This window comes from Cyanobium sp. LEGE 06113 (assembly GCF_015207615.1).
This window is the reverse complement of record NZ_JADEWM010000002.1, coordinates 1-109,646: the sequence shown is the minus strand read 5'-3', so window position 1 is coordinate 109,646 and position 109,646 is coordinate 1. Positions and strand designations below refer to the sequence as shown.

General features: G+C 67.1%; 110 protein-coding genes, 5 tRNA genes and 5 pseudogenes. 46 read left to right on the top strand and 74 right to left on the bottom strand.

From position 1 onward, the window contains the following. Nucleotides 1-18 precede the first annotated feature (18 nt). Both IQ220_RS04585 and IQ220_RS04580 read right to left on the bottom strand, forming a co-directional pair. Entirely contained in the window at nt 19-1,824 is a 1,806-nt protein-coding gene (locus IQ220_RS04585) for a hypothetical protein (protein ID WP_193913326.1), read from the bottom strand. A 54-nt stretch (nt 1,825-1,878) separates the two neighbouring features. Further along, a complete protein-coding gene (locus tag IQ220_RS04580) occupies nt 1,879-3,585 on the bottom strand; it encodes a SulP family inorganic anion transporter (RefSeq protein WP_193913324.1) in 1,707 nt (568 codons plus the stop codon). 287 nt (nt 3,586-3,872) lie between these two features. Between IQ220_RS04580 and IQ220_RS04575 the strand changes: the two genes are divergently transcribed. Then, the gene (locus IQ220_RS04575) at nt 3,873-5,411 is read left to right on the top strand and encodes a serine hydrolase (protein WP_193913322.1); all 1,539 of its coding nucleotides are present in this window, start codon (nt 3,873-3,875) and stop codon (nt 5,409-5,411) included. On the opposite strand, the gene IQ220_RS04570 is transcribed toward IQ220_RS04575, so the two are convergent. From IQ220_RS04570 to IQ220_RS04555, 4 genes are read right to left on the bottom strand one after another with little or no spacing between them, the layout of a single operon-like run. Beyond that, a complete protein-coding gene (locus tag IQ220_RS04570) occupies nt 5,347-5,943 on the bottom strand; it encodes a PAP/fibrillin family protein (protein ID WP_193913320.1) in 597 nt (198 codons plus the stop codon). The two genes, IQ220_RS04575 and IQ220_RS04570, sit on opposite strands and share 65 nt — an antisense overlap. Further along, a complete protein-coding gene (locus IQ220_RS04565) occupies nt 5,930-7,069 on the bottom strand; it encodes a type III polyketide synthase (RefSeq protein ID WP_193913318.1) in 1,140 nt (379 codons plus the stop codon). The genes IQ220_RS04570 and IQ220_RS04565 overlap by 14 nt, the downstream gene beginning before the upstream one ends. Then, nucleotides 7,060-8,217 carry an NAD(P)/FAD-dependent oxidoreductase gene (locus IQ220_RS04560; RefSeq protein ID WP_193913316.1) on the bottom strand — a complete coding sequence of 386 codons (1,158 nt, stop codon included), beginning with the start codon at nt 8,215-8,217 and terminating at the stop codon, nt 7,060-7,062. The genes IQ220_RS04565 and IQ220_RS04560 overlap by 10 nt, the downstream gene beginning before the upstream one ends. Before the next feature lie 32 nt (nt 8,218-8,249). Next, complete coding sequence (locus IQ220_RS04555; protein WP_193913314.1) at nt 8,250-9,050, bottom strand: methyltransferase domain-containing protein; 801 nt, start codon at nt 9,048-9,050, stop codon at nt 8,250-8,252. Between the two features lie 188 nt (nt 9,051-9,238). On the opposite strand from IQ220_RS04555, the gene IQ220_RS04550 reads away from it, so the two are divergent. The 12 genes from IQ220_RS04550 (at nt 9,239) to IQ220_RS04505 (ending at nt 20,405) form a co-directional block, all read left to right on the top strand. After that, the gene (locus IQ220_RS04550) at nt 9,239-10,024 is read left to right on the top strand and encodes a phosphate ABC transporter substrate-binding protein (RefSeq protein WP_193913311.1); all 786 of its coding nucleotides are present in this window, start codon (nt 9,239-9,241) and stop codon (nt 10,022-10,024) included. Beyond that, complete coding sequence (locus IQ220_RS15575) at nt 10,021-10,479, top strand: PstC family ABC transporter permease (protein ID WP_228008856.1); 459 nt, start codon at nt 10,021-10,023, stop codon at nt 10,477-10,479. The genes IQ220_RS04550 and IQ220_RS15575 overlap by 4 nt, the downstream gene beginning before the upstream one ends. Continuing rightward, nucleotides 10,479-10,898, top strand: coding sequence for a PstC family ABC transporter permease (locus tag IQ220_RS15570; protein WP_228008855.1), 420 nt, complete (start codon nt 10,479-10,481; stop codon nt 10,896-10,898). The genes IQ220_RS15575 and IQ220_RS15570 overlap by 1 nt, the downstream gene beginning before the upstream one ends. Beyond that, the gene (gene pstA / locus IQ220_RS04540) at nt 10,891-11,721 is read left to right on the top strand and encodes a phosphate ABC transporter permease PstA (protein WP_193913309.1); all 831 of its coding nucleotides are present in this window, start codon (nt 10,891-10,893) and stop codon (nt 11,719-11,721) included. Before IQ220_RS15570 ends, pstA begins: the two co-directional genes overlap by 8 nt. Beyond that, a complete protein-coding gene (locus IQ220_RS04535; protein ID WP_193913306.1) occupies nt 11,718-12,500 on the top strand; it encodes a phosphate ABC transporter ATP-binding protein in 783 nt (260 codons plus the stop codon). Before pstA ends, IQ220_RS04535 begins: the two co-directional genes overlap by 4 nt. After that, on the top strand, nt 12,497-13,243 hold the full coding sequence (locus IQ220_RS04530) for a glycosyltransferase family 2 protein (protein ID WP_193913304.1): 747 nt from the start codon (nt 12,497-12,499) through the stop codon (nt 13,241-13,243). Before IQ220_RS04535 ends, IQ220_RS04530 begins: the two co-directional genes overlap by 4 nt. Continuing rightward, a complete protein-coding gene (locus tag IQ220_RS04525; RefSeq protein WP_193913302.1) occupies nt 13,243-14,568 on the top strand; it encodes a hypothetical protein in 1,326 nt (441 codons plus the stop codon). Before IQ220_RS04530 ends, IQ220_RS04525 begins: the two co-directional genes overlap by 1 nt. 37 nt (nt 14,569-14,605) lie before the next feature. Beyond that, nucleotides 14,606-15,502 carry a DUF547 domain-containing protein gene (locus tag IQ220_RS04520; protein WP_228008854.1) on the top strand — a complete coding sequence of 299 codons (897 nt, stop codon included), beginning with the start codon at nt 14,606-14,608 and terminating at the stop codon, nt 15,500-15,502. Nucleotides 15,503-15,514: 12 nt separating this feature from the next. Continuing rightward, entirely contained in the window at nt 15,515-15,850 is a 336-nt protein-coding gene (locus IQ220_RS15990; RefSeq protein ID WP_255510819.1) for a hypothetical protein, read from the top strand. Beyond that, entirely contained in the window at nt 15,850-17,226 is a 1,377-nt protein-coding gene (locus tag IQ220_RS04515) for an ATP-dependent DNA ligase (protein ID WP_255510818.1), read from the top strand. Before IQ220_RS15990 ends, IQ220_RS04515 begins: the two co-directional genes overlap by 1 nt. 202 nt (nt 17,227-17,428) lie before the next feature. After that, nucleotides 17,429-19,915, top strand: coding sequence for a ligase-associated DNA damage response DEXH box helicase (locus IQ220_RS04510; RefSeq protein ID WP_193913300.1), 2,487 nt, complete (start codon nt 17,429-17,431; stop codon nt 19,913-19,915). A gap of 97 nt (nt 19,916-20,012) precedes the next feature. Continuing rightward, nucleotides 20,013-20,405: a gamma-glutamylcyclotransferase gene (locus IQ220_RS04505; RefSeq protein WP_186700302.1), complete on the top strand. Its 393-nt coding sequence runs from the start codon at nt 20,013-20,015 to the stop codon at nt 20,403-20,405. An 18-nt stretch (nt 20,406-20,423) separates the two neighbouring features. Here the strand turns inward: IQ220_RS04505 and IQ220_RS04500 are convergent. Continuing rightward, nucleotides 20,424-22,585, bottom strand: a pseudogene (locus tag IQ220_RS04500) (4Fe-4S binding protein). A gap of 327 nt (nt 22,586-22,912) precedes the next feature. Between IQ220_RS04500 and pdeM the strand changes: the two are divergent. Together pdeM and IQ220_RS04490 are read left to right on the top strand one after the other, a co-directional pair. Beyond that, complete coding sequence (gene pdeM, locus IQ220_RS04495) at nt 22,913-23,599, top strand: ligase-associated DNA damage response endonuclease PdeM (RefSeq protein WP_193913299.1); 687 nt, start codon at nt 22,913-22,915, stop codon at nt 23,597-23,599. A 316-nt stretch (nt 23,600-23,915) separates the two neighbouring features. After that, nucleotides 23,916-24,740 carry a hypothetical protein gene (locus IQ220_RS04490; RefSeq protein WP_193913297.1) on the top strand — a complete coding sequence of 275 codons (825 nt, stop codon included), beginning with the start codon at nt 23,916-23,918 and terminating at the stop codon, nt 24,738-24,740. A 128-nt stretch (nt 24,741-24,868) separates the two neighbouring features. On the opposite strand, the gene IQ220_RS04485 is transcribed toward IQ220_RS04490, so the two are convergent. The 3 genes from IQ220_RS04485 to IQ220_RS04475 all read right to left on the bottom strand — a co-directional run bounded on the left by IQ220_RS04485 (nt 24,869) and on the right by IQ220_RS04475 (nt 28,863). After that, nucleotides 24,869-25,720, bottom strand: a complete 852-nt coding sequence (locus tag IQ220_RS04485; RefSeq protein WP_193913295.1) for a hypothetical protein — start codon at nt 25,718-25,720, stop codon at nt 24,869-24,871. Nucleotides 25,721-25,891: 171 nt separating this feature from the next. Continuing rightward, nucleotides 25,892-27,994, bottom strand: coding sequence for a CHAT domain-containing protein (locus tag IQ220_RS04480; protein ID WP_193913293.1), 2,103 nt, complete (start codon nt 27,992-27,994; stop codon nt 25,892-25,894). Beyond that, nucleotides 27,967-28,863 carry a tetratricopeptide repeat protein gene (locus IQ220_RS04475; RefSeq protein WP_193913291.1) on the bottom strand — a complete coding sequence of 299 codons (897 nt, stop codon included), beginning with the start codon at nt 28,861-28,863 and terminating at the stop codon, nt 27,967-27,969. The genes IQ220_RS04480 and IQ220_RS04475 overlap by 28 nt, the downstream gene beginning before the upstream one ends. A 210-nt stretch (nt 28,864-29,073) precedes the next feature. Between IQ220_RS04475 and IQ220_RS04470 the strand changes: the two genes are divergently transcribed. Genes IQ220_RS04470 through IQ220_RS15985 form a run of 3 tightly spaced genes read left to right on the top strand, consistent with a single transcriptional unit; the run spans nt 29,074 to nt 31,557 of the window. After that, a complete protein-coding gene (locus IQ220_RS04470) occupies nt 29,074-30,357 on the top strand; it encodes a hypothetical protein (RefSeq protein WP_193913289.1) in 1,284 nt (427 codons plus the stop codon). Continuing rightward, nucleotides 30,354-31,424 (top strand): hypothetical protein, encoded by a 1,071-nt coding sequence (locus IQ220_RS04465; RefSeq protein ID WP_193913287.1) that lies wholly within the window; start codon nt 30,354-30,356, stop codon nt 31,422-31,424. The genes IQ220_RS04470 and IQ220_RS04465 overlap by 4 nt, the downstream gene beginning before the upstream one ends. 1 nt (nt 31,425) lies before the next feature. Further along, entirely contained in the window at nt 31,426-31,557 is a 132-nt protein-coding gene (locus IQ220_RS15985; protein WP_255510817.1) for a hypothetical protein, read from the top strand. Nucleotides 31,558-31,566: 9 nt separating this feature from the next. On the opposite strand, the pseudogene IQ220_RS04460 reads toward IQ220_RS15985, so the two are convergent. Together IQ220_RS04460 and IQ220_RS04455 are read right to left on the bottom strand one after the other, a co-directional pair. After that, nucleotides 31,567-32,127, bottom strand: a pseudogene (locus IQ220_RS04460) (ISAs1 family transposase); the annotation flags it as partial. 225 nt (nt 32,128-32,352) lie between these two features. After that, nucleotides 32,353-32,706, bottom strand: coding sequence for a transposase family protein (locus IQ220_RS04455; RefSeq protein WP_193913285.1), 354 nt, complete (start codon nt 32,704-32,706; stop codon nt 32,353-32,355). 929 nt (nt 32,707-33,635) lie between these two features. On the opposite strand from IQ220_RS04455, the gene IQ220_RS04450 reads away from it, so the two are divergent. The 5 genes and pseudogenes from IQ220_RS04450 to IQ220_RS04430 all read left to right on the top strand — a co-directional run bounded on the left by IQ220_RS04450 (nt 33,636) and on the right by IQ220_RS04430 (nt 39,068). Continuing rightward, complete coding sequence (locus IQ220_RS04450; RefSeq protein WP_193913283.1) at nt 33,636-34,466, top strand: hypothetical protein; 831 nt, start codon at nt 33,636-33,638, stop codon at nt 34,464-34,466. Nucleotides 34,467-34,888: 422 nt separating this feature from the next. Then, nucleotides 34,889-35,221 carry a glycosyltransferase family 2 protein gene (locus IQ220_RS04445; protein ID WP_193913281.1) on the top strand — a complete coding sequence of 111 codons (333 nt, stop codon included), beginning with the start codon at nt 34,889-34,891 and terminating at the stop codon, nt 35,219-35,221. Further along, a complete protein-coding gene (locus IQ220_RS16415; RefSeq protein ID WP_193913279.1) occupies nt 35,221-36,462 on the top strand; it encodes a glycosyltransferase in 1,242 nt (413 codons plus the stop codon). Before IQ220_RS04445 ends, IQ220_RS16415 begins: the two co-directional genes overlap by 1 nt. 231 nt (nt 36,463-36,693) lie before the next feature. Further along, a pseudogene (locus tag IQ220_RS04435) lies at nt 36,694-36,854 on the top strand (transposase); the annotation flags it as partial. A 711-nt stretch (nt 36,855-37,565) separates the two neighbouring features. Next, entirely contained in the window at nt 37,566-39,068 is a 1,503-nt protein-coding gene (locus IQ220_RS04430; protein WP_193913277.1) for a class I SAM-dependent methyltransferase, read from the top strand. A 240-nt stretch (nt 39,069-39,308) separates the two neighbouring features. Here the strand turns inward: IQ220_RS04430 and IQ220_RS04425 are convergent, their stop codons facing one another. From IQ220_RS04425 to lipA, 3 genes and pseudogenes are all read right to left on the bottom strand, one after another. Then, nucleotides 39,309-40,223, bottom strand: a complete 915-nt coding sequence (locus tag IQ220_RS04425) for a glycosyltransferase family 25 protein (RefSeq protein ID WP_193913275.1) — start codon at nt 40,221-40,223, stop codon at nt 39,309-39,311. 412 nt (nt 40,224-40,635) lie between these two features. After that, nucleotides 40,636-41,599: pseudogene (locus IQ220_RS04420) on the bottom strand (IS5 family transposase); the annotation flags it as partial. 83 nt (nt 41,600-41,682) lie between these two features. Continuing rightward, complete coding sequence (gene lipA / locus IQ220_RS04415; RefSeq protein ID WP_193913640.1) at nt 41,683-42,582, bottom strand: lipoyl synthase; 900 nt, start codon at nt 42,580-42,582, stop codon at nt 41,683-41,685. Nucleotides 42,583-42,706: 124 nt separating this feature from the next. Between lipA and IQ220_RS04410 the strand changes: the two genes are divergently transcribed. Then, nucleotides 42,707-42,780, top strand: a tRNA-Pro gene (locus IQ220_RS04410). A 7-nt stretch (nt 42,781-42,787) separates the two neighbouring features. Here IQ220_RS04410 and cobJ read toward each other — a convergent pair. Both cobJ and IQ220_RS04400 read right to left on the bottom strand, forming a co-directional pair. Further along, complete coding sequence (cobJ, locus tag IQ220_RS04405) at nt 42,788-44,596, bottom strand: precorrin-3B C(17)-methyltransferase (protein WP_193913273.1); 1,809 nt, start codon at nt 44,594-44,596, stop codon at nt 42,788-42,790. A gap of 38 nt (nt 44,597-44,634) precedes the next feature. Then, entirely contained in the window at nt 44,635-45,948 is a 1,314-nt protein-coding gene (locus tag IQ220_RS04400; protein WP_193913271.1) for a hypothetical protein, read from the bottom strand. A 525-nt stretch (nt 45,949-46,473) separates the two neighbouring features. On the opposite strand from IQ220_RS04400, the gene psaA reads away from it, so the two are divergent. The 4 genes from psaA to IQ220_RS04380 all read left to right on the top strand — a co-directional run bounded on the left by psaA (nt 46,474) and on the right by IQ220_RS04380 (nt 51,919). After that, nucleotides 46,474-48,777 carry a photosystem I core protein PsaA gene (psaA, locus tag IQ220_RS04395; RefSeq protein WP_193913269.1) on the top strand — a complete coding sequence of 768 codons (2,304 nt, stop codon included), beginning with the start codon at nt 46,474-46,476 and terminating at the stop codon, nt 48,775-48,777. 19 nt (nt 48,778-48,796) lie between these two features. Continuing rightward, nucleotides 48,797-51,019, top strand: a complete 2,223-nt coding sequence (gene psaB, locus IQ220_RS04390; protein ID WP_186697317.1) for a photosystem I core protein PsaB — start codon at nt 48,797-48,799, stop codon at nt 51,017-51,019. 103 nt (nt 51,020-51,122) lie between these two features. Continuing rightward, nucleotides 51,123-51,512, top strand: a complete 390-nt coding sequence (locus IQ220_RS04385; protein ID WP_186697316.1) for a CrcB family protein — start codon at nt 51,123-51,125, stop codon at nt 51,510-51,512. Further along, nucleotides 51,509-51,919, top strand: a complete 411-nt coding sequence (locus IQ220_RS04380) for a CrcB family protein (protein ID WP_186697315.1) — start codon at nt 51,509-51,511, stop codon at nt 51,917-51,919. Before IQ220_RS04385 ends, IQ220_RS04380 begins: the two co-directional genes overlap by 4 nt. 20 nt (nt 51,920-51,939) lie before the next feature. Here the strand turns inward: IQ220_RS04380 and IQ220_RS04375 are convergent, their stop codons facing one another. From IQ220_RS04375 to IQ220_RS04365, 3 genes are all read right to left on the bottom strand, one after another. Further along, nucleotides 51,940-52,293, bottom strand: a complete 354-nt coding sequence (locus tag IQ220_RS04375) for a hypothetical protein (RefSeq protein WP_193913267.1) — start codon at nt 52,291-52,293, stop codon at nt 51,940-51,942. Nucleotides 52,294-52,472: 179 nt separating this feature from the next. Continuing rightward, entirely contained in the window at nt 52,473-52,964 is a 492-nt protein-coding gene (locus IQ220_RS04370; RefSeq protein ID WP_193814581.1) for a photosystem I reaction center subunit XI, read from the bottom strand. Between the two features lie 55 nt (nt 52,965-53,019). Then, nucleotides 53,020-53,136: a photosystem I reaction center subunit VIII gene (locus IQ220_RS04365; protein ID WP_006910603.1), complete on the bottom strand. Its 117-nt coding sequence runs from the start codon at nt 53,134-53,136 to the stop codon at nt 53,020-53,022. Between the two features lie 90 nt (nt 53,137-53,226). Here IQ220_RS04365 and IQ220_RS04360 point away from each other — a divergent pair, with 90 nt between their 5' ends. Continuing rightward, nucleotides 53,227-53,775: a HEAT repeat domain-containing protein gene (locus tag IQ220_RS04360; protein ID WP_193913265.1), complete on the top strand. Its 549-nt coding sequence runs from the start codon at nt 53,227-53,229 to the stop codon at nt 53,773-53,775. Here the strand turns inward: IQ220_RS04360 and IQ220_RS04355 are convergent. Both IQ220_RS04355 and IQ220_RS04350 read right to left on the bottom strand, forming a co-directional pair. After that, nucleotides 53,721-54,686, bottom strand: a complete 966-nt coding sequence (locus tag IQ220_RS04355) for a glycosyltransferase family 2 protein (protein WP_193913264.1) — start codon at nt 54,684-54,686, stop codon at nt 53,721-53,723. The genes IQ220_RS04360 and IQ220_RS04355 overlap by 55 nt on opposite strands. 25 nt (nt 54,687-54,711) lie before the next feature. After that, the gene (locus IQ220_RS04350; protein ID WP_193913262.1) at nt 54,712-55,476 is read right to left on the bottom strand and encodes a C40 family peptidase; all 765 of its coding nucleotides are present in this window, start codon (nt 55,474-55,476) and stop codon (nt 54,712-54,714) included. Between the two features lie 17 nt (nt 55,477-55,493). Between IQ220_RS04350 and IQ220_RS04345 the strand changes: the two genes are divergently transcribed. Beyond that, a complete protein-coding gene (locus IQ220_RS04345) occupies nt 55,494-56,423 on the top strand; it encodes a serine hydrolase (RefSeq protein WP_193913260.1) in 930 nt (309 codons plus the stop codon). A gap of 51 nt (nt 56,424-56,474) precedes the next feature. Here IQ220_RS04345 and IQ220_RS04340 read toward each other — a convergent pair. Both IQ220_RS04340 and alr read right to left on the bottom strand, forming a co-directional pair. Beyond that, nucleotides 56,475-56,563 (bottom strand) — tRNA-Ser (locus tag IQ220_RS04340). 39 nt (nt 56,564-56,602) lie between these two features. After that, complete coding sequence (gene alr, locus IQ220_RS04335) at nt 56,603-57,790, bottom strand: alanine racemase (protein WP_228008900.1); 1,188 nt, start codon at nt 57,788-57,790, stop codon at nt 56,603-56,605. Between the two features lie 77 nt (nt 57,791-57,867). On the opposite strand from alr, the gene IQ220_RS04330 reads away from it, so the two are divergent. Then, nucleotides 57,868-58,392: an HNH endonuclease gene (locus IQ220_RS04330; RefSeq protein ID WP_193913256.1), complete on the top strand. Its 525-nt coding sequence runs from the start codon at nt 57,868-57,870 to the stop codon at nt 58,390-58,392. Nucleotides 58,393-58,406: 14 nt separating this feature from the next. Here the strand turns inward: IQ220_RS04330 and prfA are convergent, their stop codons facing one another. The 30 genes and pseudogenes from prfA to rplC all read right to left on the bottom strand — a co-directional run bounded on the left by prfA (nt 58,407) and on the right by rplC (nt 75,379). Beyond that, entirely contained in the window at nt 58,407-59,504 is a 1,098-nt protein-coding gene (gene prfA / locus IQ220_RS04325; RefSeq protein ID WP_186697306.1) for a peptide chain release factor 1, read from the bottom strand. A 76-nt stretch (nt 59,505-59,580) separates the two neighbouring features. Continuing rightward, nucleotides 59,581-59,871 (bottom strand): 50S ribosomal protein L31, encoded by a 291-nt coding sequence (gene rpmE, locus IQ220_RS04320; protein WP_186697305.1) that lies wholly within the window; start codon nt 59,869-59,871, stop codon nt 59,581-59,583. Between the two features lie 49 nt (nt 59,872-59,920). Next, nucleotides 59,921-60,322 carry a 30S ribosomal protein S9 gene (gene rpsI / locus IQ220_RS04315; RefSeq protein ID WP_186697304.1) on the bottom strand — a complete coding sequence of 134 codons (402 nt, stop codon included), beginning with the start codon at nt 60,320-60,322 and terminating at the stop codon, nt 59,921-59,923. Further along, nucleotides 60,319-60,771, bottom strand: coding sequence for a 50S ribosomal protein L13 (gene rplM, locus IQ220_RS04310; RefSeq protein WP_193913254.1), 453 nt, complete (start codon nt 60,769-60,771; stop codon nt 60,319-60,321). The genes rpsI and rplM overlap by 4 nt, the downstream gene beginning before the upstream one ends. A gap of 74 nt (nt 60,772-60,845) precedes the next feature. Continuing rightward, entirely contained in the window at nt 60,846-61,799 is a 954-nt protein-coding gene (truA, locus tag IQ220_RS04305) for a tRNA pseudouridine(38-40) synthase TruA (protein WP_193913252.1), read from the bottom strand. A 75-nt stretch (nt 61,800-61,874) separates the two neighbouring features. Further along, nucleotides 61,875-62,225: a 50S ribosomal protein L17 gene (rplQ, locus tag IQ220_RS04300; protein ID WP_186697301.1), complete on the bottom strand. Its 351-nt coding sequence runs from the start codon at nt 62,223-62,225 to the stop codon at nt 61,875-61,877. A 37-nt stretch (nt 62,226-62,262) separates the two neighbouring features. Next, nucleotides 62,263-63,200, bottom strand: a pseudogene (locus tag IQ220_RS04295) (DNA-directed RNA polymerase subunit alpha). A gap of 58 nt (nt 63,201-63,258) precedes the next feature. Then, the gene (rpsK, locus tag IQ220_RS04290) at nt 63,259-63,651 is read right to left on the bottom strand and encodes a 30S ribosomal protein S11 (RefSeq protein WP_186697299.1); all 393 of its coding nucleotides are present in this window, start codon (nt 63,649-63,651) and stop codon (nt 63,259-63,261) included. Between the two features lie 193 nt (nt 63,652-63,844). Continuing rightward, a complete protein-coding gene (gene rpsM, locus IQ220_RS04285) occupies nt 63,845-64,210 on the bottom strand; it encodes a 30S ribosomal protein S13 (RefSeq protein ID WP_186697298.1) in 366 nt (121 codons plus the stop codon). A gap of 124 nt (nt 64,211-64,334) precedes the next feature. Beyond that, the gene (gene rpmJ, locus IQ220_RS04280; protein ID WP_006173336.1) at nt 64,335-64,448 is read right to left on the bottom strand and encodes a 50S ribosomal protein L36; all 114 of its coding nucleotides are present in this window, start codon (nt 64,446-64,448) and stop codon (nt 64,335-64,337) included. Between the two features lie 80 nt (nt 64,449-64,528). Beyond that, the gene (locus IQ220_RS04275) at nt 64,529-65,089 is read right to left on the bottom strand and encodes an adenylate kinase (protein WP_193913250.1); all 561 of its coding nucleotides are present in this window, start codon (nt 65,087-65,089) and stop codon (nt 64,529-64,531) included. Nucleotides 65,090-65,139: 50 nt separating this feature from the next. Then, entirely contained in the window at nt 65,140-66,459 is a 1,320-nt protein-coding gene (secY, locus tag IQ220_RS04270; RefSeq protein WP_186697296.1) for a preprotein translocase subunit SecY, read from the bottom strand. A gap of 151 nt (nt 66,460-66,610) precedes the next feature. Beyond that, entirely contained in the window at nt 66,611-67,060 is a 450-nt protein-coding gene (gene rplO / locus IQ220_RS04265) for a 50S ribosomal protein L15 (protein WP_186697295.1), read from the bottom strand. Between the two features lie 10 nt (nt 67,061-67,070). Next, the gene (gene rpsE, locus IQ220_RS04260; RefSeq protein WP_193913248.1) at nt 67,071-67,730 is read right to left on the bottom strand and encodes a 30S ribosomal protein S5; all 660 of its coding nucleotides are present in this window, start codon (nt 67,728-67,730) and stop codon (nt 67,071-67,073) included. Nucleotides 67,731-67,744: 14 nt separating this feature from the next. Continuing rightward, the gene (gene rplR / locus IQ220_RS04255) at nt 67,745-68,110 is read right to left on the bottom strand and encodes a 50S ribosomal protein L18 (protein ID WP_186697293.1); all 366 of its coding nucleotides are present in this window, start codon (nt 68,108-68,110) and stop codon (nt 67,745-67,747) included. A gap of 32 nt (nt 68,111-68,142) precedes the next feature. Continuing rightward, complete coding sequence (rplF, locus tag IQ220_RS04250; RefSeq protein ID WP_186697292.1) at nt 68,143-68,682, bottom strand: 50S ribosomal protein L6; 540 nt, start codon at nt 68,680-68,682, stop codon at nt 68,143-68,145. Between the two features lie 16 nt (nt 68,683-68,698). Next, nucleotides 68,699-69,100 carry a 30S ribosomal protein S8 gene (gene rpsH, locus IQ220_RS04245; RefSeq protein WP_186697291.1) on the bottom strand — a complete coding sequence of 134 codons (402 nt, stop codon included), beginning with the start codon at nt 69,098-69,100 and terminating at the stop codon, nt 68,699-68,701. A gap of 20 nt (nt 69,101-69,120) precedes the next feature. Next, nucleotides 69,121-69,660, bottom strand: coding sequence for a 50S ribosomal protein L5 (gene rplE / locus IQ220_RS04240; protein ID WP_186697290.1), 540 nt, complete (start codon nt 69,658-69,660; stop codon nt 69,121-69,123). 76 nt (nt 69,661-69,736) lie between these two features. Beyond that, on the bottom strand, nt 69,737-70,093 hold the full coding sequence (gene rplX / locus IQ220_RS04235) for a 50S ribosomal protein L24 (RefSeq protein ID WP_186697289.1): 357 nt from the start codon (nt 70,091-70,093) through the stop codon (nt 69,737-69,739). Nucleotides 70,094-70,095: 2 nt separating this feature from the next. Beyond that, nucleotides 70,096-70,461 (bottom strand): 50S ribosomal protein L14, encoded by a 366-nt coding sequence (gene rplN / locus IQ220_RS04230; protein ID WP_087068059.1) that lies wholly within the window; start codon nt 70,459-70,461, stop codon nt 70,096-70,098. A 13-nt stretch (nt 70,462-70,474) separates the two neighbouring features. After that, entirely contained in the window at nt 70,475-70,726 is a 252-nt protein-coding gene (gene rpsQ, locus IQ220_RS04225) for a 30S ribosomal protein S17 (protein ID WP_186697288.1), read from the bottom strand. 17 nt (nt 70,727-70,743) lie between these two features. Further along, entirely contained in the window at nt 70,744-70,968 is a 225-nt protein-coding gene (gene rpmC, locus IQ220_RS04220; RefSeq protein WP_186697287.1) for a 50S ribosomal protein L29, read from the bottom strand. 2 nt (nt 70,969-70,970) lie between these two features. Beyond that, nucleotides 70,971-71,459, bottom strand: coding sequence for a 50S ribosomal protein L16 (rplP, locus tag IQ220_RS04215; protein ID WP_186697286.1), 489 nt, complete (start codon nt 71,457-71,459; stop codon nt 70,971-70,973). Between the two features lie 16 nt (nt 71,460-71,475). Next, nucleotides 71,476-72,204, bottom strand: coding sequence for a 30S ribosomal protein S3 (gene rpsC / locus IQ220_RS04210; RefSeq protein ID WP_186697285.1), 729 nt, complete (start codon nt 72,202-72,204; stop codon nt 71,476-71,478). Nucleotides 72,205-72,224: 20 nt separating this feature from the next. Beyond that, entirely contained in the window at nt 72,225-72,593 is a 369-nt protein-coding gene (gene rplV / locus IQ220_RS04205; RefSeq protein ID WP_186697284.1) for a 50S ribosomal protein L22, read from the bottom strand. A gap of 3 nt (nt 72,594-72,596) precedes the next feature. Then, complete coding sequence (rpsS, locus tag IQ220_RS04200; protein WP_186697283.1) at nt 72,597-72,872, bottom strand: 30S ribosomal protein S19; 276 nt, start codon at nt 72,870-72,872, stop codon at nt 72,597-72,599. Between the two features lie 35 nt (nt 72,873-72,907). Continuing rightward, nucleotides 72,908-73,771, bottom strand: a complete 864-nt coding sequence (rplB, locus tag IQ220_RS04195) for a 50S ribosomal protein L2 (protein ID WP_193913246.1) — start codon at nt 73,769-73,771, stop codon at nt 72,908-72,910. A 15-nt stretch (nt 73,772-73,786) separates the two neighbouring features. Beyond that, nucleotides 73,787-74,089, bottom strand: coding sequence for a 50S ribosomal protein L23 (locus IQ220_RS04190; protein WP_186697281.1), 303 nt, complete (start codon nt 74,087-74,089; stop codon nt 73,787-73,789). Then, complete coding sequence (gene rplD, locus IQ220_RS04185; RefSeq protein ID WP_186697280.1) at nt 74,082-74,717, bottom strand: 50S ribosomal protein L4; 636 nt, start codon at nt 74,715-74,717, stop codon at nt 74,082-74,084. The genes IQ220_RS04190 and rplD overlap by 8 nt, the downstream gene beginning before the upstream one ends. Nucleotides 74,718-74,731: 14 nt before the next feature. Next, nucleotides 74,732-75,379 carry a 50S ribosomal protein L3 gene (gene rplC / locus IQ220_RS04180; protein WP_186697279.1) on the bottom strand — a complete coding sequence of 216 codons (648 nt, stop codon included), beginning with the start codon at nt 75,377-75,379 and terminating at the stop codon, nt 74,732-74,734. Between the two features lie 650 nt (nt 75,380-76,029). On the opposite strand from rplC, the gene IQ220_RS04175 reads away from it, so the two are divergent. The 6 genes from IQ220_RS04175 to recA all read left to right on the top strand — a co-directional run bounded on the left by IQ220_RS04175 (nt 76,030) and on the right by recA (nt 81,627). Next, on the top strand, nt 76,030-76,494 hold the full coding sequence (locus tag IQ220_RS04175) for an NAD(P)H-quinone oxidoreductase subunit N (RefSeq protein ID WP_193913244.1): 465 nt from the start codon (nt 76,030-76,032) through the stop codon (nt 76,492-76,494). Between the two features lie 20 nt (nt 76,495-76,514). Beyond that, nucleotides 76,515-77,564 (top strand): LdpA C-terminal domain-containing domain, encoded by a 1,050-nt coding sequence (locus IQ220_RS04170; protein ID WP_193913637.1) that lies wholly within the window; start codon nt 76,515-76,517, stop codon nt 77,562-77,564. 74 nt (nt 77,565-77,638) lie between these two features. Beyond that, nucleotides 77,639-79,237: an AAA family ATPase gene (locus IQ220_RS04165; RefSeq protein ID WP_193913635.1), complete on the top strand. Its 1,599-nt coding sequence runs from the start codon at nt 77,639-77,641 to the stop codon at nt 79,235-79,237. A 214-nt stretch (nt 79,238-79,451) separates the two neighbouring features. Then, nucleotides 79,452-79,523, top strand: a tRNA-Gln gene (locus IQ220_RS04160). Between the two features lie 44 nt (nt 79,524-79,567). Further along, nucleotides 79,568-80,317, top strand: coding sequence for an HAD family hydrolase (locus IQ220_RS04155; RefSeq protein WP_193913242.1), 750 nt, complete (start codon nt 79,568-79,570; stop codon nt 80,315-80,317). A 116-nt stretch (nt 80,318-80,433) separates the two neighbouring features. Further along, entirely contained in the window at nt 80,434-81,627 is a 1,194-nt protein-coding gene (gene recA / locus IQ220_RS04150; protein WP_186697276.1) for a recombinase RecA, read from the top strand. 37 nt (nt 81,628-81,664) lie between these two features. Here the strand turns inward: recA and IQ220_RS04145 are convergent, their stop codons facing one another. The 3 genes from IQ220_RS04145 to IQ220_RS04135 form a co-directional block, all read right to left on the bottom strand. Next, nucleotides 81,665-82,033, bottom strand: coding sequence for a DUF1815 family protein (locus IQ220_RS04145; protein ID WP_193913240.1), 369 nt, complete (start codon nt 82,031-82,033; stop codon nt 81,665-81,667). A gap of 95 nt (nt 82,034-82,128) precedes the next feature. Further along, nucleotides 82,129-82,371, bottom strand: coding sequence for a DUF2839 domain-containing protein (locus IQ220_RS04140; protein WP_193913238.1), 243 nt, complete (start codon nt 82,369-82,371; stop codon nt 82,129-82,131). A 48-nt stretch (nt 82,372-82,419) separates the two neighbouring features. Continuing rightward, nucleotides 82,420-83,928 (bottom strand): helicase, encoded by a 1,509-nt coding sequence (locus IQ220_RS04135; protein WP_193913236.1) that lies wholly within the window; start codon nt 83,926-83,928, stop codon nt 82,420-82,422. Between the two features lie 55 nt (nt 83,929-83,983). On the opposite strand from IQ220_RS04135, the gene IQ220_RS04130 reads away from it, so the two are divergent. After that, nucleotides 83,984-84,883, top strand: a complete 900-nt coding sequence (locus tag IQ220_RS04130; protein ID WP_186697272.1) for a prephenate/arogenate dehydrogenase — start codon at nt 83,984-83,986, stop codon at nt 84,881-84,883. On the opposite strand, the gene crtD is transcribed toward IQ220_RS04130, so the two are convergent. Beyond that, entirely contained in the window at nt 84,846-86,411 is a 1,566-nt protein-coding gene (crtD, locus tag IQ220_RS04125; RefSeq protein WP_193913234.1) for a C-3',4' desaturase CrtD, read from the bottom strand. The two genes, IQ220_RS04130 and crtD, sit on opposite strands and share 38 nt — an antisense overlap. Before the next feature lie 35 nt (nt 86,412-86,446). Here crtD and IQ220_RS04120 point away from each other — a divergent pair, with 35 nt between their 5' ends. Beyond that, nucleotides 86,447-87,340 (top strand): fructosamine kinase family protein, encoded by an 894-nt coding sequence (locus tag IQ220_RS04120; protein WP_193913232.1) that lies wholly within the window; start codon nt 86,447-86,449, stop codon nt 87,338-87,340. Nucleotides 87,341-87,365: 25 nt separating this feature from the next. Here the strand turns inward: IQ220_RS04120 and IQ220_RS04115 are convergent, their stop codons facing one another. Continuing rightward, complete coding sequence (locus IQ220_RS04115; RefSeq protein WP_193815330.1) at nt 87,366-87,770, bottom strand: CAAD domain-containing protein; 405 nt, start codon at nt 87,768-87,770, stop codon at nt 87,366-87,368. Between the two features lie 45 nt (nt 87,771-87,815). On the opposite strand from IQ220_RS04115, the gene IQ220_RS04110 reads away from it, so the two are divergent. Continuing rightward, a complete protein-coding gene (locus IQ220_RS04110) occupies nt 87,816-88,169 on the top strand; it encodes a M67 family metallopeptidase (protein ID WP_370566319.1) in 354 nt (117 codons plus the stop codon). 134 nt (nt 88,170-88,303) lie between these two features. After that, nucleotides 88,304-89,476, top strand: coding sequence for a molybdopterin-synthase adenylyltransferase MoeB (gene moeB / locus IQ220_RS04105; RefSeq protein WP_193913230.1), 1,173 nt, complete (start codon nt 88,304-88,306; stop codon nt 89,474-89,476). A gap of 26 nt (nt 89,477-89,502) precedes the next feature. On the opposite strand, the gene IQ220_RS04100 is transcribed toward moeB, so the two are convergent. After that, on the bottom strand, nt 89,503-90,711 hold the full coding sequence (locus IQ220_RS04100) for a cob(I)yrinic acid a,c-diamide adenosyltransferase (RefSeq protein ID WP_225875670.1): 1,209 nt from the start codon (nt 90,709-90,711) through the stop codon (nt 89,503-89,505). A 114-nt stretch (nt 90,712-90,825) separates the two neighbouring features. Between IQ220_RS04100 and larE the strand changes: the two genes are divergently transcribed. After that, complete coding sequence (gene larE / locus IQ220_RS04095) at nt 90,826-91,707, top strand: ATP-dependent sacrificial sulfur transferase LarE (protein ID WP_228008853.1); 882 nt, start codon at nt 90,826-90,828, stop codon at nt 91,705-91,707. Here larE and speD read toward each other — a convergent pair. Together speD and recF are read right to left on the bottom strand one after the other, a co-directional pair. After that, entirely contained in the window at nt 91,676-92,167 is a 492-nt protein-coding gene (gene speD, locus IQ220_RS04090) for an adenosylmethionine decarboxylase (protein WP_193913226.1), read from the bottom strand. The two genes, larE and speD, sit on opposite strands and share 32 nt — an antisense overlap. A 76-nt stretch (nt 92,168-92,243) precedes the next feature. Further along, nucleotides 92,244-93,353 (bottom strand): DNA replication/repair protein RecF, encoded by a 1,110-nt coding sequence (recF, locus tag IQ220_RS04085; RefSeq protein ID WP_193913631.1) that lies wholly within the window; start codon nt 93,351-93,353, stop codon nt 92,244-92,246. Nucleotides 93,354-93,451: 98 nt separating this feature from the next. Here recF and IQ220_RS04080 point away from each other — a divergent pair. Further along, nucleotides 93,452-93,525, top strand: a tRNA-Arg gene (locus IQ220_RS04080). A 66-nt stretch (nt 93,526-93,591) separates the two neighbouring features. Here the strand turns inward: IQ220_RS04080 and IQ220_RS04075 are convergent. The 8 genes from IQ220_RS04075 to IQ220_RS04040 form a co-directional block, all read right to left on the bottom strand. Next, a complete protein-coding gene (locus IQ220_RS04075; RefSeq protein ID WP_186697264.1) occupies nt 93,592-94,044 on the bottom strand; it encodes an N-acetyltransferase in 453 nt (150 codons plus the stop codon). A gap of 32 nt (nt 94,045-94,076) precedes the next feature. Beyond that, nucleotides 94,077-97,067 (bottom strand): phosphoenolpyruvate carboxylase, encoded by a 2,991-nt coding sequence (ppc, locus tag IQ220_RS04070; protein WP_228008896.1) that lies wholly within the window; start codon nt 97,065-97,067, stop codon nt 94,077-94,079. Nucleotides 97,068-97,099: 32 nt separating this feature from the next. Next, nucleotides 97,100-98,260 (bottom strand): glutamate--cysteine ligase, encoded by a 1,161-nt coding sequence (gene gshA, locus IQ220_RS04065; RefSeq protein ID WP_193913222.1) that lies wholly within the window; start codon nt 98,258-98,260, stop codon nt 97,100-97,102. 20 nt (nt 98,261-98,280) lie between these two features. Then, nucleotides 98,281-99,801 (bottom strand): anthranilate synthase component I family protein, encoded by a 1,521-nt coding sequence (locus tag IQ220_RS04060; protein WP_193913220.1) that lies wholly within the window; start codon nt 99,799-99,801, stop codon nt 98,281-98,283. Nucleotides 99,802-99,893: 92 nt separating this feature from the next. Then, nucleotides 99,894-100,325, bottom strand: coding sequence for a photosystem I reaction center subunit II PsaD (locus IQ220_RS04055; protein ID WP_186697261.1), 432 nt, complete (start codon nt 100,323-100,325; stop codon nt 99,894-99,896). A 127-nt stretch (nt 100,326-100,452) separates the two neighbouring features. Then, nucleotides 100,453-101,850, bottom strand: a complete 1,398-nt coding sequence (locus IQ220_RS04050) for a sensor histidine kinase KdpD (RefSeq protein ID WP_193913218.1) — start codon at nt 101,848-101,850, stop codon at nt 100,453-100,455. A gap of 13 nt (nt 101,851-101,863) precedes the next feature. Then, a complete protein-coding gene (gene rodA / locus IQ220_RS04045; protein WP_186697259.1) occupies nt 101,864-103,141 on the bottom strand; it encodes a rod shape-determining protein RodA in 1,278 nt (425 codons plus the stop codon). 9 nt (nt 103,142-103,150) lie between these two features. Next, a complete protein-coding gene (locus IQ220_RS04040) occupies nt 103,151-104,269 on the bottom strand; it encodes an Mrp/NBP35 family ATP-binding protein (protein WP_193814921.1) in 1,119 nt (372 codons plus the stop codon). Nucleotides 104,270-104,415: 146 nt separating this feature from the next. Here IQ220_RS04040 and hemF point away from each other — a divergent pair, with 146 nt between their 5' ends. Then, complete coding sequence (gene hemF, locus IQ220_RS04035; RefSeq protein ID WP_193913216.1) at nt 104,416-105,498, top strand: oxygen-dependent coproporphyrinogen oxidase; 1,083 nt, start codon at nt 104,416-104,418, stop codon at nt 105,496-105,498. 51 nt (nt 105,499-105,549) lie between these two features. Here the strand turns inward: hemF and IQ220_RS04030 are convergent, their stop codons facing one another. Together IQ220_RS04030 and IQ220_RS04025 are read right to left on the bottom strand one after the other, a co-directional pair. Continuing rightward, complete coding sequence (locus tag IQ220_RS04030) at nt 105,550-106,368, bottom strand: dehydrogenase (protein ID WP_193913215.1); 819 nt, start codon at nt 106,366-106,368, stop codon at nt 105,550-105,552. Nucleotides 106,369-106,402: 34 nt separating this feature from the next. Continuing rightward, a complete protein-coding gene (locus IQ220_RS04025) occupies nt 106,403-106,954 on the bottom strand; it encodes a cofactor assembly of complex C subunit B (RefSeq protein ID WP_186697255.1) in 552 nt (183 codons plus the stop codon). Between the two features lie 108 nt (nt 106,955-107,062). On the opposite strand from IQ220_RS04025, the gene IQ220_RS04020 reads away from it, so the two are divergent. Continuing rightward, on the top strand, nt 107,063-107,737 hold the full coding sequence (locus IQ220_RS04020; protein ID WP_193913213.1) for a ribonuclease D: 675 nt from the start codon (nt 107,063-107,065) through the stop codon (nt 107,735-107,737). A 21-nt stretch (nt 107,738-107,758) separates the two neighbouring features. On the opposite strand, the gene IQ220_RS04015 is transcribed toward IQ220_RS04020, so the two are convergent. Both IQ220_RS04015 and IQ220_RS04010 read right to left on the bottom strand, forming a co-directional pair. Then, nucleotides 107,759-108,016, bottom strand: a complete 258-nt coding sequence (locus IQ220_RS04015) for a hypothetical protein (RefSeq protein WP_186697253.1) — start codon at nt 108,014-108,016, stop codon at nt 107,759-107,761. A gap of 98 nt (nt 108,017-108,114) precedes the next feature. Further along, nucleotides 108,115-109,368 (bottom strand): lipid-A-disaccharide synthase-related protein, encoded by a 1,254-nt coding sequence (locus tag IQ220_RS04010; RefSeq protein WP_193913211.1) that lies wholly within the window; start codon nt 109,366-109,368, stop codon nt 108,115-108,117. Between the two features lie 44 nt (nt 109,369-109,412). Between IQ220_RS04010 and IQ220_RS04005 the strand changes: the two genes are divergently transcribed. Continuing rightward, nucleotides 109,413-109,483 (top strand) — tRNA-Cys (locus IQ220_RS04005). Nucleotides 109,484-109,646 lie beyond the last annotated feature (163 nt).

Below are 109,646 nucleotides of genomic sequence, written 5' to 3'. Positions count from 1 at the left end.
CATCCCAGCGAAGGAGAGTCACCTCCTGCCCACAGATCGGAGGGTGTCCCCTGCTAGACGCTCACTGAATCCAGCAATGAACGCCACCAGAAAGATCTTGTAAAGCTCCTGTGAGTCTAGATCGCCCAGCGGATCAACCCCTGCCGCCAGGCTGGCTGGGCCAGAAGCTGAAGCATCCATGCTCTGGACCGTGTGGTCATGGAGGCGGAAGTTAGCTGGCATGAAGTCAATCACATTTGTGGTGAGAACCATGAAGATGACAATTCCAAAAACGGCACCTATAACCGGCTTGAGTGCACCAACAACAAAGGGGTTCCTCACATTCTGTTCATCGACATGATCCAACCGAATCAAAATGCTCATGATGCTGCCCAGAGCACCGGCAAAGGCGGCAATGGCAAGGCGACGCGAATGCTTCAGCAGAACGGGATCCTGCAATGGCCCGGCCAGGGTGTCGATCCAAACGCCATACCAGTTTGACTCGGCTGGGTTGTCTGGCAGCCCTTGCTCAGCAGGCTGCAGTGGCCGAGACTCAGTTGTGGTGATGTCTTCATACAGCAGAGTGAGTCGCGAAATTGCTCGGCTGAACTCACGGTCCTTCTCGGCTTTCTCACCCAACACAAGATTGCGTTCTCTATTGAGATTTTCCAGCACTCGAATATTTTGCTGCTGCTTCTCAACTCCAGGCTGCTGAGCGGCAGGCTGTTCAGCTTGCTCAGGTTCCACCAAAAGAGGCTTCTTTGCCAGTTCAATCGAAGGCTGGAGGGCTTCGAGGCTGGCATCGATATCTCTGTTCTGGTTATTGATGTCCAAGAGTCGCTTCACCTCCACGGTGAGATCCTGGTAATTGCCAATGAGCTCGGCTTGCCTGTTCGCCGTGTTGATCGCAGACAAGGCTCCAAGCACCGTTGTCGCCGTGGTTGTCGCCAGCAGAAATAGCACGGAGATGGTCAACGACACCCCAAGCCCCGCCAGCATCCTTCCCTGAACGGACTCCTGGCGTTGCAGTGTTCTGACCCTCCTGACCAGTTTCTGCACATTCAGCACCGGCAACCATGGTCGACGCTGCTTGAAGCCAACCCATTCAAGGCGATCCTCCACCTGATCAAGGCGGCCAGACCAGAACTGGATGTGATCGCCTGAATCGGTTCTCAAACCCTTGGCAATGTCTTCCAGCTGCATGGCCAACAACAACAGCTCCTGCATCAGGCTCTGCCGGCAACCCTTGAGGAGGTAGCGGCAGCGATACGCGGCGATGCTGAGCTGATGCAGCGCTTCGCGGTAGGCAGGCTGCTGATGCCGCTGAACCTGCAGCGATCGCAGCAGACGCGACTCCATCGCCAGCCGCTGAATCACCTCATCCGGCAGCATTCCGGGCTGCCACGACCTCGGCGAGGTGCTGGACACCAGCAGCTGCCGCCAGCCGCTCTGGAGCAGATCAAGGCCACTGAGTCCATACTGAAGCCGAGCACCAGGATCGTCCGGCCGTGGCAGTGAGCCGTCTCTGGAGCTGCCAGCCAGGGAGATCAGCGCTTCGGCTCCGTCGAGGCTCGACACGGCCAGGGAGCGTTCATCGTCAGACACTCCCTCGAGCCCAACGAGCGACTGCCTCATCAGGGCCAGCAGGGCACTGATGCGTTTCAGGGCCTGCTCCAGCAGCGCGTCGATCTGCTGGTCGTTGCCGCTCCCCTGGGCCTGCAGTGCCTCAAGCTGGGCCAGCGTGCGATCAACACGCTCTCGCACCTCCCGTTCACTGGACTCTGAACGCCCTGCACCAACGGCGCCGGCTGAAGGAGGAATCGGTTGGTCACCGGAAGAATCCATGCCGATGTCCCAAGGCCGGAGGCGAAGCTTAAGCGCGCTGCCTGGGACTGGTCGTCATCCCGGTTGGCGGGTCAGGGCCAAAACGGCATGGTTCAGGGCCTGAAACCGGTCGAGATCAGTGTGATCGTGGGGAAGCTGTTCATAGAGCTTGAGTTGCTCCAGCCGTTGCAGGGTGGTGCCCCGGGCTCCCACCACATACACGTTGCGGCCCACTTCGATGGCCTCCTCCACGGCATTCTCGATCGCCAGGGCAGCGGTCAGCCCCAGATGCACCACCTCGCTGAGGTCGAAGATCACCGCATCACAGTCGCCGATGGCGTTGTGTTCACGGTTGATCGCCTTCGCCACCCCGAAGATCATCGAACCATTGAGCTGGAACAACAGCACCCGCCCCCCGGCCGCATTGAGCAGATGCCGTTCCTCCGGCGTCAGTTCACCGGCGTCGTCACCGGTGCTCACCAGCCGCACGCCGCGGGTCTGCATGGCGCTCATCTTGTCGATGGTGAGGATGTTGGCGATGAAGATGCCCACCCCCACGGCCACCATCAGATCCACCAGCAGGGTGAGGGCGATCACCACATAGGTGATCAGGGCGCCCTTGCCGGAGAGCTTGGGGACGCGGGCGAGAAAGCCCCAGTCCACGATGTCGATGCCCACCTTGAACACGATCGCGGCCAGGACGGCCAGGGGGATCTGGGCCGCCAGGCCCGACCCCGCCAGGATCAGCACGGCCAGGATCACGGCCCGCAGCACCCCTGAAAGCCCCGTGCGTCCGCCCGCCTGGATGTTCACCACCGTGGCGGTGGTGGCCCCCGAGCCGGGCAGGGCCCCGAACAGGCCCGCCGCAATGTTGGCCACCCCCTGACCCACCAGCTCCTTGTTCGACTTGTGCTCCGTGCGGGTGAGGCTGTCGGACACCAGGCAGGTGAGCAGGCAGTCGATCGAACCGAGCATGCCCAGCAGGGCCGCATTGACCAGCACCAGCTGCCAGACATCAGCCGAGAGGGCCGGCAGGGTGAACTGGGGCAGGCTGCTGGAGATCTCGCCGATGCGGCGTAACTCCACGCCGCGGAAGGCCACCAGGGAGAGGATCGTGCCCACGATCAGGGCGAACAGCTGGGCGGGGATCAGCCGTTTGATCCGCTCGGGCGTGAACCACAGCACCAGCAGGGTGAGCAGCGCCAGCAGCGTTTCCATCGGCTGGATGCCCTGCAGCAGCTGGGGAAGATTGCGCAGGGTGCCCATCACTCCGCCCAGGGGCGGCTCCTGGCCGAGCAGCGGCCCGATCTGGAGCACGATCAGAATCGTGCCGATGCCGCTCATGAACCCGGAGATCACCGTGTACGGCATCTGGGTGATGTACTTCCCGAGCCGAAACACGCCGTAGAGGATCTGGAACACCCCCGAGAGCATCACCACGGTGAAGGCGATGGCCAGGGCCTCAGCCGGACTGCTCGCCCGGGTGGTGAGGGTGGCCAGCACGGCGGTGAACACCACCGTCATGGGGCCGGTGGGCTCCGAGATCAGGGCAGGCGTGCCCCCGAACAGGGCCGTGACCAGGCCGATGATCGCTGCCGACCACAGTCCCGCCGCCGCGCCCGCCCCGGAGGCCACGCCAAAGGCCAGGGCCATCGGCAGGGCGATCACGGCGGCGGTGAGCCCTCCGTAGAAGTCGCCCCGGATGTTGTTGCGGCCGATGTAATTGAAGATCCGGCCGGCCTTGGGGGGCGTCTGCGCCGTGGCGCTGGGGGCTGCTGTCATCAAGCCATCGCGGGGGTCTGGGGAGCCGTCGGACCATGGGGCCGCACCGCAAGGGTTCTACCCCATGGGGCCATGGCGCCTTTCGCCCCTCTTCCGCAAGCGGAAGGCCTGGCTCCGGCAGAAGCGCCGGGCGGAAACGCAGATTGCCGGCGGGGCTGAACCGGCCTAGACCCGGGGCCAATCCCCTGACGGGCCAGCATTTGATCCTCCAGCTCCGGGCCAGAAGTAACAGACGCTTTTCATCCTCACGGTCGCTGGCGGCATGGGTGCTGCCTGGGCTGCTGGGGATGCCTGGGCTGCTGGGGCTAGCGATCGGCGGACCATCCCTGGCGGCTGCTCCGGCTGCCTCACCGGCATCCACGCCATCGGCAGGGCTGACCACAGCCCAGCTCGATCGGGCCCTGGAGCAGCTGCCCGACCTGATCACCACGGCCATGCAGCGCACCGGGGTGCCTGGGATCGCCGCTGTGGTGGTTCACGGTGACGCCACCGTGTTTCTGCACGGCTTCGGCAGCCGTCGCCTGGGCAGCACCGAGCCGGTGGATGCCGACACGGTGTTCCAGCTCGCCTCGGTGTCGAAACCGATCACCAGCAGCGCCATCGCCGCGGTGGTGAGCCAGGGGGGGATCAGCTGGGACACCCCGGTGATGCAGCACCTGCCCGAAACGGTGATCGGCGGCCGGGCGATCGGGGCGAAGGTGACCCTGCGGGATCTGCTCTCCCATCGCAGTGGCCTGCCCGACCATGCCGGCGATGAGCTCGAGGACATCGGCTTCGATCGGGCCACGGTGCTGGCGCGCCTGGGGCTGCTGGATACGGGCAACCGCTTTCGCGCTGATTACGCCTACACCAACTTCGGCTTCACCGCCGCCGCCGAAGCGACAGCTCGCGCCACGGGACGTCCCTGGCACGAGCTCACCCGGGAGCAGCTGTTCGGGCCCCTCGGCATGACCCGCACCAGCTCCCTGCATGCCGACTTCATCGGCCACCGCAACCGCGCCGACCTCCACCAGCTCAGCAACGGCACCTGGACGCTGAGCCCCGGTCGCCAGTCGGATGCCCAGTCGCCGGCCGGGGGCGTCAGTTCCACGGTGCGCGACCTGGCCGCCTGGATGAAGAAGCAGCTCAGCGCCGAGGCCAGCTCAGCGCTGGCCGAAACCCACCGGCCCCAGATGATCAGCACCGCCCCCGCCGACCCCACCAGGGATCAGGCCCAGCTCTACGGCCTGGGCTGGAACGTGGGCCGCGACCGGACAAATGCGGTCAGGCTCAGCCACAGCGGCGCGTTCAACCTCGGAGCCGCCACGGCGGTTACCCTGCTGCCGGCCGAGGGGCTGGGGATCGCCGTGCTCACCAATGGCTCGCCGATCGGAGTGCCGGAATCGATCAGCGCCGCCTTCCTCGACCTGGTGCAGACCGGGGAGGTGCGCATGGACTACCTCCCGGTGCTGGCGGAGGTGTTCGCCGAACTGCTCGCCTCCACCTATCCGGTGGTCGGGGCACCGCCCGCGGCACCGGCCCTGCCCCTGGAGGGCTACACAGGCACCTATCGCAATGCCTACGTCGGCACGGTGGAGGTGGTGCCGGCCGGGAATGGCCTGCAGCTGCTCCTGGGACCCGATCGCCTCAGCCGGCCCCTCACCTCCCTGGGGCAGCATCGGTTCTCCTATGAACCCATCGGCGAGAACAACACCGGGCCCAGCGCCGTTACGTTCAGCCTGGGGGAGGATGGTCGGCCCACCACGGTGCGCATCGACAACCTCAACACCCAGGGGATGGGGACGCTGCAACGGCTGCGGGAGCCGGCAGCAGGGCCTCCAGGCTGAGGTCGTCGCGGCGCAGCAGGGCAAACAGGGTTCCCGCATTGCCGCGGCAGAGGCGCAGCTGATCGTCGAGCACCGTGATGTCGAGCCAGGCCGGGAAGCCTGGCGTCACCCGGCGCAGCAGCTGCAGCCGGGTCTGGCCCACGGCGGGCCCCAGCCAGCCGCCCCGCTGGAAACGCACCTCCACCCTCTGGGACGAGCTGATGGCGATGCGCGCCTCCACCGCGATCCCCCCGAGCGGGGCCAGGGGCCCCGCCGGCAGCAACAGGTTCAAGGCCCTCCCCTGGGAGGGGGCCAGCAGTTGCAGGTTCTGCAGCCAGGGGGAGGCCTTGAGGTAGGGCTGGGAGCTGCTGCTCCAGCGCAGCTCCCACACCCCCTCCAACTGCTGCCGGGCTGCATCGCTCTGGAGATCGGCCGGCGAGGAGGCCTCCAGGGCCGTGATCAACGGCCGCACCTCGCCATCACGGCGGTGGGCGCTGCCCCGGGGGCCCTCCTGCAGCAGGGAGAGGAGCTGCAGCCGCTCAGAGTTGCTCATCGCAGTCGACGGCCTCCCGGAGGGCCTCTGGGGGTGTGGGGTCACGGGCCAGTGTGGCGCCATCGACCCCGAACAGGGCTGCTTCCACGGTGAGCCCCGGACCGAATCCCAGGGCCAGGCAGGGGCCTGGGCCGGGGCCCTGTCCCTGCCGCAACCGCTGCAGGATGAACAGCAGGGTGGCGGACGACATGTTGCCGAACCGGCGCAGCACCGCCCGCGACACGGCCAGGCGCTCATCATCGAGCTCGGCGCTCTGCAGCACCGCCGTGAGGATGCGGGGACCGCCGGGATGCACGGCCCAGTGGCGAATCGCCTCGAGACTGAGGCCCAGCCCGGCCAGCCAGCCATCCAGCCAGGGCCGCAGCTGCGCCTGGATCACTGCCGGCACCCGCGCCGAGAGCGCCATGGAGAAGCCGTGGTCCTCGATGAGCCAGGCCATCGCCCCGGCCGTGTGCGGAATCACGGTGGAGCCACTGGCCAGCAGCTGCAGGCCTCCCTGCCTGGGCGCCTCCCTGCCTGGACTGCCCTGCCCCGCCACGGCCACCACGGCGGCGGCGCCGTCGGCGAACAGGGCGTTGGCCACGATGTGGTCGGGGTTCCAGCCCTCCTGCAGGTGCAGGCTGCACAGCTCCACGGCGCAGAGCAGCACGCAGGCCCGGGGATCGGCCTCCACGAAGGCCCGCGCCACCCGCAGGCCATTGAGGGCGCCGTGGCAGCCCATGAAGCCCACATGGGTGCGGGCCACGTCCGCCGCCAGGGGCAGACCGGCCACCAGAGCCAGGTCAAAGCCCGGCGCCGCAAAGCCCGTGCACGACACCGTGACCAGGTGGGTGATGGCGGTTCCCGCCACCCCGGCCTCGGCCAGGGCCGCGCGGCTGGCCTGCAGTCCCAGCTCCAGGGCCGCGGGGCCATAGCGCCGCATGCGCACGGCGGTGCTGGGGTTGGGGTCGTCATCGGGGGTGATGCAGTGGCGGTTCTCCACCCCGCAGCGCTCGTAGATGCGGCGCAGCAGCCGCTGCTGGCGTGGGCTGGCCCCGCGCATCTGGGGGGCGCGGGCCAGGGCCTCAGCCTGGCTGAGCCGCAGCTCCGGCACCGCCGTGCCGAGGCCGAGCAGGGTCATCGCCACGGCGCCGCCTCCAGGGGGGAAGGCGCCGCTGGGGTGGAGATCAGCGGCGGCAGAGCGGTGTGCTGCACCCGCTGCAGCAGCGGCCTCGCCACGGACGGCAGCAGGGCGGCGGTGCGCTGCAGCGCCGCGGTGGCCGTGGGATGACGCAGCAGCAGGGCCAGGCCGCGGCAGACCGTCTGCCGGCGCGCCACCCAGTGGCGGTGCTGCTGGTGCCAGTCATCCGCGAGGGCCGGGTCCCACTCCACCAACCCCCGCCGCACCAGGGGCAGGCAGGCCAGCGCCGCGGTGAGCGCCCAGCCCATGCCCTCGCCCGTGAAGGGCTCCACATAGCCGGCGGCATCCCCGAGCAGGAGCAGGCGATGGCCGGCCAGGGGCCGGGTGCGGCGCGTCAGGGGCGCGGTGAGCTGCCAGGACTGTTCAGCGGGCTGTTCGACCAGGGGGGGGAAGCCCGCTTCGGCCAGGATCGCCCCGGCCAGGGGCGCCGGCCCACCGGCGCGGCGAAGGGCGGCGGGATCGAAGGCGCAGGCCAGGTTGAGGGCGCCGGTCTCCACCCGCACCGCCCCCACATAGCCGCCCCGGCCCACCGCCATGTGGATCACCCCAGAGGGATAAGCCTCCGGCGGGCCGGCGGCATCGCCTTCCAGCACGCAGCCCGCCCCCACCCGGCTGCCGGGGGCAATCCGGGTGCGCAGGGCCGGCTCCTGCCGGGGGCTCCGGTGCGTGAGGCCCGCCGCCAGCAGCACCACGGCAGCCCGCAGGCGCTCCTTCCCGCCGCGCCGGTGCAGCACCAGCTCCCGCCAGGCGGGCTGCACCGGCCCCAGCTCAGCCCGGCTGCCGAAGCGCACCGCCGCCCCGGCGTCAGCGGCGGCCTGCAGCAGGGCCTGATCCATGTGGTGGCGCGACAGGGCACGCCCCTGGCGCAGCGGCAGGGGCAGGCTGCGGCCGGCCACCCCCAGCTGGAGCTGCTCCAGGGGCACACCGGCCGCGGCGATGTGGTCCAAACCCATGGCCTGCAGCACGGCCAGGGCCTGGGGGCTGAGGCAGGCGCCACACACTTTCCAGCGGGGAAACTGGCGCTGCTCCACCACCAGCACCCGCGCCCCCTGGCGGGCCAGGCCCAGGGCCGCCGCCGCCCCCGCCGGCCGCACCCACCACCAGCACGTCCCAGATCACGGCAGCCTCATCCAGCCGGAGCCGCGGCGGAGCCGGCCTCGCCCGATCCCCGGCGCCAGGAGAGCAGGAACCGCTCCGGCCAGAACCGCCGCAGCTGGGCCCCCTCCAGGCCGGCGGCGGCGGCCAGGGCCGCCACCTCGTCGAGCCGGAAGGCGCCGCCCACCGAGAGGGGCCCATCCACATGCACCACCGGCGAACGGCTCAACAGCCTGGTGCCGGCCCAGGTGAGCAGCAGATCGAGGCGGGTGCGCAGCAGGTCGTGCAGCAGCAGCTGATCGTCGGTGGCGGCCGCCATGTGACGCAACAGGGTCTGGGCCTGGGCCCTGCTGAGGTGATGCAGAAACAGAGAGCAGACCACCAGCTGATAGCCGCCGGGCAGCGGCTCGCCCAGGGCATCGGCCTGGAAGAAGTGGGCCTCCACCCCCTCGGCAAGCGCCAGATCGCCAGCCATGGCCATGGCCTCGGCACTGAGGTCGCAGCCGTGCAGCTCCAGATCGAGGCCCAGGCGCCGGCCGAGGCGGCCCAGGGCGCGCAGGCTGTCGCCGCTGCCGCAGGCCACATCCAGCAGCCGCAGCCGCTGGCCGGGCCTGCGCAGGGCCAGCTGGCGCAGGGCCGGAGCGAAGCAGGCCGCACTGCGGGTGAGGGTGTTGATGCGGGCCAGACCGCGCAGGGCATCGCGGTGCACCACCGGATCGAGCTCCGGCTGATCCATCACCTCCGCGCGCAGCTGCCGCTGGGGCAGGCCTGCCCACAGCTCAGCCAGGGGCACCGAGAGGGTGTCGATCAGCTCGGCCGAGCGCCCACCCATCCCTGAGCCCTGCCTGTGTCACAACGGCCGAACCCTAGGAACCTCCTCCCCGCGGCAGACCAGGCCGCATCCGATCGCCGCCGTCGCCAGTACTTCCAGAGCCCCCGTCGACACCAGCCGTGCCAGTGCACGCTCCAACCGCCAGCAGCGCCCTGGCCCCCAGAGGGATCCTGGCCGCAATAGCTGCCATGGCCGGGCTGCTGGTGGGCTGCTCCTCGGCTGCCTCACCGCCACGGCTCACCCTCACGGGCTCCAGCAGCGTGGCTCCCCTGGCCGGGGAGATCGCCCGCCGCTTCGAGGCCAGCCATCCCGGCGTGCGCATCGACGTGCAGACCGGCGGGTCCTCCCGCGGCCTGGCGGACCTGCGCCGGGGCAGCGCCGACATCGGCATGGTGTCGCGGGCCTTGAACAGCAGCGAGGCCGACCTCCAGGCCACCACCATCGCCCTGGACGGCGTCGCCGTGATCGTGAACAGCAGCAACCCGGTGCAGACCCTGAGCGATGAGCAGATCCGGGGCATCTTCACGGGCCGCATCGCCGACTGGTCGGAGCTGGGCGGCAGCCCCGCGCCGATCACGGTGGTGACCAAGGCCGAGGGGCGCTCCACCCTGGAGGTGTTCCTCGACCACTTCCAACTCGACAACCAGGCCATCCGGGCCAGCGTGGTGATCGGCGATAACCAGCAGGGGCTGCGCACGGTGGCGGGCGATCCCGGCGCCATCGCCTACGTGTCGATCGGGGCGGCGACCCTGGAAGCCCAGCGGGGCCTGGCGATCCGGCTGCTGCCGATGGCCGGCGTGGCCCCCACCCTGACCAACGTGGCCCAGCGGCGTTTCCCCCTGGCCCGGCCGCTCAACCTGGTGAGCAAACCCGATCACTCCAATCCCCTGGCCAGGGACTTCCTGCGCTTTGCCACCGCCCCGGCCAACGATGACCTGCTGGCCCGGGAAGCCGTGGTGGCGCCGGCCCGATGACCAGCGCCGCCGACCGGCTGCTGCTCTGGAGCCTGCGCCTGACGGCCGTGCTGGCCTGCTCGATCGTGGTCTGGATCCTGGCCTTTCTGCTGGGGGAGGCCCTGCCGGCCCTGGGGGCCCTCGGCCCGCTCCGCTGGCTCGGTGATCCCAGCTGGCACCCGACAGTCGGCGCCACGGAGGGCCACTTCGGTCTGGCGCCGATGCTGCTCGCCACGGCGGCCAGCAGTGCCGGTGCCGTGCTGCTGGCCACCCCGGTGGCGCTCGGCTCCGCCCTGTTCTGCCACAGCTATGGGCCACCCCGCTGGAGCGGGGTGTACCGGCGTCTGGTGCAGCTGCTGGCGGGCATTCCCTCGGTGGTGTTCGGCTTCTGGGGGCTGGTGGAACTGACGCCCCGGATCGCCCGCTGGCAGCCGCCGGGCCAGAGCCTGCTGGCGGGGATCCTGATCCTGGCCTGATGATCCTGCCCACCATCAGCCTGCTGATGGAGTCGGCCCTGGCGGAGCTGCCGGCGAGTTACCGGCAGGCCGCGGCGGCCCTGGGTCTCAGTCCCTGGGCCAGCCTGCGCCGGGTGCTGCTGCCCGCGGCCGCCCCCGGCCTCGCCTCAGCGGTGCTGCTCGGCAGCGCCCGCGCCATCGGCGAAACCATGGCGGTGCTGATGGTCAGCGGCAACGTGGTGCAGCTGCCGGGCAACCTTTTCGCTCCGGTGCGCACCCTCACGGCCAACATCGCCCTGGAACTGGGCTATGCCCTGGACCTGCACCGCTCGGCCCTGTTCGTGGGGGGGCTGGTGTTGCTGGTGCTGGTGGCAGCTCTGGTGGCCGTGGCCGAGGGGCTGGCTGCGACGAGCCAGGCCGGAGGGCGGGCCCATGGCTGAGCGGCTGGTGGCTGCTCTGTGTGGGGCGGTGGCTGTGGCCGTCAGCGCCCTGTTCGCCTGGGTGCTGGCCGACCTGCTGCACCAGGGGCTGCCTGAACTCAGCCTCGGCTTTCTGCTGGAGGCCCCCCGCGATGCGGGCCGGGCCGGGGGCATTGCCCCGGTGATCGTGGCGACGCTGTTGATCCTGCTGGTGTGCCTGGCGGCCAGCCTGCCGATCGGGCTGGGCACGGCCGTGCTGCTGGCGGAAGTGAGCCGCGGCCGCAACCGCTTCGCCCGGGCGGTGCGGGCCTCGCTGGACGTGCTGGCCGGTGTGCCCTCGATCGTGTTCGGCCTGTTCGGCAACGCGATGTTCAGCCTCTGGCTGGGGCTGGGCTTCTCGATTCTCTCCGGGGGGCTCACCCTGGCCTGCATGGTGCTGCCCGTGCTGATCCGCAGCTGCGAGCAGGGGCTGCGGGCCGTGCCCCACGACTACCGCCAGGCCGCTGCGGCCCTGGGCCTCTCCTGGGGCAGCACCCTGCGGCTGGTGATCCTGCCCAGCGCCGCCCAGGGCCTGGCGGTGGGGCTGGTGCTCGGCCTCGGGCGGGCCCTGGCGGAAACGGCGGCGCTGCTGTTCACCAGCGGCTACGTGGACCGCATGCCCAGCTCGCTGCTCGATTCGGGCCGGGCGCTGTCAGTGCACATCTACGACCTGGCCATGAACGTGCCCGGCGGAGAGGCCAGGGCCTGTGCGACAGCCGTGGTGCTCGTGGCCCTGCTGCTGCTCTGCAACGGCCTCACGATGCTGCTGGCGACCCGCTGGCAGGGGAGCACCGCGGGCCGATGACCAGCTCCCCCGGCCCGGTGCTGCTGCAGGTGACCAACCTCAGCGTCAGCTACCACCACAGCTGTGTGCTCGACGGCCTCTGCGTGCCGATCCGGCGCGGCGCCATCACCGCGATCGTGGGGCCTTCCGGCTGCGGCAAGAGCACCTTTCTCAGCTGCCTCAACCGGCTCAGCGACCTCAGCGCCGGCTGCCGGGTGAGTGGCTCGATCCGCCTCGACGGGGTGGAGATCACCGGCCCCCAGGCCGACCTGGTGGGCCTGCGCCGGCGGGTGGGCTGGATCGCCCAGCGGCCCAACCCGTTCCCCTTCTCCATCCGCCGCAACCTCAGCGTGCCCCTGGCCCACCACGGCCTGCACGACCGCCGCCGCCGGAACGCCGTGATCGAGAGCGTGCTGCAGGAGGTGGGTCTCTGGCCCGAGGTGCGCTCGAGGCTCGATGACTCGGCCCTCAAACTCTCAGGCGGGCAGCAGCAGCGGCTCTGCCTGGCCCGGGCCCTGGCCCTGCAGCCGGAGCTGCTGCTGCTGGATGAGCCGTGCAGCGCCCTCGATCCCGTGGCCAGTGGCGTGGTGGAAGACCTGATCCCCGGCCTGCGGGGGCGCTGCACCCAGGTGATCGTGACCCATAACCTGGCCCAGGCCCGGCGGCTGGCCGACGACCTGATCGTGTTCTGGACGACGGAGGGCCGCGGCACGATCGTGGAGCAGGGGCCCGCCGAGCAGCTGTTCAGCGCGCCCGCACACCCGATCACAGCGGCCTACCTGAGGGGCGAACGCGGATGACCACAGCCCGTCCTGCCACGCCCCTGGATGCCGTGCTGGCGATCATTCCCGTGCGCAACGAGGCGGCCACGATCGCCGCGGTGATCGAGGGCCTGCAGCGCCAGGGCGTGGGCCGGATCCGCGTGGTGGACAACGGCAGCAGCGACGCCAGTGCCGCCATCGCCCGCCACTGCGGTGCCGAGGTGCTGAACGAACCGGTGCCGGGCTACGGGCGGGCCTGCTGGCGGGGGCTGCTCGACCTGCCGGAGCCGATCGGCTGGATCCTGTTCTGCGACGGAGACGGCAGTGACGACCTGGGCGTTCTGGACCAGTGGGCAGGCCTGATGGGGAAGGCCGATCTGATCCTGGGCAACCGCATGGCCAGCCCGGCCGGGCAGCGGCTGCTGACGCCGGCGCAGCGCTTCGGCAATGGTCTGGCCACCCGCCTGATCCAGCTCGGCTGGGGGCACCGCTTCGCGGACCTCGGTCCGCTGCGCCTGATCCGCCGCGAGGCGCTGCTGGCGCTGCGGATGCACGACCGCGGCTTCGGCTGGACGATCGAGATGCAGGTGAAGGCCGTGGAGGCCGGCCTGCGGATCCAGGAACAGCCCGTTGAGCTCCGCCGCCGCGCGGGCGGGGAGTCCAAGATCTCCGGCACGGTGGCCGGCAGCGTCGGGGCCGGCGTCGGCATCCTCACCACCCTGGGTGGCCTCTACCTGCGCAAGCTGCTGCGCCCGCAGCAGCCGGCCAGGAGGGGCGCCTGATGGCGGGCTGGGCGTTGCCGGGCAGCTGTCTGCTGCTGGTGCTCGGCGCGGCGCTGATGGCGCCCCAGGGTCTGTTGCACGATCCCCAGGTGATGCCGGGCTTCTTGCGGGCCGCGGCGGTGCTCGGCGCTGGCTTCGCCCTCTCCTGGCGGCTGCGCTGGGTGGGCGCCGCGGCCTTCTGGGGCGTGGCCGTGCTCACCCGGCTGTTGCTGCTGCCCATGGAGCCCAGCGATGACATCTGGCGCTACCTCTGGGAAGGCCAGATCCAGCGGTTCGGCTTCAATCCGTTCCTGCTGGCCCCGGACGCGGCCCTGCTGGAGCCGCTGCGCACCCCCTGGTGGGGCCAGATCAACCATCCAGACGTCACGGCGATCTACCCGCCCCTCACCCAGCTGCTGTTCCGGCTGCTGGTGGCGCTGTCACCGGCGGACCTGGGCCCGGCGGTGCTCCCGTTCAAGCTCGCCTTCGTGGCGGCCGATCTGGCCCTCTGCGCCCTGCTGGCCCGCCGCTTCGGCCGGCTGCCCAGCCTGCTCTACGCCTGGAACCCGCTGGTGCTGGTGAGCATCGCCGGCGGCGGCCATTTCGAGAGCTGGTTCCTGCTGCCCCTGGTGGGCGCCTGGCTGCTGATCGAGCCCCACTCCACCGCCACGCCCTCCAGCCAGGACCCCGCCCAGACCCCCACCCGCCGGCTGATCGCCGCCCTGCTGGTGGGCCTGAGCGTGGCGATCAAGTGGGTCTCCCTGCCGATGCTGGGCCTGCTGTTGTGGCGGGCGATCCGGGAGCGGGGCTGGCGGCTGGCGGCTGCGACGGCGCTGCTGGGGGTGCTGCCGATGGCACTCGCCTCGCTGCCGTTCTGCGGCACCAGCGGCTGCCCGCTGATTCCCGTGGGCTCCAACTTCGTGCGTCAGGGCCGCAGCGCCGAACTGGTGCCCCACCTGGTGGGGCAGCTGTGGGGCTGGTCCCGGGCCCACAACAGCCTGTTTCTGGGGGCCCTGGCGGCCTTGACCCTGGCGCTGATCCTCACCAACTCCGCTTTCGGGGTGTTCTGCGGCCGCTACCTGATGGCCCTGCTGCTGCTCTCGCCGATCGTGCACGGCTGGTATTTCACCTGGCTGATGCCCTTCGCGGTGCCCACCCGGGCCTGGGGGGCACGGCTGCTGAGCCTCTCGGGGTTCGTGTATTTCGTGCTGCCCTCGCGCCTGCCCGACTGGAACCTCAGCGGGCCGGAGCGCTGGCTGTTGTGGGGCCCCTGGTTGATCGGCCTGGCCCTGGAGATGGGGCTGCGCTGCCGCGGGGACCCTGCCGCGCCCCCAAAGCGGGCCTGACAGGTCCCCTCTGTTCCCTTCCTTCCCTGATCACCCCATGGCCTCCCCCATCCGGCCCCGCACCCTCCTGAAACGGCCCGCGCCCCGCCGGCTGGCCCTGGCCCTGAGCCTGATGCTGGTAGCGGGCTGCGGTCCGCTGGCTCTGCCCTGGCCGTCCCCGGAAACGCAGGGAGGCGGCAGCGCGGCCAGCACCAGTGCCAGCACGGCCCTGACGCCACCGCTCGACCACGCCCGCTACGCGGTGGTGCTGGAGCGCTTCGTCGACGGCAGCGGGCTGGTCAACTACACAGCCCTGCAGAAGGATCCCGGCGATCTGGAGGCCTACGTGGCCGAACTGGCTGCCGTGACCCCCGCCAGCTTCCAAGCCTGGGACGAACCCGAGCAGATCGCTTTCCTGCTCAATGCCTACAACGCCCTCACCCTGGAATCGGTCATTGAGCAGAAGCCGCTGAAATCCAGCATCCGCGACATCCTCGGGGTGTGGAAGCTCAACCGCCACCAGGTGGCCGGCGAGTCGATGACCCTCGATCACCTGGAGCACGGCATCATGCGCAAGGACTACAACGAGCCCCGCATCCACGCGGGCCTGGTGTGTGCCGCGATCAGCTGTCCGCCCCTGCGGCGCGAGCCCTACGTGGGCTCCAGGCTCGATGAGCAGCTCGACGACCAGGTGCGGCTGTGGCTGGGCAGTCCCCAGGGGCTGGTGATCGATCAGGGCACCGGCACGGTGGCGATCTCGGCCATCTTCCAGTGGTTCGCGGAAGACTGGAACGCCTCCTACAGCACCGACAGCGGCTACGGCCGCCACACCAAACAGCGGCCCGTGCTGCACTTCATCAGCGGCTACGTCAGCCCCGCCGAGCAGGCCTACCTGCGCAAGGGTGACTACAACCTCACCACCCTCAACTACGACTGGTCGCTCAATGGCCAATGAACGGGGGCGCCGATGCGTCAGTTCACCGCGCTGATCGAGCAGCTCGATGGCTGCCCCGGAACACTGGCCAAGGTGGAGGCCCTGCGGGTCTGGTTCGCCGCCGCCCCGGCGGCCGATGCCGCCTGGGCGCTGCACTGCCTGCTGGGCAAGCAGCGGCGGCGGCTGATCACCGGCCGCCGCCTGCGCCAGATCTGCCTGGAGGCCTCGAGCCTGCCGGAGTGGCTGTTCGACGACTGCCACGCCCAGGTGGGTGATTCGGCCGAGACGATCGCCCTGCTCTGGCGCCGGCAGCCCTGCCTGGAGGGTCACCCCCGGGGCGGCACCCCCCAAGCCCCCCTGCAGGAGTGATGGAGGAGCGCCTGCCGGCCCTGGCGGCCCTCGAGGGCGAGGCCCAGGCCGAGGCGGTGCAGGCCCTCTGGCAGGGGCTGGAGCCCGATGAGCTGCTGGTGGTGAACAAGCTGCTCACGGGCGGCTTTCGCATCGGCGTGGGCCAGGGCCTGGTGCTGCGCGCCCTGGCCAGCCACAGCGGCCTGAAGACCTCCCTGCTGGCCCACAGGCTGATGGGTGGCTTCTCGCCCAGCGCCGAGGCCTGGACAGCCTTGCTCGCCCCCGACCGGGGCGACGAGCACCGCAGCAGCCGTCCCTATCCCTTCTTTCTGGCCTCACCTCTCGAGCTGCCGCCAGACCCCCAGCAGCCCCCCCTGCCCGGCGGCGCCGGCGCCTGGCTGGCGGAGTGGAAGTGGGACGGCATCCGCGGCCAGCTGATCCGCCGGGGCGACAACAGCCTGCTCTGGAGCCGCGGCGAGGAGCTGATCAACCCCGCCTTCCCCGAACTGATCGCCCTGGCGGACAGCCTGCCCCAGGGCACCGTGCTCGACGGCGAGATTCTGGTGTGGCAGGCGGAGGCGCAGCAGCCGGAAGCGTTCGCGGCCCTGCAGCGGCGCCTGGGCCGCAAGGCCCCGGGCCGAGCGCTCCTGGCCGCCTGCCCCGCCGTGTTCCAGGCCTACGACCTGCTGGAACTGGAGGGCCAGGACCTGCGCCAGCAACCGCTCAGCCAGCGCCGCGCCGCCCTGGAGCAGCTGATCCAGCAGCACCGGGCAGCGGCGCACGCTGCCGCAGCCGGGCACCTGCACCTCTCCCCCCAGCTGGCCCTGCAGCACTGGGAGCAGCTGGAGCCGTTGCGGCAGCAGGCCAGGGCCGCCGGCGCCGAGGGGCTGATGCTCAAGGCCCGCGACTCCCCCTACCGCTCCGGCCGCCGCCGCGGCAGCTGGTGGAAGCACAAGCTCGAGCCCTACCGCCTCGATGCCGTGCTGCTCTACGCCCAGGCCGGCAGCGGCCGCCGCGCCAATCTGTTCACCGATTACACCTTCGCCCTCTGGGACGACCCCGAGCCCGCTGCTATGGGGCCCGCGGCTGCCGCAGTGGAGCAGCGGCGGCTGGTGAGCTTCGCCAAGGCCTACTCCGGCCTCGATGCCGCCGAGATCGCCAGCCTCGATCGCTGGATCCGCAGCCACACCCTGGAGCGCTTCGGACCGGTGCGGGCAGTGCAGCCGCTGCAGGTGTTCGAGCTGGCCTTCGAGGGTCTGCAGCCCTCGCGGCGCCACAAGAGCGGCATCGCCGTGCGCTTCCCGCGCATCAGCCGCTGGCGCCAGGACAAACCCGCCGCCGAGGCCGACAGCCTGGCCACGGCCCGGGCCCTGCTGAGCGCGCCGGCACGGGGATGAGACTTCGCACTGCAGGGTCGTGATAGCAGGCCTCGCTAGCTTTGACGCGGCGCTATCCCCTCACTGATCCAGCCGATGACCAGCCTCCTGCTGCAGTTGCTGTGCGCCTTGGGGTGGACGGTGACAGGGGTCATGCTCATCGGCGCCGGCCCTGGCGTCGACCGGCTGGCCACCTGAGCACGCCGCCGCGGTGAGCCCCTCCATGGCGGCGCAGCTGGCGCCGATCGAAGCCTGGTTCTGCCAGCAGGGCTGGCGGCCGATGCCCTTCCAGCGCCAGTGCTGGCGTGCCTACCTGCAGGGCCGCAGCGGCCTGATCCAGGTGCCTACCGGCTCCGGCAAGACCTATGCCGCCGTGATGGGCCCGATCGCCGCCATGCTGGCCGACCTCCAGGCGGGGGGTGCCCCAGGCCTGCGCCTGCTCTATCTCACCCCGCTGCGTGCTCTCAGCCGCGACCTGGCCCTGGCGATCCAGGCCCCGATCACCGCCATGGGCTGGCCCCTGAGGCTGGCGATCCGCAATGGCGACACTCCCGGCAGTGAGCGCACCCGCCAGATCAGGCGGCCGCCGGAGATCCTGATCACCACGCCGGAATCCCTGGCGTTGCTGCTGGCCAGTGCCCACACCGAGGCGCTGTTCGGCCAGCTCCAGGCGGTGGTGCTCGATGAGTGGCACGAACTGATGGGGAGCAAACGAGGCAGCCAGAGTGAGCTCTGCCTCAGCTGGCTGCGGCAGCGCCGCCCGCAGCTGCGCACCTGGGCGATCAGCGCCACCATGGGCAACCTTGAGGATGCCGCCCGGGCAGCGGTGGGGGTGACGCCCCAGGAGCCGCTGCTGATCAGCGCCAGGCTGCGTCGCGGCACGGCCATCCGCAGCCTGTTGCCCGATCAGATCGACGGCTTCCCCTGGGCCGGCCACCTGGGGCTGCGCATGCATGAGGAGCTGGTGGCGGGCCTGGATCCAGCCACCCCCACCCTGCTGTTCACCAACACCCGCAACCAGGCCGAGCGCTGGTACCAGTGCCTGCGCTTCGCCTGCCCCGAGATGGAGGGGGCCCTGGCCCTGCACCACAGCGCCATCGACCGCGCCGAGCGGGAGGCGATCGAAGCCGGCGTCAAGACCGGCCAGCTCAGCTGGGTGGTGTGCACCAGTTCGCTGGATCTGGGGGTGGACTTCCAGCCCGTGGAGCGGGTGGTGCAGATCGGCAGTGCCAAGAACCTGGCCCGGCTGCTGCAGCGGGCCGGTCGCAGTGCCCACAAGCCCGGCGGCACCTCCCAGGTGCTGTTCATGCCCACCCATGCCCTGGAGCTGCTGGAGGTGAGCGCCATGCGGCGGGGCCTCGCCGAGGGGCTGGTGGAGGAGCGGCGGGCTCCGCAGGCCCCGCTCGATGTGTTGCTGCAGCACCTCACCAGCCTGGCCTGCGGCCCCGGTTTCCACCCCGAGCGGGAGCTGGCTGCGGTGCGCAGCGCCTGGAACTACCGCCACCTGAGTGAGGCCAGCTGGACCTGGTGTCTGCGCTTCCTGGAACAGGGGGGCGACTGCCTCGGCGCCTACCCCCGCTTTCGCAAGCTCGAGCGCCAAGGGGCGGGGGAAAGCCTGCGGCTGGTGGTGAGCGAGCCCGCCATCGCCCGGCTGCACCGGCTCAACATCGGCACGATCACGGCAGACCGCGCCGTGACCGTGCGGGTGGTGCGCGGGGCCGTGCTCGGCCATGTGGAGGAGAGCTTCATCGGGCGCCTCAAGCCCGGCGATGTGTTCTTCTTCGCCGGGCGGCAGCTGGAGTTCGTGCGGCTGCGGGAGATGACGGCCCAGGTGAAAGCCACCACGCGCAAGAGCCAGGCGGTGCCGGCCTGGGCCGGCGGCCAGATGGCCCTCTCCGACCTGCTCAGCCACCACCTGCGCCAGGAGGTGCACCGGGCGGCCTGCGCTCTTGAGGATCCCCAGGCGCCACCCCTCGACACCCCTGAGCTGAAGGCCCTCGAACCGCTGCTGCGCCGCCAGGCCGACCTCTCCGCCCTGCCGCGCCAGGACCAGTTCCTGGTGGAGTTCTGCAGCAGCCGCGAGGGCCGCCATCTCTACGCCTACCCCTTCGAGGGGCGCTTCGTGCATGAGGGCATCGGCTTTCTGTGGGCCTGGCGCCTGGCCCGCCATGCTTCCAGCACGATCACCGTGTCGGTGAACGACTACGGCTTTGAGCTGCTGGCGCCCCGCGGCTATCGCTTCGAGGAGCTGTTCGAGCAGCACGCCGATGAGCTGCTGGACGAGGGCGACCTCGAGGCCCATCTGGAGCAGGCCCTGAACGTGTCGGAGCTGAGCCGGCGGCGCTTCCGGGCCATTGCCCAGATCAGCGGCCTGGTGCTGAACGGCTATCCGGGCCAGGGCCGCAGTGGCGGCCAGCTGCAGATCAGCGCCGCCCTGCTGTTCGATGTGTTCCAGCGCCATGAACCCGGCAACCTGCTGCTCGCCCAGGCCCATGCCGAGGTGCTGCAGCAGCAGCTGGAGCTGCCCCGCATCGCGGCGGCGCTGCGGCGGCTGATGGGCTGCCGGCTGCTGCTGCAGCGCACGCCGCGGCCCGGGCCCCTGGCCTTCCCCCTGCTGGCAGAGCGACTCAACAGCCGGCTCAGCACCGAATCCCTGCTCAGCCGGCTGCAGCGCCTGCGGGAGCAGGCCGAACGCCTCGAGGCCTGCTGAGCATGGAGGCGCTGAAGCTCAGGCCTTTTCGAGTTTTTTGACGATGAAGGCCATCAATCCCAGCGAGGCAGCCAGGGCAATCAGCAGGGCCAGGGTCATGGAGCAGCACGCAACTGAGGGGAATTATCGCCGGGTGTTCGTTTACGGAACGCTGCAGCGGGGGCTGGTGAACCATGGCTGGCTGGCGAAGAGCCCCTTCCTGGGGAACGACAGCCTGCCGGGCGCCTGGCTCCACGACCTGGGCCCCTTCCCGATGGCGGTGCCCGACCCCTCCGGCGACGCCGGGGCGCTGGTGCATGGAGAGCTGTTCGCCATCACCGAGGTCACCCTGGTGCAGCTCGATCGCCTGGAGGGCGCCCCGAGGCTCTACCAGCGCCACTGGCTACCCCTGCTGTCAGGCGCCAGCGCCTGGGTGTATCTGGGCCGCGCGCCACAGGTGCGTCACTCCCCCAGGCTCCTGGACGGCCGCTGGCGGGGCCGCCGCCGCTGAGGCACGCCGGCCGGCCTCCTACAGAGCCACCAGCCAGCGCCCACTGGCCGCCAGCAGCAGCAGGCCGGATCCCGCCAAGGCCAGGCCCAGGCGGCCGGGCTGCAGCAGGCGCAGCACCAGCGGCAGGCAGGCCAGGGCGCCCACCAGCACGCTGAGGCTCTGGCAGAACGCCAGCACGTGGGGATCGGCGCTCCACTCGGGCAGGGCGGCGATCCAGATCTGAACGCCGCTGAGGGATGAGCCCAGCCCAGCCGCAGTCACGGGCAGGAGGCGCCCGGCCTCGAGCAGGCCATGGGGCAGGTGGCGCGCCAGCAGCAGACCCCAGAGCAGGGGCAACAGGGCATAGGGCACCAGGCGCCAGCGCTCACGGCTCAGCAGCAGCCGCAGGGGCAGCAGCAGCAGGGCGGGCAGCGCCAGGGCCAGGGCTGCCACGGCCAGGCGGATCAGCAGGTCGCCGCTGTGCAGGGAAACCGGTGCCCAGGGCAACCAGCCCAGCAGCCGCTGCCAGTGGTTGAGGCACACCCCACCGGCCAGCACCAGGATCAGGGCGGCCTCGCCGGCCGGGGGGTCCGTGGCGCGCTGCAGATCGGCGGCCGGCGGCCGCAGCCGCAGCTGCACCGAACGATGGGGACAGGCCTGCGCGCAGGTGAGGCAGAGCACGCAGTTGCGGTTGTCGCTGAGGTGGGCGGGGTGGGTGCCAAGCGGACAACCCTCGCTGGCCAGGCCCTCCCCCTCCGCCGGGCCGCCCTTGAAACAGGCGTAGCTGCTGCAGCTGCCGCTGCAGGTGCCCGCCTGGGCCCGCAACTCCAGGATCGAGAGCTTGGCGAACAGGCCGTTCATCCCCCCCACCGGGCAGAGGTAGCGGCACCAGAAGCGCTTCTCGAACGCGAGCGAACCCAGCACAGCCCCCGCGGTGATCACCAGCAGCAGGGCGCTGCTCAGCCAGGCCGTGTTCTCGAGGTTGCCCAGCTCCTCCCACACCAGGATCGCCGCGAATCCGGCCGCCAGCAGGGGCGCCGCCCAGCGGTCGGTGTCGCCGCGGGGCCAGGGGCGAGGCTGCCAGCCCAGCCAGCGCGCCAGCCGCTGCGTGATCTCGCCCCACACCATGAACGGGCAGAAGGAACACCAGAGGCGCCCCACCAGGGGATAGCCCAGCAGGATCAGGGGCCACCACCAGGCCCAGAAGAGGTTCAGGGCGCCGTTGTGCTGGCGGTCCTGGGGGCCGAACCACAGCCACAGGTTCACCAGCACGAAGACCCAGCTCACCAGGCCGAACAGCAGCGTGTTCCAGAGCCGTGGCGAGCGCATCAGGTTGCGCAGGCCGGGCTTCCAGCGCCAGAGGTCGAAGCGCAGCCGGGAGGGCCGGCTCAGCGTCCAGAACACGTCCTCGGGTAGGCACGGGCCCGCGGCGTCCCTCGCCATCGGCGCACCGCCCTCCTGGCGCCGGGCCTGCTGCAGGGCCCTGGCCACCAGGCGTCCAGCTCCCGCAGGTTGTTGGGGAAGTCGTAGGCCTGGAGCCGCTTCACCACCGCCTCGCTCACCCGGGGGGCGACCGTCCAGCCGAGCCCAGGGGCTCTCAGGCGCACGATGTAGCGCAACCACTCACCCAGGTCCTGGCGCCGCACCCGCAGCGGCGGCACGCGGATCACCTGGCACAGCCCATCGAGCTGGGGCTGGGCGCACTCCGCCGTGAACAGAAGCCGCCCGCGGAACTGACGCCACGGGCCATCCCCACCGGGGGCCCGCCAGCGCCCCGTGGCGGCCAGCTCCAGGAGGGCCGGCAGCAGGGCCTCTGGCACCTGGTCCACCTGGTCGATGAGCAGGGAGCCTTCCCCGAGGGAATCCAGCAGGGAACCCACGCCGTCGCTGCCGGAGGGGCCGAACAGATTGGCCCCATCGCCGCGCAGGCTGGCCCCGGCGAGGCGCACCAGCAGCCGGCGCCGGCATGGCGAACCGAAGTGAATCAGGGCGGCGATGTTGTCCTTCTCCAGCCCGGGTTCGCCGCTCACCAGCACGGCCTTCCTGGCCGGGTCTGCCGCCGCCTGGCGAATCTGCTCCCTCAGGCGAGAGGCATAACGACTGCTGCCCACAACCCCACGCCGGGCACGCCCCACCAGAAAGGGTGCCAGCTTGAGATAGGAGGCTGAGGGATCAGAAGCTGGGGTTGGGCTAGCAGACACTGCTCTGGCGGCAACGGCAATTCAGTCAGCCCGGCCGCTGCTGCGACAAAGCTTGGTGAGTGGATCAATTCACACTGAGAAAGTGTTGTCGGAAGCCAGTCATGGCAGGGTTAAAGATCCTTCCACCACCCAGCCTGAACCACCGAGTTCCGGGCAAAGCTCTAATGTTGAGCGTGAGGATGCTGCGGTTGTCACTCATCCTGGACACGCTTGTTTTGCAAGGCTAGTCCAGTTACCGCTGAACTCCCCAGGCGTGGCGCTAATCAGTTGAACTTCTTGACTCATCTGGTGCCAAGATGCAAGTGATTGCGCTCATTCAAGGCCTCGATGCCCCCATCATCCTGTTCTGCGGCCCACAACCCCACGCCGCAGTTTGATGGCAGCACAGTCAGCTTTCACTGGCAGGGCCAGGTCCTTGAGCTCCTGGGCGGCCGCGCCGCCTGGGACCCCCAGCGGCGCGTGCTGCTGCTGGCCGACCTGCACCTCGGCAAGGCCGAGAGCTTCCAGGCCCACGGCATCCCCCTGCCCAGCGATGGCGATGCCGCCACCCTGAACGCCCTGCTGGCCCTGGCCCATCCACTGCGGCCCAGCCGGGTGGTGGTGCTGGGCGATCTGATCCACAGCCGCCACGGGCTCACCGCCGAGCTGCGGGCCAAGCTGGCGGCCCTGCCGGAGCTGCTCGGCTGTGGCCTGCAGCTGGTGGGCGGCAACCATGAGCGCGGCAGCTGGATCGAGGGGCTTCCCCAGGAACCCTCCCAGGCGCTGGGCCCCTGGTGGCTCAGTCACAGCCCTGAATCCAGCCCCGGCCGCCTCAACCTCTGCGGCCACCTACACCCAGTGGCCCTGGTGGGCCGCGGCGCGGACCGCCTGCGGCTGCCCTGCTTCAGCTACTGCGCCAGCCAGGAGCGCCTGGCCCTGCCGGCCTTCGGCGCCCTCACCGGCGGCCACCCCACGGCCCCGGGCGAACGGCGCTGGCTGGTGGCCGACGGCCAGGTGCTCGCCTGGGACGGCTGAACGGGGGACCAGCAAGCCCTGCCCGTTCAAGCCGTACCGCTGAGCAGCAGGCGAGACCCCTTGCAATGGCTGTAGATGTTCATGGAAAGAGGGATCTGAGCCCGAGGTCGCACTGGATCGGCCCCAGAACCGTGCCCAGCTACATGCGCCAGCTCAGGGGCCTCTGGCAGCTCCAGCGATCGGTTCCCACGAAGCTCCAGAGAGCGGCAGGAAAGAGCCTCTGGACGGCTCCGGGTGGAAAGCCCGCCACGAGGCTCAGAGGCGCCTCTCAGCCTTCCTGAGAGCCACAGACCAGGAGATCCAGCGACTAAGTCAGGTGACCACCAGAGAGCTGGGGGTAGAGGAACTGAGCGACTCTCTGCCGACCTTGTTTGACCTATCAGATCCTGAGATGGTCAGTGCCCTCGATGAGGGTGCCTTGGTGGCTGCCAAGGAGGGCTGGATGGATCGGGAGGAGACCCTGAGGTATCGGCGTGTTCTCCACGGGGTTGAGGAGCCATCCGATCACGTCACGACCACTGCATTGCTTGAGATGACTGCCTCCTTGAAGTCACCCTCTCCCCAGACCCGCCTGGCCTGGGAAAAGCAGCTGTCAGCCTTCTTGGAGCACGGGGGTTTGGTCTATCCCTCATCGTCCACCAGGGAGCACGCCCTGGCCTACAGGAACCATCTGCTGAAGCTTGTGAGCCCAGCCACAGCCAAGACAAGGCTGGCCTACCTCTCAGGGCTGTTCAGCGTGCTGGCTGAGTCAAAGGGCCAGGAGACACACGCCTTCTCGGGTGTGGCCAAGCGAATCAAGACAACCCGGCCCGTCAAGCCGTGGCTTGGGGAAGATCCGCCCGAGGCATCAGCGCAACAATCAGTGCTGGTGGAGTTGTTTCTCCAGCTTTTCGGTGCGGCTGATCACAGCACCACCGGGGCTGATGCCATCCGCCGAGAAGAAGCGGCGGACGTAGTCGATCGAGCGCTCAGGGTCAGAGAGGATTTCCAGAAGCTGGCTGCGCTCGCTCTGGAGCTGCTGAATCTGCCCTTGCAGAACTGTCTTCAGCTGGAGAACTTCCAGCAGGGCATCTTCCAGTGCGCAGGCGTAGGTGTTGAGCTTGGCCGGCGCTTCCGGCCCGAAGCGATCAAGCACCTCTAGGGATTCGTTGCTGATCGTGCTCAGGAAGGGGTCGTTGGTGGTGGGCATAGCTGGTATGGAAGGGGAGGCGGATGTCTCCGCTACTCCCCCCTGTTGTTCTGACGGCTCCGCGGTGATTCAGCGGCGCCTCAGGCCGTGCGCTGCCTGCTGGCCTGCTGGTTGGCCTTGCCGTAGGCACTGGCGACGGAGAATCCCGCCAGGCCGATCCAACCCACCGGGCCGGCACACACCAGCGCCGTGGCCAGCGCGCCCTTGCCCACCACCTCCAGGCTCTTCTGGTTGTACTCGGCCTCGCTGAGCCGATCCTTCTCGCTCAGCAGCTTCACCACATCCGTTGCCACCAGACCGATACCGGCGGTGAGTGGATTGGCGCCAAGCACCGCCTGGGTGACGGCCATGGTGGTGCCGCGCACCACACCGTTCACCGCGCCCTTGGCGGCATCGTCCACCATCTGCGCTTCTGCCTGTTCAGCCAGGTCGTGGCGGCCGGCATCACGGAAGCCCTGGGCCTGCGCCCAGCGGTGGGCCACGGCGATGCCGCCGCCCATCACACCGCCTAGGGCACCGGTCTCGAGCGTGTCGCCGGCCACCTCGGCCAGATCAGCCGTGACGCCAGGCGTGGCCCCCTCGGCAACGTCGAGGGTGTAGGCCTCGGCTTCTGCGACCTCGGCGGCCGTCATCTCCCGGTCACCGATGGATTGGTTCAGGCCCTCGGGGCCGTAGACGCCATTGGCCGCATCCGAGCTGCCGCCCTGGCTGTGGGGCGTCCTGTGCATCCAGTCGATGGTGGGGTCATTGGTGATGGCCTCCACGCCCTCCACCGAGCCTTTGGCCTCAGCGGGCACGTTCTGCTCGTAGATCGCGCGGGCTTCCTCGAGGCTGCGGAGTTCACCGCGGGTGCCATCGGTGCGCAGCTGGCGGATCGTCTCAGCTGGCAGGTCATCGAAGGAGACGCGGCGATAGGCCTCGACGCCCACCACGCCGCCTGCAGCAGCGGCAGCAGCGAAGGAACTGCTGGCAGGTGTTCCAGTGCTTGGCGGATCAGCTGTCCGGCCGAATCTCTCGTAAAGCGGTAGCGGGCCATGGGGCACCTCTTGGGGTGGAGCAAGGGCCTCTCGTTCCTGGATAGAGGGGGTGATTCCGCCTCAGCTTCAGAGCCCCTCGATTGGCCGCCAGTCGCCCACCAGCTGCCAGGCGGCCCAGTAGTAGGGCTCGCTCCAGTCCTCCCCGCTCGGGCCATGTGCCCCTCCATTTCGGAACTCCTCTTGCACGGCAGCCAGAGCATCACTGCGGCCCTCGCCGGCTTTGGGGCGCCGGTAAAATCGTGTCATTAACTCTGCGGTGGCTCGGTCATCCACCTTCCAGAGCGACAGCAGGGTGCTGCGAGCACCGGCCACGGTAAATGCTCGCTGCAGACCGAACACACCCTCTCCGGTACGGAGATCGCCTTGGGCGGTGGAACAAGCCGAGAGCACCACCAGTTCTGTGCCATCGAGTTCAAGACCGACAGCTTCGTGAGCGGTGAGCAGCCCATCGTCTTTCAGATCCAAACCAGGATTGTTGGCACCGGCCAGCACGACACCGCTGCGCAGTAGCGGGTCCCCTCCTTGAAAGACCTGCACAGCCTTGTTGGAAGCCAGGATGGCGTGTTGCAGATTGCCAGGCACAAGATCCTTGTCTCCTACAAAGAATCCATGGCTTGCAATGTGCAGGATTCGTGGTGCACGGGTGCGTTCTAATAGAGTCACGCTAGCCTTTTCGTGAGTTAATGCCTGTGTTCCCAGCAGCGCGGCTATCTGCTCACCTTCTGTTGCAGTTCCTGGCAATGGATCCCATTCGACTTGTGAAAGGACTCCAGACCGTTGTTGTACTGGGGTCTTCCCTGCTGTCACGGCCGCGACATTAGGGTCACGGGTGAAGCTGGGATTGGCAATGATCAGTGGTGCTTGGCCTGGTGGCGGCGTCTGCTGGAAACGAATCAGATCTCTACCGCTGGAAACCAGCCGAAGCCTCTGATTCCTAGCAAAGAGGTCTGTAGAGCTGACAAGAGAGGGCAAGCCCGAGAACGGCACACGGCTAAGCTCTCCATCAGAGGAGATGAATATTTCGCGCTGGTTATTGATGTATGGCTTTAAGGGCCTAAAGATCAATTCGCCTACTGCCTCCCAGGCCTCATCAGCGTTCTCTAAATTGCTAGCAGATGCAAAAAGGGCTTGATGGATAGCCAAGTCAAGAGTGCTCGAGCGACTAATCGAAATCACCTGTGGCTTCTTGGCTGGTTGAAGCAGGAAGGCCAGATAGCTCTCATCTCCCCACGCCTGATCGGCGCGACTTTCGTCACCAAGAAATTCGCTGTACTTCTGAAACTCGATTAACAGCCCATTGGCGGGCAGCGCTGCTGATACCTGATCAAGGGTCACAGGATTCGGCCTGACCTCAGGAAGGCTACGCAGCAGCTGTTCTTCTAGTTTCTCACGCTCTATTGTCAGGCGCTCACGCGTAGCCGAAAGGGTGATAACACTTGCGAGTTCATTTGTGACAGACCTGATGCGAGCGAGCAGATCTGAGCTTGCCCCTGTACCGGAAGCAATAATGAGCTGGCGGCGATAAAGGTCTGCAAGCTGTCCTCGTGAGTTGATTCTATGGGTGAATGCAGTCTCTACGGCATCTGGATACTCCAGCGACCACCAGTAGAGCCATTTTGCCGCCTGCCCTTGGGATGCAATTGTCGCCAGCAGACTAGGGCGGCGAGAATTGGGCAGGAAGGGCAGTTGGGATTGCAAGAAATGAGCCTGAGAATCGAGCCCTTGCTTCGTGTAGTGAAGTGTGGCCTGAGAGTCGTTCTTGGCGTAGTAATAAAATGCGCCTATATTGTAGAATAGGCTTGCCTGCAGTGGATGGCTCTTCGGATAAAGCGCTGTGGCCCTGGTCGAGGCCCTCTTGATGAGCGTCTCTGCTTGAGCGAAGTCACCCTGCATGAGCTTTACTAAGTAGAGATTGTTAATCACTACCAACAGATCCCGCTGGGCATCGACCTTGCCGCTTAGAACCTCATAGCTTCTGAGCAGGCACTCTTCTGCCCTGTCAAGCAGGCGCTGCTCTAGATAAAGTGTTCCAAGATAAAGCATGCTTCGGCCGATTGTCACGTCACTAGCAATCGGCGCCTGCAGTGAGGCCTGATAGGCCTGATCGAAGAACTCTTCTGCCCTGTCCAGCCTGCTTCTTCTTAAGTACGTGAGCCCAAGGCCGTGCAAAGCCTGATTTTCATTTCCTTGTCACTGGGATGTGATACTGGATAATGCTGTATGGTCTCGCGATACGCTGCTTCTGCATCTTCATGCAGGCCTAGGGCGAGTTGCAACGACGCCACGTCCAGCATGGCAAGGGCCATGAATTTAGGACTGCGTGAGTTTGTCGCGTACGCTTTTAGTTGCGCGATCGCTTCTACATAGTTGCCCGCAACGACTAGGTCCTCAACTCTTGCGACCATACGGCCATAGGCGTTCTCATTCTCTTTGGAGATCTTGTAGTCATCTGCGTGAACTGGCTGCGAGTCGGTCGCCATCCCCCCAGTTGTTGGGAGACGCCATTTCTTGTTACGACTTCTTGGCTTAGGATGGTTTGGTCCGAGGGTCTTCTCGCTTACCGTCAGCGTGTGCTTGTAAGGAGGCTCGGATTTGCCGTAATGTCCCTGATTCATATAACCGTATCCCAGGCTACGCAATGCTATTGCGGTAGCAGGATGGTCGGGTCCCACGGCCTGCTCTTTGATCATCAATGAACGCTTGAAGAGCGGCTCAGCTTTGCTGTAGAGACCCTGGTTGTAGTACAGCAAAGTCAGGTCGTTGAGGCTGCGTGCCGAGTGGGGGTGATCAGGTCTGAAGGTGTCCTCGGCATCAGCCAATAGCTGCTCCCAGATGGCGGCAGCCTCCGCATAACGGCCTGCCTTGCTCAGCTCCGCGGCCTCGGCGATTTTTGCCTGGACTTCGGCATCACTCAGAACTGGGATGTTGTTGCTGCCAGCCGGCTTGTTGTCGCCGCTGGTCTGCTGGGGAGCATTGCTGCTGCCGCTCTCCTGCGCCACAGCAGCCGGAGAACCCATGACTGGCAGAAGCCCGGCCACCAGCGTCGCAGCAGCCCACCGGCGCGAAAAACATTGCCATCTCTGCCTGACCGATCTCCCCATCCCTGCGCGCTCCTGCTCTCCCCTGGACCAGCTTTGTTGTTCAGGGTATGGGCGCTGGCTCCGACCGGCTGCTTTGTCACCTGATCCCCTGGCCCTGCTGCAGCAGGATCCATCCGATGCCACTGTGATCTTGCCCAGCGTCGGCCGGTGACCAGCAGCTATCGCGAGCTCCGCGCACTCCTATCCGCCGCCGGCAGCCGCTCGGGCCTGGTGATCGGTTCCCTTGGACCTGCTGCCGCTGCCGCCACCGCTGCAGAGCACGGCCTCCAGGAGCCCACACCCAGCGGCGACCGCCTCCTACTGGAGGCCTGCCATGACGCTGGGGACAGCGGCGCTTTCCTCTGCCTGCGCTGCCACGTCAGCCACCCACTGGAGGAGAAGCTGCGCGGCATCCATCGCCAGTTCGTGGGTGAATACGGCCTGGACCTCCTCGCACTGGCCTCCTACGCCCTTGATGAAGGCGGTCGCCCACTCGATTACCTCCAGCTCCGCGCGCAACCCACAGCCTCGATCGCTCCCTTCACGGCCCAGGTGATCTGCAGCTACGACGCCAGCCGCGGCGCAGGCCTGCCCCACTGGGCCCGCACCAAGCTCCAGGCGCATGCCCCTCTCAAGGCGTACCTCAAGGAGCACGGACTGCTTCTCATCTCCCCGTGGGCCCTGCTTGCCGACACCAGCGGCAAGCGGATTCGGGAGTCCATGGCGTTCTTCGGGGTGGGGGCACTGACCAGTGATCGGGCGGTGGCCCTTCATGCCGCCTACTGCGCGCAGTACCCCCAGGCCAAGGAGGCCTACCGCAAACGCACCGGCCGCAGTTCCGGATGGGACCCATCCGATGCCTTCCTCGAGGGCATCGCTCCAGATCTCTCGCCCCAGCTCACCCGTGACCATCTGCTGGCGATGGACCAGGCCCTCCGCAGGTTGCTCTCCCAGCACTGGCTCGGGAGTCTGGAGCGCCAGGACGGGCAGGGGGGCCACCTGGAGGTGGCTGATCCCTCCACCCTCCACGAGGTGATCGAGGACGACAGCGAGTCGCCCGCGGAGCAACTGCGCCGCATCCATTCTGCTCTGGAGCGCGCCGCAGCCTCCGTGCTGCCCTCCGTTCTGACACCCGCTGCAGCCGATCCCAAGCTCCATTGCCTCTGGCAGGGCTTTGGGGAGGGACTGACCAACACCCCCCTGGCTGAGCGCTGCGCTTGCTCGCGCGGCACCGTGAGCAAGAAGCTCCGCCCTGAACAGCACGCCACCACCATCGCCCGCCAGGCCGCTTCTGAGCTGCTGCGCCATCCGGCTTTCTCCGCCCTCGCCACCTCAATCACAGATGTCGAGCGGATGGTGGAGGCGTTGCGGAATCACCTGCTCAACCCGGAACGAGAGGGTGACATCGCTCCACTGCGCCGCTGGGTGCACCAGCATCTGCCCGTGCCATGACCACCACCCCCGCCAGTTCTCCTGCCTTCGAGCCTCTCGAGGCCTTCCCCATCCCAGAGGACGCCATCGTGCTGCCTGCTGAGGTGTGGCGCGAGGAGCAGGTCCTGAGCAGTCAACCCAGGGAGTGGCGGCGGCTGGCCCTGGCGGCCCTGGGGCAGGCCATGAAGGAGCGGCATCTCAACCTGCCGCTGGGACCCGAAACCGATCCGACAGACCCTTCGCGCTTGCTCTCGCTCAACCGTTTTGCTGTGCAGCTGGCCGTCACCGGCCTTCTCTCTGATCAGCTGACCTTTGGGGCAGCTCCCTGGCGGGATTCCGCGACAGCTCCTCAGCTGTTGCTGGTGGCTGCGATCGATGACGACAGCGGCATCGTTCACTTCCCGGGAGTGCTAACCGCCACAGAAGTGGTGGCGGCCATTGGGAGAACAGACCCGGCAGCGGATGAGCTGATGCTGCCGCTTGCGACCTTTCCCGGCGGCGTCGAGCGGCTCTTCACCCTGACGGCACTGCTCGATCCAGCTGCTCTGCCACGCCAGACCCTCACCCCTGCTGCGCAACCGTCAGCCCTGGTCCGTGTGCGCGACTGGCTGGAGGGTCTGATGCCACCGCCGCTGGCAGATCTGGGCGCTGAACTCGTGCCGCTCACCGCCGCTGCCTTCCGCGGGGGGGGCCTCACCGCCGACACCCCCATCCCCGGAGCGTTGGCCGTGCTCTCCATCCCCCTGGGCCTCACGAATGCCGGCGAGCTGGAGTGGGGAGAGGCCGCTCGCCGCTGCATCGAGCGCTTTCAGTTGCTCCTGATTCCCATCACCGAGCCAACTGGTGGCGACGACCTGTCACCTGAGCGACTCACCCTCCGCCTGATCGGAGAACTGGAGGGCGATCTGCTGCCCGATGGACTGGAGCTGCTGGCCGTTCAGGGCAGCCGACGGCTCAGCATCCGCTCCAACACCAGCACATCCCTGGAGCTGGAGCTGCCGGCTGCACCGGAGCTGATCGAAGTCACCCTCACCCCACCCGGCGGCAGGTCGCTGCTGCTTCCGCCTCTTCAGCTGCCGGGGGGCTGAGATGGAGAGCATCGATCTCGTTCTCCAGCCAGCCGATGCAGCCGATCAGCTTCAGGTCTTTCTGATCAGTGCTGTTGGCACCCAGGCGTTCTCGGTGGTGATCCCGCCGGAGCTGGCTGGCCTGCAGGGCTGATTCAAAGTGTCAGCAGGGGTTGGGCTCTGGCTGACGCATCGCCATTGCCATCAGCGCCCTGATGTCGTGCATCACGGCCTGCATCCCAGCGCGGATTGACCGAAACCCAGCCAGCCGCAACAGGTTGAGCGCTGCCGTACGCAGCGTGGCCATCACCCCAGCGCCATTGCCGCGGTAGCGGTGGGCATCCTCATGGAGCTGGGTGTCACGGATCCAGTGCCAGCCCTCAATGCTCCAGCGATCTCGCACCAGTTGCAGCAGGGCTTCTGGGGTGGTGCGCAGGCTGGTGAGAAACAGGTGGATGGCCTGAAACGGCTTGCCTTCTCTGGTGCCGGTAGCGGTCATCTCCACAATCCAGCTGGTGCCCGCCCAGCTCTCGCGGATGTGCTGCGGTGCCTCCTTTGCCCGCAGCGTCCAGGTGATGTCGCGACCGTGGCTGATCTCATGATCCGTTGCCACAAAAGGGATCGCGCGCTTTCCCTGGAACTGGCTGGCAATCTGGCGGTGCAGGGTGCGCTGGTTGGCTTTGACGGTCAGCAGGAAGTCGGCCCCCTGCTCCTGGAGGAGTTGAAAAACGGGCTTTGGGTATGGAGTGCATCCGCTTGGATCAGTACACCGTCCAGATCCATCTCACCGAGCAGCTGTTTGAGGACCGCCCGCTCATGGTTCTCGCCGGTGGCGTAGCAGGCCTGGCTGATCGCCACACCCAGGGCGGCGGAGTAGAGCGTCACCTGGGCAATGAATGCCGAGCCGCCACCGGGCGTGGGCTCGATCGAGCCCCTCAGCGTCTTGCCGTCACAGATCAGCTGATCGAGATCGGCTGCACCACCTGGGATCTGGGCGATTGTCCAGTCGCGGATCGCAGCGCAGAGACCGCACGTCCACCTGGCGAAAGAAGTAGCGGAAGGCGGAATCGGAGGGCGGACGCCTGAGTTCGATGCCCAGTGCCTCGCACAGCACGCTGTGGTGGCGAATGGCAAAGCGCTCCAGATCCCGCAGGCTCTGGCAACGGCTCAGGATTCCCAGCAACGCCACCAGCAGCAGATACCAGGCCGGAATACGGATCCCGCGCCGCATCCGCGCGTCCGGAATCGCCTTGAGAAAGCTGATCAGGTCGAGATCAGTGGCGGGAAGAGCGGTTTCGGGCACAGGAAGAGCGCGATTCCGCTGACCTCAACCCATGCTGACAGCCCCGACCAGGCCGCCTGTGACACACTTTGAATCAGCCCTGCCTGTTGAGGCAACGGTTTTCGAGGAGGGTCATGGCCGTGCCATCACTTGGAAGCTCCGCGCCAAACAGGCACCAGCGCACTTCCGTGATGCATGGAGCGGGGCACCAGCTGTATCGTGGAAGTCGTCGCCGTTGGCATTCGCGACAGCATGACCTTCCGGCAGACCCATTTCTTTCTCACCAGCCTGCGCTCCACCCCATAAGCCCTGCTGCAACTGGTTCGGGATCGCTGGAGCATTGAAGGCTGGCACTGGATCCGTGACACCCAGCTGGATGAGGACGCCTACCGCTATCGGGGCAACGGCGCCGGAGCGATGGCGAGGCTGCAGACAGCCGCTCTCAAGCTGCTGCGACTGGGCGGCTTTCAGTCCATCCGTTCAGGGATGCAGAGTTTGTCCTATCATATCGCGTTGCTGTTGGCAATGGCGAAGCGTCAACCAGCAGCCAACTCTTGCTGAGACATTGGATCAGCCCTGCCATTGCTATACTGCCATTGAGTGGAAGGACTATGGGCCTTAGGTCGAAACTGTGAATTAGCCTTGAGCACCGCCTTGTGATCGCATCGCCATTCTAGACTAACTTTGAAGAACCTTTGCACAGTGACACTAAAACAATTGAATAAAAACAGCAGCCGATTCCGACCCTCCAAGTTGTCCTTGGACACCCTACTGTGTTGTTCACGAAATCGGCACAGCCTCACTCCCGCTAGAGGCAAAAGGCGAATAGCCGTCATCTCAAGCTTATTTGACTTTGCAACTACCATATCAGATAATCACCAAGAAGCGGCTAAATGCTAATCAGGAATATCATCAGTGCGGCCCGATATAAGTTGGGTGGCGCTAAGGTAATGAGCGTGGGCTACATCCGCAAGATGGCGGAGAAGGCATCTAATAGTAATGATCTGCGCACAGCAATTAAAATCGTAGTTAAGGCCCTAATACTTCATCCTGACTGGACTTCGCTGCGTCCATATCTGTATCAGATTGTGTCAGAGCATAGAGTACGGCTTGGGAAGCTCGGCGTAATGGACCCCTGGCAACTCGTGCCTGCTAAAATCATTGATTGTGCAATGCGGGATCCATATTGGGTCAAGTTAGTCTTGCTTAACCCAGCCAGGAGCTTCACTGTCAATGACCCAACAAGATACAAAGGCTTGATCCGTTCCTTCATGAGCACGATTGATGGAATCACCATAGTCGAAGGATGGGTATCAAGCATGGACAAGACATTCATCGCCTCACTTCGTGCCATAGATAATCTTGGGCATTCATGTAGCTTAAAAGATGCTTGGTTCTACTGCGACCCGGAAACAGATGAACGGGCCCGCGAACAAAATATTCAGGAAGAAGCGCAGAGTTACTTCCGCGTTGTTGTCTATTGCGAATCTATTCCCAGCTTCATTAGCTTGAGTTGCCTGCTAGGACCTTCAGAAGCCTGTTTGTCACAAAACGCGATTTCAGCAAGCGTACCTTCGTCAATTGCTTCTGCTGCAGAGGCCATCATTGGAGGATTTACTTCCAATGAGTATATCGATAATGTATTTGGCCCATTTATTGCTCGATACACCAAAAAAACGCAATTGAGCTTAGACAACAGATTCTTGTCAACAGGTACTGGGGCAACAAGTCAACAGCCATTGTCACAATCATTATTATTGTCCAAAAAATGTCTGTTTTGAACTTACAGCTTAGCAGAATCGGGAGCGATAGCCTTATTGGAGAATGTGAAGTCATTTTGGTTGTTGACGAGAGCACATGGTGCTTGGAAGCTCAATCTAGTATCATGGTCTTTAGTGAGATATATGGCCTTGACCTTAGGGTAGTGATTGCGCGGGGGGCTAAACATGCTCTTGGATATAATGTAATTGCCGACAGAATGGCCTCAGAAGCTCTAGGCAGATACCTTGTATTTCTATCTCCGGAATGCATTCCGCCCGATTTAAGCTTTCTAGAATGTTTTCTTAGTTGCTTCGCGGAAGACTCCTGCTTAGCGGCGCTCAGCCCGTTACTGGCAACCCACGATTATTCTATTTTGGGTCCCGAGATATCTTTCAATCTGGACTCTCCCACTCCCAGAAGTGTCTTGAACCCAAATCACGGCTTGACCACTGATTTCATGCCAGTCTCAGGGCAACATCATATTTCAGCCATTAGAGCTGGATGCATGATGATCGACAAGCTTGCTTTTGACATCATTGGAGGCTTTAATCTTGATTACATTGATGGAGATCATCAATATATAGAGATTTGCCGTCGTTTAGCTTCCCATGGGTTTTCATTGGCTGTTATTCCTGGTTTTATTCATGTGCTATTAAGTGATCGGCGCATTATGTCCGATGTGAGTGGTAGTGAGCTGGATGCACTAACAAGGTACAACGAATATGTCTGCTCCCGTGATGCCGCAGTGAATTTAACTAATGACAGAGAGGCATAGTGGCACTTAGGATCCTAACGCTAAGTCATAGTCACCCAGACCTCCAGCCTGGAGGGGGGCAGATTGCGGCCTACAGGCTTTTTCAAAAGCTTGACAAACTAGAGGCAGTACAGGCGTCTTTCTTTCTTGCAGCACGGCAAGCCACTAATTCTGGTCGAATCGCAAAGCGCCGTTCCAAAGAGTATCTCTGGGATGTAGATATATCCAATTATTTTTACATGACAGCCCAGAACCCGGCAGCTAGCCTGACAGCATTATCCAACTTTGTAAGGGAGTATGAACCCACGCATATTCATTCTCATCATTATTGGCCTTTTGGGCTTGAGTACCTGTGGGCCATCAAGGCCGTTGACCCAGGGATTAAAATCATACTTACACTACATGAAATGCAAGCAATATGTCTAAACAATGGGCAAATGGTCAAAACAAAGACTAATCAACTATGTCAAGAAGAGTCGCCCTTGGATTGCAACCGATGCTTCGCGTCTATACCTGAGGTCAACTTCTGGATTCGCAAACAACGCTTTCTGACCTACTTTAAACACGTTGATCAGTTTATTGCTCCTTCGTTCTTTATTCGTGATAGGTATGTTGACTGGGGCCTCTCTAGCGAGTCAATTGAAGTAATTGAGAATGCTCAGAATCCCAAAGACTCCCTGTTAGTCCCTAGATCGCTATTGCAGGGCGAAACGCGATCCCGCTTTGCGTTCTTTGGCCAAATAAATCCATACAAGGGCGTGGATGTCCTCCTGCGCGCATTGACAAGACTTGGCCACAAGGCGTTAGACTTGAACTTGGCGATATATGGTGCGAACCTTGAGGTTCAGCCTGCCGAGTTTCAGCAAGAGATTAATAGCCTATTGGCTCCATTGGTCAAGTCTGGAATCGTTGAAGTGTGCAAGTCCTATCAGCATGATCAAGTCCAAGAGATTATGCATCGCTATGACTGGGTTGTTGTGCCATCAATATGGTGGGAAAATTCACCAATGGTCATTCAGGAGGCTTTCTCTTGCTGCAGGCCTGTAATTGCTTCTAGTATTGGGGGGATGGCCGAGAAAGTTATTCACAACTCTAATGGAATTCTTGTTGAGCCTGGCAGTATCGCTGATTGGTCAGATGCGCTATTGTGCGCAAGCAAGTATACCAATGAATGGGACGAGTTATGTGCCAAAATCAAGCCACCAGACTTAGGGATTGATTGCGCCATGAAGCATGCCGAGTTGTTTGTTCAAGTTAAATAGACCCTGGATTAGCAGAGAACACATACAGCTTTAAAGCGATAGCCCTTGGGCCTGTATTGGCAACTTGAATAATCTGCACTCAACCTCGGCACTGGGAGCATATAAAGCCATTAGATGGCAGGAGACCATCAAACTCTGGCCATAAATACTGACCAGTTATCATGCAATCCGGGTTCTTGATTACCCATAAATCTCCGCAACCCTGAGTTTCCTCTCCGTGCAAGGCATACGGGCGCCGAGAAGGTGTTTGGCTGGATCAAACAGTGGGGTGGTCTGCGCCAGTTCAAGCTGCGCGGCACCTAAAGCTGAGTGTGGTGTCTGGCCTGCAGGTGATCGCGTACAACCTGACCAGGCTGGGCAACCTGCTCAGACCGGCCCTGGCAACGGAATGAACAGATCGTTGCCCAGAGGTGTGACCAGGCGGCTGGGAGCAGGGAGCCCCAACTGTCAGATTACAATCTGGTTGAGGGGTCGCGCCAAACAAGTTGACTGCTCCAGCGGGCGTGCGCTGAATCCTAGTGCCATGCGCAAGGTGCCGGGGCATGCCCGCTCCACTCATCACTCAACAGATTGCACTTTACATGTCCAAACTACGAGCCGGCAGCCGCCTGCAGGTGGCTGCCGCTGCAGCGTATCCGACGACAATCTGGTTGAGGGACGTCAATCTGATTGACACTGGACATCCGCTGCTATTCCTCACGGGGCCAAAGCCAGCGCGATCGATTCGGGCTTGCCGTACCTACTTGGCCAGGCTACTGATCGGCAGACCCAGACCCAGACCCAGACCCAGACCCAGACCCAGGGCCACAGCCGTGCAACTCAGCCCCTCACTGAGGCAGGGCGCGACGGCCTCCTGGTTGGGCTGAGCCGCCAACAGCGGCTTCTGGTCTTGGACGGGTTAGCGATTGATATATTGATATACAGTCTCAGGGTCATGTCGTAACTTCTATCGATCTGTCCACCAAATCAGGGCCACCCCAGATGGGCCCTGCACAGAAAAGCCAAACAGCTTACAGCTAGTGCGTGTCGATGGAGGGGGGGGGGGGGGGGAGGAAGTGTCCCTATATGCTTTTGCACAGTGTTCAATCAGATACAAAACCAACATGAGTGACACCAAGATACAAGCCGCGGCGATTGACGTCCCAATTGAAGAGCTTATCAAGGAATTTGACAAAGACTTATTCGCTCTTGTTGCTAAATATCATTCAGCTAAAATCAAAAGCACTTCACCTGTCCAGGCAATGACGAGAGGAAATGCTTACCAGACAATAGGGATGAGAGAGGTTTTCCTTCAGGGTTTCCGACCGGCCGACGAAGATATATATTCTGGTATGTGCATGGCGGGTCAATCCTTCGTGGACTTGGGATGCAACCTTGGCGAACGAACTAGGATTGCAGTCCGTAATAATGCATCCTTTGCTGAAGGTATCGAGTACGAGGAGTTCTTCGTAGGGGTCGGGGCGCTAGTTAATATCTACAATAAGATTCCCCGAATAATCTTGCGTCAGGGAGACGTCGCCCAGCCTGGTTGCCTGAAGTCTGACTACGATATTGGCGCTTGCTTCTCTGCCTTCGTCTACGTCCAGAAAAACCTGGAGGAGCTTCTCGGGCGGATCAAGCGACTTTTCATGCTAGAGACGCATGCACTGAAGACTGGCTGGTTTCACCATTACATCGCCACTGTCGAGCCGTATATGCCTCACTGGATCATCTATGACGTAAGTGGCCATGGAGGAATCTATGAGAACAGCCACCGCGCTTGCATCGCGTTCTCCCGTAAAAAGAATACCCTTCTGGGAATCTCACCGACTCGCTCGCACGAGCTTGGAATTCGTAATAAGAACATTCGGGACATTGATATCAAAGCAAGCGCCCTATTCATGGGGATGTTCGGCGAATCTGGCCGCAATTCCCCCCAGGCTTTCCAGGCGTTGCGCGAAGAACTCTCCACCCTGGTAGATCCATCCGACGACAAGATCACTGCCTGTTTGCGTGCCACCATCGTGGAGCTTGAGCAAGACTGCACGCCAACTCGGAAAACCGGGTTCAGGTCTGACGAGTATTGGTTGCAACTGTTCCGAGGTATGGTCGAATTCCATACTTCTGGCGAGATGTCGCTAGCGAACAGTTATCTGACCTACATGCGTAGCATCAGCAAGAGGGGAGAATATGACCCGGGCATGAGAAGACTGCTGCTAGACGACAGCGCAGCAGCCGATCGCATGCGGCTTCGCATCAAATCTTTCTTTGATATATTGCGGACAGGGGTCAATTCGTCGCCCATCGTCGCTTTCAATGCAATATCACTTGACTGCGCTGCTGACTGCGGCATTGATCTGCACCCTATTCCTGCAGCATATATCATAACCGATAAGCAAACTCGGCGATACTTCTGCAACTGGTTTGATGGCTATCACCGAATTGCGGCCCTTTCCCTCAGCGGTGCAAAGACAGCCAGATGCATGTTTTCGTGGACTAACTTGCGCCCTCCCTTTCTCAACTACGATGGAGCTTCCAATAAAGAGGAGCTGAAACTCAGTTGGTCCGATCCCAACGTAAGAAAGGTTGTGGAGCTCACTTTCGATCAGCTTCTGTGCAGGCCTTAGTCCTAGCCAATGTCAGTCAAGAACTTCTCACGCTTGGAGAGCTGCTTGGTGGTGGCCTGCTCGTAGTCACAGAATCTCAACTGCCTGCCACCCATCACCCCAGTCTTGGCCTGTGATCACAGGAGCATTGTCCCGTTATCATCCTGGGTTGTCCAGGCTTTTCCTAGAATCACGGGGCCCGGATAAGCCATAAAAAGCACCAGCTGTGTAACCGGTTAACGTGCATCTGGACGAGAGAGACTATCTATTGACACGTCGACGGATCTCCGAAGCACAACGTTGACCGGCACGATCGAGCGTATCAACAACTGGATATGCGGTGACATACGAACTGATTATGGCATCCTCCTTTATAAGACCGCTACGGATCTTATACTGAGCTCTATTCACGAGCTCATTCTTTGAATGATGGTCACCAATGCTCGTGGTGATCGCGCACAGAATTAGGTCAACATTATTGCCCCTCCCCACTGGTAACGTGCCAAACCCATAGCTGCTTGCAAATGTAGCGAGCTTCCTGGCGCCCCTTGGCGAAACAAGGTAACCATCTGTTCCACAGTAAAGCAGTGGCTTACCACTTCTCCTGCTCCTTTGCAAATACTCATAGTTGGAGTCCATAATCTGAAGCAACTCTGAACGCGAGAACAGGAACCTATTCGGAATCCCAGTCAGCGAGCCATCTTTAAATCGCACTTGTGAGTAGAGCTTCTCACATGTCCGACCATTTACGAATATAATATCAGCATCATTGGGAGCTTCGTCAATGGCCTTTGAAATTGCATCGCCAGCATAAGGTAAAAAGAATGCGTCATCCTCAACAACTAATGACCATCTCTTTTCGCGGTTGGCGATCTGGCCCCAAAGCTTATAGTGGCTTAATGAGCACCCAAGATGTCCTTCCTCGCCAGGCTCAGGCCCAATTCCATTGGTTTCCAAGAATTTTGAATAGTCAAAGTCCGTCTTCCGAGCGTCAACAGCTTCAAACAGATCAAACATGGTCTCGAAAGGGTAGTGCTTGACAAAAGAAAAAAGTCTTGTGGAATCCTCAAGGCAGATAAGCTTCACTCTGTAGTCATCACTCTCTCTAGTTGGCTGGGCACAGTCTTCAAAGTACAGCGCTCCTGCAAGATGCGAGAGGAACGTACTGTTTGCCAAGCTCTGGGGATCACAAAAGAGGGCTTTGACAGCCTGAGTATCTCTTGCCTTGCAAGCTTCATAGATTGTTGAATTAAGGCTCTGAGTCGACACGAGCTTTGGCTGGTGATTCGTTGATGAGTTCTGAGGTAGGTGCTTATTGTTAGCCGGCTTCGGCCCCTGGCATCGTTGGCCTAGGGCGGGAAGAACAGTGTTCGCACTCAGTGTAGACCTCTTGTGGAGTTCTGCCCCCTAGGGAAACTCTGAGCAACAAGGGCTTGAGCGGTCCCTGAGATCAGTCATCGCCGGATTGCTCCTGTGGATGGGCTCAGGGATCGATCTGCGCCCAATCAGTGTAATCTAATGCACCTTTGTTCTGCCTTGCACCCGTGAGTGGCTTCGTTCGGCCAAACCACGCCCCTGCGCATCGAGTCGCAAGCAGCTGACGCCGCGCCAGAAATACGTTCGTGAGTGCAGCGATCACATTGACCTTGCAGCGGTTTTTGGCTATGCCACGCAGCCGGGTCTTCTGGAACCCGAATTGCTGTTCGAACACCCGGAACGGATGCTCAACCTTGGCGCGAATGTGTGCTTTGGCAGTTCCGACCAGATCATCCAGTCGACCCTCCGGCGTATCCGGCAGTACTCTGCGCTTTCCTGGTCGCATCGCGACGCGAGAGCCGATCCCACGCCCCTTCCTCTTGTCTCGCTTCTCGATTCCCTGGTATCCAGCGTCGGTGTAGACCACCTCCTCATCGCCATGCAGGAGATCAGAGGCTGGGGTGATGTCATGCACGTTGGCGGCCGTGGTGACGACCGAGTGGATCAGGTCGGAGTCCTTGTCAACGCCGATATGGACCTTCATCCTGTAGTACCACTGGTTACTCTTCTTGGTCTGGTGCATCTCCGGATCCCGCTTGCCGTCAATGTTCTAGTGCCTCCGGCACACTCGGGCTTCGCCTTCGTAAAGGTGGAGCTGGGGGCGGCGGTCAGCGTGGCATCAACGATCGTGCCATGACGCATCGTCATTCCACGCTGGCTCAGGTGGGCCTTGATCGTTTCATAGACGAAGTCATCTGCGAAGCAGTAGATCAGGTCACTGATCAGGTTGATGCCCGCAAAACGGCGCATGGCGGGCACCTCGATCAGGGCATCCTCCATCGCTGGAGCGCTCAGCGAGTACCAGTGCTGCATCAGGTGGATCCGCAGCATGGTGGCCAGCGGATAGGGCGGGCGGCCGCCTTTGCTGCTGGTCCTTGGGTAATGGGGCTCGATCAGAGCCATCAGGCCCTGCCATAGCACCACCGCGTCCATCTCCGCCAAGAACTTCTCCCGCTTGGTGCCTTCTTAGCGATGGACTGCTCGTAATCGCCAAATCCCAGCTGCTTGCTGCCCATCACCCCAGTCCAGGCCTGTGATTACAACACCATTGTCCCGCGGTTGGGCTGGGTTTTCCAGCGTCTCCTTAGTTCTTTCTTGGTTATCTAGGATACTGCGCCATCAGACGCTGAACCTCTCCTGCGTGGTAGCTGCTCCGCGTCAGAGGCGTGCTCACCACCTGGAGAAAGCCCAGGAACTCCTCGCCGTGGAGCTGGTACGCCTTGAATTGCTCAGGGGACACGAAGCGATCCACCGGAAGGTGCTTCGGCCCTGGGGAGAGGTACTGGCCGATGGTCACGATGTCGACGGCGTTGGCGCGCAGATCACCCAGCACCTCCAGCACTTCGGCATCGGTCTCGCCCAGCCCCACCATCAGCCCAGACTTGGAGTAAGTCCGTGGCCAGCCTTGCCTCACCCGCTGCAGCAGCTCCAGGGACCTGCCGTACAGACCTTGGGGTCGCACCGTCTTGTAAAGGCGAGGCACCGTTTCGATGTTGTGGTTCAGCACATCGGGTGCCGCGTCCATCACCGTCGCCAGGGCCTGCCAGTTGCCGCAGAAATCCGGGATCAGCAGTTCGATCGTGGTGCGGGGTGAGCGCTTGCGCACCTCGGCCATGCAGGCGACAAACTGACTTGCCCCGCCGTCTGCCAGGTCGTCGCGGTTCACCGAGGTGATCACCACGTGGCTGAGGCCCAGCCGGTGCACCGCCTCGCCCAGCCGCTCCGGCTCGCTGGGGTCGAGGGCCCGCACGCTCTTGTCGAAGTCGATGTCGCAGTAGGGGCAGGCCCTGGTGCAACCCGGGCCCATGATCAAGAAGGTGGCGGTTCCCCCAGCGAAGCATTCGCCGATGTTCGGGCAGCTGGCCTCCTGGCAGACCGTGTTGAGCTTCAGATCCAGCAGCAGTTCCGCCACCTCGCCAATGCGCTCCCGCTGGGGGGCCTTCACGCGCAGCCACTCGGGTTTCAGCAAGGGGGCAGACCGGCCCGGAGCAGACCGCAGCAAAGGGAACTCAGTGTAGAAAGTAAGGCTGTCTCTCAGGTCAGCCTGCTGCTGTCGGCACCCCGCCGCCAACTGCTGCGCCGGCGGCGCTCCTCCATCGGCGGTCCTCTAAAGTCCAGCCCATCGGGATGTAGCGCAGCTTGGTAGCGCACTTCGTTCGGGACGAAGGGGCCGCAGGTTCGAATCCTGTCATCCCGACTTTGGCTCAGCTCAGCTCCGCTCCCGGGTAGCCCCTGGGGGTCACCATGCGGCCATCACGGCAGTAGCTGGTGCTGTTCCCCACCAGCACCAGGGTCAGCATGTCCACAGTCTCGATCGGCAGCTCGCCGAGGCTGTGCAGGCTCACCTGCTCATCCACACGCCCCAGCTGCCGGGCGATCACCACCGGGGTGCTGGCGGGCCTGGCGGCCAGCAGGATCGCCCTGGCCTGCCCCAGCTGCCAGTCGCGGTCGCGGGAGCGGGGGTTGTAGAGCGCCACCACGAAATCCCCTGCGGCCGCGCTCCGCAGGCGCTGCTCAATCACCGGCCATGGGGTGAGCCGGTCGCTGAGGCTCACGGTGCAGAAATCGTGCATCAAGGGGGCTCCCGCCCGGGCCGCCGCCAGCTGGAGTGCCGAGATTCCAGGGTGCACCGTGAACGACGGGCGGGCGTCGTCCGGTTGGGCCAGCCACAGCTCCAGGGCCAGGCCGGCCATGGCATAGATGCCGCTGTCGCCCGAGGACACCAGGGCCACGCTCACCCCCTGGTTGGCCAGGTCCAGGGCGAGGCGGCAGCGCTGGCGCTCCTCCGTGAGGCGGCCATCGAGGCGCAGCTGATCGGGCCGGCGCAGCGGTTCAAGCAGATCGAGGTAGAGCCCGTAGCCCACCCACACGCTGGCCTCGGCCAGGGCACGGCGCCCATCCGGGGTGAGCAGATCCAGCCGCCCCGGACCGCTGCCCACCAGGTGCAGCTGGCCTCGCTGGGGAGCCCACTGCTCCTTGGCCAGGGCAATGGCCAGGGTGGCGGCACCCTGTTCCCCCGGGTTGGCCCGTTCGATCACTTTGGCCTGCAGCAGCTGGGCGCCGGGCCCCGCGGCCAGCAGGGCAGCGGCTTCGGCCACGCTGGCGGTGCCCATCTCAGCGGCCACCACTGCCGATGGGGTGGGCACCGCTACGGCGCTCAGGGCCGCGGCAGACAGCCAGCGCAGCGGCCAGTGGCGTTGGCGGGCCAGCTCCAGCAGGGCCGGTTCATCGGCCTTGCGGTCGATGCTGGCCAGCCCGGCGATGGCCTCCTCCGCCAGGTTGAGGCCCTGCAGCTGCAGGTTCACCACTCGCTCCAGCAGGGCCAGGCTGGTGTGGCGTTCGCAGCCGATCCCGAGCCACAGCCCCGGAGGATGCCAGCGACAGCCTGGGCCGCGCTGCACGGTGATCAGCAGCTGGGTCGCCGGATCAGCGTCGCTGGGGGCCAAGGCTTGAACGGGCGGCAGCCTGCGGCTGGCCTCGAGCTCCAGCCAGCAGCGACTGCCCTGCTTCTGCTGCAGCACCAGCTGGCCAGGATCCCTGGCCGCTTGTTGCATCAGCGCGCTCCAATCCCCCCCCGGGCCGCGCCGCCAGCCCCATCGCGTCCCGAACTGGTCCAGGGCCAGGCTTCCCGTGCCGCTGCTGCTGCCCGTGCGCACCACCTGGCCTCCGAGCAGGGCGGCGACCCGCTCGGCCAGGGCTTCGGCTCCGGCTGCGTGGGCTCCCAGCAGGGGAATGGCGAACTGGCCCCGCGGATCGAGCACCACCACGGCGGGATCGTGCTGTTTGTCCACCAGCAGGGGCGCTACCAGCCGCAACACCAGGCCACAGGCCCCCACCACCACAAAGCCGCGGGCCTGCGGCCACTGCTGCTGCAGGCAGGCCCGCGGGCCGCCGGCGTCGCTGCTGCCCACGCGATGGGCGATCAGGCCTGCCGCCAGCAGCTGATCCAGCAGCCCATCCCCGTCCTGGCTGAAGCTCAGCCCCCAGACCCCTTCAGGGGCTGCAGCGACCACCGGTGGAGCCGCGATCAACGGGTCCCTGCCTGGTGTGCTCACGGGCCCCACCGTTGGCGCAACCCGGCCAGGGGCCCCTGCCGCTCAGGTGTGGCCTGGCTGGCGTCGGCCTGGCTCGCCTGGCTGCTGGACGCACCGGTCGGCCTGCTGTCCATCGGAGCGCTGCCCAGCTCAGGCTCCGCTGCTGCCGGCTGCGGCTCTTGCTGCGCCGCTGGCTGGGCATCCGGTTCGGGCTGCTCGCTCTGCTCTGGCTGCCTGCTCTGTTCTGAGTGGCTGGCTCGCTCAGGCTGGCCAGCGGTCTCAGTGTCATCCGGGAGGGCCGGTTCGGCGGGGTTCTGCTGAGCGGGCGTGGGCTCAGACCCAGGCATCGCCGTCAGGCCCGCGTCGTCGCCTTCGGGTTCGCCCCTCTGCTGGTCGCCGTTCTCCTCAGCGTTGCTGGAGGCTGGCTCAACGGGCTGCTCCCCCAGGAGCTGGGCCAGTTGCTGGGCGCTCAGGGATGGAGCTTCCCAGGCGGCGGCTGGAGCCAGCGGGTCGATCCACACCTCGCGCACGAGGCTGTTGAAGGGTGGGTTCAGAGGCGTCCCCTGGCCATCCACCAGCTCCAGCAACACAGCGTTGGAGCCAGTGCGCCAGCCCCTGAGCCAGAGGGGGGTGCTGTCGTCCACGAGAAAGCTGTCACCATTCACTGTGATGCGCAGCCGCCAGCTGCCATCGCCCGGCCGCAGCCCCTGCAGCGGGGCATCCCGCAGCAGCCAGTCCACCAGCACCGGTTGGTGCCGGGCGCCCTCCAGGCTGGCCGAGGGAATCAGCTGGGGGCTGCCTGGGGCCGGCTGGCTCAGGGGGTTGGTGTTGACGCGGGCCAGCCGGATCTGGTCGAAGGCGCCGGGATCCTTCACGGCCTCGCCCCAGGGCCGGGCGGCATAGGCACTCACACGGTGGCTGCCGGCGCCCAGCTCCGGCAGCTCGAGCCGCAGGCTGGTGGCCCCTGGGGCTGGACCCTGGCTGAGCCGGATCGGAGCCTGGTCGTCGATCTGCACCACCAGATGGGCACCCAGCCCCAGCTCGCCCGCATCGGCCAGGGGCCAGTCGCGAACGGCCAGCTCAAGGGTCCAGGGCCCGGCCTTCAGCAGGCTGTTGTCGGCAGGGGCCTGAATCCTCACCCCGGGGTGGTGACTCGCCAGGGCCGTCTGCAACTGGGCCACGGCCCCCGGAGGCGGCACCTCCTGCAGCCGTCCCGCGGGGGCCACCGGGCTGATCGGCCCAGCGGGACCCGTCTGGTTCGGGTCGGCCCGCAGGGCACGGCTGCCACAGGCTGTGGCCAGCAGGACAAGCAGCAGCAGAGCAGCCGTCAACGGACCCAACCGCTGCCTCATCCTGGCCAGACCCCTTGCGGCTGGTCTGAGCTGCGCCTCTGCGCTCAGCTGCGCCCTCACCCTGTCTGGTCCCCGCAAGCTTGCCTGCATTCTGCTGGCAGGCAGGCGATGGAGACCCGCCTGTGTCATCGACAGACTTCTTTCCAGACTGACGATGTAACAAAGCAGATGGAAAGTACTGGAATCGCGTATCTCTAACTGCCCAGCAGACCCCAGTGCTGGCCTGGGAAGGCGCCGGATTGAACCTTTGTAACTGGGCGCCCAAGGGGCATGGATTTGACCCTTATAGTGCCGCCAGCGGTCCCCTACCTGGGGCCCAAAGCCCCAGCCATGGCAACGGATCTCGCCACTTCGCGAGGCCCCTGCCGGCTGGAGCCCATGACAGGCCCGGCTCCGGCAGGTCCGGTCATGGGGCCCATCAGTCATCCGTCTCCGCCTCGCGCGGATGCGATGGCTTCCAGGGGTGGATCACCACCTCGACCCCGTCCCTCGAGGAACGTCTCGATGACCATCAGCCCACCAGAGCGTGGGGAAAAGGCCAAGGCCATGGTCGACCGGAACCCCGTTCCGGCCACGTTCGAGCTTTTTGAAAAGCCCGGACACTTCGACAGAACCTTGGCCAAAGGTCCCAAAACCACCACCTGGGTTTGGAACCTCCACGCCAACGCTCACGATTTCGACAGCCACACGAGCGACCTCGAAGAGGTCTCTCGCAAAATCTTCTCTGCTCACTTCGGCCATCTGGCCGTCATTTTCATCTGGCTGAGCGGCGCCTTCTTCCACGGAGCCCGCTTCTCCAACTACACCGGCTGGCTGGCTGACCCTCTGCACGTCAAGCCTTCAGCCCAGGTGGTCTGGCCCATTTTTGGCCAGGAAATTCTCAATGGTGATGTGGGTGCCGGCTTCCACGGCATTCAGATCACCTCCGGACTCTTCCACGTGTGGAGGGCCTGGGGCTTCACCAATGAGTTCCAATTGCTCTGCACGGCAATCGGCGCTCTGGTGATGGCCGGCCTGATGCTCAACGCGGGCGTCTTCCACTACCACAAAGCAGCCCCCAAGCTCGAGTGGTTCCAGAACGTTGAGTCGATGCTCAACCACCATCTGGCTGGACTGCTTGGCCTGGGCTCCCTGTCCTGGACAGGGCACCTCCTGCACGTGTCCCTGCCCACCACGGCTCTGATGGATGCCATTGATGCCGGCCAGCCGCTGGCGATCAATGGCAAGACCATCGCCTCCTATGCCGACATCCCGCTGCCCCACGAGTTCATCAACCAGGATGTGCTCTCGCAGCTCTACCCCGGATTCGGTGCTGGCATCTCCGCCTTCTTCACCGGTAACTGGGCGGCCTACAGCGATTTCCTCACCTTCAAGGGTGGTTTGAATCCTGTGACGGGCAGCCTCTGGATGACAGACATTGCGCATCACCATCTGGCGATCGCCGTGCTGTTCATTGTGGCGGGCCACATGTACCGCACCAACTGGGGCATCGGCCACAGCATCAAGGAAATCCTGGAAGGTCAGAAGGGCGACCCCCTGCTGTTCCCGGCTCCCAAGGGCCACGATGGTCTGTTCGAGTTCATGACCACCAGCTGGCATGCCCAGCTCGGCGTGAACCTGGCCTTGTTCGGCTCGCTGACCATCATCGTGGCGCATCACATGTATGCGATGCCGCCCTATCCCTACATCGGGATTGATTACGCCACTCAGCTTTCACTCTTCACCCACCACATGTGGATTGGAGGCTTCCTGATCGTTGGCGCCGGTGCCCACGCTGCCATTGCCATGGTGCGTGACTACGACCCCGCCAAGCACATCGATAACGTGCTGGATCGCGTCCTCAAGGCCCGCGATGCCCTGATCAGCCACCTGAACTGGGTGTGCATCTGGCTCGGCTTCCACAGCTTCGGCCTCTACATCCACAACGACACGATGCGTGCCCTGGGCCGTCCCCAGGACATGTTCAGCGACTCCGCCATTGCTCTGAAGCCCATCTTCGCGCAGTGGATCCAGGGTCTGCACGCCGCTGCAGCCGGCAGCACCGCTCCCAACGCCCTCGCCGGCGTGAGTGAAGTGTTCAATGGCGCCGTGGTGGCGGTGGGTGGCAAGGTCGCCGCTGCTCCGATCCCCCTGGGCACGGCGGACTTCATGGTCCACCACATCCACGCCTTCACGATCCACGTCACCGTGCTGATCCTGCTGAAGGGTGTGCTCTACAGCCGCAGCTCCCGCCTCGTTCCCGACAAGGCGAACCTCGGTTTCCGCTTCCCCTGCGACGGCCCCGGCCGTGGCGGTACCTGCCAGGTGTCGGCTTGGGACCACGTGTTCCTCGGCCTGTTCTGGATGTACAACTCCCTGTCGATCGTGATCTTCCACTTCTCCTGGAAGATGCAGAGCGACGTGTGGGGCACCGTCAATGCTGACGGCAGCGTCCAGCACATCACCAACGGCAATTTTGCCCAGAGCGCCATCACCATCAATGGTTGGCTGCGTGACTTCCTGTGGGCCCAGGCCGCACAGGTGATCAACAGCTATGGCTCGAGCTCCAGTGCCTACGGCCTGATGTTCCTGGGTGCCCACTTCATCTGGGCCTTCAGCCTCATGTTCCTGTTCAGTGGCCGCGGCTACTGGCAAGAGCTGATTGAGTCCATCGTCTGGGCTCATAACAAGCTGAAGGTGGCGCCGGCCATTCAGCCCCGCGCCCTTTCCATCACCCAGGGCCGTGCCGTGGGTGTCGCCCATTACCTGCTGGGCGGCATCGCGACCACTTGGTCCTTCTTCCTGGCCCGCATGATTGCGGTCGGCTGACCTTTCCTGACCTTTCCCAATGGCAACGAAATTTCCTTCGTTCAGCCAGGGTCTGGCACAGGACCCGACAACCCGCCGTATTTGGTACGGCATTGCCACGGCTCACGACTTCGAGAGCCACGACGGCATGACCGAGGAGCGGCTTTACCAAAAGCTGTTCTCCACCCACTTCGGTCACCTGGCCATCATCGGCCTCTGGGTTTCGGGCAACCTGTTCCATATCGCCTGGCAGGGCAACTTTGAGCAGTGGGTCACCGATCCTCTGCATGTCCGTCCCATCGCTCACGCGATCTGGGATCCCCACTTCGGTGAAGGCGCCATCGCTGCCTTCACCCAGGCGGGCGCTTCTTCTCCGGTGAACATCGCCTATTCCGGTCTGTACCACTGGTGGTACACGATCGGGATGCGCTCCAACGCCGAGCTCTATCAAGGGGCCATCTTCATGATGATCCTCTCGGCCTGGGCTCTGTTCGCCGGCTGGCTTCACCTTCAACCCAAGTTCAGGCCTTCCCTGGCCTGGTTCAAGAACGCTGAATCCCGGCTCAACCACCACCTGGCTGTGCTGTTCGGCTTCAGTTCGATCGCCTGGACCGGACACCTGGTTCACGTGGCCATTCCTGAATCCCGTGGTCAGCACGTCGGTTGGGACAACTTCCTCTCCGTGTCGCCTCACCCGGCAGGTCTGGGTCCCTTCTTCACTGGCAACTGGGGCGTTTACGCCCAGAACCCCGACACCGCTTACCAGGTGTTCGGCACCGCTGAAGGCGCGGGCACCGCGATCCTCACCTTCCTGGGTGGTTTCCACCCCCAGAGCGAGGCTCTCTGGCTCACGGATATTGCCCATCACCACCTGGCGATTGGCTGTATTTTTGTGATCGCTGGCCACATGTACCGGACGAACTTCGGTATTGGTCACTCGATCAGGGAGATCCTTGAGGCTCACAACCCACCCAAGGGCACCCCTGGTGACCTCGGCGCTGGCCACAAGGGTCTGTACGACACCATCAACAACTCGCTCCACTTCCAGCTGGGTCTGGCCCTGGCCAGCCTCGGTGTGGTGACGAGCCTGGTGGCTCAGCACATGTATGCCCTGCCGTCCTACGCGTTCATCGCCAAGGACTACACAACGCAGGCTGCCCTTTACACCCACCACCAGTACATCGCCATCTTCCTGATGTGCGGTGCCTTCGCTCACGGTGCGATCTTCTTCATCCGTGACTACGACCCCGAGGCCAACAGGAACAACGTTCTTGCTCGGATGTTGGAGCACAAGGAAGCGATCATCAGCCACCTGAGCTGGGTCTCTCTGTTCCTCGGTTTCCACACCCTGGGTCTCTACGTCCACAACGACGTGGTCGTGGCCTTCGGCACTCCCGAGAAGCAGATCCTGATTGAGCCGGTGTTCGCCCAGTTCGTGCAGGCTTCCTCCGGTAAGGCCCTCTACGGCATGGACATTCTGCTCTCCAATTCCGAGAGCATTGCGTCCACAGCCTGGCCCAACTACGGCGCCGTCTGGCTGCCTGGTTGGCTGGACAGCCTCAACTCCGGCACCAACTCCCTGTTCCTCCAGATCGGTCCTGGTGACTTCCTGGTGCACCATGCCATCGCGCTTGGTCTCCACACCACCACCTTGATCCTGGTGAAGGGCGCCCTGGATGCCCGGGGTTCCAAGCTGATGCCCGACAAGAAGGACTTCGGTTATTCCTTCCCCTGCGACGGCCCCGGCCGTGGCGGCACCTGCGACATCAGCGCCTGGGACGCCTTCTATCTGGCTGTCTTCTGGGCCCTGAACACTGTGGGTTGGGTCACCTTCTACTGGCACTGGAAGCACCTCGCCATCTGGCAGGGCAACGTGGCCCAGTTCAACGAATCCAGCACCTATCTGATGGGCTGGTTCCGCGATTACCTGTGGCTCAACAGCTCCCAGCTGATCAACGGCTACAACCCCGCTGGTTCCAACAACCTGGCGGTCTGGGCCTGGATGTTCCTGTTCGGCCACCTTGTGTGGGCAACGGGCTTCATGTTCCTGATCTCCTGGCGTGGTTACTGGCAGGAGCTGATCGAGACCATCGTCTGGGCCCACCAGCGCACCCCGCTCGCCAACCTGGTGGGCTGGCGTGACAAGCCCGTGGCCCTGTCCATCGTTCAGGCCCGTGTGGTTGGTCTGGCCCACTTCACCGTGGGTTACTTCCTCACCTACGCGGCGTTCCTGATCGCCTCCACCTCTGGCAAGTTCGGCTGACGCAGCCTGACGCTTGCCTCGCTCGAGGGACCACCAATCCAACCCCGGCTCAGGCCGGGGTTTTTTTCATGTCATTGCTCCATCTGTTGGCACTCGCGCCGTGATGAGTTCTCTGTCCACGGCCACCTCGTCGGTGTTGGTGGCCCTTGGCGTGGTGCCAGGAGCCTGGCTGCGCTACAGGGTGGTCAACCACCTGGAGCCGGCGCTGCCCCGCAAGCACTGGGGCACCTTTGTGGTGAATGTGGTGGCCTGTTTTGCCCTCGGTCTGCTGGCTGCCTTGCAGCAGGGTGGCGGCCCTGGAGCCCGCAGCACGATGCTGTTGCTGGGCACCGGCTTCTTCGGAGGTTTCAGCACCTTTTCCTCCTTCGTGGCTGAGCTGCACCAGGTGTTGCAGCGCCGCCATTGGGGCGAGGCCTGTGCCCTGGCCGGCGGCTCGCTGCTGGCGGGTCTGCTGGCCATGCAGGCCGGTCTGCTGATCGGTGCCCTGAGATGAGAGAACCCCTGAAGCGGGAGTCCAAGGAGTTGCTGCTGTTGACGCTCGGTGCCGTGCCGGGTGGGCTGCTCCGCTGGCAGCTCGACCTGGCGGCGGCAGCTCAGGCCGGCCCTGGGGCAGCCCTGTTGCAGGCTTCGCTGTTGGCGAATCTGAGCGGTTGCCTGTTGATCGGCCTGCTGATCGTTCAGCCCGCCAGCCGGGCCCGCCTCTACCTCTGGGCTGGTGTGGGTTTCTGTGGCAGTCTCACCACGTTTTCTTCCTGGATGCTCTCCATCGCCCAGCAGCTCACCCTGGGGCACTGGCTCGGGGTGACAGCCATCGTGGCCGGGAATCTGTTGGGCGGCCTGCTGCTGGTGGCCTGCGGCGCCTGGCTGGGCTCAGCACTCCTGGACCGCAACCAGCCCTGAGGTCGCCGCGTCGGCATTCCTCAGCGGGCACTGGCGTAGTTCTGGCGCACGTAGGCCCAGTCTTCGCAGCGGAGTTCATTGCCATCGGTCTGGGCGCGCTCGCCCCGCAGGCAGGCCACCGTGGCGGCGTGGCCCTGCACCAGGCCACTGCTTCTGCCCTTTTCCTGCAGGGCCGCGGCCGCCGAGCCTGTGGGCGCTTCGGTGCTGTTGGGAGTGGCGCTGCTGCTTTGGCTGCCGCTGCCGCTGGTCGGTGGCAGCGCCGGGGCAGCGGGTGGCTCCGGCTCGGGCGCGTTCTGCGGCTGACAGCCGCCAAGCAGCAGCAGGGCGCTGGCTGCCAGGGCCAGGCCTGCAGGCCAGAGGCCCTGCTGAGCCAACCCGCGGCGTGGGCAGGCCAGCGTGCGCTTTGGGCGGGAAACCTGCGTGCCCATGAAGCTCTCCAGCGACTGCTTCTCCATCCTCACCCGCCAAATAAAAACCCCGCCAACGGCGGGGCTTGGATGGACCTTGCTGCAGCAGCGGTGGTCGGCAAGGCTGCCAGCAGAGCTGCTGGATGTCAGCCCATGCTCCAGACGCCACCGGCAATGCTCCCCAGAGGGGAAACCATGGCGGTGGTCGCCAGGAACCAGGCGAAGGCCGCACCACCGCAACCGCCCAGCCAGAAGCCGCTGGCGAACTCAGCCCAGCCGGCCTTGGTGAACAGGTCTGCAGGCGGATTGTCCACAGTGGCGTCCGCTGGCTGCACGTTGGGGCCTGTGCCCGCTGTGCCGTAGATCGACAGGCAGACCGTGAGGATCGACACCAGACCGATCGCAGCCAGCAGACCACTGGTGCTGGCGTACTCGGTGAGCCGCAGGGGGCCCGTGAACGCGAAGGGTCCGTACAGCAGGAAGCCATGGGCCATTCCCACTTCCAGGCCGCGCCGGTTGGGCGACAGGGAAGGGCGATAGGCCGGCAGGGCATTCAGGAACGCCTTGCTGAAATAGCTGCTGTTGACGGGAGTGGCCAGATTGCCGACACAGGGGTCGGCCACGGGGGTCACGGTCATGGGGATGGATGTGAGGGTGTTGAAAGGGGCGTCGGCACTCCGAGGCCCGGAGCGCTCAGTCGCGGGCTTCAATCACGTTGAACAACAGCGCCATCGCCACGGCTGGGCCGAGGATCCCGACGAGGGGCACGAACACCGAGGGCATCCAGGCGGCAGCAAATTCTCCAGTCATGGCGCAGGCCAGTAGCAACCGCCGGTACTGTAAGGATCGTTTCCAGCACAGCCTTCTTGGGCCCTGCTGGGCGACATAAAAGTTCAATCCATGCCTCCCTCCAGCCTCGCTGCCCTGGCCGGTCTGCTGGCCCTGGCGCTCTGGTGGCTCGGTCGCCGTCCCCCCGCCCGCCTGCTGCGCTCCACCGATGCCAGTGCCGTGGCGGCCCTGAACCGCAGCCAGCTGCACCAGCCCACGGCCCTGCAGCCCCCCGGCCACCCCGTCTCCCCTGCCGGGCAGCCCTCCCGCTCAGGGCCGCCCAGCGCCGACGAGGCTGCCGCCGCCTTCGCTGCTGCCTCGCCTCTCGCTCGCCAGCCTGCCGGTGTGGCGCTCCGTGCTCGCGATCAGCAGCAGCTGCTCAAGGCGCTGCAGCGCCATTTCGAGGCGGATCACGCCAACCGTCTGGTCGCCGTGAAGGTGGCCCGCCGCTGGGGTCACCGCTGCACCCTGCCGCTGCTGCACAGGGCCCGCCGCGACCCCGACCCCCGCGTGGTGCTGGAGGCAGCTCTGGCGCTGGAACGCTTCCGGGGCCGGCAGTCCCGGCCTCAGGCGGGGGAACCGGTCGTGGCGCTGCCCCGCAACGTCTCGCGCACCCGGTAGATGGGCCGCCCCTGACTCTCGTGGTAGGTGCGCATCTGCAGTTCAGCCAGCAGCCCGAAGCAGAACAGCTGCACGCCCGCCACAACGCTGATCAGGGCCACCAGCAACAGCGGCCGATCGCCGATCTCGGCCCCCAGCAGCAGCTTTTCCACCACCAGGGCCACAGTCAGCAGCAGACCCACCGCCATGGCCGCCAGCCCGGCTGAACCGAACACGTGCATCGGCCGGGTCAGGAATCGCTTCATGAACCACACCGTGAGCAGGTCCATCAGCACCCGGAAGGTGCGATCGATGCCGTAGTTGCTCTGGCCATAGCGGCGGGCGTGGTGGCCGACCTGCACCTCGCTGATGCGGGCCCCCTCGATGAAGGCCAGGGCTGGCAGAAATCGGTGCAGCTCGCCGTAGAGGTTGAGGTCGTCCACCACCTCGCGGCGGTAGGCCTTGAGAGAACAGCCATAGTCGTGCAGGCGTACGCCGGTGACCCGGGCGATCAGACGATTGGCGATGCGGCTGGGCAGCAGCCGCGACACGGCATGGTCCTGCCGCTGGTGGCGCCAGCCGCTCACCAGATCAAAGCCCTGTTCCAGCCGCTCCAGCAGCATGGGAATGTCGGCCGGATCGTTCTGCAGGTCTCCATCAAGAGTGACGATCACCTGCCCGCAGCTGGCATCGAAGCCCGCGGCCATGGCGGCGCTCTGGCCGTAGTTGCGCCGCAGCAGCACCACCACCAGCTCCGGCCGGCTGCTGCTCAGCCCGCGCAGCACCTCGGCGGTGCCGTCGCTGGAGCCGTCATCCACCACCACCAGCTCGTGCTCCAGCCCCAGGGGGCGGATCGATCGCAGCACCTGCTCCACCAGCAGCGGCACGTTCTGCTCCTCGTTGTAGAGGGGCACCACCACTGAGAGATCCATCGCGGCCCGATCGCAGGCAAGGAACCTAGGCGGGCAGGGGACTGCCGTCGTGACAGCGCATCACCCGTCCGGCGCCGCGCAGTTCGGCGCGGTAGTGGCCCGCCACGGGGTGAGCATTGTTGGGGTTGAGATCGTCGATGCCGATGCCGTTGCGGCCGTGCTCGCGCCCGGAGCTGTGCAGATAGCGTCCGCTGCCCAGGTGCAGGGCCACGTGGGTGCAGCGCTGCGGGCTGCCGAAGAAGATCAGGTCGGCGGGCTCGAGCTGGTGGAACACGCCGGGGCGCACCGCCAGGGGCTGGCAGAAGCGCTCCTGCAGGTAGGCATCGCGCGGCAGCCAGATGCCGGTGCTGGCGTAGGCCGCCTGCACCAGCCCGGAACAGTCGAAGTCGGGCCCGAGGCTGCCGCCCCACAGATAGGTGTTGGGCCTTTGGTTGGCGGCCATGGCAAAGGCCAGCACCGCCGCCAGCCGTTCCTCGATGGCGGCGCGAGCCAGCAGCAACGGCCTGGGAGCGCGGCTGGCCATCGCCTGCCCCAGCAGCGCATCGGCCGCGATCCAGCCCGGGTAGCCGTCCTCCAGCAGGCGTACCCGCAGGCGGCCCTGCCTCAAGCCGCTGCAGATCTCCAGGCAGCGCCCGCCAGCCGCCTGGGTGGCGAGCCCGCTTCCCTGCGGACGGCTGAACAGGTCGAGGGGGGCCTCCAGCCGCCAGACGCTGCCGGGCAGGAGCAGTTCCGGCGCAGCCGCCGTGCCCTCCGCAAGGGGAAGCGACTGGGGGGTTCCTAGGGTCGTCACAGCTTGTGCCGGCACTGATGGCGTTCTACAGCCAGGACCAGGGCATGGCGCAGACCCTGGCTGAGCTGATCGAGGCGCTGGAGCTGGAGGGCCGCCCGGGTCTGGGCCAGCAGCTCTCGATCACCTGGGTTCGCTTTGCTCCATCCCAGCGGGAGCGAGCCATGGAGGCGGGGCCCAGCGCCTTCTGGGGCCTCCCCGGACGGGGCGCCAGCTGGGGGGGGGGTCGCCAGCGCTACCCCGCCAGTGTGGTGAAGCTGGTGTATCTGATCGCCGTTGAGGCCTGGCTGCAGGAGGAATGGCTCGAGGACGGGCCTGAGCTGAGGCGGGCTCTGGCCGACATGATCCGCGACTCCAGCAATGACGCCACCGGCCTGGTGGTGGATCTGCTCAGCGGCACCACCAGCGGTCCGGCCCTGCCCCCCGAACGCATGGAGGCCTGGGTGCGGCAGCGCCAGCTGGTGAACGACTGGCTGGCAGGGTTGGGGTGGCCTGAGCTGCAGGGCTGCAACGCCTGCCAGAAAACCTGGGGCGATGGTCCCTACGGCCGCGAGCGGGCCTTCTACGGCCCGGAGCTGGACAACCGCAACAGCCTCAGCAGCGAGGCGGTGGCCAGGCTGTTGCTGGCGGTGATGGCCGCCGCTGTGGTCTCGCCGCCGGCCTGTGCACGCATGCGACAGCTGCTGGAGCGCAGTCTGGAGGCGGACTGCCGCGCGGCCGACCCGGAAAACCAGGTGGACGGCTTCCTCGGAGCCGGCCTGCCCGATCAGGCCAGGCTGTGGAGCAAGGCCGGCTGGATGAGTCAGGCGCGCCATGACGCCGCCTATGTGGAGGCTGAGGGCCACGACCCCTTCCTGCTGGTGGTGTTCAGCGAGGGTCGGGAGCGGGCCCTCGATGAACGGCTGCTGCCGGCGCTCGCCAGCCACCTCTGCAGGGCTTGCAGGCACTGAGGGCCCAAGGCCGGAGCGACCAGCTCAGGGCAGGGGGCTTGGGCAGTTCAACGGAGAGGGAGGGATTCGAACCCTCGACAGAAGTTGCCTCCTGTAACTCCTTAGCAGGGAGCCGCTTTCAACCGCTCAGCCACCTCTCCAGGGGCCCAATGAGCTTATCAGCGTGGCCATCGGCTCACTCAGGCTCTGGCGGGTTGGGCCTCCAGCCTCGGCAGGCGCAGCTTGAAACCGCAGAGGATTTCCCACGGGATGGTGCCGCAGCGCTCGCTCCAGTCGGTGGGCTGAATCTGCTGGTCGCCATCGCTGCCCAGCAGGGTCACCACCGAGCCCGTCTCCAGATCGGGGCATTCGGTGGCATCCACCACGAGCTGATCCATGGTGATCGCCCCCACCTGCGCCAGGCGCTGACCCTCGAACAGCACCTCCATCTGGTTGGAGAGTTGCCGGGGCACCCCGTCGGCATAGCCGATGCCCACCACCGCCAGGCGGCTGGGGCGCGCGGTGTGGAAGCGGTGGCCGTAGCTCACCCCAACGCCCTCAGGCACCTCGCGCACCAGGGTGACCCGGGCGTGCAGGTGCAGGGCCGGCTGCAGGTCGAGCACTCGGCGCAGATGGGGGGCGGGGCTGTGGCCATACAGGGCCAGGCCCACCCGCACCATGTCGTAGTGGAGCGCAGGGCTGCGCAGGGTGGCGGCCGAATTGGCCAGGTGGCGGATCCCCGGCTCGAGCCCCTGCTGCTTCAGGTTCGCCAGCACGTTGTCGAAGCGGCGTTTCTGCTCCGCCGTGGTGGGGTCCAGACCCCCGGCCACGGCGGCTTCCGGCTCGGCGTCAGCGTTGGCGAGGTGGGAGTAGACCCCTGCCAGGTGCACGGCATCCAGCTCCTGGATGGCTCTCACCAGCCTCGGCCCCTCCTGCCAGGCCGCTCCCAGCCTGGTCATGCCCGTGTCGAGCTTCAGTTGCACGGCCATCGGGGCGCCGCCGCCGCTGGCCAGGTTCTGACAGAGCAGGGCCTCCCGCATGCCGCTGATCGTGGGCATCAGCTGCCAGCGCTGGCAGCTGCGCAGTTCCTCGGGATGGCCGAGCCCGCCCAGCACCAGCACCGGCGCCTCGATGCCGGCCTGGCGCAGCTGGATCCCCTCGCCGAGGGTGGCGACCCCGAAGCAGCTGGCTCCCCCCTCCAGGGCGGCCCGGGCCACCACCACGGCACCATGGCCATAGCCATCGGCCTTGACCACGGCCATCAGGGAGCAGTCCGGGCCGATGGCGCGCTTCAGCGACCGGGCGTTGGCGGTGATCGCCCAGGCCTCCACGTCCACCCAGGCCCGCCGCCGCTCCAGGCCGGCCTCCACCAGGGGCAGGCTCGGCAGCCAGCCTTGGTTCGTGGCCTGCGTCACGGATTCCTCAATCCAGCGCAATTAGCATGACGGGTAATCCCGGCTCTGGCATGGGCCACGTCCTCGTCCTCAACGCCTCCTACGAACCCCTCAACATCACCACCTGGCGCCGCGCCGTGGTGATGCTTCTCAAGGGCAAAGCCGAAGGCCTGGAACACGACCCGACACATCTGATCCGCGAGGATACTCTGCTCCCCACGGTGATCCGCCTGCGGCAGTTCGTGCGCGTGCCCTACCGGCAACTGCCGCTCACCAGGCGCAATCTCTTCCACCGGGACGGCCACTGCTGCCAGTACTGCGGCTATGGCGGAGATCAGCTCTCGGTGGATCACGTCGTTCCCCGCAGCCGCGGTGGGCTGGACAGCTGGGAGAACGTGACCACCGCCTGCCTGAGCTGCAACGTGCGCAAGGGCAACCGCACGCCGCGGGAGGCCGGCATGGCCCTGCGCCGCCAACCCCATCGTCCCGCCAGCGGCCTCGGCTATGAGGCGACGCGCCACCTGCGGGCCGGTCGCCACCACGAGTGGGCCAAATACCTGATCGGCGTGGAGTCCGGCGCCGAGCTGCTCGTCTGAGCGCGGCTGCCCGTTCAGGCGCTCACCTGGGCGGCGAGGGCATCGAGGCGGCGGTTCTGGTCGGCGGTGATGCAGGCCCCGATCAGGTCGTGGAGCTGGCCATTGAGAATGGGCTCGAGCGAGAAGTTGCGCCCCAGGCGGTGGTCGGTGGTGCGGTTGTCCTTGTAGTTGTAGGTGCGGATCTTTTCGCTGCGGTCGCCGCTGCCCACCTGCGCCAGCCGGTCGGAGCGCTCCCTGGCGTTGGCCTCAGCGAGCTGGCGCTCGTAGAGCTTGGCCCTCAGGATCTCCATGGCCCGCTCCCGGTTCTGCAGCTGCGAGCGCTCCTGGGTGCAGAACACGCGAATGCCGGTGGGTCGGTGGATCAGGTCCACCGCCGTTTCCACCTTGTTGACGTTCTGGCCGCCGGCCCCGCCGGAGCGGGCGGTGCTGATCTCCACGTCGCCGGGCTCGATCTGCACCTCCACCGGATCGGCCTCCGGCATCACGGCCACCGTGGCCGTGGAGGTGTGCACCCTCCCCTGGGACTCCGTGGCCGGCACCCGCTGCACCCGGTGCACGCCGGCCTCGAATTTCAGCTGGCTGAACACGCCCTCGCCCCGGATCGCCAGGATCAGCTCCTTGTAGCCCCCCAGCTCCGCCTCCGAAGCCGACACCGGATCCACCCGCCAGCCCAGGCTCTGGGCGTAGCGCTCGTACATGCGGGCCAGGTCGCCGGCCCAGATGGCGGCCTCGTCGCCGCCGGCCCCGGCCCGCACCTCGAGCATCACGCTGCGCTCATCGCGGGGATCTTGCGGCAGCAGAGCCACGGTGAGCGTCTGTTCCAGGGCCGCGATGGCCTTGCCGAGCTGCTGCAGTTCCTCGCTGGCCAGTTGCTCCATGCCAGCGTCACCCCGGTGCTCCCGCAGCAGTTGCCGGGCTTCGTCCTCTTCCTGCTTCAGCTTCTGGAAGCGCTCATGGTTCCGCACCAGCGGTTCCAGGCGTGAGCGCTCGCGGGCGATCGCCTGCAGCTGCTCGGGGTTTGAGGCCACGGCAGGATCCGCCAGTTGGCGCTCCAGGGTCTCAAAGGTGCTCCTGGCGGCCGTGAGCCGATCATGAAGGAGAGAGGGATCCATGGGCCAGCGATTCCGGAGCTGTCAGGAGGGGCGCACCGGGCAGAAGTGACTCTCCCGGCCGCGCGGCTCCGTTGGCTCAGGCCTCGGTGGTGCTGGCTTCGGTGGTGCCGGCTTCGGGCTTCGCTTCTGGTTCGGTCTTGACGCCAGCACTGCTGTCGAGGCTGGCCATGCCGTACTTGCGCATGAAGCGGTCAACCCGGCCCTCGGTGTCGAGGATCTTCTGGGTTCCGGTGTAGAAGGGGTGGTTGCCGCTCCACACGTCCACATGGAGCTCAGGTGAGGTGGAGCCGGTGGTCATCACCACCTCTCCGTTGCAGATCACCTTGGCATCGGGGTACCAGGTGGGATGAATGTCGGCCTTGGGCATGGCTGGAAAGGTCTGAAGGAGATCGACGATCGGCGCTTCGAGTTGAAGATCAGCGCTTCGAGAACTGGGGCGCCTTACGGGCTTTCTTGAGGCCGTACTTGCGGCGTTCCTTGGCCCGGGGGTCGCGGCTGAGGTGGCCCTCCGTCTTGAGCGGTTTGCGGTTATCCGGGGACAGCTCGCACAGGGCCCGGGCAGCGCCCTGCTTGATGGCATCGGCCTGGCCGGTGAGGCCACCGCCGCGCACGTTCACCAGCAGGTCGTAGTCGGTGGCGAGCCCCAGGGTGTTGAGGGGGGCTTTGACCGCCGCCAGGTAGACGGGGTTGTAGTTCAGGTAGTTATCGCCGGGACGGCCGTTGATCGTGACGCTGCCGCTGCCGGGCACGACACGGACACGGGCCACGGCGGTCTTGCGGCGACCGGTGCCCCAGTAGACGACGTTGGAGGTGCTCATTGGGCGGCGGCGGCAGGATCGAGGGCGAGGGGCTGGGGCTTCTGGGCGGTGTGGGGATGCTCGGTGCCCTTGTACACCTTCAGCTTGCGGAACAGCTGACGGCCGAGGGCGTTGTGGGGAAGCATGCCCTTGATCGCCTTCTCCAAGATCCGCTCGGGAAGGCGGGCCTGGAGGTGGGCGAAGGTTTCGGTCTTCATGCCACCGGGGCGCCCGGAGTGGCGGCGATAGAGCTTCTGGCTGGCCTTGTTGCCGCTCACGCGCACCTTGTCGGCGTTGATGACGATGACGAAGTCACCGGCATCGAGGTGAGGGGTGTAGCAGGGCTTGTTCTTGCCGCGCAGCACCGAGGCCACTTCGCTGGCCAGGCGACCGAGGGTCTGATTCTCAGCGTCGACCACAAACCACTGGCGGTCGAGGGAATCAACGGAGGGCAGGGGAGTCTTGTTCATATCGCCTGGTCAGGCACCGGCAGGCCGTAGAGGGCTGGGCAGGTGGTCGGGATGGCAGGTGGAAACCGAGCCGTTCAAACGACCATACCGCTTGGCCGCGGCGGGCCCTGCGGATCGACGGATAGGCCAGCTGTAACCTCCGGTGAATCGGTGGTGTCGAGCTGATACCGCGGCTGGCAATCATACCAGGCGGCTGTTGGGAAGATGGGTTTGGGGTAGCCCACCCGCAGCAGGCACAGCCCGTGGGGTGGGGCAGCCTCTTTCACCGCCTGGCGCTGTTGCTGCCGCCAGCGCTGCTCAAAGGCCGCCGGGCTCAGCCGCCTTTCCCCCACCGCCACCAGCTGCCCCAGCACGAGCCGCACCATGCCGTAGAGGAAGCCGCTGGCCTGCAGTTCCACCCGCAGCAGATCCCCCTGGCGATCCAGGGCCACTTCCTGCACGGTGGTGCGGGCGTGCAGGCGCCGGCTGCCGGCCTTCTGGAAGGCCGTGAAGTCGTGGTTGCCGAGCAGGCCCTGGAGTGCTTCGTCCATGCGCTGCTCGTCCAGTCGGCACTGGTAGCGATGCCAGCTCCAGGGAGCCAGAAAGAGGTTCGGGGCCCGGCCGTTGAACAGGGTGTAGCGGTAGCGCCGGTAGGTGGCCGAGAAGCAGGCATGCCAGTCGGCGGGAACTCTGGCGGCGGCCCTGACGCGGATCGAGGCGGGCAGCCGTCCGTTCAGGGCCCGGGCCCAGCGCTCAGCCGGGATCGGCCCGTGGCTGTCGAAATGCACCACCTGGGCGGCGGCGTGCACGCCGGCATCGGTGCGGCCTGCGGCCCAGCTGCGGGGCCGCGAGGAAGGATTGGCGGCTGCTGCCGGGAGTGGATCCAGGCCCGCGATGGCCCTGTCCAGCGTCTCCTGCACGCTCACTGCATTGTGCTGGCGCTGCCAGCCGTGGAACGCCCCGCCGTCGTACTGCAGGCAGAGGGCGATGCGCTGCCCGGCTGCAGGGTTCAGGGCCGGGCCGCTCTGGGGGGTGGGAAGGCGCTCCATGCCAAAAGCCGCCGTGGGATCAGCACCGCGGCGGGCAGAGGGGGCGCCGACAGCGTCGCCTGGACTGCTGGGTGCTCAGACCAGCTCGATGATCGCCATCTCGGCATTGTCGCCGCGGCGAGGCACGGTGCGGAAGATCCGGGTGTAGCCGCCATTGCGGTCGCCATAGCGCTCCTGGGCCTTCTCGAACAGGGCGTGGACGAGCTGCTTGTCGTAGATGTAGCCCATGGCCCGACGGCGGGCCGCCAGGGTTCCGGCCTTGGCCAGGGTGATCATGCGCTCGGTCTCATCGCGCAGCGCCTTGGCGCGGGCCTTGGTGGTGGTGACCCGCCCTTCGCGGATCAGCTGGGTGGCGAGTCCGCGCAGCATCGCTTTGCGTTGGTCGGCGGGGCGTCCCAACATGGGGACTCGGCATTGGTGGCGCATCGTTCGTGGGCTCGTGGAAAGGGTCGGGCGCTGCCGTTCAGGCGCTGGTTCGGCTCTGGGGCAGGGTGATGCCGATGCGCTCCAGCGCTTCGATCACCTCATCGGCAGACTTGGAGCCGAAGTTCTTGATCTCCAGCAGGTCTTCATAGCTGAAGCCCATCAGGTCAGACACGGAGTTGACCTGGGCACGCTTGAGGCAGTTGTAGGCCCGCACGGAGAGGTTGAGCTCTTCGAGCGGAATCTGGGCTTCGGGGGAAGGTTCGGGTTCATGGCCGGGCTCCTCCACCACACTCAGGGTGGCCAGCGGCTGGAACAGGGCGATCAGCTGATTGGCCGCCTGGGCCATGGCGTCGTCTGGAGTGACGCTGCCGTCGGTCTCGATTTCGAGCCGCAGCCGCTCGCGGGCTGAGCCTCCCTCACCCACCGCCGTCTCATCGACGCTGTAGTTGACGCGGTTGACCGGCTTGAACACCGCATCGATCTGCAGCAGATCGATGGCGCTGGTGTCCTCGTTATGGCGGTCGACGGGGCGGTAGCCCACACCCCGTTCCACGTGCACCTCCATCTCGAGGCTGAAGCCGTCGGCCACGGTGGCGATCAGGCGGTCGGGATCGATCACCTGCACCTGAGAGGAGAACTGCAGGTCGGCTGCTGTCACGGTGCTGGGACCGTTCACCACCAGCCGGCCGATCTCCAGGTCGCGGCTGCGGCTGTTCACCGCCACCTGCTTGCAGTTGAGCAGGATGTCCAGCACGTCTTCACGCACGCCGGGCACGGTGGCGTACTCGTGATTGACGCCGGAGATGCGCACCGCCGTGATGGCGCTGCCCTCCAGGCCGGCAATCAGCACCCGCCGCAGGGCGTTGCCCAGGGTGGTGGCCTGGCCGCGGTCCAGGGGGCCGATCAGGAAGACGCCGGTCTGAGCCCGGTCGCGGAGACCTGATGCTCGATCCGGTCGATTTGGTAGTGCAGCACGGTCTGAACAGTCGGAAGGTTGGGCGGAGGGGCCCCTGGGAAGGGACGGGGCGACGAATCAGACGCGGCGGCGCTTGGCACGCCGGCAGCCGTTGTGGGGAAGGGGGGTCACGTCGCGGATCAGGGTGATCTCCAGGCCAGCCACCTGCAGGGCGCGGATGGCGGTCTCGCGGCCGGAGCCCGGGCCGCGCACCAGCACCTCGATCTGGCGCATGCCCTGCTCCAGGGCGCGGCGAGCGGCGGCTTCGGCAGCGGTCTGGGCGGCAAAGGGGGTGCCTTTGCGGGCGCCCTTGAAGCCGCTGGCACCGGCGGAGCTCCAGGAGATCACCTCACCGGCCGTGTCGGAGATCGACACGATGGTGTTGTTGAAGGTGCTCTGGATGTGGGCAACGCCGTTGGGCACGTTGCGCTTGGCCTTCTTGGGGCCCGTTTTCTTGGCTGGCTTTGCCATGGTGGAGAGGCCTGCTGCAGCAGGAGGTGATCGGGGAACGGGGGCAGACCCTGGTGACGCCTGAGCGGTGAAGCCGGCCCGGCTGGATGCTGGGAAGGCCATGAGCCTCTCGGAAGCAGGCTCGCGACGATGCTCGGCGGCAGGGTCTGGGTGCTCAGCTCAGGCGGCAGGGCCTCGAACCGGGCGGATGGGCTTACTTCTTCTTGCCGGCCACGGTCTTGCGGGCACCCCGGCGGGTGCGGGCATTGGTGCGGGTGCGCTGTCCACGCACCGGCAGACCCATGCGGTGACGGCGGCCCCGCAGGCAGCCGATGTCCTGCAGGCGCTTGAGGGCCATGCCCTCCTGCCGGCGCAGGTCGCCTTCGAGGGTGAAGGTCTCGGCGGCACCGCGCAGTTTCTGCACATCGGCGTCGCTGAGGTCCTTGACCCGGATATCCGGGCTCACGCCGGTCTTGGCGAGGATTTTCTGGGCACGGGTGAGCCCGATGCCATACACATAGGTGAGAGCGATCTCAACCCGCTTGTCGCGAGGGATATCGACGCCGGCAATCCGAGCCACGTGGGAAACGATTCAAGGGTCAGAGGAACCCGCCAGAGGCAGGTGGCCCCGGGAAGGCCCAGGGTTGCCCGCCGTTGGGCGGGCGTGGTGCAGTGGCCCCGGCTGAGGCCCTGCCAGGGCTTGATCAGCCCTGGCGCTGCTTGTGCTTGGGGTTGGTGCAGATCACCATCACCCGGCCGTGGCGGCGGATCACCCGGCACTTGTCGCACATCTTCTTGACTGAGGCACGCACCTTCATGGGCGTTGTGCTCTCCGAATTTGCAAACCGCCAACCTATCACATGGGTCAACCTCTCCATCCCATGGCCCGGCGGAGGGCTCAGTCCAGCAGGGCGGTGATGCGGGCGGCGATGGCCTCGACCGGGCCGCTGGCATCGACGCCCTCCAGCAGCCCTTTTTCTTGGTAGTAACGGATCAGGGGCGCCGTCTGCTCCCGGTAGACCTCAAGGCGATGGCGGATCACCGCCTCGTTGTCATCGGCACGCCCGCGGCTGAGCAGCCGCTGCAGCAGCACGCTGTCGTCCAGCTCCAGCAACACCACGATCTCGATCTGCTGGCCGAGCTCGGCCAGCAGGCGCTCCAGCGCTTCGGCCTGGGCCAGGTTGCGGGGAAAGCCGTCCAGCAGCCAACCGGAGCCCCCCTCTTCTGCCTGGCGCTCCAGGCGGCTGCGCACGATCGCCAGCACCAGGGCATCGCTGACCAGTTCACCCCGGGCCATCACTGCCTCGGCCTGCTGGCCGAGGGCGCTGCCGGCTTTCACCTCGGCCCGCAAGAGGTCTCCTGTGGAGAGGTGGAGCAGCTGCCGGCCTTTGGCCAGCTGCTCGGCCTGGGTGCCCTTGCCGGCACCGGGGGGGCCCAGGAACAGGAGTCGTTGCTTCATGGCAGAACAAGTGGGGAGGAAGGTCTGGATGTGGGGAGCTGGGGCCGGTCCTACTGACGCACCATCCCTTCGTAGCGCTGGGAGATCACGTAGGTCTGCACCTGCTTGGCGGTGTCGATGGCCACGCCCACCAGGATCAACAGCGAGGTGGCGCCCAGCCCCTGGAAGGTGCGCACCTGGGTGGCGCCCTCCACGGCCGAGGGAATGATGGCCACGGCCCCGAGGAACAGGGCCCCGAGCAGAGTGAGGCGATTCTGCACGCCGCCGAGGTAGGTGGCGGTGGCTGAGCCTGGTCGCACCCCCGGCACGGCGACGCCGCCGCGCTTCAGGTTGCTGGCGATGTCCACCGGGTTGACCGTGAGCGAGGCATAGAAGAAGGAGAAGCCCACGATCAGCCCGAAGAACACCAGGGCGTAGAGCCACGGTGTGCTGCTGTTGGGATTGAGCGAGCTGGCCAGCTGGATCAGCCAGGGGCTGCGGGTGAGGTTGGCAATGGTGAGAGGAAGGAACACCACGGCGGAGGCGAAGATGATCGGCATCACGCCGCCGGCATTCAGCTTCAGGGGCAGGTAGCTCTGGCGCGCCGCCAGCAGGTTGGTGCCCCCCACCTGACGCTTGGCGCTCACGATCGGGATGCGCCTGTTGCCCTCCTGCACGAAGATGATGCCCACGATCGTGAGCAGGAACACCACCACCAGCACCACAATGCCGCCCACGGTGCTGCGGTCGCCGCTCTGGGCCAGCTCGATGGTGGAGCCCAGGGCCCGCGGCAGGGTGGCCACGATGTTCACGAAGATCACCAGGGAGGCCCCCTGGCCGATGCCCCGCTCGGTGATCACCTCGCTGATCCACATCACGATCATCGAACCGGTCACCAGGGCCAGGGCTGTCTGGATCACGAACACCGGTTCCGACAGTCCTTCGGTGGCGTACTGGCGCAGGATCAGGGCAAACACCGTGCTCTGGAGAATGCCCCAGCCCAGGGCCACGTAACGGGTGATCTGGGCAATCTTGCGGCGCCCGGCCTCCCCCTCGTTCTTCTGCAGGTCTTCGAGCTGGGGCAAGGCTGCCGTGAGCAGCTGAATGATGATCGAGGCGTTGATGAAGGGCAGGATGCCCAGGGCGAAGATGCCCAGGGTGGAGAGTCCCCCGCCGGTGAAGATGTCGAGGAAGCCGATCAGCTGGCCGCCCTGGGCCAGAAACTCCTGAAAGGCCACCCGGTCGATGCCGGGCACGGGGATGTAGATCCCCAGCCGCACCAGCAGCAGCAGCCCCAGGGTGGTGAGCACCCTGTCGCGCAGGCCTTTGGACTGGATCAGCTGGGTGAGGATCTCACCGGCGCTGGGGTTGCGTCCCCGACTGAGAAGCATGGTGGTTGGCTGGAAAAGGGGGCAGGGCGGCCTGGGCAAGCCAGGGGTCAGAGGGTCATCATCAAAAAGCCGTCCACCGCATTCCGGTGGACGGCTCAGACCCTAGGGCGGAGGCTTGTGCGACCCGTGGGGCCGCCGCCGGGCAGGGCGCTCAGATGATCTCGCAACTGCCACCGGCGGCCTCGATCTTGGCCCGGGCGCTGGCGGTGAAGGCGGAGGCCTGCACCGTGAGCTTCACGCCAAGATCACCATGGCCGAGCACCTTCAGCGGGTGCTTGGGGCTGGTGACGATGCCGGCCTTGACCAGGGTGTCGAGGTTCACCGTGCTGCCGGCGGCGCAGTCGGCCAGCCGGGCCACGTTGAGCACCGTGAATTCCTTGCGGTTGATCAGTTCAAAGTGCTTGAGCTTGGGCACCCGCCGGTAGAGGGGCATCTGGCCGCCCTCGAAGCCGGGACGGGTGGGCCGGCCCGAGCGGGATTTCTGGCCCCTCATGCCGAAGCCGCAGCTGGCGCCCTGACCGGCGGCGATGCCCCGACCCTTGCGGAGCTTGCGGCGCCGGGCGCCGGGGTTGGCTTTGAGGGATTGGAGAGTGATGCTCATCGGAAGGGCCTCAGGAGTAGATCTGCTCAAGGGAGATGCCCCGCTCCTTGGCGGTCTCCTTGTGGGTGCGGAGGCCCGAGAGGGCTTCCATGGCGGCGCGGGCGTTGTTGAGCGGCGTCTTGGAGCCGAGGCGCTTGGCCAGCACGTTCTTGATGCCAGCCAACTCCAGCACGGTGCGAATCGAGCCGCCTGCGATCACCCCGGTGCCTGGAGCGGCAGGCCGGATCAGCACGCTGGCAGCGCCATCGCGGCCGTTGCTGAGGGTGGGAATCGAGTTGGCACGGGTGAGAGGCACCTTCACCAGGTGCTTCTTGCCATCGGCCACGCCCTTGCGGACGGCGCCGATCACGTCGCCGGCCTTGCCGACGCCGACGCCCACCTGGCCCTTTTCGTTGCCCACCACGACGATGGCCCGGAAGCTCATCTTCTTGCCGCCCTTCACGGTCTTGGAGACACGGCGGATCTGCACCACCCGCTCCTGCCATTCCGAGTCGCGCTCCTGGCCGCGACGGTTGTCGCGCCCCCGGCCACCGCCGCGGCGGTCACCGCGGCCGCCGCCGCCGCCGCCGCCACCTCCACGGCGCTCCTGCTGGCCCTCGGCAGCCGCGGGAACCCCGGCTGCTGCGGGCACGGCACCGCTGGATTGAACTTGTTCGTTGGTTTGGGTCATGGTGAAAGTCGGGATCAGAACTGAAGGCCCGCTTCCCGGGCGGCGTCAGCCAGGGCCTTGACCCGGCCGTGGTACAGGTTGCCGCCGCGATCGAAGACCACCTGGGAGATGCCCTTGGCGAGGGCGCGCTTGGCCACCAGCTGGCCCACGGCAACCGAGGCCTCGCAGGTGGCTGCGGTGGTCACGCTGGGGCGCAGCTCCTTGTCCACGGTCGAGGCCGAGCAGAGGGTGCTCTGGGCACCGTCGTCGATGACCTGGGCGTAGATGTGGTTGTTGGAGCGGAACACGGCCAGGCGCGGACGCTCGGCGGTGCCGTTGAGTAGGCGACGCAGACGGCGGTGACGCTTCTGGGTCTGCTGTTTGCGGGAGAGGGATGACATGGCAATACAGAGTAACGATGCTCAGGCAGACCTCATTTCTTACCGGTCTTACCGGCCTTGCGCAGGATGCGCTCGCCCGCGTACTTGATGCCCTTGCCCTTGTAGGGCTCAGGAGGACGGATGGCGCGGACCTTGGCGGCCTCGTTGCCCACCAGCTCCTTGTTGGCGCCAGACACCACCACGGTGGTGGTGCCCTCGACCGCGAAGGAGATCCCGTCGGGGGGAACCATCTCGATCTGGTGGCTATAGCCGGCGGAGACCACCAGCTTTTTGCCCTGGAGGGCGGCGCGGTAACCCACGCCGACGATCTCGAGCTTGCGGCTGAAGCCCTGGCTCACCCCTTCCACCATGTTGGCCACCAGGGTGCGGCAGAGGCCGTGGCGCTCGCGGCAGCGGCGGTTCTCGCCGCTGGGGCTCACCACGATCAGGCCGCTGTCCTGGCTGATCGACACCCCCTCGGGCAGGGTGCGGTTGAGTTCCCCCTTGGGGCCCTTCACGGTCACCTCGAGCCCCTGGAGGGTGACGGTGACCTTGTCGGGCACGGGGATGGGCGCTTTACCAATACGTGACATGAGTGGATCTCCCTGATCAGTAGACGTAGCAGAGCACTTCGCCACCCACGCCCTGCTTGCGGGCGTCACGGTCGCTCATCACTCCCTTGGAGGTGGAGATGATGGCCACACCGAGGCCGCCCAGCACCTTGGGCAGCTGACGATTGTTCTTGTAGATGCGCAGGCCCGGCTTGCTCACCCGCTGGACGGAGCGGATGGTGGGCTGGCGGTGCTTACCGCTGTACTTGAGTTCCACCACGATGTGGCGCAGCACCCCTTCGCCTTCTTCGCTGATGGCAGCGATGAAGCCTTCCTGCTGCAGCACGTTGGCAATGCTGCGGATCAGGCGGGAAGCCGGGATCTTGGTGGTCTCGTGACGTTTCTCACTCGCATTGCGGATGCGGGTGAGCATGTCGGAAATGGGGTCGTGATTGGCCATGGGTCAGGTCCGAAGAGGGCTCAGTTGCTGCGGAACGGCATTCCCATCTCGCGGAGAAGGGCCCGGCCCTCTTCGTCGTTACGGGCGCTCGTCACGATCGTCACGTCCATGCCACGGATCGCATCGATCTTCTCGAACGAGATTTCAGGGAAGATGATCTGCTCTCGAATTCCCAGGGTGTAGTTGCCGCGGCCGTCAAAACTCTTCGGGCTCACGCCACGGAAGTCGCGGATGCGGGGCAAGGCCAGGTTGATCAGCCGTTCCAGGAAGGCATACATCCGTTCGCCCCTGAGGGTGACGGCGACGCCGATCGGCATGCCCTGGCGGATCTTGAAGCCGGCGATCGCCTTCTTGGCCCGGGTCACCACCACTTTCTGGCCGGTGATGGTGGCCAGTTCCGCGATCGAGGCCTCGAGGGCCTTGGCATTCTGGGCGGCTTCACCCAGGCCCCGGTTGAGGGTGACTTTCACCACCTTCGGGACTTCGTGGACATTGGAGAGACTCAGATCCTTGAGGAGCTTGGGTTGAATCGTCTCCCGGTAGCGCTGTTTGAGGGACATGGCGGGGGAAGAGGTTGCGCTTCTGGGCTGGGTCAGAAGGCAGGGGGAACTCGGCAGCAGGGTGGGTTGAAGGGGGTCAGTCGAGAAGTTCGCCTGTTTTCTTGAGGCGACGTTTCTTGGTGCCGTCTTTCTCGACCACGATTTCGACGCGGCTGGCCACGTTCTTGGTGGTGGAATACAGCATCACGTTGGAGGCATGCAGTGAGGCTTCCTCCGTGACGATGCGACCGGTCTCGCCCTCCTGGGTGGGCTTGACGTGACGGGTGCGCAGGTTGATTCCCTGAACCACCACGCGATTGTCGTAGGGCAGGGTGCGCAGAACCTCTCCGGTTTTGCCCTTGTCCTTGCCGCTGATCACCTGCACGGTGTCGCCCTTCTTGAGACGCATCTTGATGCGCTCAGCGGGCTTGGATTTTGGCGTTGCGGTGGCCATGGTCAGATCACCTCCGGAGCGAGGGACACAATCTTGGTGAAGTTGCGCTCACGCAACTCCCGGGCCACCGGACCGAACACCCGTGTGCCCTTCGGGTTGTTCTCGTTGCCGAGGATCACGGCAGCGTTGTCATCAAAGCGGATGGCGTTGCCCGTGTCGCGACGCAGGGTGGCCCTGGTGCGCACCACCACGGCCTTGACCACATCCGATTTCTTGACGCCCATGTTGGGCATGGCATCTTTGACGGCGGCCACAATCACGTCGCCGACGTGGGCGTAGCGACGGTTGGTGCCGAGCACCCGAATGCACTGAATGCGCTTGGCGCCGCTGTTGTCAGCGACATTGAGAAACGTCTCTTGTTGAATCATGGGTCGTTTCTCCTCAGGAGTGGGCAGAGGCGTTGAACACCTCGGCCACGGTCCAGCGCTTGGTGCGGCTGAGCGGGCGGGTCTCGGTGATCCGCACCCTGTCGCCAACCTTGCAGCTGTTGTCTTCGTCGTGGACTTTGTAGCGTTTGGTGCGGCTCACCGTCTTCTGATAGATGGGGTGGGGGAAGCGGTTTTCCACCGCCACCACCACCGTCTTGTCCATCTTGTCGCTGACGACGGTGCCGACCCTTTCCTTGAGTGCCATGGGGATCACGGGGGGTATCAGGAGGCTGAATCAGCTGGGGCAGTGGAGCCCTTGCGCTCGTTCTGCACCGTGAGCAGGTGAGCCAGCTTGATGCGGGCTGCCTTGAAGCGGTGCGGATGTTCCAGGCGGCGGGTGGCCTGCTGGAAGCGCAGATCGAACAGCTCGCGCCGGGTGGCGTTGACCTGCTCGATGAGGTCGCCGTCGCTGAGCTTGCGCACGTCGGCGATAACGGGAAGGGCCATGGTCAGGACTCCACGGAATGGGCGGGTTCGGCCACCGCCGCAGCGGCTGCTGCGGGCTCATCGGCCGCGGCCTCTTGGTCGGCCAGGGTGAGGAACTTGGTCTTGAGGGGCAGCTTGTACTGCGCCAGGCGCATCGCCTCCCGGGCAATTTCCGGGGTGATCTCAGCGCCGCCCATCTCAAAGAGAATGCGGCCCGGCTTGATCACGGCCACCCAGAATTCCGGGTTGCCCTTACCGGATCCCATGCGGGTTTCCGCAGGGCGCATGGTCACGGGCTTATCCGGGAAGATGCGGATCCAGATCTGGCCGCCCCGCTTGACGTAGCGGGTCATGGCCCGACGGCTGGCTTCAATCTGGCGGGATGTGATCCAGCCGCACTCCTGGGCCTGCAGGGCGAAATCCCCGAAGGCGATGGTGTTGCCGCGCGTGGCGACGCCGCGCATGCGACCTCGCTGTTGCTTACGGAATTTGACGCGTTTTGGACTCAGCATGGTTCAGGCCTCCTGATCACTCCTGGTTCGAGCGGTCTTCGAACTGTTGCGGCTGCCGACTGGTGCGGCGGCGGGGAGCGGCGCCAACGGGCAGTTGCTCCTTCTGCCCAGGCAACACTTCACCTTTGAAGACCCACACCTTGATGCCCAGCACCCCATAGGTGGTGCTGGCCAGCTTGGTGGCGTAGTCGATGTCGGCCCGCAGGGTGTGCAGAGGCACCCTGCCTTCCCGGGTCCATTCGGTGCGCGCGATCTCAGCGCCGTTGAGGCGGCCGCTCACCTGGATCTTGAGGCCGAGCACGCCGGCCCGTTGGGCCCGCTGCACAGCCATCCGGATGACGCGGCGGAAGGCCACGCGCTTCTCGAGCTGCTGGGCGATGTACTCAGCCAGCAGGAAGGCATCGGCGTCGACGCGCTCCACTTCCACCACGTTGATGCGCACCTTGCGGCTCGCATCACCCACGGTTTTCTGGATGCCCGTGCGCAGATCCTCAATGCCGCTGCCCTGGCGGCCCACCAGCACGCCGGGGCGGGCCGTCTTCAGTTCCACTTCCAGCTGGTCGGCCTTGCGGGCGATCAGCACATCGGAGATGCCGGCGGAGCCGTACTTCTTGTGGATGAATTTGCGGATCCGGTCGTCCTCCTGGAGGAGGGTCGGGTAGGTCTTGCTTGGGGCGTACCAGCGGGAGCGGTGATCCTGGGTGATCCCCAGGCGCAGGCCGGTTGGATGGATTTTGTGTCCCATCGGTTCGGTGTCCTCGGGGGTCAGGCGGAAGGGGCCACAGCGATGCTGATGTGGCAGGTCTGTTTCTTGATCGCGTAGGCGCGACCCTGGGCACGGGGGCGATACCGCTTCAGGGAAGGTCCCATGTCAGCGGTGGCCCCGGTGACCACCAGCGTGGCTGGATCGAGACCGAGGTTGTGCTCGGCATTGGCCACGGCGCTGCGGAGCACCTTGGTGATCGGGCCCGTGGAGCGAAAGGGCATGAACTCGAGCATGATCAGGGCCTCGCGGTAGCTCTGGCCACGGATCTGATCGAGCACCCGCCGCACCTTGCTCACGGAGCCACGGATGTAGCGGCCGTGGGCGAGGGCCTGGTTGGGCGCTGCCTGGTTGGGAGCAGTGTTAGCCATGGATCAACGGCCTCCTTTTTTGTCCTTGATGTGGCCGCGGAAGGTGCGGGTGGGGGCGAATTCCCCGAGTTTGTGCCCCACCATCTGCTCGGTCACGTAAACCGGCACATGGGATTTGCCGTTGTGCACGGCGATCGTGTGTCCGATCATCATCGGCAGAATCGTGGAGGCGCGTGACCAGGTTTTGATCACGGTTTTGTCGTTGGCAGCGTTCTGCTTCTCAACCTTGCTGAGCAGGCTGTCGGCAACAAACGGACCTTTTTTGAGTGAACGTCCCATAGCGGATCAGGAGGCGGGCAATGCGGTGTGGGTCATCAGGAATCGCGTCCGCCACGGCTCCGCTTGGAGGTGCGGCGACGTTTCCGCAGCACAAACCGATTGCTGGGCTTGTTCCGCTTGCGGGTCTTGAGGCCGAGGGCCGGTTTGCCCCAGGGGGTGACAGGGCCTGAGCGGCCGATCGGCGCCCGGCCCTCACCACCACCGTGGGGGTGGTCGCAGGGGTTCATCACCGAACCCCGCACTTCCGGGCGGCGGCCCAGCCAGCGCTTGCGGCCGGCCTTGCCCAGGCTGGTGTTGCGCACTTCGGAGTTGCCCACGTCACCGAGGGTGGCGTAGCACTCACGCCGCACCAGCCGCACCTCAGTGGAGGGCAGCTTGAGGGCGACGTACTCACCTTCCTTGGCCATCACCTGGGCGCTGGCGCCGGCGGTGCGCACCATCTGGCCGCCGCGACCGGCGTACAGCTCCACGTTGTGAACGCTGGAGCCGAGGGGGATGGACGAGAGCGGCAGGGCATTGCCGGTTTCGATCGGGGCATCGGGGCCCGACACCACCTGCTGGCCGATCTCGATCCCGGCCGGGGCGAGGATGTAGCGCTTCTCGCCATCGGCGTAGAAGAGCAGGGCCAGACGCGCGTTGCGGTGTGGGTCGTAGTGGATGGCCGCCACCTTGGCGGTCACACCGTGCTTCTCACGGCGGAAGTCCACCAGCCGGTAGAGGCGCTTGTGGCCACCGCCGCGGTGGCGGCAGGTGATCACACCGCGGTTGTTGCGGCCCTTGCGGCGGTGCTTGGCCACCACCAGGCCCCGTTCCCGTCCGCGGCCGGTGACTTCGGTGAAGTCGCTGGCCACGCGGGTGCGGGTGCCGGGGGTGATGGGGCGGTAGTTACGGATTGCCATGTGGTTTCAGACCCCTCAGGACTCAGGGAACAGCTGGATGGCGTTGCCCTCGGCCAGGCGCACCACCGCTTTCTTGACCTGGGCACGCTTGCCAGCGAAGCGGCCAACGCGGCGCGAGCGGCGTGGCGGATTCATGGTGCTGACGCCCAGCACCTTCACATCGAACAGGGCTTCCACCGCTGCTTTGATGTCGGGCTTGGCGGCCCGGTGGTCCACCTCGAAGGTGTACTGATTGAACTCGAGGGCGCGGGTGGCCTTCTCGGTGATCAGGGGCCGACGGATCACATCCGCGAGCCGACCTGCAAAACGTTCAGTCATCGCCGTAGACCTCCTGAATCTTCGCGAGTGCCTCCTCGCTCAGCACCAGCGTGCTGGCGTGGAGCAGGTCGAACACGTTGAGCTGATCCGCGGCGATCAGCTTCACCGTCTCGAGGTTGCGCACGGATTTGCGCACGACTTCAGACGGGTTGTCGAGGATCACGAGCACCTTGGTGCCCGCCTCGATGCCGAATCGCCCCAGCGCCGCGGTGATCTCCTTGGTGCGGGGGGTGTCAAGGTCAGAGCCGAAGCCCTTGACCACCGTGATGTCGGCCACGCGGCTCATTAGGGCCGTGCGCAGGGCCAGGCGCCGCTCCTTGCGGTTCATCGCCAGGTTGTAGCTGCGGGGCTTGGGTCCGAAGATCACGCCGCCGCCGGGCCGCAGTGGGGTGCGGATCGAGCCCTGACGGGCCCGGCCCGTGCCCTTCTGTTTGTAGGGCTTGCGGCCACCACCGGCCACCTCGGCCCGGGTCAGGGTGCTGGCCGTGCCCTGGCGGGCGTGGGCCAGTTGGCGCACCACGGCGCGGTGCACCAGGTCGGTGGCGGAACTCTTCTTGGCGACTTTGAGGTCGAGGGCAGCCTTGCCGGCTTCCTTGCCCTGCCAGTCGCGAATCACACAATCAGCCATGTTCTCGGTTCTCCTCAGTTCCCGGCCTTGGCGCCCACCCGGTTCGCCGGGCAGATGTTCAGCAGGGCTCCGGGCTTGCCGGGCACGGATCCCTTCACCACCAGCAGGTTGCGCTCAGTGTCCACCTTGAGGATCACGAGGCCGCGGGTGGTGATCTGTTTGCCGCCATAGCGGCCGGCCATCCGCTTGCCGGGGTAGACGCGGCCGGGCGTGGTGCCGGCACCGGTGGAGCCGGGCTCGCGGTGGTTCTTGGAGCCGTGGGTCATCGGGCCGCGGCTGAAGCCGTGGCGCTTCTGGTAGCCGGAGAAGCCCCGGCCCATGGTGTCGCCACTCACATCGACCTTCTGGCCAGCCTCAAAGGCCGAAACAGAGACGACGGCGCCGAGCTCCAGCCCATCGAGACTGTCGACTCGGTACTCCTTGAGATGGCGGAGCACCTCCTCGCCGGATTTGGCCAGGTGGCCCTTGGCGGGCTTGTTGACCAGCTTCTCGCGAATGTCGCCGAAGCCGAGCTGCACGGCGGTGTAGCCGTCCGTGCTGCTGGATTTGAGTTGGGTGATGCGGCAGGGGCCAGCCTCGATCACGGTGACCGGGATGGACTTGCCTGCCTCGTCGAAGAACTGGGACATGCCCAGTTTCTTCCCAAGAATGCCGATGGACATAGGTAGGGAGTCAACGCCAGCTGGACCACCGGACGCATCCGGTGAAGCTGAGGCAGAGGAAGCGTTGGTCTGGCAGGGCCTTGAACGTTCTGGTCAGGAAGCGGCATTGATCCGTCTGCCTGGAGCAGACGGGTGGCTGTCGCTGGATCACCCGCAGGCGACCACCGACGGGCGATGGGATTCCTGGATCACGAAGCTCAGGGCGCTAGCGAGACAGAGCGGACTCTGTTCAGCGCGGCTGGGACTGGCCTGGACCGGACTGGCCGCACTCCGTGGAGGGGCTGGTGCGTTCAGGAAGTTTCCCGGCGGTGGATCGGCGATCGCGCTTCAGGCCGGAACCTGACATCGAGATCTGGACCATCCGCTTGGGCCGGATCGATCACCACCACTGGTGATCGGGTGCAGGGATCCGGAGGCCCGGCTAGCGGACGGGCGCGGATTCGAAGCACAGCGATCAAATGTAACGCATGACCTGACCCCCTCCTGGCTCACGGCCTGGAGGGTGATCGGAGCCCGGCGGTGTGTCCGCGACTGCGCGGCGGTGTTCGTGAGGTGCTGCGGCTGCGGTTCCGGGCCTGCCGGGCGGTGGCGTCTGGAGCGAAACGGGGCCGGGGCTGTCAAACTTGCCGGCAGACCGAGCCGACCTCACCATGCCACTGCTGCTCTCCGGTCGTGGATTCCGGCAGGACCTTGAGAAAGCAGGGGCCCTTGCCCTGTTCGCCCCCCTCGAAGGCGGTGCCGAAACCCGGCTGATGCGCCGGCTGCGCGCCGCGGGCTATCGCGCCCAGATCACGTCGGCCCGGGGCCTCGGCGATCCCGAGGCCTTTCTGATGCAGCTGCATGGCGTGCGCCCACCCCATCTCGGCCACCAGTGCGTGGGCAGCACGGCTGCTGTGGGTGAGGTGCATCGGGTGATGCCCCAGCTGGGCAGCCTGCTCGAGGGCGGCGGGCCCATCCTCCTGTGGCTGCTGGAGGGCAAGGTGCTCTCCACAGGGGAGCTGAGTTCCCTGATCGATCTCACCCGCCGGGAGTCGCGGCTGCGCATCGTGGTGGAGATGGGTGGGGCCCGGCAGCTGCAGTGGCAGCCTCTGGAGCAGTTGCTGGTGGCGGCCTGAGCTCCCCTTCAGGTCTGGCCCTGACCCCGGACGCGGCCCTGCGCCAGGGGCGCTGGGTGAAGTGGATCGGCGGCGCCAGCAATCACGATCTGGCTGCCATCGAAGACCTGGCCGGGCTCTACGCCCTGGCCGGGGTCCACTGCGTGGACGTGGCCGCGGACCCGGCCGTCGTGGCGGCGGCCCGTCGGGGGCTCGACTGGGCCGACCGCCACGGCGCCCGGCGTCCCTGGCTGATGCTGAGCCTCAGCGACGGCGCCGACCCCCACTTCCGCAAGGCCTGGTTCGATCCCGGCGCCTGCCCGGCTGACTGTCCCCGTCCCTGCGAGCGGATCTGCCCGGCCCTGGCCATCGGCGAGGCGGCCAGCGGTGCCGCCGGGGTGCTGGACGCCCGCTGCTACGGCTGCGGCCGCTGCCTGCCCGCCTGCCCCCATGGGCTGATCGAAGAACGCAGCCAGGTGCTGGAGGCCGCTGCGGTGGCGCCCCTGTTGCGCCAGCTGGCGCCCGATGCCGTGGAACTCCACACCCAGCCGGGGCGCCTGCAGGGCTTTCAGGAGAGGCTGGAGCAGCTGAGGGCCAGCGGTGTGCCGCTGCGGCGGCTGGCGGTGAGTGCCGCCGGCGACCTCACCGCCCGGGAGCTGTGGCAGCGCTATGGGGCCCTGCGCTCCTGCGGCTTTGCGCCCCTCTGGCAACTGGATGGCCGCCCGATGAGCGGTGATCTGGGCCAGGGCACGGCCCATGCCGCCGTGGCCTTGCTGCGACGCTGGCAGGGGCAGCTGCCCCCGGGCCCCCTGCAGCTGGCCGGCGGCACCAACGCTGCCACCCTGCCCCTGCTGGAGCGGCAGCCGGCCCTGGCCCGCGGCTGTGCCGGCGTGGCCTTCGGCGGGGTGGCGCGGCGACGGCTGCAGCCCCTGCTGCAGGAGGCCCAGGGGCGCGGCCGTTCGCTGCTGACCCTGCCGGAACTCCTGCCCGAAGCGCTGCACCTGGCCCGCTCGCTGGTGGGGCCCTGGCTAGAACGAGCGGGTCCAGAGCCCTGCCCCCAGCCATTGCGGTGCCTTTCTCCGAGCCCCTGACCCCCGCCGCCGATGCAGGGCCGCCCCCGCCCGCCCCACCATTCAGCCAGCGGGTCACCGATGATCTGGATCGCATGCTCGCGGTGCTGCCCGGGCCGGTGCAGCGGGCCCTGGCCAGCGAGGAGCGCCGCCAGCAGCTGCTCGAGGTGGTGCTCGACCTGGGACGGGTGCCGGAAGCCCGTTACCCGGGGCGGGCCATTGAGCTGGGAGCGCAACCGGTGCAGAGCGCCGACCTGGAGGCGGTGGTGCGTCAGCTGGGGGCGTTCGGCAGCGACAACCGGGCCGGTATCGCCTCCACGCTGCACCGCATCAGCGCCATCCGCAACCGCACCGGCACCGTCGTGGGCCTCACCTGCCGGGTGGGTCGCGCCGTGTTCGGCACGGTGGTGATGGTGCGCGACCTGCTCGATTCAGGCCAGTCGCTGCTGCTGATGGGGCGCCCTGGGGTCGGCAAGACCACCGCCCTGCGGGAGATCGCCCGGGTGCTGGCCGACGACCTCTGCAAGCGCGTGGTGGTGATCGACACCAGCAACGAGATCGCCGGCGACGGCGACATCCCCCATCCGGCCATCGGGCGGGCCCGGCGCATGCAGGTGGCCCGCCCCGAGCTGCAGCACGAAGTGATGATCGAGGCGGTGGAAAACCACATGCCCGAAGTGATCGTGATCGATGAGATCGGCACGGAGCGGGAGGCCCAGGCGGCACGCACCATCGCCGAGCGGGGCGTGATGCTGGTAGCCACGGCCCATGGCAATGAGCTCTCCAACCTGATCAAGAACCCCACCCTCAGCGACCTGGTGGGCGGCATCCAGTCGGTGACCCTGGGAGACGAGGAGGCGCGACGGCGCCGCACCCAGAAGACCGTGCTGGAGCGGGCCGCCGAGCCCACCTTCCCCCTGGCGGTGGAGATGCACAGCCGCCATCGCTGGCTGATCCACAACGAGGTGGCCGGCACGGTGGACCTGCTGCTGCGGGGCCAGGTGGCCCGCCCCCAGGTGCGCGAACTGGGACCCGATGGGCGACTGCAGCTGCGGGATCCGCCCCTGGCGACGCGAGGCCCGATCCCACCGGCGGCGCCCCGGCTGAGCCAGCGCCCCCTGCCGCCCCTGGATCTGGATCCCCTGCCAGCCGCCGCCGGCCCCGATCCGCTGTCGCCGCAGCCCGAGGTCGGTCCGGCCGGCAGGGCGCCGCTGCGCGTCTACGGCGCCGGGGTCAGCCGCAGCCTGCTGGAGCAGGTGGTGCGGGCCCGCCAGTTCCCCGTGGAGGTGGTGGGCAGCGTGGAGCTGGCCGATGTGGTGCTCAGCGCCCGCCAGCAGCTCGGCCGCGATCCCCATGTGCGCCGGCAGGCCCAGGACCTGGGCCTGCCGATCCTGGTGATCAAGAGTGCCGCCCTGCCCCAGCTGCAGCGAGCTCTCGAGCGCCTCCTGGCCCGCCGCCGCCCCGCCGGGGAGCCCGCCCTGGACGCCGCCGCCGCGGACGATGCCCATGCGGCCCTGGAGGAGTGCCGACTGGCGCTGGAGCAGGTGGTGCTGGCCCGGGGCCAGCCGGTGGAGCTGCTGCCCCGCAGTGGGCGCGTGCGCCAGCTGCAGAGCGAGCTGGCGGGCCGCTACCGGGTGCGCTCCGCGGTGTTCGGCCCCGCCGGCGATCAGCGGCTGCGGCTGTTCCCGGCCTGATGCTGCGGAGCGATCGGCGCCCAGGCGTTGACGAAGGACCGGCCGTTGTGGGTAACTAGCTAGGCCCAGATCACTCTGGGGTGACAGCCGCCCGGATCTCCCTCCAGCGTGGCTTAGCGTTCCTGGGATGCTTCCGCGCAGAGCTCCCTGTCCCTGCGGGATGTTCCCTCAGCGGCCAGTCGGTTCAGCGGCAAGCCAGTCAAGGGACCAGCATTGGGCCGTCGCCAAGTGGTAAGGCAGCGGGTTTTGGTCCCGCCATTCCTAGGTTCGAATCCTAGCGGCCCAGTTTCAACACTCCCCCGGCTCAGCCCGCCCCTGCGGCAGCCCTCCATGGCCGGCTCCCCCTTTCTGGTGTTCGACTTCGACGGCGTCCTGGTCGATGGGATGGCTGAGTACTGGTGGGCGGCCAGCGCCGCCGCCGAGCGCCTGGTTCCTGGCCTGGCCTGGCCAGAGCCCCCCCACCCAGCCTTTGCCCGCCTGCGCCCCCTGATTCACAAGGGCTGGGAGATGGTGCTGATGGCCGCGGAGCTGTCGCGCCCAGACCTCGACCTCGAGGGTCTCGTGGCCGGCTACAGGGAGGCCGTGCCCCAGGCCCTGGCCCGGTGGGGCTGGAGCGAAGCGCCGCTTCAGGCAGTGCTGGAGCAGGTGCGGACCGAGGCGATCGCCACCGACCCCGCAGCCTGGCTGGCGCTGCATCGCTTCTACCCCAACGTGGTGGAGCGTGTGCGGCAGCTGGAAGCTGAAGGCAGCTCCTGGGCCGTGCTCACCACCAAGGGCGCCGCCTTCGCCCGCGAGATCCTGCGCGGCGCGGGGCTGGAGCCCCAGGCGCTCTATGGCCATGACCAGGGCAGCAAGCCTGAGGTGCTGCGCCGCCTGCAGACCGATCACCCCCGGCTCTGGTTCGTCGAAGACCGACGCCCCACCCTCGAGCGGGTGGCCGCTGACCCTGAACTCAACGCGGTGCGCTGCTTCCTGGTGAGCTGGGGTTATCTCGGCCCCCGGGACGCCCTGGGGCTCCCGGCCCGGATTCACTGGCTCACGCCGGAGCGGTTCGCGGCTCCCCTGGCAACCTGGCCCTGACCCGGTAGAGTACGTCCGTACTAGGCGCGATTGAGACGCCGGCCTTTGCGGGTGGTACTGACAATCCAGTGGTCGCAGGATGGCTCCGCGGCCCGTTCCATCGTTGATCCGATTCCATGCCTGCTGATTCCAAGGCCGCTTCCTACGTCTCTGCCGCTGCCTCCTCCGGTGGTGCGGCGTCCCCTGCCGATGCCCGGGCCGCCGCGGAGCGGGACAAGGCCCTCGGCCTGGTGCTCAACCAGATCGAGCGCAATTTCGGCAAGGGCTCGATCATGCGGCTGGGGGACGCCTCCCGCATGCGGGTGGAGACCATCTCCACCGGGGCCTTGACCCTGGACCTGGCCCTCGGCGGCGGCTACCCCAAGGGCCGGGTGGTGGAGGTGTATGGGCCCGAGAGCTCCGGCAAGACCACCCTGACCCTCCATGCCATTGCCGAGGTTCAGAAGCGCGGAGGGGTGGCTGCCTTCGTGGATGCGGAACACGCCCTCGATCCGGTCTACGCGGCTTCGCTTGGCGTCGATATCGAGAATCTGCTGGTGTCGCAGCCGGACACCGGCGAGATGGCCCTGGAGATCGTCGACCAGCTGGTGCGCTCCGCCGCCGTGGACATCGTGGTGGTCGATTCCGTGGCGGCCCTCACCCCCAGGGCTGAGATTGAGGGTGAGATGGGTGATCTGGCCGTGGGCAGCCAGGCCAGGCTGATGAGCCAGGCGATGCGCAAGATCACCGGCAACATCGGCAAGTCCGGCTGCACGGTGATCTTCCTGAACCAGCTGCGCCAGAAGATCGGCGTCACCTATGGCAGCCCGGAAACCACCACCGGTGGCAATGCGCTCAAGTTCTATGCCTCGGTGCGTCTCGACATCCGCCGCATCCAGACCCTCAAGCGCGGCACCGAGGAGTACGGCATCCGGGCCAAGGTGAAGGTGGCCAAAAACAAGGTGGCCCCGCCGTTCCGGATCGCCGAGTTCGACATCCTCTTCGGCCGCGGCATCAGCACCCTCGGTTGCCTGCTGGACCTGGCCGAGGAAACCGCCGTGGTGATCCGCAAGGGCGCCTGGTACAGCTACGAGGGCGACAACATCGGCCAGGGGCGCGACAACACGATCACCTGGCTGGAGCAGAACCCCGACCAGGCCGTGGAGATCGAACAACGCACCCGTCAGAAGCTCAAGGAAGGCTCGGAGGTGACGGCCAACTCGCTCAAGCCCCTGGCTGCCGCCGCCAAAGCAGCTGTCGTGGCTCAGCCCGTGGGTGCTGAGGACGGCTCTGGAACCCCAGCAGCAGGGAAGCTGCCGGTGGCCGGATGACCGGCCGGATGTCGGACCAGATGACCGAGGGGACGCTTCAGATCATGGCCGGCGGCTCGGCCTGCTGAGCGCCGGCCAGCAGGGCGGCTTCGGTGGCGGGGCCGTTCTGCAGCATCTGGGCGACCCGCTGCAGTTCCTGGATGGCCTCGGCGCCTTCCAGCTTGACCAGCTCGTGGCCGTTGCGGGATTCAATCCAGCTGATGCCGAAATCGGACACCAGGAATCGCACCATGTGATTGGTGCCGAGGTTGGCGACGAAAGAGGCGCCATGGCCATCGCGGCCGTCTCCGCAGCTGTAGCAGGTGGCGGCCATGCCGCGGCTCTGCAGGCTTGAGGCCAGGGCCTGCAGGCTCATCACCAGATCTTGAACAACGGAGCGGTACTGCTCCGCGAGCCGGGGAAACATGGCGCCATCACAGTGTGGGCCAACCCTAAGCTTTTCTTCCAATTCGCGTGGGTATGAATGCTCACCTCCTGACGAGCATCCCGGCACACGCTGTCTCAGCCGTCGGCCAGGGTCCACCAACCCAGGCCAGGGCCGATGAAGCGCACCGTGAGCCAGAACAGCACCAGGGCGCCGATCCCCACCCAGGCCCCCCGGGTGGTGAGGGAGACAAAGCGATTGGCCTGGTTGCGGGTGAGCGGCAGCCAGGGGGCCAGGCGGGGCGACGTGTCGGGCGCGGCCGTGCGCTTCGGGGCCCTCGGGGGCAGTCCCTGACTCTCGCGGCGGCGGGCCTCGCCCATGGGTGCAGCTCCTGGTGGTTGACGCGCCCGATCAGGCTACGGCCAGAACTAGTGGGGCAGGAGGCGGCTCAGGTTCACCCAGGGCTCCAGGGCACGCAGCACCTGACGCCCCCAGCTCCGCCCCCTGAGGCGGCCGTCCAGCACGGCCAGCCGGCCCCCCTGGCGACGCAACCCCACCACGCCCAGCTGCAGGCGGGTGAGGCCATCGGGCAGCAGGCGTTCGCGGAACCAGTCGCGTCCCTCCCGGCGCAGGGCCAGCACCTGGGCGGCGGTGAGGGGATCGTCGAGGCTGGCGATCGGTAGCAGCGCCACCACGATCTGGGACGGATCGGGCATCCGGCCCTGGTGCGTCAGCCACCAGCTCCAGCGGGCACACACCACACCGTGGCTCTCGGGCGCCGTGTGCTCGTGCACCACCCGGCTGCCGAATTCGGCAGCCAGGCCACTGGCCAGGGAGAGGCGCAGCCCCTCGTCATCGAGCAGCACCAGGGTGAGGCCCCCCTGGCCAAGCACCAGGCGGCGACACTGCTCCAGCAGGTGTTCGCCGTAGCGGGGACTGTTGGGCAGGGGCTGGCGCAGCGGCGCATACAGAGGCAGCGGATCGGCCAGGGGCTCCGCTCCCAGATCCACCACGACGTCGGGCTCGAGGCCGAGGGCCGGGCCACCCGGGAGCCCCAGTTGCCCCATCGTGCTGGCGAGCTCGGCCACCACCACGGCCCCCTGCCCGTCCATCAGGCCCTCGAGCACCCGCAGGGGCTCGAGCGGTTGCCGGTGCAGGCTCCACTGCAGCAGCCGCTCGGCCGGCGGCAGCCCCTCGACTGAGGGGGCCTGCTCCGCTCTGGTGGGCTCCTGCTCCGTCCAGCTCACCCAGGCGTCGCCGCCACTGGAGCGCCAGGTCGCCCAGGGCTCCGGCAGGGGATGGAGCAGCCCCAGCAGCTGGCGCAGGGGGGCTTCGTCTTCCGGGGACAGCAGCAGCGGTCGCCTCGATCCACCCGGATGGGCCATCACCTGCCTGCTCAGGCGGCTGTACAGCTCACCGAGGCCGGTCCGCAGGGCGGGATGGGCCCGGGCCAGTCGTTCCCAGTCCGCGGCGTCAAGACGCAGCGCCAGGCTGGCCCTCAGCCGGGCGTCGAGCTGCTCGGCCTCCGGGATCACCAGCTGACGCCCCTTCAGCCTGTCGCCGCGCCAGGCGCTCACCAGCTCAGGCACACTCAGCAGCCACACCTTGGTGTTGCCGGGATCCTCGCCCTCGTAGCAGGGCAGGCTGAGGCCGGCCCTGCCGAGGCGGGCCAGCTCCACCTGCAGCAGACGCTGCTTCAGGCCCTGGCTCAGCACCAGCACCACCGGGGTCTCGCCCAGGGCCAGGGGCACCAGCAGCCCCAGCAACCAACCGGGGTCGCTGCCGGGGGTCAGGCGCACCAGGGTGCGGTCGCCCCGCCGCAGGCTGCGGGCCACCAGCCGGCAGAGGCTGAGCTGGTGCGGCCAGCCATCGTGAGCGCCACGCCCCTCCCGCCGCAGCAGCGCCTTCAGCTCGTGGTGGGCCTGGGCCTCAAGCATCCGCCGTCAGCCGGGGGCCTGAATCGTAGGAAGCTGGGCGCAGGGCACTGCAACCATGACAACAGCACCGCCATCTACGCCCCCGAGGGAGCCCCCACGCAGCCTGCGGGGTCCTGTCGGCATCGTGGGGCTCGGCCTGATCGGCGGCTCCATCGGCCTGGATCTGCAGGCCCTGGGGGTGGAGGTACGGGCCCTGGTGCGGCGCCCAGCCACGGCGGAGCGTGCCCGGCAGCGGCAGCTGGCCACAGCGGTGAGCGATGACCCGGCGCTGCTGCAGGACTGTTCCCTGGTGGTGCTGGCCTTGCCCCTCGATGGCCTGCTGGATCCTCCGCCGCAGCTGGTGCAGGCCCTGCCAGCAGCGGCGGTGGTCACCGATGTGGGCTCGGTCAAGGCTCCGGTGCTGGAGCGCTGGTCGGCGCTGCATCCGCGCTTCGTGGCCAGCCACCCCATGGCCGGCACGGAGGCCGCCGGCGTGGAGGCCGGCGTACCGGGGCTGTTTCGCGGTCGGCCCTGGGTGCTGACGCCAGGGGCGGCGACCGACCCGGAGGCGTTGGCCCTGGTGTGGACCCTGGCCGAGCTGGTGGGAGCCCGGCCGATCAGCTGCCCGGCCGAGGCCCACGACCGCGCCGCCGCCCTCATCTCCCATCTGCCGGTGCTGGTGAGTGCGGCCCTGCTGCAGAGCGTCGACGCCGCCGCCGCTGCCCAGGGGGGAGAGCTGCCGGATCTGGTGCGTGCCCTGGCCTCCAGCGGCTTCGCCGACACGAGCCGGGTGGGAGGGGGCAATCCACAGTTGGGCACCCTGATGGCCCGCGGCAACCAGATGGCTCTCCAGGAGGCCCTGGCGGCTTACCGGCTCAGCCTGGAGGCCCTGGAGCACCGCCTGGCCTCGTCCGAGTGGGACGCCCTCGAGGCCGACCTCAGTGCCTGTCAGCGGCTGCGCCCAGAGTTTCTGTGAGTTCAGCTGCTGCGCTCCGCAGCTCCAGCCGGTGGCCCCGCGCCGCCAGCAGCTGGCGGCTGGCCATCAGTGCCGAGAGGCTCACGCCCGCGGTGCCCTCGCCGGGGTAGATCGCATCTCCACACAGCCAGAGGCCCTCGATCGGCGTGCGGCTGGCCAGGCCGAACGGTCCGAAGGTCCCCGGCCGCTGGCCCAGTCCGCCCACGAAGCCGAAGGGACGGCCGGTCCAGCGGGCAAACCCCCGCGGTGTGGCGAGCTCGCGATGCCGCCAGGCGCTGGGATCCAGACCGAGCAGGTGCTCGAGCCCACGCTGGATGGCGGCCATGGCGTTGGCCTTGGCCGTTCTGTAGGCCTGCCGCTCAAGGCTGAACCAGGGGCGGGCGGGGGTGAACACGCTGGCGATCACGGTGGCCTGCCCCTCCGGGGCTCGGCCGTCGCCGGGCTGACTCACCGACACGAACAGGGCGCCGGGGTCGTCCCACGCCAACTGCAGGTGGCAGGGACAGTCGGCGGGCAGGGCCTGGCGATCCACCGCCCCGTAGAGCACCAGGGCCCCGGAGGGATCAGCCAGCTGGTCGAGGCGGCGTTGGTAGGACGCCCCCAGGCTGGGGGTGTCCAGGAGCTGGGGCAGGCCCTGGGGCGGGATCGCCAGCACCAGATCGCGGGCCCTGCGTTCAAAGCTCTGCCCTTCGCGCTGCTGCCCGCAGCGCTGTCCCTGGAGCTGCCAGCAGCCATCCTGCCGCCGCAGCCGCTCCACCCGGTGCCCCAGGCGCAGGCGCCCACCCGCTTGGCCCAGGGCCTGCTCCAGGGCCGTGCTGAGGCTCTGCATCGAGCCCTCCAGATGCCAGAGCCCCAGGGGCTCCTGGGCCATGGCCAGCACCGTGGCCCCGTAGAGGGCGGCGGTGCGATCGGCGGGCTCCTGGGAGTAGAGCCGCAGCTGCAGATCCAGAAAGCGGCGCAGCCGCTGGTCGTTCCCGCAGCCGCACAGGGCCAGCAGATCGGCCACCGTGGCCGCGGCGAACAGACCGCTGGCCAGGTTGGCGGGCCGCAGGGCGCCCAGCAGCTGGCCCAGATCCCAGCCATTGCGGGGCGGCAGCACGGGGTCCCGGGCCGCAAAGCCCCAGTTGGCGCGGTGCAGGGCCGCGCAGAGGCGCCAGAAGGGTTCACTGCCCGCAAACTGGCTCAGCCGCTCCTGCCGCCAGCGCTCGGGGTCGCGCCACAGCCGCACCGGGGCGCTGCCGTCACCCAGGTGCACCACACAGGCTGGATCGAGGGGCCGGGCGGCCGGCAGGTCGATGCCCAGGTGCTGGAAGAGGCGGGCATGGCTGCCGCCGGGCTCCAGGCCCGCCACCTGGGTGGCCCCCACGTCAAACACGTACGGCCCGCGCTTGAAGGTGCCGGCGCAGCCACCGCACTGGTCGTGGGCCTCGAGCAGCTCCACCGTCAGGCCGGCATCGGCCAGCAGCGCCGCGGCCGTGAGTCCGGCGATGCCGGCCCCCACCACCGCCACGTCGAGCACCTCTGCCATGGCGGCATGCTGGCAGGCAGGTCTGCGGCGTCGTGGTGAGTGTCCCCTCCGAGCCCCTGGCGGCCTGGTGCGAAGCCCGGCTGGGCCTGCGCCCCATCGCCCAGAGCCCTGTAGGGGGCGGCTGCATCCATCGGGCCTGGCGGCTGGTGGATGCGGAGGGCACCAGCGTCTTCGCCAAGACCGGCGGCAGCGGCGCCATGGCGCTGCTGGAAGCCGAAGCCGCGGGGCTGGCCGCCCTGGGGGCCTGGCCGCCGGACGGCCTGCGGGTGCCCCAGCCCCTGGCCCTGGAGCTGGTGGGCGACCAGGCCGTGCTGGTGCTGCCCTGGCTGGACCTGGCCTCCGGGAGCACTGGGGGCTGGTCGCAGCTGGGGCAGGGCCTGGCGCAGCTGCATCGGGCCAGCAGGGGAGGGGAGGGCGGCAGGGGCTATGGCTTCGAGACCGACAACTTCATCGGCTCAGCTCCCCAGGCCAATGGCTGGCTCCCCCGTTGGGCCAGCTTCTTTGTGCAGCGTCGGCTGAAGCCCCAGCTGGCCATGGCGGCGGCGCGGGGTGAGGCCTTTGCCAGCGCGGACGCCGTTCTGGAGCGGGCTCAGGAGCGGCTTGCCTCCCATGGGCCGGAAGCGGTGCTCGTGCACGGCGACCTCTGGAGCGGCAATGCCGGGCTGCTCCGCGGCGGCGGTGCGGCCCTGTTCGACCCTGCGGCCTACTGGGGCGACCGGGAAGTGGATCTGGCCATGGCGCAGTTGTTCGGAGGCTTCCCCGCCAGCTTTTTTGCGGCCTATCAAGCCACCTGGCCCCTGCCCAGCGGGGCGCCTGGCCGTGTGGAGCTCTACAACCTCTATCACCTGCTCAACCACGCCAACCTGTTCGGCGGTGGCTATCGCAGCCAGGCCGAAGCGTCGATGCTCAGCCTGCTGGACACCCCCTGAGGGCAGGGGGCTGGCCAGGAGTCCGTCAGGTCAGATACTCGTTGCGGAGTGTCTGCAGCTTGTTGACCACGGCGCTGCGCTTTTCGCTGGTGGTGAGGTTCTTCCAGCCCCACTGGCCCACCACCACCAGGCCGAGCAGCTCCAGCAGGCCGGGCACGAGGGGCAGCAGGTTGACGGTGTCGAGCACGCCCTTGATCAGGATCTGGGCGATGATCACCACGAGCAGAATGCCGCCGGCCTTGCCGATCCGGCCCATCTGGCTCCAGTCGATCTGGCCCAGGGTCTGGTTGATGCTGCCGAGAACCTCCTTGTAGCGCTCCTTGAACGCGGCGGTGTCGATGCCTTCGCCAGCAGAGGCTTCAGGGGTCGGCGTGGGATCAGCATCGGCCATGGGCTCGGTTTCAACCGTGGGGGTAGGGGTGTCGCTCATGGCCTGGGCCGGGCTCCGGATCACAGTGATCCATAAGGTATCGGGGTGACCTCCGACGCGCCAACCGGCCTGGGCGTTGATCCCGGCTTGCTCACCGCCCTGGGCGCCATCCTGCGCTCCGCTGCGCCCGAAGAGGGCTGCTGCCTGTTGCTGGGCACACGCCGGGGCCGCGGCCTTGACCAGCTCTGGCAGCTGCAGCGGCTCTGGCCCTGCCTGAATGTGTGGTCGCCGCCTGGGGAGCGGCAACGCCGTTTCGCCATTGATCCGAGGGAGCAACTGGTGGCCCAGCGCTGGGCGCGGCAGCGGGGCCTGCAGGTGCTGGGCGCTGCCCACAGCCACCCGGAGACTGCCGCAGAGCCCTCCCCCACCGACCTGGCCCTCACCTGCGCGCCAGCCTGATGGTGATTCAGGGACGCCAGGCCGAGGCGCTGGCCTGGTGGCTGGAGGAGGGGAACACCCTGCCCAGGCCGCTGCCGTGGAGAATGGAGCATTGACCTGGTCCGTGGCTGTGTGGCCCGGGCCCCTCGCCGCCGATGCTCCCCCCCGACACCACTGGAGTCCAGCTCAGCCCCGATGAGGTGGTGCGCTTTTCGCGCCACCTGATCCTGCCGGAGGTGGGCATGGAGGGCCAGAAGCGTCTCAAGGCCTCCTCCGTGCTCTGCGTGGGCACCGGTGGCCTGGGCTCGCCCCTGCTGCTCTACCTGGCTGCGGCCGGGGTGGGCCGGATCGGCATCGTCGATTTCGACGTGGTGGACCACTCCAACCTGCAGCGCCAGGTGATCCACGGCACCAGCTGGGTTGGCAAGCCCAAGATCGAGTCGGCCAGGGCCCGCATCCTCGAGATCAACCCGCACTGCCAGGTGGATCTCTACGAGACGGCCCTCAGCAGCGAGAACGCCCTGGCGATCATTGAGCCCTACGACCTGGTCTGCGACGGCACCGACAACTTCCCCACCCGCTACCTGGTGAACGACGCCTGCGTGCTGCTGGGCAAGCCCAATGTCTACGGCTCGATCTTCCGCTTCGAGGGCCAGGCCACGGTGTTCAACCTGGATGCCGAAAGCCCCAACTACCGCGACCTCTTCCCCGAGCCGCCGCCGCCGGGGATGGTGCCCTCCTGCGCCGAAGGCGGGGTGGTGGGTGTGCTGCCCGGCATCATCGGCGTGATCCAGGCCACCGAGGCGGTGAAGATCATCACCGGCCTGGGCACCACCCTCAGCGGCCGCCTGCTGCTGTTCGATGCCCTGGGGATGAAGTTCAGGGAGCTGAAGCTGCGTCCCAACCCCGAGCGCCCGGTGATCGACAAGCTGATCGACTACCAGGAGTTCTGCGGCGTGGGCGGCACGGCTCCGGGCCAGGAGGAGGCCGGCAGTGTGCCCAGCATCACGGTGGCGGAGCTCAAGACCGTGATCGATGGTCAGCTCGAAGACATCCTGCTGCTGGATGTGCGCAATCCCCAGGAGGCGGACATCGCCGTGATTCCCGGGGCCGTGCTGGTGCCCCTTGATCACATTGAGAGTGGCGCGGCGATTGAGCAGGTGCGCCAGCTGGCTGAAGGCAGGAAGCTCTACGTGCACTGCAAGCTGGGCGGCCGCAGTGCCAAGGCCCTGATCGCCCTCGGCCGCCACGGCATCGAGGGGGTGAATGTGAATGGCGGCATCGACGCCTGGAGCCAGGAGGTGGATCCCTCGGTGCAGCGCTACTGAGCCGAGGCGCCGCTGAGCCTTCGGGCTCAGTAATCCACCCCCCGTTTGAGATCCACGCCGCGCTCGGCGTAGTGCTTGTGGCACACCATCTCGGAGTGCACGGTGGCGAGGTCGAAGTAGGCGGGTCGGTTGCGGCAGCGGCCGGTGAGAATCACCTCTGTTTCGGCTGGCTTGCGCAGCAGGGTCTGCACGATCGGCTCCTGGGGCAACAGCTCCAGATCCACGGTGGGGTTGATCTCATCGAGGATCACCGTCTTGTAGAGGCCGCTGGAGATGGCGGCCCTGGCGATCTCCCAGGCCCTCTCGGCCTCCACGTAGTCGATGGGCTGCTGCTGGCCGCGCCACACGATCGCATCGCGGCCCGAGCGCAGGTGATCCACCAGATGGGGATAGCTCTCGCGCAGGGCGGCGATCGCCGCGTCTTCCGTGTATCCCCTGCCGCCCTTGAGCCACTGCAGGATCAGCACCCGGTGGCTCTTGTCCTGGCTGATGCCCCGCCCGATCGCCTGCAGGGCCTTGCCCAGCGCGCTGGTGCTCTTGCCCTTGCCCTCGCCGGTGTAGATCTCGATGCCGTCGAGGCCGGCGGCGGCGGTGGCGGCGTCACCATGGCGGCGATGGGCCCGCATCTCGGAATGCAGATCAGCCAGCTGCACCAGCTGGGGCGGGGCGCCGCGGCCAGTGCAGATCACCTCCATGCCATCGGGCTTTGCCGCCAGGCTGCGGCAGATCTCCTCCCGATCCAGCAGGCCCAGGTCGAGCACGGGGTTGAGCTCGTCGAGCACCACCACGGAGTAGAGGTTGCTGGCGATGGCGCCCTTGGCGATGTCCCAGCCCCGCTGTGCTTCCTGCCGGTCGAAGCGGGTGGCCTGCTCGGCGCTGAAGAAGTCGCCCCGGCCGGTGCGCACCTGGTCGATCAGATGGGGAAAGCCCTGTTGCAGGGCCTCGATGGCGGCATCCTCGTCGTAGGCCCGGCCCGGGCCCTTGAGGAAGCGCAGCAGCAGCACCCGGGTGCGCTTCTGCTCGCAGATGCCCAGGCCGATGGTGCGCAGCACCACCCCCAGGGCGGCCTGGCTCTTGCCTTTGCCATCGCCGTCATAGACGTGCAGCTGGCCATGGGTGCGTTCATCGCGGCCTGAGGCGGTGCGGATGCCGATCCCCGAGGCACTGGCTCGGCCTGATCCACCGCCAGGGCTGCCCTGGCCCAGGCGTGACGGCTCGGTGGTGCTCGGACTCATCGCTGCCGTGCTGCGCGCCCGATGCTACCCACCACAACCGGCCTGTTTGGCGGCCAGCCGTCGGCCGCAGCTGCCAGGATCGAACCCCGGCCGCCGGCCCCTGCTCTTGCTGCCTTGACGTTCACCCTCCTGGAGCGCCTGCCCCCCAGCCTCGAGGAAGGTCTGGAGGCGTTGCGGCAGGCCATGGCAGCCCTGCCCCAGGTGGTGGTGGCCTACTCCGGCGGGGTGGACAGCGCCCTGGTGGCCTGCCTCGCGGTGGAGCAATGCGGCAGCGCGGCACTGGCGATCACCGGCGTGTCGCCGGCCCTCGCTCCCCACCTGCGCCAGGAAGCCGCCGCCCAGGCCCGCTGGCTGGGCATCGCCCACCGGGAGATTGCCACCGCCGAACTGGCCGACCCGGCCTACAGCTCGAACCCGGTTGAGCGCTGCTACGCCTGCAAGCGCGAATTGCACCGGCTGCTGGCGCCGGTGGCCGCGGCGGCCGGCGATGCGGCGGTGCTCGACGGCGTCAACCACGACGATCTCGGCGACCACCGCCCCGGCATCCGCGCTGCGCGGGAGCACGGGGTGCGCTCACCTCTGGCCGAAGTCGGCATCGACAAGGCCGGGGTGCGTCAGATCTCCAGGGCCCTGGGTCTGCCCTGGTGGGACAAGCCTGCCCAGCCCTGCCTGGCCTCCCGCTTCCCCTATGGCGAGGCGATCACGGCGGCCCGGCTGCACCAGGTGGCGGCCGCCGAGGCCTGGTTGATGGAACGGGGTTGGCCCCGGCTGCGGGTGCGCTGCCAGGGGGAGACGGCCCGCATCGAATTGCCGGAGTCGGAACTCACGGCTGCCCTGGAGCAGTGGCGGGATGGTTCCCGCCGCCGGCAGCTGGTGGAGGCGTTTCTGGCCCTCGGCTTCACCGCTGTGGCGGTGGATCTGGAGGGCCTGGTGAGCGGCAAGCTCAATCGCGGCCTCGCACCGCTCAGGCCGCCTCAGCCGGCAGACGGCTGCTGACCTGGATGGCGCCGGGGGTTTCTCGCCGGAAGCTGGTGAGCTTGTGCTCGGCGGCGGCGAGTTCCTCGGCGAGCACGGCGCAGGCCCGCTCCGGCATGGTGTGGTCGCCGCAGGTGAACACATCCACGGCGGCGTAGCCGGATTCCGGCCAGGTGTGGATGGAGATGTGCGATTCGGCCAGAAGGGCCAGTCCGGTGACGCCCTGGGGTTCGAAGCGGTGGGTGATCAGGTTCAGAAGGGTGGCACCAGCCCGTTTCGCTGCGGCGGTGATGGTGTCCCTGAGAAAGGCTTCGTCGTCGAGCCGGGCGTGATCGCACCCATAGAGCTCGAGAATGCAGTGTTTTCCGACGGTGTCGGTGATCGGAGCAGGCTGGCTGGAGGCTTGGGCGGCGGCGTGTGCTGCGGCTTGGGCTGCGTTCCATCCGGGGTGGGGATGGAGGCAAGGCAGGGTCTGGATCATCGAATCTGATCAAGGTGGAAGGCAACCTTACGTGACGCCGACTGTCCAGCGAGAGCAAGGCTTCTCGGACCTGGGCTCAGCTCGCCTCGACCACGGCGCCGCCCTGCAGCTGCACGATCTGGCTCTGCCGCTGCCAGCCAGCACCAAAGGCCCCCAGGTGGGTGGCGCTCACCAGACACTGGTGCCCCTCGCCCACGGCCTCGAGCAGCCACTGCTGGCGGTTGGGATCCAGTTCGGCCAGCACGTCGTCGAGCAGGAGCAGGGGTGGTTCGCCGACCACGCTGTGGACCAGCTCCAGCTCGGCCAGCTTGAGAGCCAGCACCAGCGTGCGCTGCTGCCCCGCCGATCCATAGCGCCGCGCTGGCTGGCCAGCCAGCCCAAAGGCGACTTCATCGCGGTGGGGCCCGACCCCGCACTGGCCCAGCCGCAACTCCTCGCTGCGCTGGGCGACCAGCTGGGCCGCCAGGGCGGCGCGCCAGGGCTCCTCCGCCTCCTCGCCTTCCAGCTTGGTGCCGCTGCGGTAGCTGATCGTGAGGGCATCGCGACCGCCGCTGAGGCGCTGTTGCCAACGGCTGGCCAGGGGTTCCAGCCGACGCAGGGCCCGGTGCCGCCGGCGGTGCAGGCGCGTGCCCACCAGGGCCATCTGCTGGTCGAAGGCGTCCAGCAGCGCCGCCTGTTCGTGGCCGCCCAGGCCCCGCCGCAGCAGCTGGCTGCGTTGCCGCATCAGGCGGCCATAGCGGCTGAGCAGCTCGGCATAGAGGGGCTCCAGCTGCAGCACCACCCGGTCGAGCCATTGGCGCCTTCCGGCAGGCTCTCCCCGCACGAGCTCCAGGTCGAGGGCGCTGAAGCTGACGCAGCGCAGTGAGCCGAGCAGGTCGTGCTGCCGCTCCAGAGCCTTGCCGTTGCGGCGTGCCTGCCGCCCGCCGCTGCGGCGCAGGTCGAGCTGCAGCAGATCGCCGCTGGTGGTGAGGCCCTGGATACGGGCCCCGCTGCATCCCTGCTGGATCAGGTCCCGGTCGGAGCCGGTGCGGTGGGAGCGCAGCGAGCCGAGTAGCTCCACCGCCTCCAGCAGGTTCGACTTGCCCTCGCCATTGGGACCGAGCACCAGCAGGCGAGGGGCCTCCAGGCCCAGGTCCAGCCGAGCGATGTTGCGGAACTGCAGCAGCTCGAGGCGATCCAGCCTGATGGGTCTGGTGGCGGCCAGCGGCTAAGCTAAGGCCGCTGCGGAGACGGCCATCACCATGGCCAGCCAAGCGGCCAGCCACCCTCTCACGGGCGCAGCTTGGGCATGTAGCTCAGTTGGATAGAGCGTCAGATTCCGGTTCTGAATGTCGGGGGTTCGAGTCCCTCCATGCTCGTTGCGCTCAGCCGCTGTCTGTTTCCCTTCGGCCCTGGTCGGAGGGTTTTTTTCTGCTCTGCGGGCCTCAGAGCTGCAGGCCCATGGCGCGGATGCCGCCTGGATCCACGATGAAGCCCAGGCCTTGCAACGCCTTGATGGCCTCAGGTGGCGCCGACAGCGACACGCTGCAGCCTGAGAGCTCCCGCCGCAGCCGGCCCAGGGAGGCCTGCACCAGCGCCCGCAGCACCCTGTCCCGCTCGGGATCGGCAGGGGCGCAGCACAGGTCCCAGAGGTTGGCATTGAGGGCCAGGTCACTGGTGACCCGCACGAAGCCCACCAGGCTGCCGCTCGGGTCGGTGACACCCAGGTGCCACAGGCTCCGTTCCAGCACCCGCTGCCAGCGCTCGGCCGACCGCGCCGCCTCACCCGAGGCCACCAGCAGACTGTTGAGCAGCTCAGCGGCTGGCCACGGATTGGCCACCAGGGCATAGCCCTCCCCCAACCGGGGGGGAGGGGTCTGGGGACGGAAGGGGATCAACAGGGAGCCCAGGGGGAACGCGTGCAGGGGGGTCAGCCGGTGTTGCGCATGCCGGCGGCGATGCCGTTGATGGTGAGCAGGGCGCCGCGCAGCAGTTCACTGCGGCTGTAGGTGCGGCCGTCGGAACCGCTGCCGGTAGCTTCGCGCATCGGAGGTTGCCGGTTCTGGTCGCGCAGCCGCCGCAGCAGGGCCACCTGCAGGAAACCGAGGGGCACGATCGTGCGGTTGCGCAGGTCCACCGAGAGCTGCAGGGCGGGATCGCCATCGAGGAGGCGCTGGTGACCGGTGATGGCCAGCACCAGGTCGCGGGTGAGGTCGAACTCGGCGGCGATGGTCTGGAAGATCTGCTCGAAGGCCTCCCGCCGCTCGGGTCGTCCCAGGGCCTGCACGTAGTGATGGGCCAGGTCGATGTCGACCTTCGAGAGGGTCATCTCCACCTTGGAGATCAACATCCGAAAGAAGGGCCAGCGCTGGTAGAGCAGGCGCAGCAGCTCGATCTGCTCCGGGTCCTGATCGAGCTCCTCGCGCAGGGCAGCCCCCACCCCGAACCAACTGGGGAGCAGGAAGCGGCTCTGGGTCCAGCCGAACACCCAGGGAATGGCCCGCAGGCTCGAGAGGTCTTTGGCGCCGCTCTTGCGCCGCGCCGGCCGGCTCGAAATCTGCAGCTTGCTGATCTCCTCGATGGGGGTGCACTGCTGGAAGAAGGCCACCAGATCGGGGTTGTCATGGACCAGGGCCCGGTAGAAGTCGCGGGAGCGGGCGGCCAGGCGGCCCATCAGCTCATTCCAGCTCGGCGTGTTGTCCACCGGCGTGCTCACCAGGCTGTTCTGCAGCACCGCAGTGGTGAGGGTTTCGAGGTTGTAGAGGGCCAGCTCCGGCAGGGAGTATTTGGAGGCGAGCACCTCGCCCTGCTCGGTGATCTTGATGCGGCCGCTGAGGGTGCCACTGGGCTGGGCCAGCACCGCCTGGTAGGCCGGCCCGCCGCCCCGGCTCACGGAGCCGCCACGGCCGTGGAAGATGCGCAGCGCCACATCGTGCTGGGTGGCGAGCTGCTGCAGGGCGATCTGGGCCTTGTGGATCTCCCAGTTGCTGGAGAGGAAGCCGGAATCCTTGTTGCTGTCGGAGTAGCCGAGCATCACCTCCTGCAGGGGTTGGCTCCCCTCGCTGGAGCTGAGCAGCCGGCGGTAGAAGGGCTGGCTGAACAGCTGGCCCATCACGGCCGGGGCGCGCTGCAGGTCTTCCACCGTCTCGAACAGGGGCACCACCAGCAGGCTGGTGGTCTGGGCCACCGGGTCCACCAGCCCGGCCTCCTTGGCCAGCACCAGCACCTCCAGCAGGTCGGACACCGTGTGACTCATGGAGATCACGTAGGTGCCGCAGATGCGGCAGCCGAACTCCTGTTGCAGCCGCTGCAGCATCCGCAGCACGGCGAAGGTCTCGGTGGTGGCGGCGCTCCAGCTGGCCGCGGGGGGGAACAGGGGGCGGCGGGTCTGCAGCTCAGCCAGCAGCCAGGCCACCCGCTGCTCCTCCTCCATCTCGCCGTAGGGCGTGGGCAGCTGCAGGTAGCGGCTGAGCTCGTCGAGGGCGTCGCTGTGGCGCGTGCTCTCCTGGCGCACGTCCAGGCTGGCCAGGCAAAAGGCGAAAATCTGCACCTGGCTGATCAGGTGCTGCAGCGATTCGCAGCTCAGGCCGGTGCCCTCCAGGCTCTGCAGCACCAGCTCCAGATCGGTGCGGAAGTCGTCCACCGAGGCGTAGTGGAGGTCCTGCAGGCCCGGCCCCACGGCCAGGTTGCCGCCGATGCCGGGCACGGCGGGCAGGCCGTCGCAGGGTGATTCCCAGCCGGTGTCCGCCAGCAGCTGGTTGCGCTCCTGGGTGAGGTGCAGCCGCTCCAGCACATAGCTGAGCTTGAGGCGGTAGGGCTCGAGCCGGTAGCGGGCGGCGCGCTCCTCATAGATGTCGGGAAAGCGCAGCCGGTCCATCTCCAGCGACTCCAGCAGCGCCGGGCTCACCTGGCTCCACTGCATCGAGATGCTGAGCTGATCGCGCAGTTCCCCCACCGCTTTCACGTAGCGCTCCAGCATCAGCTGGCGCTGAAAACAGGCGGTGCGCCAGGTGATGTCGGGGGTCACCGAGGGGTTGCCGTCGCGGTCGGATCCCACCCAGGAGCCGAAGGTGCAGAAGGAGTCCCGAGGGGGCTCCACATCGGGGTAGCTGTCGGTCAGAGCGCCCGCGATCCGCACCCGCAGCAACGGCATCGCCTCGAACAGCACCTCCTGGAAGAAATGGAGGGCGTAGTCGACTTCATCCAGCACCGTGGGCTTGAACTGGTGCAGCTCATCGGTGCGCCACCACAGGCGGATTTCCTCCTCCAGCTGCAAGCGCAGGCTCTGGCGCTCAACCCGGTTGAGGTCGCTCTCCTGCTGGAGCTTCTGGATCAGGGTGGCCACCCGCCGTTGCTTGTGCCGCACCGTGTGGCGCACGATCTCGGTGGGGTGGGCCGTGAACACCAGCCGCAGATCCAGGTTGCGCAGCAGGTTTTCGATCTGGGCCGGCGGCACGTTGAGGTTGCGCAGGCGCTCGAACAGCTGGCGGAAGGTGGCGGGCTCGGTCTGGCTGGCCAGGGGCGGCAGGAAGGGATCGCTGGAGAGCGTTTCCGGCAGGGATTTGAGGCTGTCGAGGTAGGTGTCTTCCTCGATGTGCTGCTCGAGGATGTTGACGAGCTGGAAATAAAGGGAGAAGGCCCGGGCGGCGGCAATGGCCTCGGCCAGATCCATCTCCCGGATCAGTCGCACGATGGCCGTGCTGGTGTCCATGCCGGCGGCGTCGCCTTCGGCCGTGGTGGAGCCGTCGTCCTCCAGGGGATCACTCAGCCGCTTCAGTCGCAGCAGGCGTTCGGCGTGGTGGGGCGGACACTCGCTGCGCAGCACGGTCTGCCAGAGGTCTTCGACGAGCTCAAGCCGCTCACCCAGCAGGCGGGTCGCCCGGGGCGAGGGTTCGGCGACAGGGGGCACCAACTGCCGCATGAAGGCTGGAGTGTCGTGACGTGTGCTCGTGATCATCCCAAACGACCCAGGGCAGGGTCTGTGCCCATCGTGGCGGCCAGGTGCTGCTCCTGCACCGCCATGGCGCTGATCTCTCCGCTCAGAATCGCACGGATCGACGTGCCGCTCTGCTGACGCTGCAGCCAGTCCATGGCTTGATTGCCGTGGCGCAGCAGCCCGGCGAGCGGGGTGAGCCGAGCGTCCAGCCCCAGCTCCCGGGCCAGGGGCGCCAGCTCTTCCAGGATCTGCCGGATCCAGGCCCGGGCTTCAATCGGGCTGCCGTCGCGCCAGTGGCGCAGGGGGGCGTCAAGGCTGGAGCGGGCTGCGGCCTGGTCGTTGGCATCGGCGAGCAGGGCCAGCTCCTCGGGATCGAGGCTGCTGGCACGGAATGGGTCGCAGGTCTGGGGATCCCGTTGCACCTGCCATAGCCGCAGCTCCGCCAGGGCCGTGATCGCCAGCAGCACCTCTGGGTCGCTCACCAGATCGCAGATGCGGATCTCGAGGCGATTGAGGTCGTAGGGGCGATCGTCGCCATTGGGCCGCACGGAGGTCCACAGATGCCGCACGTTCTGCATCGTGCCGGCCTGGAGCTGCTGCTCCATCCAGGCGATGTAGTGCTCGTGGTCGCGGAATAGGGGCACCCGCTCCGGCGTGAGGGGGAACTGCAGCCAGCGCTGGGAATGGGCGCCGGTGGCGGCACCGTCGAGGAAGGGGGAGCTGGCGCTGAGGGCGAGCAGCAGGGCGGCCTCACAGCGCAGCAGCCTCAGGCCGGCAAACAGCGGCTGCATGGCCGTGAGGCCCAGGTTGATGTGCACACTGGCGGTCACCACCCTGGTGCCGTAGGTGCGCTCGATGTAGTGGTGGTAGGGGTTGTCGGGGTCGGAGCGCTCGAAGCGCCGGCTGTTCCCCAGGCTCAGGGTGCTGCCTGGCAGGAGCGTCAGCCCGCGCTGCTGCAGCCAGCGGCGCAGGCGCAGCCGCGGTTCCAGCAGCAGGGCCAGCTGCCGGTCGTAGTCGGCCTCCGGGGCGGTGACGTATTCGAGATTGCGGCGGTCGGGCTCGGTGACAAACCCCTCCAGGGCCGCGGCCACCTCAGACGAACAGCCCACCACCGTGCCGTCTGGCCTGCCGGTGTAGAGCTCCACCTCGAAGCCCTTGAGCATCAGCGCTGGCGTCATGGCTGGGGCGGCGGGGTGGCTCACGCCAGGCAGGCCAGGGCCTTGAGCATGCCCCGGGCCTTGTTGAGGGTTTCCTGGAATTCCGCCTCGGGCCTGGAGTCGGCCACCAGGCCGGCGCCGGCCTGCACCTGCACCCGCCAGCTGCCGTTCTGGCCCGGCTGCACCACCATTGTGCGGATGGTGATGGCGGTGTTGAGGGCTCCCCCGAGGTCCACGGCGCCGTACACCCCTGAGTAGGGACCCCTGGCATCGGGTTCAAGGGCATGGATCAGCTGCATGGCCCGGATCTTGGGAGCGCCGCTGACCGTACCTGCCGGGAAGGCCGCCATCAGCAGATCCCAGACGCTGTGCCCGTCGCCCAGCCATCCTTCCACCTGGCTGACGATGTGCATCACATGGGAGTAGCGCTCGATCACCATCAGATCAGTCACGGAAACGCTGCCGGGGCGGCAGACGCGGCCGAGGTCATTGCGGCCCAGATCCACCAGCATCACGTGCTCGGCCCGCTCCTTGGGATCGGCCAGCAGCTCGGCCTCCAGGGCCTGGTCGCCCGCTTCATCGGTGCCCCGGGGCCGCGTGCCGGCGATCGGGCGCAGGGAGGCCCGGATCCCTCCGCCCTCCACCGGATCGGCCTTCACCATCACCTCGGGGCTGGAGCCGATCAGATACCAGCCACCGAAGTTGAAGAAGGCCATGTAGGGCGATGGATTCACCATCCGCAGGCTGCGGTAGAGCTCAAAGGGATCCCGCTCGATCGTGGTTTCGAGCCGCTGGCTCAACACCAGCTGAAACACATCCCCTGCGGCGATGTGCTCCCGGGAGCGCACCACGGCCGCCTCGAAATCGGCCTGGCTGCGGTTGCTGCGGGTGGGCAGATCGGTGCCGCTGCGTTCATGCCACTGCAGTGGCACCACCCCGGCGGGCAGGGGCTCCTGCATCTGCTGCTCCAGAGCCGTGATCCGCGCTGTGGCGGCGGCGTGGGCCTCAACCGGATCGCCGCCCCGGCTCAGGTCGGCGTAGGCCACCGCCGTGATCTGGCGCTTCACCTGGTCGAACACGAGCAGGCTGTCGGCGAGCATCCAGCAACCATCCGGAGGCCCCTCGGGATCGGCGGGGTGCACGGGCACGCTGGGTTCGATCCACTGGATCAGCTCGTAACCCCAGAAGCCGAACAGATGGCCCGCCGGCGGCAGGCCTGGCACCGGGGCGCTGCTCAGGGGACGCAGACAGTCCTGCAGCAGCTCAAACGGGTTGCCGCTCAGCTGCTCGGTGCGGCCGTCCCGCCATTGGCGCTGACTGCTGGCTCCGCGGCTGGTGAGGGTCCAGAGCGGCTCACTCACCACGAAGCTCCAGCGGCCGATCCGCTCTCCCCCCTCGACCGACTCCAGCAGCACCCCGTGGCTGCTGCCGGCACCCACCTTCAGCCAGGTGGTCAGAGGCGTCTCCAGGTCTGCCGGCCAGCGCTTCCAGATGGGGATGAAGCTGAGCCCGGCAGCCACCTGGGCCAGAAAGGTGGGGTCCAGGCGATCGGAGGGGGTCATCGAGGAACCGGCAGGCAAAAAAAACGGGGCGCCGGGCCCCGCCTTTCTAAGTGTTCAAGACCAACGGCCAGACCCTGGCCGAGACGCTCAGCTCAGGCGTCGAAGGTGTTCTTGCCGGTGAACTTGAGGTTGGCGGGATTGGTGTTGGCGCCGATGGAGCGGGGGTTGTGACCCACCATCTGACGGCCCTCGTTCACCTTCTCGGGGAACACGCCATCCTTGGGATGCAGATACTCGGTGTCTCCGCCGGGGAAGATCCGGTAGATCTTGTAGTCCTCGATGCGGGGCTTGAACTTGGTGCGCAGCTGGGTGCCCAGGGCCAGGCACTGCTCCTTGCGGGCGAAATACATGACGTTTTCGCCCTCATTCATCTCGGCAGCGCCGCCGGTGGGCAGCTCAAAGACCTGGGCCTTGGAACTGGTCCAGGTGATGGCGTACTTCTCTTCAGTTTCGGCGGAGTTGAGCAGCCCGCCGGTGCTGCCGATGTACTTGGGGAGTTGACCGCTCAGTGCCGTTGCTGTCATGACGCGTTCAGGTGTCGGCAGACTGTTTCAGGCGGAAACTAGCACCGTGGTTTTGGCCCTCCGGCCGGCGCTGCGCCAGTCTTCACACCCGTCAACAAAACCCTGCCCAACCGGTGGTGCCATCCGCTCAGGCGGCCGGCACGTACACCGGAAAGAACACGGTGAGCCCACTGCCGCTGCGCTCGGTGAGCCGCCCCCCCAGCCGCTCGAACAGTTGCTGGGTGGCCTGGCGACTGAGCTGCAGGCTGCCGGTGCTCGGATCCCAGCTCAGCACCGGCCCCACCAGCTCCCGTCCCCGGGGGGACGGTTCGCCGGGAACCGGCACTGGCCCGGTGCTGCTCAGCTGCAGTTTCAACCGTGCCCCGGCCGGCTGCAGGACCAGGCGTACCCGGGTGCCGGCCGGCAGGCTGCGGCTGAAACGGTCAATCAGGCCGCCCAGCATGGTTTCCAGCCGCGCCGGATCGCTGAGCACCTGGGGCAGGTCAGGGGTGATCTGGAGGTCCAGCGTCAGCTGACGCCGCGCCAGCTGGCGCTGCCAGAGCCCTTCGAGCTGGCCCAGCAGCTCGCTGAGGTCGGTGCGGGCCAGGGGCAGATCGGCTTGGGCCTGCCCCTGGCCGAGGGGGCGCTGCAGCTCAGCCGCCAGAAAGATCAGGCCGAAGCGGTCGATCTGCTCACTGCACTCGCCATCGATGTGCTCCAGGCGCTGGCGCACCACGGCTGGCAGGTCGCTGCGGCGCAGCAGGGAGCGGATCAGGGTGCGAATGGTGGCCAGGGGGGTGCGCACCTCGTGGGTGAGGGCTTCGAGCAGGGCCAGCTCGCTGATCTGGGCGGCAGAGCTGGCTGTGGCCTGGGCCTGGGAGGGCTTGCCGCCGGCGGCCGCGGCCAGGGGCTGCAGGGTCAGGCTGGGGGCGATCCTGGCCAGACGGTTGGCCAGCAGGGGCCAGAAACGCAGCCCCAGGGAGGGTTCGCTGTGCAGTGGGCCCATTTGCTGCACGGCTGTCCGCAGCTCCAGGGCGGCGGCAGGATCGCTCTGCTCCAGCCGCTGATGCATCAGCGAGAGGGCCTCCGAGAGCACCTCAGGGTCGAAACGCACCACCAGCCGGCGGCCCTCGGCCGGCCCATCCAGACACAGGGCCACCTGGAGTTGCGGTGTCACGATCACCAGCAGAGGGTCGTCGCCGTCGCCTTCCTCCAGCAGCAGCCGGTGGTAGCCGCTGCCCGGCACGGCACCGCGGCTCTGGCCCGTGGCGGACTGCAGCAACCGGGGCGGAGCGGGGGGCAGCAGGGTGCCGATCGCTGCCGGACTCCACACCCACCCCTGGAGCCGTTGCAGCAGGGCGGGCTCATAGAGGGCCGGGAGGGGTGCGGCCAGCCACAGCCCGGACACCTCCCCCAGGGGCAGCAGAAAATCCTCCTGCAGGGTGGCCAGGGCCGCCCACCACTGGCGCCGGGCGGCGTCGTCAGTGCTGGTGCCGGGAGGGACCCCCGCGGTGAGGCAGTGCCGCAGCTTGAGCAGGCTCACCAAGGTTGGGTTCTCCTTAGCGGCGGCTCGGCGAGCTTCGGCCCCGCCGCGCCACCGACGCGCACAGCCCGAGGGCCATGAAGTTCATCAGCATGGCCGAACGGCCATAGCTGAGGAAGGGCAGGGGAATGCCCGTGATGGGCCCGAGGCCGATCGTCATGTTGATGTTCACCACCACCTGGAACATCAGCATGGCGCCAATGCCCACCACCACCAGCGATTCGACATCGCTGCGGGCCCGGCCGGCGATCTGCAGCAGGCGCCACATCAGCAGCACAAAGCCGAGCACCACCAGCACCGACCCCAGGAAACCGGTTTCCTCGCCCAGGGCGCTGAAGATGAAATCGGTGTGCTGCTCGGGGATGAAGCGCAGCTTGGTGAGGGCCCCCTGCATCAGACCGGTGCCCCAGAGCTGGCCGCTGCCGATGCCCACCGTGCTCTGCAGCAGGTGGTAGCCGCCGCCGAGGGGATCCTGGCCGGGGTCGAGGAAGAGGGTGAGGCGATCCCGCTGGTGCGGCCGCAGCCCGTGGGCCCACAGCCAGGGGGTGAGCACGGCGAAAGCGCTCTGCACCGCCACGGCCACGGTCAACATCACCCGCTTCCAGGGCAGGCTGGTCCAGGCGAGCCAGCCCATCAGCGGAATCCAGCCCAGCAACAGCCAGGGCAGGGTGCCGGCGGCAATCGCGCTCACCAGGGGCGAGAGCAGCAGCACCAGCCAGGCGGCGGGCATGCCGGCCCAGAACAGCATCACCAGCAGCACGGCGCCGAACACCAGGGAGGTGCCCAGGTCGGGCTGCACGAACACCAGCAGCCAGGGCAGCCCGATCAGGCCCACCGGGCGCAGCAGGTCCACGGGCCGCTCCACCGGGTGGCGGGCCAGCACCTCGGCCAGCAGCAGGATCGCCCCGAGCTTGGCGAACTCTGAGGGCTGCACGTAAAAGCCGCCGATGTTGATCCAGCTCTGGGCTCCCAGGGCGCTCACTCCCACCAGCCGCACGGCCACCAGGCTGGCCACCATCGCCCCGTAGATCGGCCACTTCAACGCCACCAGCCGCTCCACGGGGATGCGAGCCAGCAGCAGCGCCACCCCCAGCCCCACCACGCCGGTGACCCAGTGCTGATACCAGTCGGCGTAGTTCGCCTGGCGCTGGGTGCTGGCGATCAGCACGCCGGCCAGCAGCACCATCGCCATCGGAATGCCCCAGAGCAGCCAGTCCAGATCGGCCAGGGGCCGCCTTCTGGCTGAATCGCCTCCTGAAAACAGGCCGCGACTGCGGCGGTTGAGGCTGAGCATCCCCAGCGATCAGAGGGGAACGGCCGCCAGGGCCGTCACTCGCTCGGCCAGGGCTGTGAAGCCGCGAGCCGTGGCGGAGTGGGGTGCCGTGAGCACCACGGGACGACCGCCATCGCCCGCTTCCCGTACCGGCATCTCCAGCGGCAGTTCTGCCAGCAGGGGAACTCCGGTTTCCTTGGCCAGCCTGGCGCCGCCACCACTGCCGAAGATCGGATAGAGCTTCTCGGGTGCATCGGGGGGGATGAAGCCACTCATGTTCTCCACCACGCCCAGCACGGGAATGCCCATCTGCTGGAACATCGCCAGGCCGCGGCGGGCATCGGCCAGCGACACCTCCTGGGGCGTGGTGACCACGATCACACCGGCCATCGGCACCGCCTGGGCGAGGGTGAGCTGGGCGTCGCCGGTGCCTGGCGGCAGATCCACCACCACCACATCCCGTTCACCCCAATCCACTTGATAGAGGAACTGGCGGATGATGCCGTTGAGCATCGGACCCCGCCAGATCACCGGCTGGTTGGCATCGATCAGCAGACCCATCGACACCATGGCGATGCCACAGCTCTGCATCGGCCGCAGCACCTGAGCCGCCCCCTCACCACTCACTTCCGGGGTGCGGCCGGCCACTCCCAGCATGGTGGGCGCGTTGGGGCCGTAGATGTCGGCATCGAGCAAGCCCACCCGCAGGCCCTGCTGGGCCAGGGCGCAGGCGAGGTTCACCGCCACGGTGCTCTTGCCCACGCCGCCCTTGCCGCTGCTCACGGCGATCACCTGTCCGACCCCGGGGATCTCCTGGCGCTGGGGAGGCTGGCCGGGGGCGCCACTTGGGCCGTGGCCAGCGGCGCCGATCGGTGCACCGGAGGGGGCCGCGGCAGCGCCTGCCGCCTCGGGCTGGGCGAGTTCGATCTGAACGTCGCGCACGCCCTCGAGGTTGAGCAGGGCCTCGCGGGCCTCGCTGGCAATGCGGTCGCGCTGGCTCTGGGCAAAGCTGGGCAACGCCAGACGGATCACCGCCCGTTCACCCTGCAGGCGTGGGTCCTGAACCCAGCCCAGTTCGAGCATGGGCCGGCCACTGCCGGCATCGGTGAGGCGGCTGAGGGCGGCACGAGCCTGCTCGACAGTGGCCATCCGATCCGCATGCACAGGGCGTTGATCCTAGAAGGCACCTGTCGAGGCCAAGGGTCTTGCGCCGTGACAGTGCCTCTCGAAGGCTTGATGGGCGGGCCTGCGGCCTGAAAGGGTGAAGGGGTTTCAGGCCCCAGGGGCACGGTGTGATGGAGAAGGCCAAGGTGATGCCCAGCCCCGACGGCGGAGACGCCGCCACCCCGGTGCTGGAGTCGCCTCCCGCTGACTCCCGCCAGCGCGCCCGCACCCTGCTGCGGGGTCTGCAGGACTCGATCTGCGCCGGTCTGGAGCAGCTCGATGGCGAGGGTCGCTTCGCTGAGGAGAGCTGGGAGCGGCCCGAGGGCGGCGGGGGGCGCTCCCGGGTGATGAAGGAGGGCCGCGTCTTCGAGCAGGGCGGCGTGAATTTCTCCGAGGTGCAGGGCTCTGAACTGCCACCCTCGATCCTGAGTCAACGCCCCGAGGCGAAGGGCCACCCCTGGTTCGCCACGGGCACCTCGATGGTGCTGCACCCCCGCAACCCCTACATCCCCACGGTTCACCTCAACTACCGCTACTTCGAGGCGGGCCCGGTGTGGTGGTTCGGCGGTGGGGCCGACCTCACGCCCTACTACCCCTTCCTTGAGGATGCCCGCCATTTCCACCGCACTCTCAAGGAGGCCTGCGACGGCGTCAACCCTGCTTATTACCAGGTGTTCAAGCCCTGGTGCGACGAGTACTTCCACCTGAAGCACCGCCAGGAAAGCCGCGGCATCGGCGGCATCTTCTATGACTACCAGGACCCCGGCGGCGTGCTCTACAAGGGCCAGAATCCCGATGGGGCCGCCGCTGCGGCCAGCCTGCGCCAGGGGGCGATCAGCCAGAGCTGGGAGCAGCTCTTCGCCCTGGCCACGGCCTGCGGCCAGGCCTTCCTGCCCAGTTACGTGCCGATCGTGGAGCGCAGGCAGGCCACTGACTACGGCGATCGGGAACGGCAGTTCCAGCTCTATCGCCGCGGCCGCTACGTGGAGTTCAACCTCGTCTTCGACCGGGGCACGATCTTCGGTCTGCAGACCAATGGCCGCACCGAGTCGATCCTGATGTCCCTGCCCCCCCTGGTGCGCTGGGAGTACGGCTACAGCGCCGAGCCCGGCAGCCGCGAGGCCCTGCTCACCGAGGTGTTCACCCGCCCCCAGAACTGGCTGGACGACCCAGCCCTGGAGCAGCGCTGCGCCCCGCATCAGGCGCTGGGCTGAGGACAGCGGCCCCCTGCCCTAGGCGTGAGCTGGCCTCAGGTGCGTGCCGTTTCACGGACGCGCTCGCCGCTCCGGCGCCACGCCCACGGGCAGCTCACCGATGGGGCTCGGGGTCTGTAGGTTCAGCCCACGCTCAAGCGCCTCCACCACCCGTAGGGCAATGGCCGTGAGGGTGGCGTCGCGGCGGCCGGGGTCGCGCAGGGCCGCCTCCAGCACCCCCTCCAGTTTGCCGATCTCCAGGATGGCGATGCCACGGCGGGGGGCGCCCAGGCCGTTGCGGTAGAGCAGCGGGTAGGAACCGAAGGCCAGGGCCAGGCTCTCGTCGAGGCGGCTCGGGTGGCGGTGCAGCGGTGGAATCAGGCCCGAGCCCACCCCGTCGGGGCCGTAGGCGTCGTAGTGGATTTCCAGGGCGTAGCCGCCGGCTGCGGCATGCGCTTTGCCCACACTCCAGTTGGTGCGTGGGTCGTCGGCGTCGGCAATCGTGCGCGCCGGCGGGTCGTAGAAGCGCAGGTTCAGGCCCCGCTGCCGGCCCAGGGCCACCACGGCCCGCGCCGTCAGCAGGTTCCAGTGCAACTCATCCCTGAGGCCCGGCTGCATCGGCCTGGCGCCGCGGAGCGCCACCGCCTCGCCGGGCGTGCCGGCGCCGGCGATGCCCTGGGAGTCGGCATGGCCGGCCAGCACCAGGATCTCGGTCTCAGCGCCCAGGGGGCGCAGGCCCACCCAGTCGCGGTCGGGGCCCAGCCGGCTACGCGGGCCGGTGAGGGGGTCGGGGGCGTAGGCCTGGGGGGCCCGCGCCGTGGCGCCGGGGGCCAGCAGCATCGTGGCGAGCGCCAGCAGCAGCAGCGGGCGGGCGGTGGCGGAGAAGGCCATGGCGATCAAGGTGACAGGCGCACAGCAGGGCGGTTCAGATCGGCGAGCTCAGCAGGTTGCCATCACTGAACAGGCCCAGCTTGGGGCCCAGCTCCAGTTCCAGGGCGATCAGCTCATCGCGATGGGCCCGCAGGCGCAGGGCACTGCCGGTGGCCTGGTCATGGCTGATCAGCCGCAGTTCCACGGTTTCAGGCCGCTCGGCGCGGCGCCGATACACCACCCCGGCCAGGGGGCCGACCAGAACGAGCAGCAGCGGCCACCACAGCAGGCCCGGCTGCACCTGGCGGATCACCAGGCCCAGGGCGCCTGCCCCCACGCCGCCCAGCAGCGACAGCAGCAGCGCCAGCGGAACGCTGGAGCGCACCTGGCCGCGAAAGCGCAGGGAGCGCTGTTCGGGGTCGCTGGCTTCCGCCATCCAGCCCCGCTGCAGCAGCCAGGCGCTGAGGCTGTCGAGCACCTCCAGGGGCGGCTTGGAGGAGCGCACCTCCACGGTGGTGGTGCGGTCTTTGCTGGCGGCGCGCAGGAAGAAGACCAGCCCTACCGCCATCAACAGGGTGAGCACCAGGGTGGAGCCAGAGGAGAGCATGGTCTGCCGAAATCCCGATCCATTCTGCTGGCGCGGGCCCGGGGCCGGGAAGTCCCGCTGTGCCCGTCCAACATGGGGCCTGATCCCCAGCCGCTTGCCTGCCCCTCCATGACCGCAGCTCCTACCAGCAACCTCCCCGCCCCGGCGCGCTTCGCCGTCTTCGACGGTGATCTCGATGCCACCTGGGCGGAGCTCTACGCCGGCGCCCGTGCCCTGGCGGTGGACACCGAGGCCATGGGCCTGATCCACGGCCGCGACAGGCTCTGCCTGGTGCAGATCTGCGACGACGACGACAATGTGTGCTGCATCCGGCTGCCCCGGGGTCAGAACTCGGCGCCACGGCTACAGGCTCTGATGGAGAGCAGCGCCACCGAGAAGGTGTTCCACTTCGCCCGCTTCGATGTGGCGGCCCTGGCGGAGAACCTCGGCATCGCCGTGGCGCCGATCTTCTGCACCAAGATCGCCAGCCGCCTGGCCCGCACCTACAGCCCCCGGCATGGGCTCAAGGATGTGGTGCAGGAGCTGGTGGGGGTGGAGCTCGACAAGCGGGCCCAGAGCTCCGACTGGGGCCAGGTGGAGGACCTCAGCGAGGCCCAGCTGGCCTACGCCGCCGGCGATGTGCGCTACCTGCTGGCCGCCCGCGACCGGCTGGAGCTGATGCTGCGGCGTGAGGAGCGCTGGGCCCTGGCCGAGCGCTGCTTCCAGTGCCTGCCGGTGTTCTCCGACCTGGATCGTCAGCGGTTCCACCTGCTGTTCGAGCATTCCAGCGGAGGCCAGCGCTGAGCGACTGGGCCCCGGGGGCGTTCAGTCTTCGAGCATGAAGTGTTCGTCGCGGCCTACCGCCTCCAGCAGGGAGGAGAGCCGGGCGTGGTTGTCGGCGCTGCTGGCGGTGGCCTCGCTGAGCAGCTCTTCGGCCAGGGCCTGCTTGCCGGCGGTGTCGCGGATGGCCCCGGCGGCGGCCTTCATCTCCACCCGGCGCCGGGCGGCCCCCAGGCTCACGCCCATGGCGCTGGCCAGCCTGGCGCAGGCCGCGTTGTAGGCCCGATCAGGGATGCCTGCCATGGAGTTGCCCGCCGTGGGTGGGTGATCCCCCAGTATCCCAGTCCCTCCTCCGCTGCCCCTGGGCGGATTCCCTCTGCCTCAGCAGCGGGGCGTCAGGATCAGGCCAGGAGTCGCTGCTCCAGCAGCACGGCCAGCCGCTGGCTCCCCCCGGCCGTTCCCATGCGCCGTCGCCCGATCCGGCCCAGGGTCTGCCGCAGGGCCGGGCTGGCCAGGAGCGTTCTGAGCCGCTCCGCCAGCTCCCGGGGGGTGTGGCAAGGCTGAACGGCGCCGCCCAGCAGCCGGCTCTGGCGCCGTGCGAAGCCCGCCTTGAACTGGGGACCCGGGCCCGGCAGGGACAACACCGGCACCCCAAGCCCGGCGAGCTGCTCGGTGGCGGTGCCGGCCGTGGCCAGGCCCACCTCGGCCCAGCCGGCCCACTGCTGAAAGCGCTCTGGACCCAGCAGCACCTGCAGCTCACCCCTGTGCCAGGTGGCAATGGCGCCACAGGCCTCCAGCTCCGGTGTCAGCACGCCCTCCTGCAGGCCATGACGGCGCAGCAGCTGATCCCATTCATGCGGATCGGGCCTGGCCGCACTCGCCAGCAGCAGCGTCGTGGGGCAGGCGGGCTCCCAGGCCTCCAGCACCCCCAGCAGCCTGGCGGCATTGCGCCGTGATTCCGGCTCCCGGCTGCCCGGCAGCAGCAGCAGACGCTGGCGCCGGCTCAACCAGGCCGGCGGCGATGGCTGCGGCTCCAGTCCATCCAGCATCGGGTTGCCCGGTGCCAGGGCGGCAATCCCATGCCGCCGCAGGCCCCGGGCCGTGAAGCGGTCGCGCACGGCCACGATCCGGCAGCGCCGATGGCCCATCAGGGCCCATTCCCAGGGATCCCATTCGCTTCCCTTGCAGGCGTGGTAGCGGTCGGCCAGGGGGCTGGCGCCCCAGCCGGCGGGGGGCGCCGAGGCCCAGGTGAAATCACTCTTCGGGGTGCCGATGAAGCCGTAGGCAGCGCCACTGGCCCAGGCCAGCAGCAGGGGCAGCAGATCCCCCACCGCCAGCAGCGGCGCACCGCTGCGGCCCCAGGCCCGCACCCAGCGCCACTGGTGCCAGCTGAGCTGGGCCAGCCCGGCGAGCAGGTCCTGGCCCAGGCCCCCCAGGCTCTGGTTGGAGAAGCCGCCGCTGGGCAGGGGGCTGTGGGGCCCCACCAGCTGCAGCTGGCCCGTTGCGGCCGCCGCGGCGAAGGCCTGCCCCTCGCCCACCAGGGGCAGCACCAGCACGGCACGCTCGGGGCGACGCTGCCGCAGGGCCTGCACCACCCGCAGGGCGATCAGATCCTCTCCATGGCCGTTGCTCAGAACCAGAAGCGGGAGGGGCATGCCATAGCTGATACGATCCGCTCACGGGAGTTTGCTCCCCGGTCGGCGGCATGGCCAAGTGGTAAGGCAGAGGATTGCAAATCCTTTACCCCCAGTTCGAATCTGGGTGCCGCCTCTTCCTGAATTGCCGGGCGGCAGGCCCTAAGAGTTTGCTGAAAAACCCGTCCATCTCTGCGAGAATGGGCCAGCGGCCCAGCCCAGATGCGAGGTCAAAGGGAGCGCAGCGGCTCCCTGTTCTCGTACGTGTCGATTGAGGATCGGATCCCGGCCGGCCATCC

What these genes read in the sequence shown, in the direction of transcription:
- rplF (WP_186697292.1), bottom strand. Translation starts at nt 68,682, where the DNA reads ATGTCACGTATTGGTAAAGCGCCCATCCCCGTGCCCGACAAGGTCACC.
- IQ220_RS04555 (WP_193913314.1), bottom strand. Translation starts at nt 9,050, where the DNA reads ATGGGTGGGCGCTCGGCCGAGCTGATCGACACCCTCTCGGTGCCCCTG.
- IQ220_RS04355 (WP_193913264.1), bottom strand. Translation starts at nt 54,686, where the DNA reads ATGGATCTCTCAGTGGTGGTGCCCCTCTACAACGAGGAGCAGAACGTG.
- IQ220_RS04025 (WP_186697255.1), bottom strand. Translation starts at nt 106,954, where the DNA reads ATGCTCTCCTCTGGCTCCACCCTGGTGCTCACCCTGTTGATGGCGGTA.
- IQ220_RS04040 (WP_193814921.1), bottom strand. Translation starts at nt 104,269, where the DNA reads ATGGCCACTGTCGAGCAGGCTCGTGCCGCCCTCAGCCGCCTCACCGAT.
- IQ220_RS04165 (WP_193913635.1), top strand. Translation starts at nt 77,639, where the DNA reads ATGCTCGCGGTGCTGCCCGGGCCGGTGCAGCGGGCCCTGGCCAGCGAG.
- IQ220_RS04525 (WP_193913302.1), top strand. Translation starts at nt 13,243, where the DNA reads ATGGCGGGCTGGGCGTTGCCGGGCAGCTGTCTGCTGCTGGTGCTCGGC.
- IQ220_RS04115 (WP_193815330.1), bottom strand. Translation starts at nt 87,770, where the DNA reads ATGAGCGACACCCCTACCCCCACGGTTGAAACCGAGCCCATGGCCGAT.
- IQ220_RS04385 (WP_186697316.1), top strand. Translation starts at nt 51,123, where the DNA reads ATGAGTTCTCTGTCCACGGCCACCTCGTCGGTGTTGGTGGCCCTTGGC.
- IQ220_RS04515 (WP_255510818.1), top strand. Translation starts at nt 15,850, where the DNA reads ATGGAGGAGCGCCTGCCGGCCCTGGCGGCCCTCGAGGGCGAGGCCCAG.
- hemF (WP_193913216.1), top strand. Translation starts at nt 104,416, where the DNA reads ATGGAGAAGGCCAAGGTGATGCCCAGCCCCGACGGCGGAGACGCCGCC.
- moeB (WP_193913230.1), top strand. Translation starts at nt 88,304, where the DNA reads ATGCTCCCCCCCGACACCACTGGAGTCCAGCTCAGCCCCGATGAGGTG.
- rplD (WP_186697280.1), bottom strand. Translation starts at nt 74,717, where the DNA reads ATGGCTGATTGTGTGATTCGCGACTGGCAGGGCAAGGAAGCCGGCAAG.
- IQ220_RS04360 (WP_193913265.1), top strand. Translation starts at nt 53,227, where the DNA reads ATGCCTCCCTCCAGCCTCGCTGCCCTGGCCGGTCTGCTGGCCCTGGCG.
- rpsH (WP_186697291.1), bottom strand. Translation starts at nt 69,100, where the DNA reads ATGGCCAATCACGACCCCATTTCCGACATGCTCACCCGCATCCGCAAT.
- IQ220_RS04510 (WP_193913300.1), top strand. Translation starts at nt 17,429, where the DNA reads ATGGCGGCGCAGCTGGCGCCGATCGAAGCCTGGTTCTGCCAGCAGGGC.
- rplX (WP_186697289.1), bottom strand. Translation starts at nt 70,093, where the DNA reads ATGGCCACCGCAACGCCAAAATCCAAGCCCGCTGAGCGCATCAAGATG.
- rpmE (WP_186697305.1), bottom strand. Translation starts at nt 59,871, where the DNA reads ATGCCCAAGGCCGACATTCATCCCACCTGGTACCCCGATGCCAAGGTG.
- IQ220_RS04450 (WP_193913283.1), top strand. Translation starts at nt 33,636, where the DNA reads ATGAGCGTGGGCTACATCCGCAAGATGGCGGAGAAGGCATCTAATAGT.
- IQ220_RS04530 (WP_193913304.1), top strand. Translation starts at nt 12,497, where the DNA reads ATGACCACAGCCCGTCCTGCCACGCCCCTGGATGCCGTGCTGGCGATC.
- IQ220_RS04055 (WP_186697261.1), bottom strand. Translation starts at nt 100,325, where the DNA reads ATGACAGCAACGGCACTGAGCGGTCAACTCCCCAAGTACATCGGCAGC.
- crtD (WP_193913234.1), bottom strand. Translation starts at nt 86,411, where the DNA reads ATGGCAGAGGTGCTCGACGTGGCGGTGGTGGGGGCCGGCATCGCCGGA.
- IQ220_RS04145 (WP_193913240.1), bottom strand. Translation starts at nt 82,033, where the DNA reads ATGTTTCCCCGGCTCGCGGAGCAGTACCGCTCCGTTGTTCAAGATCTG.
- IQ220_RS04140 (WP_193913238.1), bottom strand. Translation starts at nt 82,371, where the DNA reads ATGGGCGAGGCCCGCCGCCGCGAGAGTCAGGGACTGCCCCCGAGGGCC.
- speD (WP_193913226.1), bottom strand. Translation starts at nt 92,167, where the DNA reads ATGATCCAGACCCTGCCTTGCCTCCATCCCCACCCCGGATGGAACGCA.
- IQ220_RS04190 (WP_186697281.1), bottom strand. Translation starts at nt 74,089, where the DNA reads ATGACTGAACGTTTTGCAGGTCGGCTCGCGGATGTGATCCGTCGGCCC.
- IQ220_RS04060 (WP_193913220.1), bottom strand. Translation starts at nt 99,801, where the DNA reads ATGACCCCCTCCGATCGCCTGGACCCCACCTTTCTGGCCCAGGTGGCT.
- IQ220_RS15575 (WP_228008856.1), top strand. Translation starts at nt 10,021, where the DNA reads ATGACCAGCGCCGCCGACCGGCTGCTGCTCTGGAGCCTGCGCCTGACG.
- IQ220_RS04155 (WP_193913242.1), top strand. Translation starts at nt 79,568, where the DNA reads ATGGCCGGCTCCCCCTTTCTGGTGTTCGACTTCGACGGCGTCCTGGTC.
- IQ220_RS04370 (WP_193814581.1), bottom strand. Translation starts at nt 52,964, where the DNA reads ATGACCGTGACCCCCGTGGCCGACCCCTGTGTCGGCAATCTGGCCACT.
- gshA (WP_193913222.1), bottom strand. Translation starts at nt 98,260, where the DNA reads ATGACGCCAGCGCTGATGCTCAAGGGCTTCGAGGTGGAGCTCTACACC.
- rplP (WP_186697286.1), bottom strand. Translation starts at nt 71,459, where the DNA reads ATGCTGAGTCCAAAACGCGTCAAATTCCGTAAGCAACAGCGAGGTCGC.
- rplV (WP_186697284.1), bottom strand. Translation starts at nt 72,593, where the DNA reads ATGGCTAACACTGCTCCCAACCAGGCAGCGCCCAACCAGGCCCTCGCC.
- IQ220_RS04020 (WP_193913213.1), top strand. Translation starts at nt 107,063, where the DNA reads ATGACCGCAGCTCCTACCAGCAACCTCCCCGCCCCGGCGCGCTTCGCC.
- IQ220_RS04570 (WP_193913320.1), bottom strand. Translation starts at nt 5,943, where the DNA reads ATGAGCAACTCTGAGCGGCTGCAGCTCCTCTCCCTGCTGCAGGAGGGC.
- IQ220_RS04580 (WP_193913324.1), bottom strand. Translation starts at nt 3,585, where the DNA reads ATGACAGCAGCCCCCAGCGCCACGGCGCAGACGCCCCCCAAGGCCGGC.
- IQ220_RS04015 (WP_186697253.1), bottom strand. Translation starts at nt 108,016, where the DNA reads ATGGCAGGCATCCCTGATCGGGCCTACAACGCGGCCTGCGCCAGGCTG.
- rpsE (WP_193913248.1), bottom strand. Translation starts at nt 67,730, where the DNA reads ATGACCCAAACCAACGAACAAGTTCAATCCAGCGGTGCCGTGCCCGCA.
- rpsK (WP_186697299.1), bottom strand. Translation starts at nt 63,651, where the DNA reads ATGGCAAAGCCAGCCAAGAAAACGGGCCCCAAGAAGGCCAAGCGCAAC.
- rodA (WP_186697259.1), bottom strand. Translation starts at nt 103,141, where the DNA reads ATGCTCAGCCTCAACCGCCGCAGTCGCGGCCTGTTTTCAGGAGGCGAT.
- recA (WP_186697276.1), top strand. Translation starts at nt 80,434, where the DNA reads ATGCCTGCTGATTCCAAGGCCGCTTCCTACGTCTCTGCCGCTGCCTCC.
- IQ220_RS15990 (WP_255510819.1), top strand. Translation starts at nt 15,515, where the DNA reads ATGCGTCAGTTCACCGCGCTGATCGAGCAGCTCGATGGCTGCCCCGGA.
- ppc (WP_228008896.1), bottom strand. Translation starts at nt 97,067, where the DNA reads ATGCGGCAGTTGGTGCCCCCTGTCGCCGAACCCTCGCCCCGGGCGACC.
- IQ220_RS04330 (WP_193913256.1), top strand. Translation starts at nt 57,868, where the DNA reads ATGGGCCACGTCCTCGTCCTCAACGCCTCCTACGAACCCCTCAACATC.
- rpsQ (WP_186697288.1), bottom strand. Translation starts at nt 70,726, where the DNA reads ATGGCACTCAAGGAAAGGGTCGGCACCGTCGTCAGCGACAAGATGGAC.
- IQ220_RS04550 (WP_193913311.1), top strand. Translation starts at nt 9,239, where the DNA reads ATGGCCGGGCTGCTGGTGGGCTGCTCCTCGGCTGCCTCACCGCCACGG.
- IQ220_RS04345 (WP_193913260.1), top strand. Translation starts at nt 55,494, where the DNA reads ATGGCGTTCTACAGCCAGGACCAGGGCATGGCGCAGACCCTGGCTGAG.
- psaB (WP_186697317.1), top strand. Translation starts at nt 48,797, where the DNA reads ATGGCAACGAAATTTCCTTCGTTCAGCCAGGGTCTGGCACAGGACCCG.
- rplM (WP_193913254.1), bottom strand. Translation starts at nt 60,771, where the DNA reads ATGAACAAGACTCCCCTGCCCTCCGTTGATTCCCTCGACCGCCAGTGG.
- rplN (WP_087068059.1), bottom strand. Translation starts at nt 70,461, where the DNA reads ATGATTCAACAAGAGACGTTTCTCAATGTCGCTGACAACAGCGGCGCC.
- IQ220_RS04100 (WP_225875670.1), bottom strand. Translation starts at nt 90,711, where the DNA reads ATGAGTCCGAGCACCACCGAGCCGTCACGCCTGGGCCAGGGCAGCCCT.
- IQ220_RS04520 (WP_228008854.1), top strand. Translation starts at nt 14,606, where the DNA reads ATGGCCTCCCCCATCCGGCCCCGCACCCTCCTGAAACGGCCCGCGCCC.
- IQ220_RS04135 (WP_193913236.1), bottom strand. Translation starts at nt 83,928, where the DNA reads ATGCTTGAGGCCCAGGCCCACCACGAGCTGAAGGCGCTGCTGCGGCGG.
- rpsI (WP_186697304.1), bottom strand. Translation starts at nt 60,322, where the DNA reads ATGAGCACCTCCAACGTCGTCTACTGGGGCACCGGTCGCCGCAAGACC.
- rpmC (WP_186697287.1), bottom strand. Translation starts at nt 70,968, where the DNA reads ATGGCCCTTCCCGTTATCGCCGACGTGCGCAAGCTCAGCGACGGCGAC.
- IQ220_RS04585 (WP_193913326.1), bottom strand. Translation starts at nt 1,824, where the DNA reads ATGGATTCTTCCGGTGACCAACCGATTCCTCCTTCAGCCGGCGCCGTT.
- rplE (WP_186697290.1), bottom strand. Translation starts at nt 69,660, where the DNA reads ATGTCCCTCAAACAGCGCTACCGGGAGACGATTCAACCCAAGCTCCTC.
- IQ220_RS15570 (WP_228008855.1), top strand. Translation starts at nt 10,479, where the DNA reads ATGATCCTGCCCACCATCAGCCTGCTGATGGAGTCGGCCCTGGCGGAG.
- IQ220_RS04575 (WP_193913322.1), top strand. Translation starts at nt 3,873, where the DNA reads ATGCCTGGGCTGCTGGGGCTAGCGATCGGCGGACCATCCCTGGCGGCT.
- IQ220_RS15985 (WP_255510817.1), top strand. Translation starts at nt 31,426, where the DNA reads ATGGAGAGCATCGATCTCGTTCTCCAGCCAGCCGATGCAGCCGATCAG.
- rplO (WP_186697295.1), bottom strand. Translation starts at nt 67,060, where the DNA reads ATGAGCATCACTCTCCAATCCCTCAAAGCCAACCCCGGCGCCCGGCGC.
- IQ220_RS04535 (WP_193913306.1), top strand. Translation starts at nt 11,718, where the DNA reads ATGACCAGCTCCCCCGGCCCGGTGCTGCTGCAGGTGACCAACCTCAGC.
- rplQ (WP_186697301.1), bottom strand. Translation starts at nt 62,225, where the DNA reads ATGCGCCACCAATGCCGAGTCCCCATGTTGGGACGCCCCGCCGACCAA.
- rplB (WP_193913246.1), bottom strand. Translation starts at nt 73,771, where the DNA reads ATGGCAATCCGTAACTACCGCCCCATCACCCCCGGCACCCGCACCCGC.
- rplR (WP_186697293.1), bottom strand. Translation starts at nt 68,110, where the DNA reads ATGTCATCCCTCTCCCGCAAACAGCAGACCCAGAAGCGTCACCGCCGT.
- prfA (WP_186697306.1), bottom strand. Translation starts at nt 59,504, where the DNA reads ATGGATCCCTCTCTCCTTCATGATCGGCTCACGGCCGCCAGGAGCACC.
- pdeM (WP_193913299.1), top strand. Translation starts at nt 22,913, where the DNA reads ATGCCCCCATCATCCTGTTCTGCGGCCCACAACCCCACGCCGCAGTTT.
- rplC (WP_186697279.1), bottom strand. Translation starts at nt 75,379, where the DNA reads ATGTCCATCGGCATTCTTGGGAAGAAACTGGGCATGTCCCAGTTCTTC.
- IQ220_RS04505 (WP_186700302.1), top strand. Translation starts at nt 20,013, where the DNA reads ATGGAGCAGCACGCAACTGAGGGGAATTATCGCCGGGTGTTCGTTTAC.
- psaA (WP_193913269.1), top strand. Translation starts at nt 46,474, where the DNA reads ATGACCATCAGCCCACCAGAGCGTGGGGAAAAGGCCAAGGCCATGGTC.
- IQ220_RS04130 (WP_186697272.1), top strand. Translation starts at nt 83,984, where the DNA reads ATGACAACAGCACCGCCATCTACGCCCCCGAGGGAGCCCCCACGCAGC.
- truA (WP_193913252.1), bottom strand. Translation starts at nt 61,799, where the DNA reads ATGGAGCGCCTTCCCACCCCCCAGAGCGGCCCGGCCCTGAACCCTGCA.
- rpsC (WP_186697285.1), bottom strand. Translation starts at nt 72,204, where the DNA reads ATGGGACACAAAATCCATCCAACCGGCCTGCGCCTGGGGATCACCCAG.
- IQ220_RS04365 (WP_006910603.1), bottom strand. Translation starts at nt 53,136, where the DNA reads ATGACTGGAGAATTTGCTGCCGCCTGGATGCCCTCGGTGTTCGTGCCC.
- IQ220_RS04430 (WP_193913277.1), top strand. Translation starts at nt 37,566, where the DNA reads ATGAGTGACACCAAGATACAAGCCGCGGCGATTGACGTCCCAATTGAA.
- secY (WP_186697296.1), bottom strand. Translation starts at nt 66,459, where the DNA reads ATGCTTCTCAGTCGGGGACGCAACCCCAGCGCCGGTGAGATCCTCACC.
- IQ220_RS04465 (WP_193913287.1), top strand. Translation starts at nt 30,354, where the DNA reads ATGACCACCACCCCCGCCAGTTCTCCTGCCTTCGAGCCTCTCGAGGCC.
- IQ220_RS04010 (WP_193913211.1), bottom strand. Translation starts at nt 109,368, where the DNA reads ATGCCCCTCCCGCTTCTGGTTCTGAGCAACGGCCATGGAGAGGATCTG.
- IQ220_RS04030 (WP_193913215.1), bottom strand. Translation starts at nt 106,368, where the DNA reads ATGGCCTTCTCCGCCACCGCCCGCCCGCTGCTGCTGCTGGCGCTCGCC.
- rpsS (WP_186697283.1), bottom strand. Translation starts at nt 72,872, where the DNA reads ATGGGACGTTCACTCAAAAAAGGTCCGTTTGTTGCCGACAGCCTGCTC.
- IQ220_RS04175 (WP_193913244.1), top strand. Translation starts at nt 76,030, where the DNA reads ATGCCACTGCTGCTCTCCGGTCGTGGATTCCGGCAGGACCTTGAGAAA.
- IQ220_RS04380 (WP_186697315.1), top strand. Translation starts at nt 51,509, where the DNA reads ATGAGAGAACCCCTGAAGCGGGAGTCCAAGGAGTTGCTGCTGTTGACG.
- pstA (WP_193913309.1), top strand. Translation starts at nt 10,891, where the DNA reads ATGGCTGAGCGGCTGGTGGCTGCTCTGTGTGGGGCGGTGGCTGTGGCC.
- IQ220_RS04275 (WP_193913250.1), bottom strand. Translation starts at nt 65,089, where the DNA reads ATGAAGCAACGACTCCTGTTCCTGGGCCCCCCCGGTGCCGGCAAGGGC.
- rpmJ (WP_006173336.1), bottom strand. Translation starts at nt 64,448, where the DNA reads ATGAAGGTGCGTGCCTCAGTCAAGAAGATGTGCGACAAGTGCCGGGTG.